The organism is Azoarcus olearius (assembly GCF_001682385.1).
Lineage (GTDB): Bacteria > Pseudomonadota > Gammaproteobacteria > Burkholderiales > Rhodocyclaceae > Azoarcus > Azoarcus olearius.
This window is the reverse complement of the sequence record NZ_CP016210.1, coordinates 1357454-1469716: the sequence shown is the minus strand read 5'-3', so window position 1 is coordinate 1469716 and position 112263 is coordinate 1357454. Positions and strand designations below refer to the sequence as shown.

Here is a 112263-nt window from a genome sequence, read left to right as displayed (position 1 = left end):
GGCCTGGATCGGCTATGACCGCAAGAAGAACGCCGCCGAACTCGACCACGCGATCGCAATCGCCAATGAGTACCCGGACGTGGTGCGCGCGCTCATCGTCGGCAACGAGGTGCTGCTGCGCCGCGAGCGCAGCGAGGACGAAATGCGGGCGCTGATCCGCGACGCCAAGTCGAAGTCGCAGGTGCCGGTCACCTATGCCGACGTGTGGGAGTTCTGGATGCGGCACGACAGCCTCGCGCGCGAGGTCGATTTCGTCACCGTGCACATCCTGCCGTTCTGGGAAGACGAGCCGGTCGACATCCAGCACGCGCTGCAACACGTCGCCGCGATCCACGAAGAAGTGCAGACCCATTTCGGCAAGGCCATCCTGATCGGCGAGACCGGGTGGCCGAGCGAAGGCCGCCAGCGCGAAGTCTCCCGCCCCTCTCCCGCCAACCAGGCCCGCTACATCCGCGAGTTCGTCCACCAGGCGCACGACCGGGGCTGGGACTACAACCTGATCGAAGCGATCGACCAACCGTGGAAACGGCGCCTGGAAGGCACTGTGGGCGGTTACTGGGGCATGCTGGACGCCGACCTGAAGCCCAAGTTTCCGCTCGCGGGGCCGGTCGCCGACCGGACGTCGATGCAACTGCCACTGCTTGGCGCCGCGCTCGGCGCGGCCCTGGCTGCGGCGGTTGCGCTGGCGCGGCGCGGAGCGGGCGGCCGGCTACGGGTGGCGGCCTGCGTCAGCATCGGGGCGGTGGGCGGCATGCTCGCGGTGCTCAACTGGGAGCACGGCCGTGTCGCCTACCGGGATGAACTGGAGTGGATACTGCTGGGCGGGCTGACGGCGCTCGCGGCCACGCTCGCCGCGCTGGTATCAGCCTGGGACGGGGTGATGCTGCCCGGCGCCCGCAGCGCATGGCGCGATCTGCGCCACGGCTGGGCACCGACGCCGGCACGCCTGCTGGCCCTCGCGCGCGGCACGCTGGTGTTTGCCGCCGCGGTGGCCGCGCTGCTGCTCTTCGTCGACGCGCGCTATCGGGATTTTCCGACGCTGCTCTATCTGACGCCTGCGCTGATCTTCGGCACCCTGGCCGCACTCGGCCGCGGCGCCGCGCGTGCCGAACGGATCTGCGCGGCGATCATCGTGCTGTGCGGCATCGGCCGCTGGCTGCCGGAGCCGGCCAATCCGCAGGCCATCGCCTGGCTGGCGACGACCCTAGCCCTGGGCCTGCCGCTGATGCTCGCCCGCGGTGAGCACCAGCAGGGCGAGTAGCGCGCCCACGGCGGCGTAGTCGTAGTTGTAGAGGACGAGCCCCGCGAGCCCGGCAAGCCAGCCGGGCCACGCCAGACGGCGGCAGGTCAGGGCAAACCCCAGCCCGCCGCAGACCAGGCTGAAGATGCCGAGCCGCTGTTCATGGAACAACTGCACCAGTGCCCACTTCAGCGCGCAGGCGGCGCCTGCGCCCTGGGCCTCCGGTACGGTGCAATCGCGCGGCAGCACGCCGTTCTCGATCAAGCCGTAGCGCGCACCCAGCGCCAGCGCGAGCACGAGGGCGCCGCCCAGCACCACCGGCCACCAGCCATATTTCTGCGAATTATTCCGACTCACGTAGCTTTTCCCTTACAAATCAAATCGCGCCCGAAAGCAAAATGCACTGTTGCAAATTCCGTTTCAGGCATTCTCGTAACAGCCTGAAATAACGCATAAAATGCTTGTTGTGCCGATTCGGCGACGCGGTCGCGGATTCTGTCACAGCACAAAGGAGCATGGAAATTCAGCATCAGGCCCCACGCAGTGTGCGCGCTTGCCACACTGCCTCGTAAGACGCGATTTTCCGCACCGACTCCGCGAGCCCACCGCTCGTAACCCTCCCTGATCGGACCTCTCCTCCCGATGAAGAATGCAGCATCCCTTGCCTACCGAATGACGATCGCGCTGGCCGTCGCCAGCCTGGTGGCACTTGCCCAGTACTGGATCTGGGAACACTTCAATCGCGGTTCCGAATTCATCGGCGCAAGCCAGAGCATCAAGGGCTTCGCCTACAACGGCTTCCAGCGCGACCAGAGCCCGCTGCGCGGCACCTATCCCACCGACGCCCAGATCGGCGCCGACCTCGACCTGCTCGCGCGCTCGGCCGACGGCCTGCGCACCTACGGCGTCAACGACCTGCCGGGCCTGCTCGAACTGGCCGGCCAGCGCGACATGCTGGTCACCGCCGGGGCGTGGCTGGACACCGACAAGGAAAAGAACGAGAAGGAAATCAACGCGCTGCTCGAAGTCGCCCGCAAGCAGCGCTACATCGAACGCGTACTGGTCGGCAACGAGGCCATCCTGCGCGGCGACCTCAAGCCCGACGAGATGATCGTTTATCTCGACCGCGTGCGTAAGTCGCTGCGCAAGCCGGTGTCCACTGCCGAACCCTGGCACGTGTGGCTGAAGTACCCCGAACTGGCCAAGCACGTCGATTACATTACCGTGCACCTGCTGCCTTACCACGAAGGCGTGCCGGTCGAGGCCGCGGTGGAGTACGCCCTGCAGCGTTACGACGAACTGGTGAAGACTTTCCCCAAGAAAAAGATCGTCATCGGCGAAATCGGCTGGCCGAGCCGCGGCCCGGTCATCGGGGCGGCCGAGCCTACGCTCGACAATGAAGCGCGCTTCATCCGCGAGTTCCTCGCCCACCCCCGCACCGCGCGACTCGACTACTTCCTGATGGAGGCGATCGACCAGCCCTGGAAGGTCGATGTGGAAGGTTGGGCCGGCGCCTACTGGGGCATGTTCAACGCAGACCGCCAGCCCAAGTTCGCGCTCGAAGGCTTGGTCGAGCGCGATCCGCACTGGGCCAAGAAGGCCAGCAATGCCGCCGCGCTCGCCTTCATCCCGATGCTGCTGATCGCCTTCTTCCTGTCCGACTGGAACATCGCCGGCCGCATCTTCCTCGCGGGGCTGATCCAGGCCTGCGTCTCGACGCTGATCGTCAGCCTCAACGTACCGGTCGACTACTACCTCACCCAGCGCGACCTGGTGGGCCTGACGATGCTGATCGCCGCGACCTGCCTCACCGCGGCGGTGCTGCTGTCGCACGGCTTCGAGTTCGGCGAGATGCTGTTCAAGCGCAAGTGGCAGCGCCGCTTCATGCCGCTGCCGCCGCACGCACCCGAAGACCAGCCCTTCGTGTCGATCCACCTCGCCTGTCACAACGAGCCGCCGGAGATGGTGATCGCCACCATCGACAGCCTGGCCAAGCTCAACTACCAGAACTTCGAAGTCCTCATCCTCGACAACAACACCAAGGATGACGCCAAGTGGAGGCCGCTGGAGGCGCGCTGCGCCGAACTCGGCCCGCGCTTCCGCTTCTTCCACCTGATGGACTGGCCGGGCTTCAAGGCCGGGGCGCTCAACTACGGCCTGCAGGTCACCGACCCGCGCGCCGAGGTGGTCGGGGTGGTGGATGCCGACTATGTGGTCGATCCGGACTGGCTGGCGGTGCTGATCCCGCACTTCGACAAGCCCGACGTGGCCGTGGTGCAGGCGCCGCAGGCCCACCGCGACTGGGAAACCCACCCCTTCCGCCGCATGTGCAACTGGGAGTTCGACGGCTTCTTCCGCATCGGCATGCACCACCGCAACGAGCGCAACGCGCTGATCCAGCACGGCACGATGACGCTGGTGCGCCGCCTCGCGCTCGAAGAAGTCGGCGGCTGGTCGGAGTGGTGCATCTGCGAAGACACCGAACTCGGCCTGCGCCTGATCGAAAAGGGCTACGACACCCGCTACGTGGACCACATCCTCGGCCGCGGCCTCACGCCGTCCGACTTCGCCGCGATCAAGAGCCAGCGCTTCCGCTGGGCCTTCGGCGCAATGCAGATCCTCAAGGCGCATCTGCCACAGATGGTCGGCAAGAGCACGCTCAATCTCGCCCAGCGCTATCACTTCCTCACCGGCTGGTTCGCCTGGCTGGGCGACGCGCTGCAACTGGTGTTCGCCTTCGGCAGCCTGCTGTGGACGCTGGGCATCCTGCTGTTCCCCAAGGCCTTCGGCCTGCCCGTGACGGCACTTGCGCTACCCATTCTCGGCTTCATGGCCTTCAAGGCGGCGCTCGGCCCCATCCTCTACCGGCGCACGATGGAGTGCCCGTGGAAGGACATTCTCGGCGCCTCCATCCTGTCGGTCGGCCTCGCCCACGCCATCGCACGCGGCGTGTTCACCGGCCTGGTGAAGCGAAAGGGCGTCTTCGTCGTGACCCCCAAGGGCTGGAAGGCCAAGGGCGCGCTGGCGTTCTTCGGCCCGATCCGCGAGGAACTCGGCATGCTGTTCGCGTTGATCCTGGGTGCGGTGGCGCTGGTTACGCTGCGCGGCGCAAACGACCTCGAAACCCAGTTGTGGGTCGGCATCCTGGCCTTGCAGTGCATTCCCTATGTGGCCGCCATCGCCTGCCAGATCGCGGCCTACATGCCGGAACGCCCTGCCGCGCTGCCCGCCGGAGTCAAGACGCTGGGCGCAGCAGGCTGAACGTCCCTTGCCCCGCGCTCAAGAACGCCATGTCACCGACATGGCGTTTTTTTTGCCCTGGCTGCGCCCGCCACACGCACTGGAACAGGCGGTGTCGCGGCGAAAACGCCCCCACCGCGACGCGTCGGCCTGGTCGGCACGAAACCGCGGCAAGCGCTTCAGGGCACGGCCGGCAACGGAATCTCGTGACTGAAGCCAGCCCCGCCAGTGAGCGCCCGGCAATCGTCCAGAAAGGTGCGGATCGCCGCAGTGTGGTACTTGCCGCGATGCCACACGAAAAGGAATTTGCGCCGCAGGTCGAGGTCCGGCGTTTCGATCCGCACGAGGCTGCCGCGCCGGAAGGCGTCGCGCAGCGCCAGCCGCGAGATGCAGCCGATCCCCAGCCCGCTCTCCACCGCGCGCTTCACCGCTTCGGTGTGTTCGAGTTCCAGCCGAGGGACGATCGCCTTGGTCTGGTGGCGTAACGCCTGCTCCAGCGTCTGGCGCGTGCCCGATCCGCGTTCGCGCAGGATCCACGGCTCCCCGGCGAGTTCCTCCCAGCGCGCCTTTCCGCGCTGCGCCAGCGGATGGGTCGGCGCGCAAAAGACCGACAACTCGTCGCCCACCCATTCGGCCACCTCCACGTCCGGGTCGTCCACCCGCCCCTCGACCAACCCGAAGTCGATCTCGTAGCGCGCCACCTTGGCCACCACGCTCTCGGTGTTCTCCACCAGAAGATGGACGCGGCTCTCCGGGTGGCGCTGCAGGAACCCCGCCGCAATCAGCGGCAGCAGGTAGTTGCCGATCGTCAGCGTGGCGCCGATGCGCAAATCGCCCAACCCGCGCTCGCCGCGCAGCAGCGCCTCGATCTCCTGCGCGCGATCGAGGAATTCCACCGCGCGCGGCAACAGCAGCCGGCCGCGTTCATTGAGCCGCAGCCGCCGCCCGCTGCGGTCGAACAACTGCTGCTCGAACTGGTGCTCCAGCTCGGCGAGCGCCGCGCTGGTGGCGGACTGAGACAGGTTCATCATCTCGGCGGCACGCGAAACGTTCTCGCCGCGAGCCACGGACACGAAGACTTCGAGCTGGCGCAAAGTGAATCGCATATCTATTATCCAGATAACTCTTATCTGAATTATCCGCTTAATCGCTAAAAGACACTCATTAGAATCGCGCTCAATCCCTTTTCCGCCCCCGGAGCCGGCATGAGCAACCTCAACGAAGAACGCGTCCTCAGCGTTCACCACTGGAACGATTCGCTGTTCAGCTTCCGCACCACCCGCAATCCCGGGCTGCGTTTCGAAAACGGGCAGTTCGTGATGATCGGGCTGGAAGTCGATGGCCGCCCGCTGACCCGCGCGTACAGCATCGCCAGCCCCAACTACGAGGAGCACCTGGAGTTCTTCAGCATCAAGGTGCCCGACGGCCCGCTTACCTCGCGCCTGCAGCATCTGCGCGAAGGTGACCCGATCGTGATCAGCAAGAAGCCCACCGGCACCCTGGTGCTGCACGATCTCAACCCGGGCAAGCACCTGTACCTGCTCTCCACCGGCACCGGTCTCGCGCCCTTCATGAGCGTGATCCAGGACCCCGAAACCTACGAGCGCTTCGAGAAGGTGGTGCTGATCCACGGTGTGCGCTACGTCTCCGAACTCGCCTACACCGACTTCCTGACCCGGCATCTGCCGGACAACGAGTTCTTTGGCGATGCCGTGCGCGAGAAGCTGATCTACTACCCCACGGTGACCCGCGAACCCTTCCGCAACCAGGGCCGCCTCACCGCGCTGCTCGACTCGGGCAAGCTCAATGCCGACATCGGCCTGCCCCCGCTCGACCCCGCGACCGACCGCGCGATGATCTGCGGCAGCCCCGCGATGCTGCAGGATTGCTGCGACCTCCTCGACAGCCGCGGCTTCAAGATCTCGCCCCGCATCGGCGAGCCCGGTGATTACGTGATCGAGCGCGCCTTCGTCGAAAAGTAAGCCCGCCGGCCGTCGCGCGGGGGCGTGCGGCGGCCGCAAGTCTTGACGCGGCTCAAAACCCTGTTTTCAGCCAGGGTTAAGATGCCGCCGGTGAAACGCCGCGCCCTCCACCTGTCGATCATCGGTTTGCTCGCACTGCTGGCGGTCGCGCTGGTGGGGCTCGCCTGGCACGACCCGCTGCCGGAACTTGCCGCCAGTCCCACGCCTGCAACCGCCATACCCAGCAACGAACCGCTGCTGCCGCTGCCACCCAGGCAGCCGCCTGCGCATCCGGCGCGGGTCGCGCTCGGCCAGCGCCTGTTCCACGAACCGCTGCTGTCGCGCGACCGCACGCTGGCCTGCGCCAGCTGCCACAACCTCAGCCTCGGCGGCACCGACCGCCGGCCGCGCTCCATCGGCACCGGCGGCGCCCTCGGTCAGCTCAACTCGCCCTCCGTCCTCAACGTCGCGCTCAACTTCGCTCAGTTCTGGGACGGCCGCGCGGAAACCCTGGAGGCACAGGTCGCCGGGCCGCTCCACAACCCGGTCGAAATGGCATCGAACTGGGCTGAAGCGATCTCCCGCCTGCGCGCCCAGCCCGAATACCGCCAGGCCTTCGCGCTCGCGTACGCCGGTGAAGGCATCAGCGAAACCACCATCGCCGACGCACTCGCCAGCTTCGAGCGCAGCCTGCTGCCCGTCGATTCACCCTTCGACCGCTACCTGCGCGGCGACCGCGACGCGATCGACCCCGACGCGCGCGAGGGCTACACCCGCTTCAAGGCGCTCGGCTGCGCCAGCTGCCACCAGGGCGCCGGCATCGGTGGCAACATGTTCCAGCGCTTCGGTGTGATGGGCGACTACTTCGGCGCCCGCGGCGACATCACCGTGGCGGATCTCGGCCGCTACAACGTGACCGGGCGCGATGCCGACCGCCACGTCTTCAAGGTGCCCAGCCTGCGCAACGTAGCGCTGACCGCCCCGTACTTCCACGACGGCAATGCCGCCACGCTCGACGAGGCGGTCGCAATCATGGGGCGCTACCAGCTCGGCCTCGAACTCAGCGCGGAAGACCGCCGCCTGATCATCGCCTTCCTCGACACTCTCACCGGCCAGCCGCCGGCGCTTGCACCGGCTGAGCCCCGCCGATGATTCAGCCCTTGCCCGCACCCAACCCCTTCGCCGGCCTCGCGCGCTGGCCGCTGCTGCGCGCCGCGCTGCTGATGCTGGCCGCGACGCTGCTGCTCGGCTGGCTGTTCCGCCAGGCCGACACGCTCACGTCGCCAGAACCCCAGCACTACGGGCGCGAACTGCGGCGCCTGCTCAACATCGACGCCGAACTCGACACCGCAGTCCTCGCCAGCGGCGAAGGCCTGCAGCGCGACTTCGACGGCATCACCACCAGCATGCGCGAGTTCACCGAACTGGGCGCGAGCGTCGCCACAGTGCCGGCCTTCCTGGGCGAGGCGGACCGCCGCCGGCTGGGCGCGGAGATCGCCGCGCTACGCGCGGTCGTGGCCGAAAAGGCCGAACTGGTCGACCGCTTCAAGCGTGAGACCTCGGTGCTGCGCAACTCCCTCGCCTACTTTCCCGCTGCCACGGACCGGCTGATCGAGGAAGGCATGCTGCCGCCCGCGGTGTCGCGCCAGACCGGGATCGTCGCGCGCAACGTGATGGGCTTCGTGCTCGACGCCCAGCCGATGCGCGCTGCGGAAATGTGGGAACGGCTGGACCAGCTCGCCATCGTCGCTTTGACGCTGCCTCCGGCACAGCGCGAGCGGGTGGTCAACCTCATCGCCCACGGCCGCATCATCCTCGACCGCAAGCCGGTGCTCGACACCATCACCCGCGACATCCTCGCGCTGCCCACCGGCGCGCGCGCCGAGAGCGTGATCCACGCCTATGTCGACGGCTATCAGCACGCGACCGACCGCGCCCACACCTACCGCGTGCTGCTGTTCGTGGTCGCGCTCGGGCTGGCGGGCTACCTGATGATCGCCATCCTGCGGTTGCAGCGCACCTCGCTGGCGCTGGCCGGGGCCAACGAACACCTGGAAGAGCGCATCCAGACACTGCGGCTGACCGAGTCCGAACTGCACCTCTACGCCAACGTATTCACCAACGCCAGCGAAGGCATGGCGATCACCGACGCGCAGGCCCGCATCGTCGCGGTCAATCCCGCCTTCACCGATATCACGGGTTACTCGATCGAGGAAATCCACGGCAGGACGCCCGCGGTTCTCGCGTCGGGCCGCCAGGACGCCGCCTTCTACCGCGAGATGTGGGCCACGCTGGGCAAGCGCGGCCAATGGCAGGGCGAGATCTGGAACCGTCGCCGCAGCGGCGAGATTTATCCGGAGTGGCTGTCGATCACCGCGATTACCGAAGGCGACGGCAGCGTCAGCCACTACATCGGCATTTTCTCGGACATCACCGACCGCAAGGAATCGGAAGCCCGCATCCGCCACCTCGCCCACCACGACGCGCTCACCGGGCTTCCCAACCGGCTCTTGCTGCAGGACCGTCTCGGCCAGGCCATCCTGAAGGCACGGCGCAACAGCACACAGGCGGCGGTGCTGTTTCTCGACCTCGACCGCTTCAAGACCATCAACGACACCCTTGGCCACGAGATCGGCGACGGCCTGCTGCGCCAGGTCACGCAGCGCTGCCTCGGCGCGGTGCGCGAAACCGACACCGTGGCGCGCCAGGGCGGCGACGAGTTCGTCATCGTGCTGCCCGACCTCGAGCACGGCCAGGACGCCGGCACGATCGCGCGCAAGATCCTCGCCGCGCTCACCGAACCCTGCCGCCTCGGCCCGCACGAACTGACGGTCACCGGCAGCATTGGCATCGCGCTGTACCCGGGCGACGGCGCCGACCCCTCGATGCTGCTGCGCAATGCCGACGCCGCGATGTACCGCGCCAAGGCGGACGGCCGCAACGGCTTCCAGTTCTACGCGGCGGACATGAATACCCATTCGCTCGGCGAGCTGCTGCTGGAACACCAGTTGCGCGGCGCGCTCGACCGTAACGAGCTGCGCCTGTACTTCCAGCCCAAGGTCAATGCCGCGGACGGCTGCATCGAAGGCTGCGAGGCGCTGCTGCGTTGGCAGCACCCGGATCTCGGCCTGCTCGCCCCCGGCCGCTTCGTGCCGGCGGCCGAAGAATCCGGGCTGATCGTGCCGATCGGCGAATGGGTGCTGCGTGAGGCCTGCCGCCAGCTGCGCGCCTGGATCGACGCCGGGCTTGCGCCGGTGCCGGTCGCGGTCAATCTCTCCGGCCAGCAGTTCGCCCATCAGGACATCGTCGCGCTGGTACGCGAGGCGCTGGCCGAACACCGCCTGCCGGCACCGATGCTCGAACTCGAGCTGACCGAAACCATGCTGATGCGCGACCTCGAACGCACCATCGCCACGCTGGCCGAATTGCGCGCGATGGGCGTCACGCTGGCGATCGACGATTTCGGCACCGGCTACTCCTCGCTCGCCTACCTGCGCCAGTTCGACGTCAACGCGCTCAAGATCGACCGCAGCTTCGTGCACGACATCCGCCCCGGCAGCAGCGACGGCAAGATCGCCACCGCGGTCATCGCGCTGGCGCACAACCTGGGGCTCACGGTCACCGCCGAGGGCGTGGAAACCGCCGCGCAGCAGCACTTCCTGGCCCGGCACGGCTGCGACCAGCTGCAGGGCTTCCTGTTCGGCCAGCCCGAACCGGCCGAAGCCTTCGCCCAGCGGCTGGCCGACGACGACCGCCGCGCGCCCCACGTCCGCCTCGTTTCCGCCCACTGACGGCCGTCTCCTCCCGCCCCGGGCAAGGCCGCGGGCACTATCCTGTGCGGCGCGATCAAACACAGGCCGCGGCCGCGTGCCGCACCACGGAGACTGCCATGACGACCCCGCTCTACGACATCCCCCTGCAACGCCTGGACGGCAGCGCCGCCACGCTCGCCGACTACGCCGGCAAGGTGCTGCTGATCGTCAATACCGCCAGCCAGTGCGGCTTCACGCCGCAGTACGCGGGGCTGGAGATGCTCTACCGCAACTACAAGGACCGCGGCCTCGTGGTGCTCGGCTTTCCGTGCAACCAGTTCGGCGCACAGGAGCCGGGCGACGCCAGCGAGATCGCCGACTTCTGCGAACGCAACTACGGCGTCAGCTTCCCGATGTTCGCCAAGCTCGACGTCAATGGCGACAACGCCCATCCCCTGTACGTGGCGCTGAAGCAGCAAGCGCCGGGTGTGCTGGGCACCGAAGCGATCAAGTGGAACTTCACCAAGTTCCTCGTCGACCGCCACGGCGAGGTGATCGAACGCTACGCCCCCACCACCACGCCGCAGGATCTCGCGGGCGATATCGAAGCCCAGCTCGCGCGGGCCTGAGCGCCGCGTCGGCAGGTCCGCCTAGCGGCCCCGGTGCCACGGCCACCAGGGCCGGTAGGCCAGCGGAAAGCCACCGTGGCCGAAGAAGCGCGCGAGATCGCGCAGTTCGAAGCGCTGGCGCGGCGACAGCGCAAGATAGAGCGCGCGCGCCGCCGCCCGGCTTTCGCGCCGCAGCCGGTTGGGCTGACGGCTGCGGATGGCGACCAGGAAAGGGACCAGAAAGGTTCGCCGCACCCGCACCGCCGCGCCCAGAACCCGGGCTGCCGCCTGCAGTTCGGCGAGGCTGAAAGCCGCGCGCAGCGAGTGGTGGTAATCGGTGGTGAAGAGTTGGGGTTGGCTGGCGGCGCGTTCGTGGGCGAAAAAGTGCTGCCCGGCCGCGCGGCGCAGGCGGCCGAAATCCACCAGATACACCCCGCCGCCCGGCCGGAGCACGCGCTTCACTTCCGCCAGGGTCGCCGCTAACGCGCCGAAATCGGTCAGGTGATGCAGCGACATCGTCGAGATCACCGCGTCCACACTGGCATCCGGGATATCCGCCAGCACCTGCATCTGCGCCTCGCGCAGCGTCACGTTGCCCACGTCGCAGCGCGCCAGCGTTTCACGCGCCAGCGCCAGCATCGCGGGCGACGCATCGACGCCGATGAAGCGTGCGTCGGGGTTCAGCCGCGCCACCTGCACCAGCTGGTTGGCGGGCCCGCAGCCGAGGTCCAGCACCGTGCCGCCGGCCGGAATCACGGCGCTGGCCTGGATCGCGTGATAGACATAGGTGTGCGCCAGCATGCCGTCCTCGCGCCCCGCACGCATGAAGGCCTCGGCCGCGGCCGGGTCGTCCATCACCAGCGCCGGCTCCGGCACCCGCGGCTGCTCGCCGCGCGCGACGAGATCGAGGAAGAGGTTGAGCAGCAGGGCTGGGCTGGGCATGGCGCGGGGGAAATTCGGAAAGTGCGGATTATCGGTGCGAACCGCCGCTTTGGTACGACGCGCCCCCTTCAAGGGGGTGAGAACGGGGTTTCGGCGGGCGGTGTCCGCCGCCTGGGTAGCATCGCGGCGAAGCCGGTACTCCTGGCCTGGGACTCAAGTTCCTCCCCCTTCAAGGGGGAGGCTAGGAGGGGGATGGGGTTTGGAGCGCGCTGCATCTGACCCCATCCCCACCCCCGCCCTCCCCTTGAAGGGGAGGGAGCAAGCCGGTTCAGCCCGATAGCTGGAGCCAGCAAGCACCGTCGTTCGGTCGACGGCGGGCACCGCCGCCGAAACCCCTGCGCCGCCCCCCCTCGAAGAGAAGGCACGAGGAGCCCGAGCCGCGCGTCCCGGCTTCGCTCCCTTGAAGGCGGAGGCGTAAAACCGCCGCTGCCTGCGGTAGACTCGAAACCTTCATGCCATCCCCAACCAACGGAAACCCATGGCCCAGTACGTAATGTCGATGCTCCGCGTGTCCAAGATCGTTCCGCCCAAGCGGCAGATCATCAAGGACATTTCGCTCTCCTTCTTCCCCGGCGCCAAGATCGGCCTGCTCGGCCTCAACGGCTCGGGCAAGTCCACCGTGCTGCGCATCATGGCCGGCGCGGACAAGGAATACGACGGCGAGGTTCAGCACCTTGCCGGCCAGCGCATTGGTTACCTGCCGCAGGAGCCTGAACTCGATCCCGCCAAGACGGTGAAGGAAGAAGTGGAATCGGGCCTCGGCGAAATCCTCGAGGCGCGCCAGAAGCTCGAAGAGATCTACGCCGCCTACGCCGAACCCGATGCCGACTTCGACAAGCTCGCCGAAGAGCAGGCGCGCTACGAGAACATCCTGGCCACCGCCGGCGCCGACATCGAAACCCAGATGGAGATCGCCGCCGACGCGCTGCGCCTGCCGCCTTGGGACGCGGTCATCGGCAACCTGTCCGGTGGCGAAAAGCGCCGCGTCGCACTGTGCAAGCTGCTGCTGTCGCGGCCCGACATGCTGCTGCTCGACGAACCCACCAACCACCTCGATGCCGAATCGGTGGAATGGCTCGAGCAGTTCCTCACCCGCTTCCCCGGCACCGTGGTGGCGGTCACCCACGACCGCTACTTCCTCGACAACGCCGCCGAGTGGATCCTCGAACTCGACCGCGGCCATGGCATCCCCTGGAAGGGCAACTACTCCAGCTGGCTGGAGCAGAAGGGCCAGCGCCTGGAGCAGGAAGCCAAGCAGGAAGCCGCCCACATGAAGGCGATGAAGACCGAGCTGGAATGGGCGCGCTCCAATCCCAAGGCGCGCCAGGCCAAGTCCAAGGCCCGTCTGGCCCGCTACGAGGAAATGGCCAGCGTCGAATACCAGCGCCGCAACGAGACCCAGGAAATCTTCATTCCGCCCGGCGAGCGCCTCGGCGACAAGGTCATCGAGTTCCACAACGTCAGCAAGGCCTTCGGCGACAAGCTGCTGATGGACAGCGTTAACTTCAGCATCCCGCCGGGCGCCATCGTCGGTGTCATCGGTCCCAACGGCGCCGGTAAATCGACGCTGTTCAAGATGATCGAGGGCCTCGACAAGCCGGATTCCGGCGAAGTGGTGGTCGGCCCCACGGTCAAGCTCGCCGCGGTGGACCAGTCGCGCGCCGGCCTGGCCAACGACAAGACGGTGTTCGAGGCCATCTCCGACGGCGCCGACATCCTCACCGTCGGCCGCTTCGAAATGCCCAGCCGCGCCTACATCGGCCGCTTCAACTTCAAGGGCGGCGACCAGCAGAAGATCGTCGGCAACCTGTCCGGCGGCGAACGCGGGCGGCTGCACCTGGCCAAGACGCTGATCGCCGGCGGCAACGTGCTGCTGCTCGACGAACCGTCCAACGACCTCGACGTGGAAACCCTGCGGGCGCTCGAAGACGCGCTGCTGGAATTCGCCGGCTGCGCGATGATCATCTCGCACGACCGCTGGTTCCTCGACCGCATCTGCACCCACATCCTGGCGGCCGAAGGCGATTCGCAATGGACCTTCTTCGCCGGCAACTACCAGGAATACGAGGAAGACAAGAAGAAGCGCCTGGGCGAGGAAGGCGCCAAGCCCAAGCGCATCCGCTACAAGCCGATCACGCGCTAAGGCCCGGCCGCGCCCGCCCATGAGCGACACTTCATCGAGCGGACGCGCGGAACTGCTGGCCGCGGCCGGCGGTGGCGTGCTGCGCCTGAGCGGCGACTGGACGCTGGCCCACTACCGCAGCATCGCCGACACGGTGTCCGCGCTGCGCGCAAACGTGCAGCACGGCACCGCGGTCGATGCGAGCGGACTCGGCGCGCTTGACACCGCGGGCGCCAGCCTGCTGGTGCAACTGCTTGGCCACGACGGCCTGCAAGCGCTCAGCACAGATCCGGCGCTGGCGCCCGAGCGGCGCGCGCTGCTGCGCGCGGTGGCGGACGCGCTGGCCACCCCGCCGGAACCCGAGCCAGCGGACACCGGCTCCGCGCTCGGCGACGTGCTGGAACACATCGGCATCGCGATGGGCGTGTTCTGGCGCCACGCTGTGGGGCTGCTCGGCTTCATCGGCCTCACGCTCGAATCCGCCTTCCGCATCATCGCGCAGCCGGCCCGCTGGCGCCTGACCGCGCTCGCCGCCAATCTCGAGAAGACCGCGCTCGACGCGGTGCCCATCGTCGCGCTCCTCACCTTCCTCGTCGGCGCGGTGGTGGCCTTCCTCGGCGCCACCGTGCTGGCGGATTTCGGCGCCAGCATCTTCACGGTGGATCTGGTCGCGTTTTCCTTCCTGCGCGAATTCGGCGTGCTGCTCACGGCCATCCTGGTCGCCGGCCGCACCGCCAGCGCCTTCACCGCGCAGATCGGCTCGATGAAGGCCAACGAGGAAATCGACGCGATCCGCGTGCTCGGGCTCGACCCCGTCGAGCTGCTGGTGCTGCCACGCGTGTATGCGCTGCTGCTGGCGCTGCCGATGCTCACCTTCGTCGCGATGCTGTCGGGCATCGTCGGCGGCATGCTGGTGTGCGCGCTCACGCTCGACATCTCGCCGGTGATGTTCCTGTCGATCTTCGAGAACGACGTCGGCCTGCGCCACTTCATCGTCGGCATCGCCAAAGCGCCGATCTTCGCCTTCCTGATCGCGGTGATCGGCTGCCTCGAAGGCTTCAAGGTCAGCGGCAGCGCGCAGTCGGTGGGCGAGCACACCACCTCGGCGGTGGTGCAATCGATCTTCGTCGTGATCGTGGTGGACGCGGTCGCCGCGCTGCTGTGCATGGAGCTGGGCTGGTGAGCGCCGATCACATCATCGAGGTGCGCGGCCTGCGCAACCAGTTCGGCAGCCAGGTGGTGCACGACCAGCTCGACCTCGATGTGCGCCGCGGCGAGATCCTCAGCATCGTGGGCGGCTCGGGCACCGGCAAGTCGGTGCTGTTGCGCACCATCGTCGGGCTCAACCGGCCCGCCGCGGGCAGCGTGCGGGTGTTCGGGGAAGACCTGCTGACGCTGGCGCCCGCCGCGCGTTCGCGGCTTGAGCGCCGCTTCGGCGTGCTGTTCCAGCAGGGCGCGCTGTTTTCCTCGCTGACCGTGGCGGAGAACGTCGCGGTGCCCCTCATCGAGCATGCCGGACTTGCCCGCAAGGAGGCGCTGCGGCTCGCCGGTCTCAAGATTGCGCTTGCCGGCCTGCCGCAGAGCGCGTGCGCCAAGTACCCGGCGGACCTCTCCGGCGGCATGGTCAAGCGCGCCGCGCTCGCCCGCGCGCTGGCGCTCGACCCCGACATCCTGTTCCTCGACGAACCCACCGCAGGGCTGGACCCGATCGGCGCCGCCGCCTTCGACCAGCTCATCCTCACCCTGCGCGACGCGCTCGGGCTGACGGTGTTCATCGTCACCCACGATCTCGACACCATCTACACCATCACCGACCGCGTCGCGGTGCTCGCGCGCCGGCAGGTGCTGGTCAACGACCGTCTGGCGGTGGTCGCGGCCACCGACGACCCCTGGATCCAGGACTATTTCCACGGCCCGCGCGGCCGTGCCGCGCAGGTGGCTGCCGCGCAACCGGAGAACTGACATGGAAACCCGCGCCCATCATGTGCTGATCGGCCTTTTCACCGTGCTGGTGGTGGGTGCCGCCCTCAGCTTTGCGCTGTGGCTGGGCAAGGTCGACAGCGACACCCAGTTCAACCTCTACGATGTGGTGTTCGAGGAAGCGGTCAACGGGCTGTCCAAGGGCAGCACGGTGGAATTCAACGGCATCAAGATCGGCGAGGTCAGCAACCTGCGGCTGGACCCCAAGGACCCGCGCCGCGTGCTCGCCCGCATCCGGGTGGACAGCGCCGCGCCGATCCGCAGCGACACCCGCGCCCGCCTCGCGCCGCAAGGCATCACCGGCATCTACACGATCCGCCTGAGCAGCGGCAACGATCCCGGCAGCGTGGCGCTGGAACCGCGCCAGGGCGAGGTGCCGGTCATCATCGCCGACCCCTCGCCGCTGTCGCGCCTGCTCGCCAACGGCGAGGACGTGATGGTCAATGTGAACGAACTGCTGATGCAGGCGCGCGTGCTGTTCTCGGCCGAGAACGCCGCCAGCCTGGGGCGCACGCTGGGCCACCTGGAGCAGACCACCGGCGCGCTCGCCGCGCAGCGCGAGGACATGGGCCGCGCACTGCGCGAACTCGCGCGCGCCAGCGAGCAGGCCAACGCCGCGCTCGCGGAGGCGACGAAGATGATGAGCGCCACCAACCGCCTGATCGACACCCAGGGCAAGGAGACGCTGCAGAGCGCGCAGCGCTCGATGGCCGCCTTCGAGCAGGCGATGCAGACGGTAGACAAGCTGGTCGCCGACAACCGCGGCCAGCTCGACAGCGGCATGCGCGGCATCGCCGACCTCGGCCCGGCGCTCAGCGAGCTGCGCCGCACGCTCGCCTCGCTGCGCACCATCACCCGCCAACTGGAAGACAGGCCGGCCGACTACCTGCTCGGCCTCGAACCGACCAGGGAATTCCAGCCATGACCGCCTCCCCCGCCCCGCGCCGCCTCCACCGCCTCCGTCCGCTCGCCACCGCGTTGCTCGTCGCGGCCCTGGCGTCGGCCTGCTCGATACTGCCAAAGCCCGAGCCGGTGGACGTTTACCTGCTGCCCGCCACCCGCACCCCGCCCGCGGCATCACCGGCGCTCGCGCTCGCGTTGCGCGTGGCCAAGCCGGAGACGAGCCTGCACCTGGCCGGCCAGCGCATCGTGGTGCTGCCCGAGGGCGACCGCGTCAGCGTTTACAAAGGGGCGAGCTGGAGCGACCCGGCGCCGCTGCTGGTGCGCAACCGGCTGCTCGACGCCTTCCACGGCGACGGCCGCATCGCGGCGCTGAGCAGCGACGACCGGAGCCTGCACGCCGACCTCGAACTCGACAGCGACCTGCGCGCCTTCCACAGCGAATACCGCGATGGCCGCCCGGAAGCGGTTGTCCGGCTGGACGCCCGGCTGGTGGCGCCAGCCTCGCTGCGCATCCTCGCCAGCCGCCGCTTCGAAGTGCGTCATCCGGCCGCCAGCGCCGACGTGAAGGACGTGGTGCGCGCCTTCGGTGCCGCGGCCGATGCGCTGAGCGCCGAGGTGGTGGCGTGGACGCTGGAGAACGCCGCAGCGCCGGCCGCGCGCTGAGCGAAGGCCGCGGCTAGACCGGGGCCGCCGGCACCGCGTCCTCGGCCGGCAGCAGCGCCAGCCCCTGCTCACCCAGCCCGATGGCGCCCGCGCCGTGCTCGCCGCTGACGCGGTAGCGCTGGATGCCGAGCGTCACCACGACCCCGTCGTACATCGCCTGCTCGGCCACGACCCGGGCATTGCGCGCGAGGTCCGCCTTCTGCGCGAGCGCGCTTTCGGTCTCGCGCAGCGCGACGATTTCGGCTGACAGCCGCGCAGCGGTATGGGCGGCCTTCTCCACGGTGGCGGGCGGCAGGCGGCCCGGGTTGTGATCGGCAAATGCGAGCAGCTTGCTCACCTCCAGCAACTGGGTTTCCTCGCCGTCGCGCTGGCGCGCCAGCTCCGCCAGCTGCTTGTGCAGGGCCGGCGGGGTGCCGATCTCGAAACGGGTTTCGATGCGGTTGGGCGAGCCGAGCACGCGTGCGGTCACCGACAGCGTCGCCTGCAACCGCCCGCCGATCACATGGCCACGGCGGCGCTGGCCCACGCGGATGTGGTTGGCGGCGAGCAGATCGCACTGCATCGCGATGTCGTCGATGAAGATGCTGTCGCCCGCCTCCACCCGCACCTGCTGCGCGTAGGCCGCAGAGAAGTCGCCGCCGCAACTGATGTGGTGGTCGCCGGCATCCTTGCGGCCCAACCGGCCGATGACGCCGCCCTTGACCACGATGCTGCCGCCCGCTTCCAGCGTCGCCGACTCCACCACGCCGCCGATCTCGATGTCGCCGGTGGCGCTCACCCGCATGCCGGCGGCGACGTCGCCGCGGATCTTCACGCTGCCGTCGAAGCGGATGTTGCCGCTCGCCATGTTCACCGCCTCGACGCTGAACACCGGCTCCACCATGATCCCGCCCCGCACCTGCACCGGCTGGCCCGCGCAGGCGGCGATCAGCAGATTCGGGTCATCCGCCGCGGGCGCCACGCCGGCCAGGCCGGGCGCAAAGGCGATGTCCTTGCCCGCGCGCGGCGGAATCGCGGCCCCGCGCACGGTGATGCCCGACGTGCCCGGGGTGGGCGGATGGCGCCGCATCAGCGCCTCACCGGCGCGCACCACCTGGATCTCGCCGAGGTCGCGGTAGTCGATGTGGCCGCTCGCATCCAGCTGCGGGCGGCGGTCGCGCGCGGCCGGCAGCAGGCACTCCAGGCGGCCGTCCTCGCCGGCGACCGGCGCCCGGCCGCGGGCGATCTCGACGTCCTGCGCCGCCCCGTCCGCGATCGCCTGGTTGATCGCATCGAGCGCGATCCCTTCGGTGATGCCCTTGGCGCCCAGTTCGGCGAGCACCGCTTCCTTGCTGATCGGCGTGCCGCCCTGCGCGGGCGTAATGTCCAGCGTCGCCAGCAGCGCGTCGGGCGCGATCCGCACCGCAAGGGCCGCATCGACCGCAGTCGCCAGCGCCAGCCCCGCCACCGCCGCGCCGCCCGCGTACTGTTGCAGCAGCAGTTCGCACGCCGCGGCGTCGCGCCGGAAGCGGCCTGCGCCTGCCTCGGCAATGCGCTCCTCCAGCCATGCGGCATCGATCGCCGCGACCTCCGGCTGCGGCACCAGCGAGGCGAGCAGCACGCGCCCGGTCGCATCCAGTTGCAGGCTCAGGCCCGCGCCACGGGTGTCCAGAGTGTTCATGCGCCGTCTCCCTGCGCGCCGCTGCGGGGCGGGCGCGCCATGTTGTCGTTGTGGGCCGATTATCGCGCCCGTGCGCGGACAGGGCCATGACGCGCGACACGCGGCGCCCCGGCACGGACAGGCAGCGCCGCGGCCCTTGCCCACGGCGGCCGCGGTTGCCACAATCCGGGCCTTTCCCGCCCAGGACCGCCGCCATGCCCCGTATCGGAACCCCGCTCTCCCCCACCGCCACCCGCGTGCTGCTGTGCGGTTCCGGCGAACTGGGCAAGGAAGTCGTGATCGAGCTGCAGCGCCTCGGCTGCGAAGTGATCGCGGTCGACCGTTACCCCAACGCCCCGGCGATGCAGGTGGCGCACCGCAGCCACGTCATCAGCATGCTGGACGGCGCCGCGCTGCGCGCGGTGATCGAGCAGGAAAAGCCGCACTACATCGTGCCGGAGATCGAGGCCATCGCCACCGCCACGCTGGTGGAGCTGGAAGCCGAGGGCTACACCGTGATCCCGACCGCGCGCGCCGCGCAACTCACCATGAACCGCGAAGGCATCCGCCGTCTGGCCGCCGAGGAACTCGGCCTGCCGACCTCGCCCTACCGCTTCGCCGACAGCTACGAGGACTACGCCGCGGCGGTCGCGGCGCTCGGCTTCCCCTGCGTGGTGAAGCCGATCATGAGTTCGTCGGGCAAGGGCCAGAGCCTGCTGCGCGGGCCGGACGACGTGAAGAAGGCATGGGACTACGCGCAGGAAGGCGGGCGCGCCGGCAAGGGCCGCGTCATCGTCGAGGGCTTCATCGACTTCGACTACGAGATCACCCTGCTGACCGTGCGCCACGCCGGCGGCACCACCTTCTGCGCGCCGGTCGGCCACCGTCAGGAAAAGGGCGACTACCAGGAATCCTGGCAGCCGCAGCCGATGAGCGCGAAGGCCATCGCCGAATCCGAGCGCATCGCGCTCGCCGTCACCGGCGCGCTCGGCGGCCGCGGACTGTTCGGCGTCGAACTCTTCATCAAGGGCGACATGGTGTGGTTCAGCGAGGTCTCGCCGCGCCCGCACGACACCGGGCTGGTGACGCTGATTTCGCAGGATCTGTCGGAATTCGCGCTGCACGCGCGCGCCATCCTCGGCCTGCCGATCCCGGCGATCCGCCAGGTGGGGCCGTCGGCCTCGGCGGTGATCCTGGTGGAAGGCGAATCGACCCAGCCGAGCTTCTCCAACCTCGGCGCCGCGCTCGCCGAGCCGGACACCGCGCTGCGCCTCTTCGGCAAGCCGGAGGTGAAGGGCCAGCGCCGCATGGGCGTGGCGCTGGCGCGCGACGAGTCCATCGAGGCCGCACGCGCCAAGGCGCTGCGTGCCGCGCAGGCGGTGAAGGTCGAGCTTTAAGGAGAGGCGGCTCAGCGCCGCCGCACCAGTTCCACGTACAGTGCTTCCACCTGCGCCCGCGCCCACGGCGTGCGGCGCAGGAATTTGAGGCTGGAAGCGATGCTGGGGTCGAGGTTGAAACAGCGGATGTCCACGCGGCGGCCGAGTTCGCTCCAGCCGTAGTGCGCCACCAGTTCGTTCAGCAGCCGCTCCAGCGTAACGCCGTGCAGCGGGTCACGGCTGGCCGCCTGAGCGCCGGCGTCGGTCGCGCCGCTCATGCGCTTGCCGGCTTCAGCGCCTGCTGGCGCGCCTCGAACTCCTGGCGCAGTTCGCGCCGCAGCTTTGCAGCCTGGTAGCGGCGCTCCTCGTCCGGAGTGGAAGGCTGCAGCTGCGGAACCGTCGTGGCACGGCCGTTCTCATCCACCGCCACCATCGTGAAGAAGCAGCTGTTGGCGTGGCGAACACGCTTGCCGCGGATGTTCTCGGCCAGCACCTTGATGCCGATTTCCATCGAGGTCTTGCCGGTGTAGTTCACCGACGCGAGGAAGGTGACGAGTTCGCCGACATTGATCGGCTCGCGGAACATCACCTGATCAACCGACAGCGTGACGACGTATTCGCCGGCGTAACGGCTGGCGCAGGCGTAGGCCACCTGGTCGAGCAGCTTCAGGATGGCGCCGCCGTGGACCTTGCCGGAAAAATTGGCCATGTCCGGCGTCATCAGCACGGTCATGGCGAGTTGGTGATTGGGCAACTGCATGGAGACTCCGCAAGCCTGGGCCGCACCGGCCGCCCGCGTGCAGGCAATGAAGAGGCGGGCGCCGCAAGGGTAAGCCAGCACGGAACAGCGCGCAAAGCCCGCGCGGGGCGATAATGCAGCCCCGCCGCTTCCAGCCCCCACCTACCGCCCGGCCGTCATGGACCCCTATTCCCTGCTCGACATCGCCCCCGGCGCGGATGCGGCCGAAATCAAGCGCGCGTTCCGCCGCCTGGCGATGCGCTGGCACCCCGACCGCAACCCGGCGCCCGAAGCGCACGATCACTTCAATGCCTTGCGCGCCGCGCACGACAGCCTGCTTGCCGAGCTGGCGGCCGGAACCGCCGCGGGCGACGACGAGGACCTGGCCGACACCGAGGACGAAGCGTCTGCGCCAGCCCCACGCCGACGCGGCCCGGACCGGCGCCAGACGCTGGAGATCCGCATCGAGGACGCCTGCCTCGGCGGCGAGAAGATCGTCGTGGTGGCTGATGAAAGCGTGTGCGGCCACTGCCACGGCAGCGGCGAAACCGCGCTGGCGCACACGCGGCTGTGCGCTACCTGCCACGGCTCCGGCCGGCTGCGGGCGGCGCGCGGGCTGGTGCAGTGCGCGGTCTGTGGCGGCCGCGGTTTCGTCAGCAAGGCGGCGTGCGCGCACTGTGGCGGCAGCGGCCGCGAACGTACGGAGCGCCGGCTGGCGGTGCAGCTTCCGCCGGGATTGCTCGCGGGCGACGAACTGCGGCTGGCGGGCGAAGGCGAGGCCGCGGCCGACGCCAGCGCGCCGCCGGGCGACCTGCGGCTGACGATCGCGCTGGCGCCCCATCCCCTGTACCGCGCCGAAGGGCGCGACCTCCACCTGCGCCGGCCGCTCAGCGTGTTCCGCCTGCTCGCCGGCGGCGACATCGACATCCCCCTGCCCGGCGGATGCCGCACCGCCACGCTGCCGCCCGGCGGCGCGACGCGCCAACTGCGGCTGGAAGGCGCCGGCATCCCGGGGCGCGGCGGGCGTCCGGGCGGCGCGGCCATCATCGAGCTGGCACCGCTGCTGCCGGAGGCGGTGGACGCGGCGACGCGCGAAGCGCTCGATGCCGCGGACCTGCTGATGAAACGGCGCTTCTACGCCGAGTTGCCGGAACTCGCCGACTGGGAAGCGCGCTGGCTCGACGCGGATTGAGCGTCGATGGCACTCCGCGCGGGGCGGCACGGTCAAACCGGCTCACCCCCGTTGGAGAGGCGCAGCCATGAACCTGCATTCGATCGAATCCCTGATGGCCGACATCGAAGAGGAGGATCCGCTCGACCTGGGCGACCTCGCGATCGACGAGACCGAGGCGCGCCGGTTGATGGCGAGCCACTTCTGCGAGATCGACGAACGCCTGTCCGAGCACGGGCTGGACGCCGAGGCGCGGCTTGAGATCATGGCGGCGATCGCCGCGCATACGATGACCGAGAACATGATCCTGCATCTCGGTCGCCTGCGCGCCAGCAGCGGCGATGACTTCCACGCCTGGATGCGGCGGCACGGCATCGGCTGAGGCGGGTTACTGAAAGCGGATGCTGAGCGGATAGGCGCCGTAGTCGCTACTGCGGACCCCGTTGCGCTCGCTGCCGCTGTACATGGCACGGCCGTCCGCATACACCACGGTGACGGTGCCGCCCTCGGTGCCGATGCGCCCTGCGTGAACCGCGGCGCGGCACAGGCGGGAATCGGCGGTGTAGGGGTCAGAACCCCACACCGAACCCTGCAGCGTGTCGCCCGCGGCGCAGCGGCACACGTGCGGCGTTGCCAGATTGGGGTTGATCGCAAGAAAGGTCGGGCACGGTTCGGGCTGCGCCGGCTGCGCGCTGCCGACGAAGTGGATCGCGGGGTGGTAGGGGCCGTAGTCGCTGGTGCCGATGCCGTTGCGGCTGGTGCCGACGTAGAGTTCGCGCCCATCCACCCGCTCCACCACCACCCGCCCGCCGCTGCGCGGGATGACGCCCGCATGTACCGCCGCCTTGCACAGGGCCGAGTCCGCGGTGTAGATGTCGGAACCCCACACCGAGCCCTGCGACGACACCACGGTGCCGCAGGTGCAGGCATAGGGGCTGGGCAGTTGCGGGTTGATCGCGTAATAGCCGGGACACGGCTCGGCGCCATCGTCCGCTGCCGCGGCGGACGCCTCCGGCGCGGCGGAACCCGCTGGCGGCGCCGCAGGCCCCGTGGCGGTCGCGACCAGCGGCCCCGCCGGTGTCACCAATGTGGCCGACGGCTGTGCCGCGCTAGTGCTGCCGCCCGCTTCTTCGTGCGCTGGCGTCAGCCAGCTCCACACCCCCACCGTCAGCAGCGACATCAGCACGCCCAGGCCCGCGCCCAGCCCGACCATCTTCGTGGCGGCCGAAGGCCGGCGCGCCGCCTGCGCCGGAGGGGCAACCGCGCGCTCGCCGCGAATGGCGTTGGCGAGCCGCGCCCAGTGGGTCTCCAACGGCGGCGCCCAGGCGTCGATCCAGTGTTCGGAAGAAACGAAGAGTTCCAGCGAGCGGTCGGGCTGGACCTCTTCGATCCGCACCAGGAACAGCGGCTTGTCCTTGCTCGCCGCGCGCTCCAGCTCGCGCCGGACGAAGGGCGAACGGTTGGCCTGCGCCGACAGCAGCAGCACGAATACCGCGCAGCCCTCGATGCCGTCGAGAATCTCCTCGGCGTACTCGCGGCCGGGCGTCACGTCGCGGGGCGCGATCCAGCACGGCACCCCCGCGCCTTCGAGGAAAGCGCACAGCGCAGTGGCGATGCGCGCGTCCTCCGACGCATGGCTGATGAAGGCCTTCCTGCTCACGCGCCCTCCCCTGGCGCGCCGGCAGCCGGCGCGCCCTATTCGTTCTCGATGCGGAAGCCCACCTTCAGCGTCACCTGGAAGTGGGCCACCCTGCCATCCACCACATGGCCGCGGGTCTCGGTCACCTCGAACCAGTCGATGTGCCGCACGGTCCTTCCCGCTGCCTCGATGGCATTGCGAATGGCATCATCGACGCCCGTTTGCGACGAGCCGACAAGTTCTACGAGCTTGTACACATGGTCCGACATGGCAGCCTCCTGGCCGTGGCATCGCTTCAGTATAGGAAGCGCGCCGCGCCCCTGCCGGAGCCGCACGGCATGCGCGCACGGGCATGACGCTGGTAAAGTGCCGGGGTCTCCAGCGCGTGCAGCCGCCCCCGGCGCAGCCCCGGGCGGCGCCGAGCCCCCAACCCGAACAGCGAAGGACGACCATGCCCATTTCCCTTTTCCGACTTGCGCGCCTCGCCGCGATCGCCGCGTTCGCCGCCCTGCTGAGCGGCTGCGGCTACAACGACTTCCAGCGCCTCGATGAACAGAGCAAGGCCGCCTGGGCCGAAGTGCTCAACCAGTACCAGCGCCGCGCCGACCTCATCCCCAACCTGGTGAATACGGTCAAGGGCGAAGCCAGCTTCGAGCAGGAAACGCTGACCCGCGTGATCGAGGCCCGCTCGCGCGCGACCGCGATCCAGGTGACGCCGGAAATGCTCGACGACCCGGACGCGATGGCGCGCTTCCAGCAGGCGCAGGGGCAACTCGGCAGCGCGCTGTCGCGGTTGCTCGCGGTGGCGGAGAACTACCCCAACCTGAAGGCCAACCAGGGCTTCCAGGATCTGCGCGTGCAGCTCGAAGGCACCGAAAACCGCATCACCGTGGCGCGCAACAAGTACATCCAGAGCATCCAGGAATACAACGTGCTGGCGCGCAGCTTCCCCACCAACCTCACCGCGATGGTGTTCAGCTACAAGCCCAAGGCCGGCTTCACCGTCGCCAACGAAGCCGAAATCTCGCGCCCGCCCACGGTCGATTTCGGTACCCCGCCCGCCCAGCCGGCGCGCTGACCGCCCCACTACCCGCCATGCCCGCCCGTCCTGCCCTCGTCCATCTGCGCAGCCTGCAGTGGCTGGTGGCGTGCGCCCTCGCGCTCGCGGCCATGCTCGGCGCGTTGCCCGCGCTGGCCCAGCAGCTGGTGCCAGTGCCGGCGCTGACGGCCCGCGTCATCGACCAGACCGCCACGCTGGCACCGGCCGAGCGCCAGGCGCTGGAAGACCGGCTCGCGCAGTTCGAGGCAGAACGCGGCACCCAGATCGTGGTGCTGGTGGTGCCGACCACCGCGCCCGAGGACATCGCCGCCTTCGCCTTCCGCGTCGCCGATGCCTGGAAGATCGGCCGTCGCGAGGTGGGCGACGGCCTGCTGCTGGTGGTGGCCAAGAACGACCGCACGGTGCGGATCGAGGTGGCGCGCGCGCTCGAGGGCGCCGTGCCGGACCTCGCCGCGTTCCGCATCATCGACGGCATCATCGTGCCGGCGTTCCGCCGTGGCGACTTTGCCGGCGGCCTGCAGGGCGGCGTGGATGCGCTGATGCGGCTGGTGCGCGGCGAAGACCTGCCGCTGCCCGAACCGCGCCGCGCCGCCGCCGACAAAGGCGCATCGCTGGCCGATCTCGCGGTGTTCCTGTTCATCGGCGTGCCGGTGGTCGGCGGCATCCTCAACACCCTGCTCGGGCGCAAGCTCGGCACCCTCGCCACCGGCGGCGCCACCGGGCTGCTGGTGCAACTGCTCACCGGCAGCCTGCTGCTCGCGGTGGTCGGCGGCGTGCTGGCGCTGATCTTCGTGCTTGCGATGGGCGGAGGCGGTGGCGGACGCGGGGGACGCGGCGGCGGCGGTTTTGGCGGCCCGATCATCTGGGGCGGCGGCCGCGGCGGCGGTGGCGGCTTCGGCGGCGGTTTCGGTTCGGGCGGCGGCGGCAGCTTCGGCGGCGGCGGCGCGTCCGGGCGCTGGTAAGGACGTGCCGATGACCCTCTTCGATCGCCACCCCACGCGGAGCCGCCCATGAACGCCTTGCTGAGACTGCTGCGCCACCGCTGGCGCGATGCCGACGACGCGCGCCGCGCGATCGGGCCGGACGCGCTGCAACGGCTGGAAGAGCGCATCACCGCGAGCGAACGCCAGCACAGCGGCGAGATCTGCCTGTGCATCGAGGCCAGCCTGCCAACCAGCTACCTGTTGCGCCAGTGGCGCAGCGGCGTGGCGATCGAAGCGGTGGTGCGCGAACGCGCGCTGGCGCAGTTCGGCAAGCTGCGGGTGTGGGACACCGAACTCAACAACGGCGTGCTGATCTACCTGCAGCTTGCCGAGCACCAGATCGAAATCGTCGCCGACCGCGGCCTCGCCCGCCATGTGCCGCCCGGCGAATGGGCCGCGCTGGTGGGCGACATGGGCGCGGCGTTTCGCGCCGGACGCTATGAGGAAGGGCTGGGGCGCGCGGTCGATGGCGTGGGCGCCGCGCTCGCGCGCCACTTCCCGCCGGACGCGGCAGCACGCGAAAACCAGCTGCCGGATCGCCCGCTGGTGGGCTAACGCGCCGCCGGCACCGCGGCGAGCACCGCCACCAGCAAACGCCACGCGCGCTCCACGCTTGCCACCTCCACCCGTTCGCCGGGCGCGTGCGCACCGCGGATGCTGGGTCCGAAGGAGATCATGTCCATGTCCGGCCAGGTGGCGGTGAAGATGCCGCACTCCAGCCCGGCGTGGATCACCTTGACCGCCGCCTCGCCGCCGAATTCGCGCTGATACACCTGCTGGAACAGCGCCAGCAGGCCCGAGCGCGGATTCGGCGCCCAACCCGGATAGGGCTCGCTGACGGTCGCCGCCATGCCGGCCAACCCGAACAGGCCGACGATCTCCGCGGCGAGTTCGCGGGTGCCCGCGTCCAGCAGCGAGCGCACCATCAGCGTGGCCTGCAGCCGGCCTTCGGCCAGCCGGACGACGCCGAGGTTGTCCGAGGTTTCGACGACGCCGGGCACCCGGCTGCTGAGCCGGCGCACGCCATGCGGCGCGGCGTGCAGCGCGGCGAGCGCACGGCGTCCGGCCTCGTCGGCACATACCCGCGCCGGCAGCGGCGCCGGCCCGGCGTGCAGGCGGAAGCCGTCGTCCACACCCGCCAGTTCGTCGGCAATCTCCGCGCCGATGCGCGCCAGCGCCTCGTGCAGCGGCGCGACATCGCCCGCGTCCACCACGATCACCGCCTGCGCTTCGCGCGGCAGTGCGTTGCGCGCGGTGCCGCCTTCCAGCGTCGCCAGCGCAAAGCCAGCGCCGGCCGCGCGCAGCCCCTGCAGCGCCCGTACCAGCAGCTTGATCGCGTTGCCGCGCTGGAGGTGGATATCCACGCCGGAGTGCCCGCCCTTCAGCCCTTCCACCGTCAGGCGCAGTGCCACACCCCCGGGCGGCGCCGCCACGGTATCGAGCACGGCGTCCACCACCACGTCGGCGCCACCCGCGCAGCCCAGGTAGAACTCGCCCCAGTCCTCGGTATCGATGTTGATCAGCAGCCGCCCGCGCAGCGCATCGGCCTGCAGGCCGCGCGCGCCGGTCATCCCGGCTTCCTCGTCCACCGTCAGCAGCACCTCCAGCGCCGGGTGGGCGATGTCGTCTGCCTCCAGCACCGCGAGCGCCATCGCCACCCCGATGCCGTTGTCCGCCCCCAGCGTGGTGTCGTCCGCCACCAGCCAGCCGTCGCGCAGTTCGGCGCGGATCGGGTCGCGCAGGAAGTCGTGCGCCGACCCGGCGTTCTTCTGGCACACCATGTCGAGATGGCCCTGCAGTACCACGCCCGGGCGATCCTCATGGCCGGGACTGGCCGGCTTGCTGAGGATGAGGTTGCCGGTGGCGTCGACCACCGCCCCCAGCCCGCGCTGGCGCGCCCAGCCGAGGATTTCCTCGCGCAGCGCGTGCTCGTGCCCGGACGGGCGCGGAATGCGGCACAAGGTGGCGAAATGGCGCCAGACGGCGGGGGGGAGCAGGTTCAGGTCCATCGGGGTTCCGGCAGGTCGGCAATCAGTGGGTGATCGAGGATAGCGCGTTGGCCTCGCGCCGGGCCGGGGTAGCGCCCACCGGCACGGCGCGCGCCGGGGCGGCATCCGGCGCGGCCAGGCGCTGGAGCACCGCGTTCAGCGCCTCGCCACCCTGCATCTGCGGCAGCGAAGGCGTCAGGCCCTCGGCAGTCTCCCGCTCGGCGATGCGGGTGCGCGCCAGTTCGAAGGCCGCGGTGAAGGAGCGCGTCTCGTGCAGCGCCTCGGCAAAATAGGCGCGGCCGAAATCGGTCAGCTCGTTCTGGTCGGCGCAACCGAAGGAATTGCGGTCGGCCGCGGCGGCGGTGATCACCAGCGTGCGGGCATCGGCCAGCGCCGGAATGAAGCCACCGGAATAGCACGCCGACACCACCACCACGCGCTGGTCGATGCCGGCGTCGTCGAGCGCGCGACGCAGCATCTCCGGCGTGATGTCGTTGAAGCGGAACGGCCAGAACGCGAGCGAGAAGCGGTGGTCGCGCGAGCCGTGCGAGGTCAGGAACAGGAACAGCAGGTCCTCGCCGCGGTTCATGCGCGCGCCGATCGCACGCAGCGCGGCGCCGAGCGATTCGGCATTGGCCACCGGCAGTTCGTGCACCGTGGCGGCGTTGTTCACCAGCAGCGCAGAGCGGCCGGTGGTGCCGTAGCGGTCGGCAAACAGGCTTTCCACCGTCTGCACCTCGCGCAGGAAAACGTCCTGCTGGCCGTAGCCGCCGACGCCGAGGAAATAGAGTTCGGCCACGCCCGGCCGGCCCGGCTGCAGCCCCGCCAGGGCCTGGTCGAGCAGGCGGGGCTGGCCGTACAGCACACGCTCGTCGATGTTCAGCCGCGGCCGCGCATCTTCGTTGACGGCGGCGTACCAGAGCATCGGCGGGTCGTTGTGCAGCCACAGGTTGGCCCCGCTGGCGAGCACCGCCACCAGCGCCACGCGCGCCCTCACCGCCGGCTCCGCCGCGGCCAGGCGCCAGGCCACGACACCGGCGGCGCCGAGCAGCCAGGCTTGCGGCAGGAAGAACATCAGCGTCATCAGCGGGCCGTCGGCCTCGCCCGGGGCCAGCGCGCGCAGGAAGGTGCCGACCTCGGGCGCCGCCCACAGGCCAACCAGCGGCAGTGGCAACAGCAGCAGCGTCAGCGCCACCAGCAGGCGGCCGGCGGGCAGCTGGCCGGGCGCCACCAGGGCCGCCAGCGCGGCGGCGATCGCCGCGGCGGCAAAGGGCGACAGCAGTCCGCTCGCTTCGTACCACCACAGTTCGCCCTCGCCGTTCGCTTCCCACACCTGCACGCCGAGCGTGAGCGCGGCATACAAGACCACGCAGCCCAGCAGCACCGCGGGGCTGAAACCCAGCGCGCCGGGGCGCGGCGCACGGAACGCCAGCAGGCGGCCGAGTTGCCCCAGCGCGCCCGGCAGCGTGGCGCCTTCGTGTTCGCCCGCCGTCACCGCAGCGCCGGCACGGCTGCCCGCGCGTGGCGCGGCGGCCGGTGCTGCGCTCGGGTGCGCGCCGGACTGTCCGCAGGCGGACGCGATCCGCGCTTCCAGCGCCGCCATCCAGCGCGAACGCGCGGCGGCGTCGGGAAACGCGGCAAACGGCACGGCCAGCACCTGCGGCACCGGACCCAGCGTCACCGCCACCCAGCCCGTCTGCTCCGCCACCTCGACCACCCGCGCCCACGGCACCCAGGCCTCGCCCATGCCGGACAGCATGTGCAGGCCGTCCGCCTCCAGCGCCAGCCGCACGTTGCCCGTGGCCGCGGCATGGGTGCGACCGAGCTGATCGAACAGGCGGCGGCGCAGCACGGCGCCGAACAGGCCGGCGCCGAGCAGCAGGCCACCCAGCACCCACACGCTGACCGCTGTGCCCGTTCGCCATCCCTGCGCGGCGATGCCGGCGGCGGCGCCGATGCAGATCCATACCAGCAGTTGCAGCAGCCAGGCGCCGCCGCGACCGCTGAAGCGGTGGCTGACGCGACGGCTGGCAAGCACATGCGCGGCGCACGCGGTGGCGGCGTCGAGGCTGTAGTGAAGCGCGGCAGGGGCGTCCGCCACGACGGCGGGCGCCGGCTGCGGCGCGGGATCGGAATCGGGAGGCAAGGCCATGACGCATCCTGTAGGCGTGGCGGCCGCCGCAACGCGGGCCGCCCCGCATTATGCCATTCGGCATAGTGCGGCCGCCTGTGAAGAATCACCGCCCGGCCGTGCTTGCGCCGGCGCTTCAGGTCTTGGTGCTGCTGACGCCCCCCGCCGCGTCCGCCGCAGTCGCCGCCTCTGGCGCCGCTGCCGTGCCCGACGACCCGGTCAGCGAGGCGAGGAAATCATCAAAGCCCTTCATCACCAGGTCGTAGGTCTTCTGGATGCCCTCGGCGATGCCGCCTTCGAACACCTTGAGGCCCTTCAGGATGTCCACCGCCTCGTCGAAGCCCTGCTGGAAGCCGCCGCGCACGAGTTCGACGAAATCCGCCGCGAGCGTGGCCTGGTCTGCGCCCGGATGCTGGGTGCTGTAGCTGGCGAAGAGCCCGGTGGCAAAGGACAGGATGCGGTCCGCGGTGGCTTCCGGGGAGTTGTCCTGGCTGGCGGCCTTCTGCAGCGCATCGGGCACCTGCTCCGTGCCGAGCATTTCGTTGATCTTCTCGATCGCGCTGCGGAACAGCAGCGCCTGGCTGTCGTTGCCGACGCTGATCGACACCTCCAGCGAGGCCTGCAGGATGCGGTTGTTCTGCTGCGAGCGCACTTCCGCCGCGACGCTGAGCGTGGCGACGCCCTCGCCGCGCGCCGCACCGGCGCCGCGCCCGCCGGCTCGCTCGGCCGCGGTGGAGGATGGGGGCGGAAGGGAACTGGGGATGGTGGCCATGGCGGTTCTCCCGATCACGTGGTCGGATGCACGCCCCGCAGACGTGCCCCTGCCGGCGCGGACCGCCCACGGCCGGCCGTGCACGCACGGCGGCCCGCGGACGGGCGAACGGACTCTTGCTGTGAGTGCGCGCGCGGCCGGGCGTTCCGCCGGCCTTCAGGTGGACTGCTTGATCGCCAGCACGGCCTGGTTGCGCAGGGTGCGCAACAGCGACAGTTCCTTCTCGGTGATCTCGATCTCGCCGGCGTGCTCCTTGTCGGCGTAGATCAGCGCGACCGGCGCGTTCTTGATCGTCAGCGGGAACAGCACGAAGGTCTTGGCGGTGACGCCCTTGCGAAACCACGCCGGGATGCGCTCGGCGATCTTGGCGTCGTCGACGTCGCTGATCAGGATGTCCACGCCCTTGGAGGTGGCGGCGTGGAAGATGTCGGGCGTGAAGCTGAGGGTGAAACGGAACTGCTTGGCCAGCTCGGTCACCTCGGGGCCGAAGCCGAAGCGGCCCTGCATGGTGTTGCTGCGCGCATCGCGGATGCACAGCAGCACGCGGCGGAAGCCCATCGCCCGGTACATGGTCTCGAGGATGATGCGCAGGATGTCGTTGAGCTTGAACTCCTCGACCAGCGTATTGCTGATGTCCTGGATGCCGGCGGTGAGCACTGCCTGGGCGTCGGCGGCCTTGCGTCCTTCCTCGCCGAAGTTGCCCGTTTCCAGCGCCGGCGAGCGGTTCTGCTCGAGCACCGCCGAGCCCATGCTGCCGTCGCTGCCGCCGCCCTCGCCGCCCGTCTCGCCGCCGCTGTAGCGCCGCAACTGCTGGCCGAAGTGGGTCTGCCCCAGGTTGATGCGGATGATGCGCGCGAACTCGGTGATCTCCTCGATCGCGTGCTTGATCGCGTCCTTCAGCTCGGTGTCGTCGAGCGGCTGCGCCTCCGCGAAACGTGCCGCGATGCGCTGCATCTCCTTCGCGCGCTCCTCCGGCGACAGCGTGGCGATCGCGGTGGAAATCTCGTTCGACAGCGCCGACACCACGCGCAGGCGGTCCTCCTGCGTGGCCGGCTTGCGCACCTTGCCGGCCGGCAGCTTGTGCATGCTGTCGACGATCAGCGTCGGAAAACCCCAGCTGCGCGCGATGCCGATGCCCAGGTCCTCGAAGCTGAGGCCGAGCACGCGCAGCGCGGCGACCTCCTCGGTACAGGACTTCTGCGCCATCATGCGGCGGATTTCTTCGCTTTCCTCGGGAAAGTAGAACTGCGTCAGCAGCCGGCCCAGGTTGTGGAAGATGGCGCAGATGAAGGACTGCTCCAGATCGCGCGTGCGGGCCTTGCTGGCGATGTCGCGGGCGAGGATGCCGGCGAGGTTGGCGCGCAGGAAGTCTTCCTTGAGCTGGCTGGCGTTGGCCTTGTTCTGCAGGTGTTCGAACAGCAGCACGGTGATGGCGATGTTCCGCACCGTGTCGAAACCGAGCACGATCACCGCGCGCGACACCGTACTGATGCTGCCGCCGCCGGCCTGGCGGTAAGCCACCGAATTGACCAGCCGCAGGATCTTGTTGGTCAGCGAGAAGTCGCGCAGGATCGACACCGACAGCTTGGACACGCTCTCGGACTCGCTCGATGCGATGCGGTTGATCGCGCTCACCGACTCCGACAGCGCCGGGAAGTCGCTCTTGTGGCGCATCCGCCGCAGCAGGAAATCGACCGTGCTCTGGCGCGCCTCCGCCGACTGCACCGCTTCATCCGGCTGCAGCCAGGCTTCCAGCGCCTGGCGGAAGGCGGCGGCGGATTCGAAGCGCTCGGCCGGGTCGCGCGCCACCGCGCGCAGCGCAATGCCGGCCACGCGCTCGTCCAGCGCCAGGTCGGTGGGCAGCACCACCTGGCGGGCGACGATGCGCTGCATCACCTGATCGACGTCGTCGCCGGCGAACAGGCGCCGGCCGGTCAGCAGCTCGATGAAGATCACGCCGGCGGCGAACACGTCGATACGCTCGCTGACCTCGCGCGTGGTGATGTACTCCGGCGCCATGTACGAAGGCGTACCGGCAAAGCCGGCCTGCCCGCCCTTGCCGGCGGTACGGCAGGCGATGCCGAAATCCATCACCCGCACCGCGCCGCTTTCGTCCATCAGCACGTTGGTGGGCTTGAGGTCGCGGTGGATGATGCCCTCGGCGTGGGCCTGGCCGACCGCGGCGAGGATCTGCACCAGGATTTCGCCGGCGCGCACCGGCGCCAGCGCGCCTTCGCGCTGCATGTGCGCGGCGAGACTCTCGCCGCGGACGTACTCGAACACCAGATAGACGTCGCCGTCGGCCTCGCCGGCCTCGAAGATCGGCACGATGCCCGGATGGCGCAGCGGGCTGACGATGCGCGCCTCGGCCAGCAGGGTTTCGTTCTGCCCCGGCTTGTGCTCGGTGAAGTGCAGCGTCTTGACCGCAACCTCGCGCTCCAGCTGCGGATCGAAAGCCCGATACACCACGCTTTGCGCACCGCGGCCCAGCTCCCCCCTGATTTCGAAGCGTCCTACCCTGTCAGCCATCGTTCTAGTTTTCCTGCCGGCCGCGCGCCGCGCGCAACCCCCGCGGGAACGTACTACAAAATACGTATTCCTTGGCGGGTTTTCAGCAGCCGCGCGTGGCCTTCACCCGCGGTGGACGGCGACGCTGCATCCTCCGCCCAGACTGGGGTGAAAGATGTCACGCAGGCCGCGCCGCGAACTTGGTCACGGCGTCGATTTGCTATCCAATAAGCACATTCCATCCGACCTTTCACCCATGCCTCTGCCAGGCAACGCCGCCTTGCTGTCACGCGCGTCACGGACGCGGCTCGGCGCTGTCCTCGCGCTCGTGATCGGGCTGCTGGCCGCAACGGCGGCCAACGCGGAAATCCTGCGCGTAGTGACCTGGCCGGGGTATGCCGACCGCGACCTGGTTCAGACCTTCGAGCTGAAGCACCGGGTGCGCGTGGAGGTCAGCTACGTCGGCACCGACGACGTCCTGTGGGACAAGCTCGCCACGCGCGGCGGGGCCGACTTCGACGTGTTCGCGGTCAACACCGCCGAACTGCAGCGCTACATCGACGGCGGCCTCGCAGCACCGGTCGATCCCGCGCGCATTCCCAACACCGCGCGCCAGCTGCCGCGCTTTCGCGACGTCGGCGCCATCGCCGGCCTGGTGCGCGACGGCAAGGTCTACGGCATCCCCTACACCTGGTCCGCGATGGGGCTGATCTACAACCGCCAGCGCTTCGCCTCGCCGCCGGATTCGATCAAGGTGCTGTGGGACACCGGCTTTCGCGGCCAGGTGCTCGCCTTCAACGGCAGCAGCCACAACTTCTCGCTGGCGGCCCAGGCGCTCGGCCTGCCCGCGCCGTTCGCCATCGGCGAGACCGACATGCCGGCGGTGATCGACAAACTGCTGGCGCTGCGCCGCAACGTGCTGACCTTCTACACGCTGCCTGAAGAATCGGTGGCGCTGTTCCGCGAACAGCGGGTCGCGGTGATGTTCGCCAACTACGGCTCGCAGCAGGTGCAGCAGCTGCGCGAGGCCGGCATCAACATCGGCTACGTAATGCCGCGTGAGGGCGCCTTCGCGTGGCTGGACTGCTGGGTGATCTCCGCCGGCGCGCGCAACCGCCGGCTGGCGGAAGCGTGGATCAACCACATGCTCGACCACGCTGCGAGCCGTGCCCTGCGCGAGCGCCAGGGCCTGGCCAACACCACCGACGAGGCCAATGCGCCCGCGGCGGCCGACCGCATCATCTGGCTGCAGCCGGTGGAAGACGTGCACCGCCGCGCCGCGCTGTGGGACCAGATCCTGTCCGGTGATCGCCGGGTGAGCGGGCGGGCCCCATGAGCACCGCGCTGCGGGGAAGCCTCGGCCTCAAGTTCAGCGTGCTGCTGGCCGGCTTCGCGCTGCTGGCTGGGGGCCTCACCGGCTATTCCACCTACGCGGCCAGCCGCCGCATGCTGGTGGAAGCGGCCGAACACGCCCAGCTCACCGCCACCCAGGTGCTGGCGCGGCGCTTCTCGGCGGCGGTGGCCGAGGCCGCGGACGACGCCTTGCAGCTTGCCCAGCAGCCGCTGGCCGAGCGCCTCGCCACCGCGGGCGACGCCGCCGGGGAGGCCGACGCCGGCCTGCTCGCGGAGCAGTTCGAGGCCCTGCTGGACGTCAATCCGGAGTATTTCCAGATCCGTCTGATCAGCGCCGGGCTCAACGGGCTGGAACTGGTGCGCGTCGACCGCGCCGACGAGCGCGTCACCCGGGTAGCGCCCGCCGAACTGCAGGAAAAGGGGCACTACCCCTATGTGTTCAAGACGCTGGCGCTGGGCAAGGGCCAGGTCTATCTGTCCGACATCGCCATCAACCACGAACGCGGCGCGCACGCCGGCCTCGGCCAGCCCAGCCTCGTGGTGGCCACGCCGGTGCGCGGCCGTGACATGCGCACGCTCGGCCTGGTGGTCATCAACCTCAGCCTGGACAACCTGTTCGCGCTGCTGAGGCGCGACCTGCCGGACAGCTACGAGGTCTATCTCGCCAACCAGGGCGGCGACTTCCTCGTTCATCCCGACACCGGCAAGACCTTCGGCTTCGAGCAGGGCCGCCGCATCCTGGTGCAGGACAGCTTCGCCGCCACGGATTCGATCGTGCATGGCAGCGCCACGCAGGTGGTGGCGGCGCCGGCCCGCTCGGCAAGCGGGCAGCCGGTGGTGGCGAGCTTCGTGCGCCACCCCTATGGCCACGACGGCCGCCAGTTCGTCGTCTTCGGGCTCACCCAGCCGCTGGAGGATGTGCTGCGCGAGAGCCGCAGCCTGCGCACCACCGTGGTCGAGAGCGTGCTGCTGTTCAGCCTGCTGGCGGTGCTGCTGGCGGCGGTGACCTCGCGCGCGGTGACGCGGCCGCTGCAGCGCATGCTGGCGGCGATACGGCAGTTTCCGGACGAAGCCGCGGTGCGGGCGCTGCCGCTCGCGCGCACCGACGAGATCGGCGTGCTCGCGCGCAGCTTCCGCGACATGCAGGCGCAGATCCGCGCCTACCTGGACGACCTGCACGACAGCCGCGCCGAACTCGCGCGCCAGGCCAGCCATGACGCGCTGACCGGGCTCGCCAACCGGCGCCACTTCGAGGAGCGGCTGGAGCAGGCGCTGGCGCGCTGCCGGCGCAACGGCCAGTCGCTGGCGCTGATCTACATCGACCTGGACGGTTTCAAGCAGGTGAACGACCGCCACGGCCACGCCACCGGCGACAAGCTGCTGCAGGCGGTTGCGCGCAGGCTGCAGCAGGCGGTGCGTGAGATCGACACCGTGGCCCGCCTCGGCGGCGACGAGTTCGTGATCCTGTTCGACCAGGTGTCCTCGCACGAATCGGTGGTGCTGATCGCCGAGAAGCTGCTGCTGATGCTGCGCATGCCGGTCGAGATCGATGCGCTGACGCTGCCGGTGCGCGCCAGCATCGGCATCAGCATGTACCCGGACGACGCCCCGGATGCGCACGCGCTGCTCAACCACGCCGACTGCGCGATGTACCGCGCCAAGACCCACGGCCGCGACAGCTACCGCTTCTTCGGCGCGACCGGCGACGGCGCCTAGCGGGTGGCGGGGCGCACGATGTCCAGCCGCAGCACGCGGCCATCGCCGTCGTCCAGCAGCCACAGGCGCCCGTCCGGCCCCTGCCGCACATCGCGGATGCGGATGCCGGGGTCGTTGAGCAGCCGCTCCTCGCGCCGCACCGTGTTGCCGTCCAGTTCCAGCCGCGCCAGCAGGCGGAACTTGAGCGCCCCGGCGAACAGGTTGCCCTTCCACTCCGGATAGGCGTCGCCGGTGTAGAAGGCGAGCCCCGACGGCGCGATCGACGGCGTCCATTGCAGCACCGAAGGCTCCACATCGGCGCGCGCGGTGCCGTCGCCGATGCGGAACCCGCTGACGTACTCGCGCCCATGCGTGATCACCGGCCAACCGTAGTTGCGCCCCGGCAGCACGCGGTTCAGCTCGTCGCCGCCCTGCGGTCCATGCTCGGTGATCCACAGTTCGCCGGTGATCGGGTGCAGCGCCGCGCCCTGCACGTTGCGGTGGCCATAGGACCAGATCTCCGGCAGCACGCCCGGCCGGCCGACGAAGGGATTGTCCGGCGGCACGCTGCCATCGCTGCGGATGCGGACGATCTTGCCCAGATGCGAGCCGAGGTCCTGCGCGCGGTCGCGGTGATCGAAGCGGTCGCCCAGCGTGACGAACAGCGTGCCGTCGCGCGCGAACACCAGCCGCGAGCCCCAGTGGTTGCCGCCCGGCGGGTCGTCGCGCTGGGCGAAGATCACACGCACGTCGGTCAGGCGGTTGCCGGGAAAGTCGAGCAGCGCGCTCGCCACCGCGGTGCGCGCGCCGCCCGCGGTGGGCTGGGTGAAGGAAAAGAAGATCTGCCGGCTGCTGGCGAAATCCGGCGCGAGCACGACATCCAGCAAGCCGCCCTGGCCGCGCGCCTGCACCGCGGGCACGCCGGCCAGCGGCGGCGACAGTTCGCCGTTGGCCGCGACCAGCCGCATCCGCCCGGGGCGCTCGGTCACCAGCATGCGGCCGTCCGGCAGGAAGGCGAGCGACCACGGGTTTTCCAGCCCGCGCGCCACCTCGGTGACGCGCAGCATCGGGTTGGCGGGCACCACCGGCGCCGGCTGCGCGCCGGCCGGCGGTTGCGCGGGGTGCGGGGCGAACACGAGCGCGGCGGCAAAGGCCGCGAGGGCAAGGCGCGAAAAGGTGGCGGTCATCGGCGTTCTCCTGAAAAATTCCGGCCCGGATGATGAGTTGAGGACCAGCACGACGGCCGCCGGTTCATGCCGCATGCAAACCAGCGCCGGCGGAACCGCCGCTCCGCCGTCGCGTCCACCGCCCGCGGCACGGCCCTGCCAGCCGTTGTACGGGCTTCGCCCCCTTTTTTTTTCGACCCCACCCCGCCGATGACGACCTTTTCCTCCTCTTCCAGCCTGCGTCTCGCGTTGCGCGCCGCCTTCGCGCTGGCGCTGATCGTGGTGTTCTGGCTGGCGGTGCAGCCCGCGCCGGACATCGTCCAGCTGTTCTCGTGGCAGGACAAAGCCGAACACGCGCTGCTGTTCGCGGCGCTCGCCGCGCTCGGCTTCGCCGCCTGGCCGCAGTGCACCGCCGCGGTGGTGGTGGGGCTGCTGGCCTACGGGGCGGCGATGGAGGTCGCGCAGTCCTTCACCGCCTTTCGCGTCGGCGATCCGTGGGACTGGCTGGCCGACGCCGTGGGGACGCTGGCGGCGCTGCCGCTGCGCCGTCGCCGCTGAAAAAAGCCGTGCCGGCCGACGCGGCCGAAGCGGTATCATTCGCCCCCAAGAGGGCGACGACCCTTTGCCGATCAATTACTTGACGCACCGCCCCGGCGCCCCGGCCCAGCCGGTATCGCACCCCGCGGCACGCCCCACTGCACGAGCGCATCCCATGATTCACCACCGCAAGGTCCTCGAACTCCTCGCCCCGGCCAAGACCGCGGACATCGGCATCGAGGCCATCAACCACGGCGCCGATGCGGTCTACATCGGCGGCCCGTCCTTCGGCGCCCGCTCCGCGGCGGAAAACACCGTCGCCGACATCGCGCGCCTATGCGCGCACGCCCACCGCTACCGCGCGAAGATCTTCGTCGCGCTCAACACCATCCTGCGCGACTACGAGCTGGAAGCCGCGCGCCAGCTGGTGTGGCAGGTGTACGAAGCCGGCGCCGACGCGCTGATCGTGCAGGACATGGGGCTGCTCGAACTCGACCTGCCGCCGATCCAGCTGCACGCCAGCACGCAGACCGACATCCGCGACGCCGCCAAGGCGCGCTTCCTGCAGGACGTCGGCTTCTCGCAGATCGTGCTGGCGCGCGAGCTGACGCTGCAGCAGGTGCAGAAGATCGCCGCCGCGACCGACTGCCAGCTCGAATACTTCGTGCACGGCGCGCTGTGCGTGGCCTATAGCGGCCAGTGCTACATCAGCCACGCCCACACCGGGCGCAGCGCCAACCGCGGCGAGTGCTCGCAGGCCTGCCGCCTGCCCTACGACCTCGCCGACAAGGACGGCAACCTCGTCGCCAGCGACCAGCACATGCTGTCGATGAAGGACAACAACCAGAGCGCCAACCTGCGCGCGCTGGCCGAGGCCGGCGTCAGCTCGTTCAAGATCGAGGGCCGCTACAAGGACCTCGCCTACGTCAAGAACATCACCGCGCACTACCGCGTGCTGCTCGACGAGATCATCGACGGCTCCAACGGCGAATACCGCCGGGCCTCGTCCGGCCGCTGCGAGTTCCTGTTCACACCGCGCCCCGAAAAGACCTTCAACCGCGGCTATACCGACTACTTCGCCAACGAGCGCCAGCACGGCATCGAGGCCTTCGAATCGCCCAAGTTCGTCGGCGAGGCGATCGGCCGGGTCAAGAAGATCGACAGCCGCAAGGGCAGGTTCTTCGAGGTCGAACGCACCGAGCCGATCCACAACGCGGACGGGCTGGCGTACTACGACCCCAAGGGCGATCTGGTCGGCCTGCGCATCAATACCGCGGAAGAAATTGCCGATGGCATCGACCGCCTGTTCCCCGCGGACCCGCTGCCGCCCGGATTGGTGCCCGGCACCGCGGTGTTCCGCAACCACGACCACGCGTTCGAGCGCCTGCTGGAAAAGAAGTCCGCCGAGCGGCGGGTGAAGGTGGACCTGCGCCTGTTCGATACCGGAGACGGCTACGGGCTGGCCCTGGCCGACGAGGACGGCGTGGCGGTGGAAGCGCGCGTGGCGTGCAAGCGCGAAGCGGCGCAGAACGTGGAGCGCGCGCTCGCGGGGCTGCGCGAACACCTCGGCAAGCTGGGCAACACCACGTTCAGCGCCGGCGATGTCCGGCTGGACGTGGCCGGCGCCCCCTTCATCCCGGCCTCGGTGATCAATGGCCTGCGCCGCGACGCGTGCGAGAAGCTGGAAGCCGCCCGCATCGCCTCTCATCCGCGGCCGCCGCGCGCCGCGCCGGTGGAACCGCCGGCGCCGTATCCGCAGGAAGCGCTGTCCTACCTCGCCAACGTGCTCAACCAGAAAGCGGCCGATTTCTACGCGAAGCATGGCGTGAAGCTGATCGACGCCGCCTACGAGGCCAACCTCGAGCACGACGAGGTCTCGCTGATGATCACCAAGCACTGCCTGCGCTACAGCTTCAACCTGTGCCCGAAGGAAGTGAAAGGCATCCGCCCCGAGCCGATGACCCTGATCAACGGCAAGGAAAAGCTGACGCTGCGCTTCGACTGCAAGCGCTGCGAGATGCATGTGGTGGGCAAGCTGAAACCCCACGCGGTGGGGCTGCCGCCGGTGCCGCCGGCGCAGAAGCTGCAGTTCTTCGCCAGCCGCCCCCCGGCCTGAGCTTGCTGAACGGCGCCCGCCCTCAGTAGTGGGGCGGGATTTCGTCTTCCGGGCGCAGGCGCGCGGCCGGCATGCCGGATTGCACCTGCTGCGCAAGCTGGCGCAGATGCTGCTGGAGCAGGTCGATCTGCTGCTGCTGGCGATAGACGGTGCGGTTGAGTTCGTCCAGCAGGTCTTCGGCCAGCATCAGCTTGGCCTCCAGGCGTTCGATGCGTTCGGCGGAGTCTTCCATGGGCCTTGCGGTGCGCGGGCGGGTGGGGCCGCGATTCTAGCCCCCCGCGCCGCGCCGGGCCATCGCCGCCGGGTGCGGCCTCAGCGCGTCACCGCCATCGCTGCCACCGCGGCGGTCAGCGCCGGCACCACCTCGGCGCCATCGCCGGCATCGAGCAGTTCGCGCGCGTGCTCGATCAGCGCCGCCGCTTCGTCTTCCTGCTTGCCCACCTTCAGCTCGGCCGCAAAGCGCCCGATGCTGCCTGCCACCAGGCGGGTGATGCGCCCGTTCTCGCCCGCCACCTTGGAGGTCTTGATCGCATTGGCGATCAGGTCGGTGATGATGGCGTGATAGTCCTTGTCGGCCACGGGAAACTCCTCGTGTCATCGGCCCTGGGCCCGCGCGTCGCGCCACGGCGCGCCCCCGGCCGCTCTCTCTGTCGGGATGCCCCGGCAGACGCCGGGGCGTGTGCGTTCGCCGCTTATTCAGCCTGGTCTTCGACCAGTTCGGCGTTGTAGTTCTTCAGGCGCTGGCCGGCGGCCACGCCCAGGATCTTGGCCAGCCAGGGCGGAGGCGAATCGGTCATCATCTGCTGGAACTCGGCCAGCACTTCGGCCGCCTCGCCGCCCTGGATGCGCTTGATCGGGTAGATGCCGCCCTTGATCACCTTGGCCGCCGCCGGGCCGCCGACCGAGACCACGTAGAGCACGTGGCAGTCGGAGATCAGCTGCACGCGAAAGCCGTTCTTGTCCTCGGCGAAGTCCGCCTCGAGCGCGTCGCGGATGCCGACCAGCCGGGTGTCGGTGGCCGACACCTGATAGACCAGGTAGCGCACACAGGAGCCGAAGTGGCCGTTGAGCGCCTCGCCGCTGTCGGACGCAAGCGCCACCCGCACCGAGCCGGGCATGTCGCCGTCGTTGTACGGCAGCACCTCGGGCAGCACCTCGCCCTCGGTGTCGCCCCACAGGATGCGCACGGCGAGCTTCATCGCTTCCAGGCCGATGCCGATGTCCTCGCCATCCTCCTCGCCGTCGGCGCTCGCAAACGCGGTCTTGAGGTCGGTGACGGTGACGGTGCGCAGCTCGTCCACGTCGATCTGGTCGCTGCCGATGCGGTTCTGCAGCACGTCGATCAGTTGCGGCAGGGTGATGCCGGGCATGGCCCGCGCGGCGAGCGCAACGCGCAGCGCGGCATCGCGGGTGATCGGGGCTTGGCTCTGTTGCATGGAGAGACTCCTCTGTCGGGGATTTACTCCTTCAAAGCACGATGAGTGCCAGTGCCGCCCGCGGAGCGCGCCCGAGCCAAACCCATGATTCGATGCGGATTGTTCGACTGTAACGGGGCCGGATGGCACCGCGGCCTGTGTCAGACGCTCGACAATTGCGCACCCGGCGCACCGCCCGCCGGTGCAAAGCGGGCAAGCAGGAAGTCGATGAAGGCGCGCACCCGCGCGGGCTGGTTGCGCCGCGCCGGGTACACCGCGTAGAGGTCCGCGGTGGGCAACGTGTAGTCCGGCAGCACCGCGCGCAGCCGCCCGCTCTCCAGGTACTTGGCCAGATCCCACTCGGAGCGGATCAGGATGCCGTGGCCGTCGAGCGCCCAACCCAGCACCACGTCGCCATCGTTGGACGACAGCGTACCGCGCACCTTCACCGTCTCCACGTGCCGCCCGCACGCCAGGCGCCAGATGCCGTAGGCGTCGTCGTTCTGGCGGTGGAGGATGCAGGCGTGGCGGGCGAGTTCGGCCGGCGTCTGCGGCGTGCCGTGGGCGTCGAGATAGGCCGGCGAGGCGCACAGGAAGCGGCGGTTGCTCATCAGCTTGCGCGCCGACAGCCGGCTGTCCGGCAGCTCGCCGAAGCGGATCGCGAGATCGAAGCCGGTCGCGACCAGATCGATCGGCGCGTCGGTGAGCTGCAGCTGCACTTCCACCTCCGGATGCTGGCGTGCGAAGGCCGACACGATGGGCGCGATGGTGGTGCGGCCGAAACCGAGCGTGGCATTGACCCGCAGCAGCCCCTTCGGCGCCGCCCGCCGGCTGCCGAGCGAGGCTTCCATGTCCTCGATGTCGGCCAGGATGCGGCGCGCGTGCTCCAAGTACAGCTCGCCCTCGTCGGTGAGGCTGACCCGCCGCGTGCTGCGGTTGAGCAGGCGAACGCCCAGGCGCTGCTCGATCTGCGCCAGCCGCTTGCTGACCGCCGGCGGCGTGAGGTTGAGTTCGCGCGCGGCGGCGGTGAAGGAACCCTTGTCGGCCAGCAGCAGGAAGAAGGCGAGTTCGGAAGCGACGGCGTCCATTTTTAACTTTTACGACTTAATGAATTGAGTTTTTATAGATTCTACGGCTTCTGGAATTCAATAAGCTGGGGGTCGTTTCGTTACGGCGACTGAACTCCTCCCCCTTCAAGGGGGAGGTTGGGAGGGGGATGGGGCTGGGCTCACCGCCGCCATAACCCATCCCCCTCCCAACCAGGAGTCTCGGCTTCGCCTCGCCGCTCCGCAGGCGTCGAGCTGCGCTCGCCGAAACCCCTGCTCCGCCCCCTTGAAGAGGAGGGAGCAAACCCGCCACCCGCCCCACCAGGAGACCCCCATGAAGATCATCGACATCCGCGAAGTCACCAAACCGATCAAGTCCAACATCCGCAACGCCTACATCGACTTCAGCAAGATGACGCTGAGCCTGGTGGCGGTGGTCACCGACGTGATCCGCGACGGCAAGCCGGTGATCGGCTACGGCTTCAACTCCAACGGCCGCTACGGCCAGGGCAGCCTGATCCGCGAGCGCTTCCGCCCGCGCCTGCTCGAGGCCGCGCCGGAATCCCTGATCAACGACGCCGGCGACAATCTCGACCCGCACAAGATCTGGGCGACGATGATGGCCAACGAGAAGCCCGGCGGACACGGCGAGCGCTCGGTGGCGGTGGGCACCATCGACATGGCGGTGTGGGACGCGGTGGCGAAGATCGCCGGCAAGCCGCTCTACCAGTTGCTGGCCGAGCAGTACGGCACCGGCACGCCCGATCGCAAGGTCTTCGTCTATGCCGCCGGCGGCTACTACCACCCGGGGCAGGACCTGGAAGCGCTGAAGAACGAGATGCGCGGCTATCTGGACCGCGGCTACAAGGTGGTGAAGAAGAAGATCGGCGGCGCCCCGCTCGCCGAGGACCTGCGCCGCATCGAGGCCATCCTCTCCATCCTGCCCGCGGGCTGCAAGCTGGCGGTGGATGCCAACGGCCGCTTCGACCTGCCGACCGCGGTGGAGTACGCCAAGGCGCTCAGCCAGTACGACCTGTTCTGGTACGAGGAAGCCGGCGACCCGCTGGACTACGCGCTGCAGGCCGAACTTGCCAATTACTACGAAGGCCCGATGGCCACCGGCGAGAACCTGTTCTCGATGCAGGACGCGCGCAACCTGATCCGCTACGGCGGCATGCGCCCGGACCGCGACTGGCTGCAGTTCGACTGCGCGCTGTCCTACGGCCTGGTCGAATACCTGCGCACGCTGGAGATGCTGAAGGAGAATGGCTGGTCGCCCAGCCGCTGCATTCCGCACGGCGGCCACCAGATGTCGCTCAACATCGCGGCCGGCCTCGGCCTCGGCGGCAACGAGTCCTACCCCGACCTGTTCCAGCCCTACGGCGGTTTCCCGGACGGCGTGAAGGTGGTCGATAGCGTCATCGAGATGCCCGAACTGCCGGGCATCGGCTTCGAGGGCAAGTCCGACCTGATCGCGGAGATGCGCGCGCTGGCAAGCTGACGCGAGGCGAGGCCGTACGCCCCGCGCGCGGTCCGGCCGGTCATCGCACTTGCGGACGCCAGCCGCGCGGACGGGTGCGGCGCGGCTCAGCCAACCCCGTGTTGCGCCAGCGCCCAGGCCACGTGCTCGCGCACCAGCGCGGATTCGTCGTCGGCGCGGCTGCGCAGCGCGGCGATCACTTCCGGCGTCGCGGGCGCATTGCCCAGCGCCACCGCGATGTTGCGCAGCCAGCGTTCGTGGCCGATGCGGTGGATCGCGCTGCCGGCCGTGCGGGTAGCGAAATCCTCCGCGGACCAAGCGAACAGCTCGCACAGCGTCGCCTCGTCCAGCCGGTGGCGCGGCGCGAAATCCGGCTCGGCGCTGAGCTGCGCGAAGCGGTTCCACGGACAGGCAAGCTGGCAGTCGTCGCAGCCGTAGATGCGATTGCCGAGCAGGGGGCGCAGCGCCTCCGGGATCGCGCCTTGCAACTCGATCGTCAGGTAGGAAATGCAGCGCCGCGCGTCCACCTGGTAGGGTGCAACGATGGCGCCGGTGGGACAGGCGCCGATGCAGGCGCTGCAACTGCCGCAGTGGGGCTGCACCGGGGCATCCACCGGCAGCGGCAGGTCGGTGAACAATTCGCCCAGGAAAAACCACGAGCCGGTGCGGTCGAGCAGCAGCGTGTGCTTGCCGCGCCAGCCGGCGCCGCTGCGGCTCGCCAGCTCCACCTCCAGCACCGGCGCGGAATCCACGAACACGCGATAGCCGTGCGGCACTTCCGCCGCGATACGGTCGGCCAGCTGCTGCAGGCGCTTGCGCAATACCTTGTGGTAGTCGCGCCCGAGCGCATAGCGCGACACATAGGCGCGGGCCGGATCATTCAGCGCGGCGCGGGCATCGGCCGCATCGGGCAGATAATCCATGCGCGCGCTGATCACCCGCAGGGTGCCCGGCAGCAGTTCGGCCGGACGCGCGCGCTTGAGCCCGTGGCGCGCCATATAATCCATCTCGCCGTGAAAACCGGCCGCCAGCCAGTCCATCAGGCCCGGTTCCGCATCCGCGAGGTCCACCCCGCCGATCGTCACCGCGCTGAAGCCCAGGGCCTTGCCCCATTCGCGGATGCGCTGCACCAGCCCGGCCAGGTGTTCCGCGTCCGCCCCTGTCACCGAGAGGTTTCCATGATCAGCATCGTTCACGCCGCCCATGATAGCGAGGCGCAGCTGGACTTGCCCGCCGAAGCGGACACGCTGGCGCTCGGCGCCGCGCTGGCCGGGGTGGTGCGCGCGGGCCTGCATGTCTGGCTGCAGGGCGACCTCGGCAGCGGCAAGACCACCCTCACCCGCGGGCTGCTGCGTGCGCTCGGTCACGAGGGCAAGGTGAAAAGCCCCACCTACACCTTGATTGAACCTTACGCTCTTTCTAGATTAGACTTATATCACTTTGATTTTTATCGCTTCAATGCGCCCGAAGAATACCTGGATGCGGGGCTGGACGAATACTTCGCCGGAGATGGCGTGTGCATCGTCGAATGGCCGGACAAGGCCCTGCCCTACCTCCCTGCGCCCGACCTCGAACTGCGCCTCGACCGCGCAGGCGAAGGCCGTCGCGCAAGCATCACGGCGCACAGCGAGCCGGGGCGAACATGCGTGATCGAACTGACCAGCCTGCTGCGCCAGGGGCGGACGACGCCGCCCGCCTGAACGACAGCGACGACCTCCCCGCACCGCGCCGCCGGCTCAGCCGCCGCGAGCTGCTCAAGTTCTCCGGCGCCGCGCTGACGCTGCTGGTCACCCGCACCGGCCATGCCGCCGCGAGCCTGCTCGCGGTGCGCGTCTGGCCCGCCGAGGAATACACCCGCATCACGCTCGAAGGCACCGCCGAGCCGCGCTTCACCCACATGCTGGTGAAGGACCCGGAACGCCTGGTGGTCGATCTCGAAGGCGTCGAACTCAACAGCGTGCTGCAGTCGCTGCCCTCCAAGGTGCTCGACAGCGACCCCTACATCCGCCTGATCCGCGCCGGGCAGAACCGCCCGGGCGTGGTGCGCGTGGTGATCGAACTCAAGGCCGAGATCAACCCGCAGGTATTCACGCTGCAGCCGGTGGGAGACTACCGCCACCGCCTGGTGCTCGACCTCTACCCCACCCAGCCGGCCGATCCGCTGCTGGCGCTGATCCAGAAGCCGTCGCCGATGGATGCCGCCGCGGGCGACAGTGGCAGCGGCAGCGGCGCCCAGCAGCCGACGCGCGACACCCGCCCGGCGACCCCGCAGCAGGATGCGCAACAGACCGCGCGCCGCAACGCGCCCAAGGTCAACCGCCTGTTCACCGTCGTGCTCGACCCCGGCCACGGCGGCGAAGACCCGGGCGCCGTGGGCCGCGCCGGCAGCTACGAGAAAAACGTCACGCTGTCGATCGGCCGCCGCCTCAAGCGCAAGATCGACGCCGACCCCAACATGCGCGCGGTGCTCACCCGCGACGACGACTTCTTCGTGCCGCTGGCCCAGCGCGTCACCCGCGCGCGCAAGGTGCAGGCCGACCTCTTCGTCTCCATCCACGCCGATGCCTTCGTGCGCCCCGAGGCGCGCGGCAGTTCGGTGTTCGTGCTGTCCGAAAGCGGCGCCTCCAGCTCGGCCGCGCGCTGGCTGGCGCAGAAGGAAAACGACGCCGACCTCATCGGCGGCGTCAATCTCGCCAAGCAGGACGGCCACCTCGCCCGCACCCTGCTCGATCTCTCGCAGACCGCCACCATCAACGACAGCCTCAAGCTCGGCAAGGCGGTGCTGTCCGAACTCGGCGACATCAACACCCTGCACAAGGCCCATGTCGAACAGGCCGGCTTCGCGGTGCTGAAGGCGCCGGACATCCCGTCCATCCTGGTCGAGACCGCCTTCATCAGCAATCCCGAAGAAGAGCGCCGCCTCAACGACGACGCCTACCAGGACAAGATGGCCGACGCCATCCTGCGCGGCATCAAGCGCTACTTCGAAGAAAACCCGCCCAATCCGCGCGTGAAGGTGGCCCAGCTCGGCTGAGCCGGGTTCCACCCTCGCGGGCGTTTCACGACCGTGCGGGGCCGGCGCCGAAGGCCCCGCCCCGCACCCTCCTCAGCGCATGAACACCTGCCCGGTGCCAAGCGACATGTCGCCGCCGGGCAGTTGCACGTTGGTCACCTTCTTCAGCGTCTCGGCGTCATACACCGCGATGTCGTTGAAGGTGCCGGTGAGGTAGAGCCGGCTGCCGGAGGCGTTGGTCAGCAGCGCGTAGTAGGTGTGCTCCAGCTCCACCGCTTCCAGCAGCTTCTGCGCCTTGATGTCGTACTTCGCCAGCCGGTGCAGCAGGCCGAACATGATGTTGCGGTCCTTGGGCCAGCGCACGCCGCTGAAGTAGATCTCGGTGAGCGGCCCGAACTCGGGCGCTTCCGCCTCGCCCGTCTGCAGGTTCACGTTGAGCAGGCCGTAGCGGTATTCCGCGCTTTCGGGCTTGCTTGCGTCCGCCACCCGGGCGGTGGTGTAGAGCAGCGTGAAGTCCTTGGTCGGGGTCTGGATCGGCCACGCGTACAGCACGTCGGGCGGTGCGTAGCCCGGGCGCTGCCAGTCGCGGATCGGCAGCGTCGTGGTGAAGGTGCCGGTGGCCGGGTCCACCCTGTAGAGGTTGGCGCCGGCCATATACACCGCGCCCGACCCGTCCAGCGCGGCCTGCATCACGGTGGCCTGGCGCGGCGCTGGGAAGCTGCGGACCGGCTTGGCGTCCAGCCCGGCGGCGGTGTCGTACACCACGAAGCGCGGCTCGCCGACCCGGTAATGGTCGCGGTGCAGGGTGGTGGGGTTCTGCACCGCGTACAGCGACTTCCCGTCGGCGCTGATCGCGAACGAGAAGATCGCCTTCGCGCGTTCGTTGTCCGCCTGCGCCATGTGGGCGCGGAAGCGCACCTCGCAGGTGTCGAGGTCGATGCCGTAGATGTCCTCGAAGCGGTTGTTGAGGATGTAGGCGGTGCGGCGGTCGGGCGAGATCTGCGCGGTGCCGGGGCCGAAGGCGTCGGGCAGCGGGCAGGTCTTGTAGAGCGTGTTGCTCTGCAGGTCGACCACATGCAGGTTGTTCGGCCGGTTGGCCACCACCAGGTATTCGTGTCCGCTCTGCAGGGCGCGGTCGGTGTTGAGCGCGGTGGGCGCATTCTGCGCGGCGGCCGGCAGCGCGGCGGCCAGGGTGGCGAGCAGCGCGGTGCAGCGCAGCGCGGGAGTCGTGTGTGCCATCGTCATCCTCCCCCGTCTCAACGCTTGTCGCCCGGAAACACCGAGCCGAGCTTGCGCCAGTCCTGGGTCAGGTCGGGCGCGTCCTTGCCCCAGTCGGGGTAGGTGTTCATCACGTCGGGCACCTGGGCCGGCCACCAGCAGGGGTCGGCGCAGCCGTACAGGTCGGCCTCCATCGGCTGGCACAGCGAGCCGACGCCGCCGAAGGCATCCACCTCCCAGCCGGGGTCCACGGTGGCCGTGCAACCGACCACGGCGCTCATCGCCACGACTTCCTCGGCGCGGCCTTCGCCGGCGGCCTGCTCCAGCAGGCGCGCCTTCTGGTTGATCGCTTTCAGATGTTTCATCTCAGTTCGCCCTCCTCGGCGAAATGTGCTGTTCGATGAAGGCCGGGTTGCCGGCCATGATGCGGCTGTACACCTCGATGCCGAAATCGACCCAGTCGCGCATCAGCTCGCAGTAGTGATAGGTGGGGTGGGCGGGATCGCCGTAGCGGGCGTAGCTCTCGTGGTAGCAGCCGCCCGCGCACAGGTTGCGGATGCGGCAGCTCTCGCAGCCGGTGCCGCTGCGGTCCAGGCGCTGGGCGAGGAAGTCGCCGAGCTGCTGGTGGCGGACGCCGCTCGTCACGTCGCCGAAGGTGGGCAGCGCCGAGCCGGTGAAGCGGTGGCAGAGATTGAGTCCGCCCTGATGGTCCACCGCCAGCATCTTCAGGCCGGCGCCGCAGGGCAGCGACTTCTTGTGCCCTTCGTGCAGGTCGGTGATGAGCTGGTGCAGGTTGGAGAAGCCGATGTTGCGCCCCGCCAGCGCGGCGTCCAGGTAGCGCCGGCCGAGGCGCTTGAACGCGGCGAACACCTCCGCCAGTTCCTCCCCGGTCAGGTTGAAGGTCTCGATGTCGCCGGCGGTGACCGGCGCGAAGCCCACCTCGGCAAAGCCGAGTTCGTTGAACAGGTGGTCCCAGATGCGCTCGACTTCGGTGGTGCCGCGCGTCAGCGTCACCCGCGCCCCCACCGGCCGCGAGCGGTAGCGCGCCAGCAGGCGGCCGGCCTTGTCGCTGACGGTGCGGTAGGTGCCGTGCCCGCCGACGGTGCGGCGGTTGCGGTCGTGGATCGCCTCCGGCCCGTCCATGCTCACCGACAGGCCGAAGCGGTGCGCGTCCAGCCACGCGATGGTGTCGTCGTTGAGCAGCGTGGCATTGGTGGTCATGACGAAGTCCACCACCTTGCCCAGCCCGGCGAAGCGGGCTTCGCAGTATTCGACCACCGCCTTGATCAGCGGCAGGTTGCTCAGCGGCTCGCCGCCGAAGAAGACCACCGTGTAGCGCGGCTCGTCGGGCGATTCGCGCAGCAGCAGCTCGATCGACGCGCGCGCGGTGTCCAGGCTCATCTTGCGGCCGGCCGAGGGCGTGTCGAGGTCTTCCTTGTAGCAGTAGGTGCAGCTCAGGTTGCAGCCGGTGTTGACGTTGAGCACCACGGTGCTCAGCGGAAACTGCGCCGGCGCCCGCAGCGCTGCCGCTTCGGCGCGCGGACGGCCGTCGGAGACGAGTTCGAGCGCGGCGAGTTCGTCCAGCGCCTCGCTTACCGCCGCCGCCGCAAAGCGCGGCCGCAGCCCGGCGACCAGCGCCTCCGCGGTCAGGCTGTCGCGGCGGATGCGGTCGATCACCGCGGCGGTCAGCTCGTCGAGCGCGAACAGCGAGCTGCTCGGGATGTGGAACAGCATGCGCGTGTCGTCCACGCGCACCTCGTGCAGGTTGTGATGGATCAGGTTCAGCACCGCAGCCATGGAAACCTCTCTTGCGGGATATCGGGGCGCGGGCGCGTGGCGCCCGCCTGCGTCCGGCGCGCCGTGCTCAGGGCAGCGGCGGGTTGTTCCAGCGCTGGGCCGCCACGATCATGTGGCCCTCGCCCTGCACGCGTTCGCCGCCCTGCACCACCTCGGCCACCACCTTCAGGTTGCCGACGTTGTTGGCGCTCATGCGCCGCGCGGGGTTGGGCCCGGCGCCGCCCGGCACGAAGATGCCGGTGTCCGGCTGCATCACGCCGGCGAAGCGGACGTCCTCGTCGCGCGCCGCCACCTCGTCGTGCGGCGCCACCGACCACTTCGCCGGCACGATGCCGATGCGGTAGTCGTCGGCGGTGCCCGGCTTGCCGTCGCGCCCGGCGGCCCAGGCTTCCGCCTCGAAGCGGCCTTCCACCTTGGGCGAAGGCGTGCCGTTGCCGCCGATGCGCGCCACCGCGAAGGCAGGCACCACCTTCACCGCGGCAATGCGGTCGTACAGCGCGAGGCTGGCGCCGCGCGCCTTGCCCACCGCCACCGGATGCACGCCCTGCGCGCCCGCCTCGGCGCGCACCCGCAGCACCACCTCGGTCGGCGTGCGCGCCACCACCTTCAGCGTGCGCACCCCCGCCGGCAGGCGCACCGCGCCGTCCAGCCCGGTGCCGACGATGCGCAGTTCGGTCTCTTCGCCGCTGCGCAGGTGCGCCGGATGCACCGCCAGCACGCGCGCGGCGCCGCCTTCCACCCGCCCGGCAACCACGTCGGCGCCGACTTCATCCTGGTCGCGCAGGAACATCCGCCCGCGCAGCACGCCCTTGTCGAGCGCGAACACCTGACGCATCGGCTGGCCGTCCAGTTGCAGGTCGGCGCGCCACTCGTAGCCGGTGTAGATCACCGCCGCGCCCTCGCCCTGCAGCGGCGCGCCGTCGTCCCAGCGGCCGGCGAGCGCCAGCGTGTACTGGTCCTTGCCGGCGGCCGGCGCCACCCGCATCGTCGCGGTGAAGGCCCCGCGCCCTGCCATGCGGCCGCTGACGCTCCATTCGCCCGCCACCGCCTGCGGCGCGCGCGCGCGCCACTGCTTCCACGCGGCGGATTCGAAAGGCTGGGTGCGCGCCAGCATCGGTGCGATGTCTTTCAGCGCCACGCCGAACCAGTCGCGGTCCCGGCCCAGCGCCTGGTATTCCGCGGTGGGGAACTGGCCGAGGTGGAAATGGATGAGATGCTCCCATTCGCTCGCGGTGCGCCGCTGCAGCAGCACGCGCGCACCGGAATGGCAGCGCGCGCACATCTGGGTGAATTCGGCGGACTCGAACTGCTCCACCGTGTTCAGGCGCCGTTCGATCGCGTAACGCGCGCCAGCGCTTTCGGACGGCGCCAGACCCTGCGTGTCGGCCAGGTATTTGACGATCTCGCGCCGCTCGGCGTCGGTCACCTGCAGCCCGTGGGTCAGCTGCATGCGCGCCACCGTCATCAGCCAGCCCTCCGGCGTCTTGCGCTGCTGGGCAATGCGGCCACTGCCGCCCTGCCCATCCGCATGACACACCAGGCACTTCCCGGCGATCAGCGCATCCCCGGCGGCCGCCGCCGGCGCCGCGCCCAGCGCGATACCCAGTGCCGCCATCCCCGTGCCCAGCAGACGGGCCATCGATTTCATCTTCAAGGTCTAAGCTCCTGTCGGTCGCCGCGGAACATCCCGCGTCTGCCACACGCGCGGCGCCAGCCATGGCGCCGTCGTCAGCGAACGGAGGCCATGCTAGGGGCGGGGGCGGCAAAGGCGTTACCCGAAAACGGCAAGGAATCAGCGGGCCCCCGCGGCGCGGAAAACCGGTGGAACCCGCGCCCGCGCAACGATGGGCGACAGCCCCCGGGCGGTGCGGTGCGGCGCGCAGGCGCGACGACCGGCGCAAAACCCGCACCACCGCTGGAAAACAGGGATATGCGAAGCGATGCAGCCATGGACATCGGGCGCCGCGGACGACAGGCCTGCCGGCCGCGCGGCGCCGGCCGCAAACCGGGTTTGAGGACGCACGCCGACCGGCGGCGGAGCGACCGCCGCCACCGCATCACGCCACCGCCGCCGCGCTGGAGCAGCTAGCCCAAAACGGCAAGCGCCGGCCTCATGCGATCCAGCCTTGTTCGCGCATCCAGGCTGCAATCCGTGCCGCGCGCGCGCCCTCGCCGCCGAGTTCGGCGCGCAACGCCGCTTCGGCCGCGGCGGGCGCCGCCCCCTGCACGGCGCGCAACAGCGGCGCCAGCCCGATGCCATCGAGATGCCAGATGCCGAGCGGCTGGGCCGCGGTCACGACCACCTCGTCCTCGACCACGCGCCCGTGCGCCACCACCGGCCGGCGTTCGATGCGTGCGCCGCCGCCCGCGGCATCGCCCTCGGCCGGCAGGTCGTCGGGCCAGCCCCGGCGCGCCTGCCAGAACGGCGAGTGCGGCCAGCGCTGTTCCTGCGCGTAGAAGTCGCGCCCGATGCGGGCGAAGCGGTAGAACAGGTGCGCCACGCGCTCGCGGTGGAAGCGCTGGGCGAGCGCGGCGCGCGCCGGATCATGCAGCAGCGTGCCGACCACGGCCGGCGCCTGCAGCGCGGACGACAGCGACAGGAAGATGCCGTTGCCCGACAGCGGATCGACCGCCGCCGCGGCATCGCCCACCCGCAGCCAGTTCTCGCCGGCCAGCTCGCCGTGCAGCACCGGCGTACTGGTGCGCGCGCAGGGCTCGCCCACCGGCTGTGCGTCGCGCACGAAAGGGGCCGCGGCCGCGCTGGCGGCGAAGCGCGCGCGGCAGAACGCGCCGAGTTCGGCCTTGGGCGGCAACGCCGCGCCCGCCACGTCGAGCGTGAGCTGCAGGTAGCGGCGGCCATCCGCGAGCGCGGCCATCCACATCCAGCCGTCGGCGCAGCTTTCCACCGCCGAATGCACCGCGCCGCGCGGCCCCTGCCAGTACTGCAGCAGCGACACCGTTTCGGCGCCGCGCATCCTCGGCATCCCCAGCCCCGGCGCCGCACGGCCGCGCGCCTCGATCAGGAAGTCCGCCTCGCACTCCGCGCCGCCCTCGCCCTCCACGTGGATCTGATGGCCCGCCGCCGTGGTCCGCACATCGAGCGCCCGGCCAACGACCACCCGCACCCCGGCGGCGCGCGCATCCTCCAGCGCCGCGCGGTCGAAGCGCTCGCGCTCCACCAGGCTTTCCCAGTTGGCCTGGGTCAGGGTGCCGTTCCAGGTGGCGCAGCGGCGCGATGGCGCGGCGAAGCAGGCGAGCGCGCGGCTGAATCCGGCGCGCCGCAGGGCCTCCAGCACGCGGGCGGAGACGCCCTCCACGGCGGCAAAGCGGCGCGGTTCGCCGATCAGCATCACGTCCTCGCCGGCGCGGCGCAGGCCGATCGCGGCGGCGATGGCGGCCGGCCCGGCCCCAAGCACCGCGATCCGCCTAGCGCGCATCGCCCGGGCTCCCCGGCCGCTGCGGGCCGTAGCGCGCCTGCGCGCCCAGCCACGCGCGCAGCGCGGCGGGCGCGGCGTCGCCGCCCCCGGCAAGGTGGGCGGCGATATGGCCGCTGAGATGGGCGCAGCCCATGCTGGCGCCGCTGGCGCGAAACGCCGCGTCCAGCGGATGCACGCAGGCGCCGAAATCGGCCTGCGCGCTGGCGAGCGCGGAGAACTCGCCGCGCCCGCAGCGCGCGTCCCCGGTCACGCGCAGCACGCCGTCGAACGCGGCCGGATATACCGCGGCGCCGAGCGCCGGCGCCGATGCGCACAGCACGCAGCCGGCGGCCAGCGCCCGCGCACAGGCATCGGCCAGTTGCGCGCGCGGCGCGCGCAGCCCGAGGCTGAGGTTGATCACCCGCGCGCCCTGCGCGACCAGCCAGTCGATCGCGGCCGCGACCTGCAGCGCGCTGGTGGCGGGCCGCGCATCGAACACCTGCGCGATGCACAGCGCCGCCGACGGGGCGAGATGGGCGACGATGTCCGCCACCCGGCTGCCGTGGCCGAGGCGGTCCGGCTGCGCCGGGGCCTGATGCACCCCGTCCGGCGTCAGCACGAAAGCCGCCGCGGCCGCGAGCGGATGAGCTGCGCCGCAGCCGCTGTCCACGATGCCGACGCGCAGGCGCAGCGGGCCCTGCGGTGGCGCGTTCACGCGGCCGCCCCGGCGCTCGCGCAGCGCAGCCGGCCGCCCTGCTCCAGCACCAGATGCAGCTCGCAGCCGGCCAGCGTCGTCGCGCGGTGGCTGACGTAGATGCGGGTGCGGGCGGCAAAGAGTTCGTCCACCGCCGCGATCACCTGCGCCTCGGTGGCCTCGTCCACCGCCGACGTCGCTTCGTCCAGGATCAGCACGCAGGGGTTCTGCAGCAGCGCGCGGGCGATCGCGATGCGCTGGCGCTGGCCGCCGGAGAGCTGCTGGCCGCGCTCGCCCAGCGGCGTGTCCAGCCCCGCGGGCAGCGCCGCGATCAGTTCGTCCAGCCGCGCGCGGCGGGCCGCGGCGCGCACCGCGTCGTCGGCGGCATCCGGCGCGGCATAGCGGATGTTGTCGGCGAGCGTGCCGCGGAACAGCACGATGTCCTGGCTGACGACCGCCACCGCGCGCCGCAGGTCGCCGAGCGCAAGGCTGCGCAGGTCGCGGCCGTCGAGCCGCAGGGTGCCGGTGTCGGGGTCGTAATGGCGTTGCAGCAGGTCGATCAGCGTGCTCTTGCCCACCCCGGAGGGGCCGCTCAGCGCGACCTTGGCGCCCGCCGGAATCAGCGCCTCGGCGTCGGCGAGCACCACGTCCGCGCGGTCGCGATGGCGAAAGCCCACGCCTTCCAGCCGCAGCTCGCCGCGCGGGGCAAACAGCGGCGCGCCGCCGGCATCGCGCACGTCCGCCGCCGCGGCGCGCAGTTCGCCCACCCGGGCGAGGCTGACGCGCATGCGCCGCACCGCCACGTACAACCCGAGCAGCGTGTTCACCGGCCCGGTCGCCATGCCGAGGTAGGTGGAGAACGCGATCAGCGCGCCGAGCTGCCAGTCGCCGTCGATGACCCACCAGCCGCCGACCAGGAAAGCCGCGGCGCGCGTCCACGAGGTGAGCGTGCCCGGCACCGCGGCGGTGAGGAATTCACTGCGCTGCAGCCGCAGCAGGTCGTCCAGGTAGCGCACGCCGAGCGCGTCCAGCCGCTGCCGCTCACGCGCCTGCTGACCGCTGGCCTGGATGAACTTCATCGCCGGCAGGGTTTCGACCAGGAAGCTGGAGACGTCGGCGGCGCGTTCGCGGGTGGCGCGCACCTCGCCTTCCAGCCGGCGCCGCATGCGCCGCAGCCACAGCACTTCCAGCGGCACCAGCACCAGCAACAGCAGCGACAGCTTCCACGACAGCGTCAGCATCAGCGCCACGGTGCCGACCAGCCCGAGCACGCTGCTGAGCGCGGCGAACAGGCTGTCGACCGCGAAGCGCTGGATTTCGGCGACGTCGCCATCGAGCCGCGCGATCAGGTCGCCGAGGCGCTGGCGGCCGTAGAACGCGGGCGACAGCGTCTGCAGATGGCCGTACAGGTCACTGCGCAGCGCGAACAGGATGCGGCCCGACAGCCGGGTATGCAGCAGGCGGTTGGCACCGGCGAGCAGGGTGCCGGCGAGCCCGGCCGCGATCATCGCGGCGGCGATCAGCAGCAGCGCGCGGCGGTCGCCGGCGAGCAGGCCGTCGTCGATCAGCAGCTTGGTCAGCCAGGGTTGCAGCAGCGCCAGCGCGGAAGCCAGCAGCGACAACGCCATCAAGCCCGCGATCGCGCCCCGCTGCGGCCGCACGAAACCGTACAGCCAGGCGAGTTCGCGCGCCGGCGCCGCCGCGTGGGCGGCGGGCGCGGACGGCACGGCGGCAAGGCGGGTGGAAGTGGCGGCCACGGCATGAGACTGGAGCACAAGGTGGCCGGATTCTAGGAGCGGCGCCGCGGCGGGCGTTAGCCCGGATCGGCAAGCCGCGCGCGGCGGGTCAGGCGCTGTCTTCGGCCTCGCCGATGCGCAGCAGGGTGTCGGACAGCCAGGCGTGCGGCGGCACCTCCAGGTTCGTCGGCGCCGGCTGGCCGAGGAAGACGCGGCCGGCGAGATCGAAGGTGGAGCCGTGACAGGGGCACAGGAAACCGCCGGGCCAGTCGGCCGGCATGCCCGCCGCGGCGCCGGCGGCGAACTTCTCCGACGGCGAGCAGCCGAGGTGGGTGCAGATGCCGACCACGACGAGGAATTCCGGCCGGATCGAACGATGGGCGTTGCGCGCGTAGTCGGGCTGCTGGGTGACGGCGGAGCCGGCGTCCGCGAGGCGCGCTGCGTGCGCGTCCAGCGCCGCCAGCATCGCCGCGTCGCGGTGCAGGATCCACACCGGCTTGCCGCGCCATTCGACGGTCATCATCTCGCCCGCGGGCAGCGTGCCCACATCGACTTCTACCGGCGCGCCGCTGGCACGCGCCCGGGCGGACGGCGTGAGGCTGGCGACGAAGGGCACCGCGGTGGCGACAGCGGCAACCGCGCCGGCGCCGGAGGTGGCGAGCAGCAGCAGTCGTCGGTCCTGGCAGGTGGCGGACATGGTCTTTCCTTTTTCCCGGTTGGCGGGGGTCGATTGCCCGCGGGCAGCGGGTGGGAGGGTGCGAGGCCGGCGCGGCCCAGCGCCCGCGGCTGCAGTCCCAGGGGTTGGGCGGTCCAGAGGTGGCGACCGGACGGCAGCCGCGACACGGCCTCGCAGCGGAACAGGATGGCAAGCCGCGTGCCATCCGGCCTCGTCAGCCCCCGCCCGGGATTGCGGCGCGCCGCCGGGTGACAGGTGCTGCCAGGTCTGCCAGCGATGTCAGTCGCTGTCCTGCTCCGGCAGTGCTGAATCCTCGTCTGCCGACAAGGCGCGCAGGCGCCGGTACAGCGTGCGCTCGCTCAACCCGAGCTTGCGCGCGAGTTCGCGGCGGCTGCCGCGGTGGCTGCGAGCGGCGCGCAGCAGGGTCTGGCGCTGCACTTCGGCCAGATCCAGCGGCGGTTCGGCGGCGGGCGCCAGCAGGGCGTCATCGTCTACCGCCGGGCCGCCCGGCGCGCGCACTTCCTCGGCGAGATGCGCAGGCCCGATCACCTCGCCGTCGCACATCAGGCTGGCGCGCTCGAGCACGTTGCGCAGCTCGCGCACGTTGCCGGGAAAGGGATAGGCCGCCAGCACCCGCATCGCCGCCGCCGATACCGTCAGCCCGCGGCGCGGCGCAACCCGCTCCAGCAGTGAATCGACCAGCAGCGGCAGGTCTTCGACCCGTTCGCGCAGCGCCGGCACGGTGATCGGGAAGGTGTTGATGCGGAAGTAGAGGTCCTGGCGGAAGGCGCCCTCGCGCACCATGCGTTGCAGCGGGCGGTGGGTGGCCGATACCAGGCGCACGTCGGCGCGCCGCAGCTCGGTGGCGCCCACCCGCCGGTAGGTGCCGGTTTCCAGCAGCCGCAGCAGCTTCACCTGCATGCCGAGCGGAATGTCGCCGACCTCGTCGAGGAACAGCGTGCCGCCGGCGGCGGCCTCCACCAGCCCCGGCTTGCGCGACACCGCGCCGGTGAAGGCGCCGCGCTCGTGGCCGAAGAGTTCGCTTTCGAACAGGGTTTCGGGCAGGCCGGAGCAATCCACCACCACGAAGGGGCGTTCGGCGCGGCGGCTGGCGCGGTGCACCGCGGCCGCCACCAGCTCCTTGCCGGTGCCGGATTCGCCCTGCAGCAGCACGCTGGCCTCGGCCGGGGCGACTCGCATCACCAGCTCCAGCATGCGCTGAAAGGCCGGCGCGCGGCCGATCAGGCCGTGGCCGCCGGCCTCGCCGCGCGCCACCGCCAGCGGCTCCATCTTCTCGATGAACCACGCGATCTCGCCGCTGGCGTCGCGCAGTGGCGACAGCTCGATGTTCACGTAGTCCTCGCCGCGCGGCGTGTGGTGCAGATGCAGCACGCGCTCGCGCTGGCCGGACGCGAGGCTGCGCGCGAGCGGGCAGGACTCGCCGGCGCGGTCGCAGGGCACGCTGTAACGGTGCGAAACCTCGTAGCAGGTGCGCCCGATCACCTCGCCGCCGCCCGCGCACGACGCGCGGTAGGCCGCGTTGGCGGCGACGATGCGGTAGTCGCGGTCGCACAGGATGTGCGGCTCGGGCAGCGTTTCGAGGAAGGAGACCAGTTCGGGGAGGGAGCGGGCATCAGGGCACATGACTGCCATCCATGGCGGAATCGACGCCATACACTCTGCCGCTTTGGCAGCATCGGCGTCAATCGCCGCAGCCGCTGCGGGGTATAACCAACGGAATAAGCGGGACTTTCCCCGCGCGGCCCGGCGTGGCACGGCGCTTGTTATGTGGACCCCACAGCCCGACGCCCGCCATGCACACCACCGACCGCCGCCTCGTGCGCGAACTCGTCCTGATCGTCCTCCTGAAGCTCGCGCTGCTCGCGGGCCTGTGGTTCGCCTTCGTGCGCGAGGCGCGCGTGGCGGTGGACGGCGCGGCGATGGGCGGGCACGTGCTGGCGGCGCCGGCAGGCGTCCATCCCGCCCCTCACCCCACCCCCAACCCCAACAGAACGATTCCAGGAGAACCCGATGGTCACTGACCAGCTCGTCGACCTGTCGCGGCTGCAGTTCGCCGCCACGGCGATGTACCACTTCCTGTTCGTGCCGCTCACGCTCGGCATGGTGTGGCTGCTCGTCATCATGGAGAGCGCCTACGTGATGACCGGCAAGCCGGTCTACAAGGACATGACCCGCTTCTGGGGCAAGCTGTTCGGCATCAACTTCGCGCTCGGCGTCACCACCGGCATCACGCTGGAATTCCAGTTCGGCACCAACTGGGCCTACTACTCGCACTACGTGGGCGACGTGTTCGGCGCGCCGCTGGCGATCGAGGGCCTGATGGCCTTCTTCCTCGAATCCACCTTCATCGGCCTGTTCTTCTTCGGCTGGGACCGCCTGTCGCGCCGCCAGCACCTGCTGGTGACGCTGCTGATGGCGGTCGGCACCAACCTTTCCGCGCTGTGGATCCTGATCGCCAACGGCTGGATGCAGCACCCGGTGGGCGCGGAATTCAGCTACGAGACGATGCGGATGGAGCTGACCGACTTCTGGGCGGTGGTGTTCAACCCGGTGGCGCAGGGCAAGTTCGTGCATACCGTGTCCGCCGGCTACGTCACCGGGGCGATGTTCGTGCTGTCGGTGTCGGCCTACTACCTGCTGCGCCGGCGCGACGTGGAGTTCGCCAAGCGCAGCTTCCGCATCGCCGCGGCGTTCGGCTTTGCGTCGATCTGCTCGGTGATCGTGCTCGGCGACGAATCCGGCTATGCGCTGGGCGAGGCGCAGCAGACCAAGCTCGCCGCGATCGAGGCGATGTGGGAGACCGAACCCGCGCCCGCCAGCTTCAACCTGATCGCGCTGCCCAACGACGCCGCGATGCGCAACGACTTCGCGCTCCACGTCCCCTGGCTGATGGGCCTGATCGGCACCCGCTCGGTGGACAAGACCCTGCCCGGGCTGAAGGAGATCCTGGCGCGCAACCGCGAGCGCGTGGTGAGCGGCATCGAGGCGGTGAAGCTGCTCGACGCGCTGCGGCGCAGCCCGGACGACGCCGCGCTGCGCAGCCGCTTCGCCGCGGTGCAGGGCGACCTCGGCTTCGGCCTGCTGCTGCGCAAATACGTGGCCGACGTGAACGACGCCACCCCGGCGCTGATCGACCAGGCCGCGCGCGACACCCTGCCGCGCGTCGCGCCGCTGTTCTGGACCTTCCGCGCGATGGTGGGGCTGGGCTTTGCGATGCTGGTGCTGTTCGGGCTGGCGCTGTGGCACTCGGTGCGCGGCGACTTCGCGCGCCGGCCGGGGCTGCTGAAGTGGGCGCTGTGGTTCCTGCCGGCGCCGTGGATCGCGTGCGAGATGGGCTGGTTCGTCGCCGAATACGGCCGCCAGCCGTGGACCATCTACGGCGTGCTGCCCACCCACCTGTCGGTTTCCACGCTGACGGTGGAAAGCCTGTACGGCTCGCTCGCGGGTTTCGTCGGCTTCTACACCGTGCTGCTCGTGGTGGAGCTGTACCTGATGGTGAAGTTCGCGCGCCAGGGCCCGGGCAGCCTGGGCACCGGCCGCTACGCCAACGAAGCCCACCCCGCCGCCCTTCCCGCCTGACCGGAGCCGCCATGATCTTCGACTACCCGACCCTCAAACTCATCTGGTGGCTGCTGGTGGGCGTGCTGCTTATCGGCTTCGCCATCATGGACGGCCACGACATGGGCGTGGGCACGCTGCTGCCCTTCGTCGGCCGCAACGACGAGGAACGCCGCGTCATCATCAACACCGTCGGCCCGCACTGGGACGGCAACCAGGTGTGGTTCATCACCGGCGGCGGCGCCATCTTCGCCGCCTGGCCGCTGGTCTATGCCACCGCGTTCTCGGGCTTCTACTGGGCGATGCTGGCGGTGCTGTGGGCGCTGTTCTTCCGCCCGGTCGGCTTCGACTACCGCAGCAAGATCCACCACGCCGGCTGGCGCCGCACGTGGGACTGGGGCCTGTTCGTGGGCGGTGCGGTGCCGCCGCTGATCTTCGGCGTGGCATTCGGCAACCTCCTGCAGGGCGTGCCCTTCCACTTCGACGCCAACCTGGTGCCCTACTACACCGGCAGCTTCTTCGGCCTGCTCAACCCCTTCGCGCTGCTCACGGGCGTGGTGGGCAGCGCGATGCTGACCTTTCACGGCGCGATCTACCTCGCCCACCGCACCGAGGGCGAGATCCAGCGCCGTGCGCTGCGGGCCGCGCTGATCTTCGGCGTGCTGATGCTGGCGGGCTTCTCCGCGGCGGGGCTGTGGCTGGCGTATGGCGACTTCGGCTACGTGCTCGTCACGGCGCCGGACCCTGCCGCGCTGCCCAATCCGCTGACCAAGAGCGCGGTGCACGCCGCCGGGGCCTGGCTGGCCAACTATGGCCGCCAGCCCGCCACGCTGGCGCTGCCGGCGCTGGCCTATGCGGGCGGCGTGGCCGCGCTGGCGCTGGCCGCGCGGCGGCGCACGCTGGCCGCCTTCGTCGCCTCGGCGCTGGCGCTGACCGGCGTGATCGGCACCGCCGGGGGGTCGATGTTCCCCTTCGTGCTGCCCTCCTCCACCGTGCCCGGCGCCAGCCTCACGGTGTGGGACGCGGTGTCGAGCCAGCGCACGCTGTCGATCATGTTCTGGGCCACGCTGATCTTCATGCCGCTGATCATCGCCTACACCGGCTGGGCCTACCGGGTGATGGCGGGCAAGGTCACCGCCGCCTACATCCGCGAACACGAACATTCCGCCTACTGAACGAGGAGACGCGCATGTGGTATTTCACCTGGGTACTGGGCATCGGCTTTGCGGTGCTGCTGGCCATCCTGAACGCGCTGTGGGGCGAACACGAGGACGCCCGCGCGCAGCCAGTCGCCGACGATGCGGCCCCGGACCTCGCCCCCGATGCTGCCCGTCCCTGAGCGCCGCACGCCCGGCATCCGCCTGCTGCCGCTGGTCGCGGCGCTCGCGATCATGCTGGGCGTTACCGCGTGGCCGCGCGTGCTGGCGGGCGCGCAGGGCGGCGCCGACCACCTCGCCGCGCTCGCGCTGTTCTGGGCGATGAGCGCCGGCTTCGTCGCCGGCGTCGGCTTCCAACCGCGCGGATGGATCTGGCGCGCGCTGTTCGGCGCGCCGGCCTGCGCGCTGGGGCTGGCGCTGGCCGTGCTGCGGACGTGGGCGGCGGGCTAGCGGTGCCGGCAGGCGCGGTCCTGCGGCGCGCCTGTCAGAAGGTCCAGCTCACCGCCGCGGTACAGAAATTCCGTCCGTCGCCGCGCCCGCACGCGGCCGACAGCGCGAGGTCGTCGGTGACGAGGTAGCGCAGGCCGAGCGCGCGCTCGGGCCGGGCGTCGGCGTCGCGCACGATCTCGGCGGTCAGCGTCAGCGTTTCGGTCAGCGGGTGTTCGGCGGCGAGGCCCCAGTGCGTCACCGCGCTGCGTTCGCCATCGAAGCGGCCCCAGCGCCGGCCGAGGTTGAGGTGCAGCGCGTTGCCGGCCTCGCTCGCCCAGCTCGCCAGCGCGGTGGCGTCGTGAAGATGGCCGTGCAGCCGTCCGCCGCCGTTCAGTTCCACCCGGTCGCGCACATAGGCGTAGCGCAGCCCGGCGGACAACCCGACCGGCGCTTGCAGCGGCACCCATTTGACCGCCACGCCCTCGGCGTGCGCGCGGCGCCAGTCGCGCTTGCCGCGCGCTTCACCGCGCCCGGCGCCGGCCTCCAGTTCCAGCCCCTGCAGCGGTGAATAGCCGCCATTCACTTCCACCCCGCGCAGCGTGTCGTCGCGCAGCCAGCCGGCTTCGAGCTTGCCTTCGCCCACCGCCAGCGTGGCCGCGTCGTCCACGGTCAAGGGGCGATCGGCCAGCGCGGGGCCGCTCAACAAGGCCAGCGACAGCAGCGCCGCGCGATCCGCCCGTCCCGCACGCGGGGCCGGCGCATCCACGATCTTCATGATGGTTCCAGATAAAAAAAGACGCCGGACCGACCCGGCGCCAAGGAGGGAGATGCACTACCCCGGTGAGGGGGCAATCCCTTGAGGCGGCGCGCCCGGCATGAAACGGACGCGCCGCCCGGCGGGTGCGCTCAGAGCGCCCGCGCCTGCATCTGCCCGGCAATGTAGTCCGCCTGGCGGATCGCCAGCGTCACGATGGTCAGCGTCGGGTTTTCCGTTGCGCCGGTCGTGTACTGGCTGCCGTCGGAGACGAACAGGTTCTTGATGTCGTGCGTCTGGCCCCACTTGTTCAGCACGCCGTCGCTCGCCTTGGCGCTCATGCGGCAGGTGCCGAGGTTGTGGGTGGAGGGATAAGGCGGCACCTCGTACACCTTTTTCGCCCCCACCGACTGATACAGCGCGCTGGCCTGCTGGTAGGCGTGCTTGCGCAGCGCGATGTCGTTGGGGTGGTCGTCGTAATGCACGTTGGGCACCGGCAGCCCCCACTGGTCCTTCTCGGTGGCGTGCAGCGTGACGCGGTTGGTTTCCTGCGGCATGTCCTCGCCGACGATCCACAGCCCGGCCATGTTGACGTAGTTGTCCATCGCCTCGGCAAAGTCCTTGCCCCAGCCGCCGGGGTTGAGGAAGGCCGCCATGAAGGGCAGGCCGAGCGACAGCGTCTCCAGCTCGTAGCCGCCGGCAAAGCCGCGCTTGGTGTTGTGGTGGGCCTCGTCCTGCACGATGCCGGCCATGGTGGTGCCGCGGTACATGTGCACCGGGTCGTTGAAGGTGGCATACACCGAGCCGGTGGTGTGGCGCATGTAGTTACGCCCCACCTGGCCGGAGGAGTTGGCGAGCCCGTCCGGGAACTTGCTGGACGCGGACATCAGCAGCAGGCGCGGCGTTTCGATGGCGTTGCCCGCCACGCACACCACGCGCGCCTTCTGGCGCTGCTCCTTGCCGTCCTTGTCGAAATACACCACGCCGGTGGCCTTGCCGGCGGCATCGTGCTCGATGCGCGCCACATGGCACTCGGTGCGCAGTTCCAGCTTGCCGGTCTTCTCGGCGGCGGGAATCTCGGTGTACAGCGTGGACCACTTGGCGCCGCTCTTGCAGCCCTGGAAACAGAACCCGTACTGCTGGCAGGAGCCGCGCCCGGCGCGCGGTTCGCTGTTGATCGCCATGCGGCCGGTGGTGGCGCCGTAGCCCATCTTGGTGGCGCCGTTGTAGAACACCTTGAAGTTGTTGTTGCCGGGCAGCCCCGGGATGTCGTGGGTGCGGGTCACGCCCATCTTGTCCTCGGCACGGGCATAGTACGGCTCCAGCTCGGCCAGCGTCAGCGGCCAGTCGAGCAGGTTGGCCCCGGCGATGTCGCCGTACACCGTGCGGGTACGGAACTCGTGCTCCTGGAAGCGCAGCGAGGCGCCCGCCCAGTGGGTGGTGGTGCCGCCCACCGTCTTGCAGATCCACGCCGGCAGGTTGGGAAAGTCCTTCGCCACCCGCCAGCTGCCGGAGGTGGTGCGCTTGTCGGTCCACGACAGCTGGCCGAAGGCGGCCCACTCGTCATTGATGAAGGTGGCCGGCGACTGGCGCTTGCCGGCCTCCAGCACCACCACCTTGATGCCCTTCTGGCACAGCTCGTTGGCCAGCGTGCCGCCGCCCGCGCCGGAGCCGATGATGACCACTACCGAATTGTCGTCGTGCTTGTAGGTTGCCATGATGTTCTTGTCCTCGGATGCGGGGTCAGGCGCCGAACGGCGCCGGGCTGGCCTGGGCGCTCGGGTTCGGCAGCCACTTCAGGTCGTTGAAGCCGCGCAGCAGATAGCCGCCGCCCTGCTGGAAGGCGTTGCCTTCGTAGCCGAAGTGGGCAAAGGCCAGCTCGTTGTTGTAGAGCGCGACCACCGCGGTGCCATGCACCTTGAGGAAGAACGGCGTGGTGGCGAGCCCGGCGACGATCGCATCCTTCTTCGCCAGCGGCGCGCCCGCCCAGTTGCCGCCGGCCGCCTTGTTGAGCGCGGCCACGCCCTCGGTAAGCAGCTTGCGGGTGTCGGCGCTCTTGGCCGCGGCCTGGTCCAGCTCCTTCACCACTAGCGCATAGACGGCGTCGTCCAGCTTGTCGTGCGGGAAGATGCGGCGACAGAAGCCGAGCAGCGCTTCGCCGGTGGCCTGGTCCAGGCTCTTCAGCTCCAGCGCCCACGCCGGGCTGGGCGCCAGCGCCAGCAACGCGCTGGAGCTGGCCCACAGGGTGCCCACCAGAATGCCGCTTCCCTTCAGGAAGGCCCGCCGGGTGACGCGCGGCGCGGCGAGTGCGCCGAGGACAACGGATTGTTCCGACATGATGTCTCTCTCCTTGTTGGTATGGGGGTGCTGCCGGACTGCGGGGGCCGCGGTCACTGGTAATGGCCGTGGCGCTCCAGCACCTCGACCTTGTAGCCATCGGGGTCCTGGATGAAGAAGAAGCGGGCGATCAGCGCGTCGCCGTCGGCAAAGCGCTTGACGTCGGTCGGCCCCAGCCCCAGCCCGGCAAGCCGGCGATGCTCGGCCTCGACGTCGTCGACACAGACCGCGATGTGGCCGTAGCCGCTACCGTGGGTGTAGGCCTCGCTGCGGCCCTTGTTGAGCGTGAGTTCCAGCTCGAAGTCGTTCTCGGCATTGCGCAGGTAGGCCAGCGCGAAGTCCGGAAAATCGAGCCGGTAGGCCTCCTCCAGCCCGAGGGCGTCGCGGTAGAAGGCCAGTGATTTGTCCAGGTCCAGGACCCGGATCATGGTGTGGATGAGTTTTGGCTTTGGCATGGGCGTCTCCCCCGGTGGTTCTCGAAGGCAGGCCCCGCGCGCGTCGGGTTTGTCGTAGGAGGAGAGACCGCCCCCTCGGCACCGCGGCGCCTGCAGCCACCTTTATTGCAACGGCTGTGCCAATCGGTGAAGGCGGGTGGGCGATCCGACGTAAACGACTGATTACGCTTGGTTATTCTGGCAAAGCGAGGGGGAGAAAGACCCCGCGTGGGCGGCCCGCGTCCCAAGATCGGACGCCGCTACGCGAAGGGCTGCGGGGGCGCGACTGATATTGGGACAGCGAGAAACCGCTGCCCCGGAATCCCTCAGGACGGGAAAGCGCGACATCCGGGTGCATGCGTTTTCCGCAGCGCCGACGGCAGGTCACCGCCCGCACGCGGTGCCGCCAGAAAGACCGTCAGCAAACGAATCGGCCGCCGGGCAAGCCCGGCGGCCGACAGGAATGCAACGCACGCGGAGCGGACGGACAGCGCTAATCCCCGGCCCCGCCCTCCCCCTCCAGATTCCCCCCCGCCGCGCGCACGAAATCCTCCAGCGCATAGCGTTCCACCTTGCGATACAGCGTGCTGCGCGAGATGCCGAGCAGGCGGGCGGCCTGGGCGAGGTTGCCCTGGAAGTTGATGACGGCCTTCTGGATCGCGCGGCGCTCGGCGGCTTCCAGGCTGGGGCATTCGGGTTCGGCGCCTTCGGCGGCGGGGCGCGCCGCCTGCGGGACCGAGGCGAGGATTTCTTCCGGCAGTTCATCCACCCGCACCTGCGGGGTGGAATCCATCAGCAGCAGGGATTCGACGACGTTGCGCAGTTCGCGCACGTTGCCGGGCCAGCAGTAGGCCTGCAGCGCGTCCAGCACCTCGGGGCCGAATTCGCGCCGCGGCACGCCATGGCGCTCGGCCAGCTGCGTACAGAAGTGGCTGGCTAGCAGCGGGATGTCGCCGTCGCGCTCGCGCAGCGGCGGGATGCGCAGGCGGGTGACGCCGATGCGGTAGTAGAGATCGCGGCGGAAGCGGCCGGCGGCGACCTCTTCGCGCAGGTTGCGGTTGGTCATCGCGATCAGGCGTACGTCCACCCGGCGCGGCTGGGTGTCGCCCAGGCGATAGACGATGCCTTCTTCCAGCGCGCGCAGCAGCACCGGCTGCAGGTCGAGCGGCATCTCGCCGATTTCGTCCAGGCACAGCGTGCCGCCGTTGGCGAGTTCGAAGCGGCCCGGGCGGCCGTCGTTGGTGGCGCCGGTGAAGGCGCCGCGCACGTGGCCGAAGAGGTCGGCGGCGATCAGTTCCTTGGAGGCCGCGCCGCAGTTGTAGGTGATGAAGGGGCCGCCGAGGTGTTCGCCGCCGTGCAGCGCGCGCGCGAACAACTCCTTGCCGACGCCGGTTTCGCCTTCCACCAGCACCGGCACGCGCTTGGTCGCCAGCCGGCGGCCAAGGTCGGTGGCCTCGCGCATCGCCGGGCTGCGGCCAAGGATGTTGTCGAAACAGGAGCGGCGCGGGTCGGCCTCGGAGCTTTGCTCGGCCAGCCGCGCCACCGGCGAATTGCGCACGCCGCGGCCCGGCACCAGCACCACCGCGCCGACGGTGCGCCCGCCGGCCACCACCGGGTGCAGCCATTCCGGGCGCAGCCCTTCGGGCAGGTGCGCAGCCCATTCCTCCAGGTCGGCATGGGGGCGGAAGCCGGGCAGGCGCTCGCCCACGCCCACCGGCAGGGGCACGCGGCCGGCAGAGTGGATCAGGCGGCCCTGGCGGTCGATCGCCACCATGCCGGCGGCGTCGGCCAGCGACAGGCGGTTCATGCAGTGTTCCAGCAGCCGCAGCCGTTCGCCCAGCGCGCTGTGGGACAGCGCCATCTCGATCTGGCGCGCCACCGAAACCGCGAGCAACAGGTTGTTGCGCTGGAAGGTCTGCGGCGGGCCGGAGATGTCGAGCACGCCGAGGATGTCCTGCGTGCCGGGTTCGAAGATCGGCGCCGCCGCACAGGTCCAGCCCTGGATGCCTTCGCAGAAGTGCTCTGCGCCGTGGATCTGGGCCGGGCAGCGGGTGGCGATCGCGGTGCCGATGCCGTTGGTGCCCACCACCGCCTCGCACCAGTTGCCGCCGGTCATCAGGTGGATGTCGCGCGCGGCGTCCAGCGTGGCGGCATCACCGGCGGCATCCAGCACCACGCCTTCCGGGCTGGTCAGCAGCATGATGGAGTGCGAGCCGGCGAGCAGGTCGCCGGTGTGGGCGAAGAGATTGGACGCCGCGGCCATCAGCTCGCGGTGGCGGCGGCGCAGCAGTTCCATGTCGTCGCCCCGCGCGGCGACCGGGGCGGCGCGCCCCACCGGATTGACCCCGGCATCGCGGCTGCGGCGCCAGGAATCGAGCACCGGTGATTCGATGGTGCTCGGCGGCAGGGCTTCGCCGGTGACGAAGCGTTCCCAGGCGGCGTAGGTGGCGCGGTCGATGGAGACCAGCTCGCGCCCGCTGCACTGCGCAGCCGGATTGGGCCGCAGTTCGGCGGAAAACCGTACGCCGGACTTTCGGTAGGAAAGTTCCCGCATGTCTCACTCCTCTGGAGGGACGGACTACGGGTCGATCGTGCGCCGGCCAGGTCCGCCCTTATTCTTTTTTCAATGCATCTTGTGTGCATGTTGCCGGGCTTTACCCGGCTGTAGAACACGGATCATACCTCTTCGGCCCGGCGCCGAAACAGCCGTGGATCGCCGCGGCGGCGCCGGGCACGGAGGATCAGCGAACCAGGCTGTCGGACAGCCAGACCATCAGCCCGGCGGCCCAGATCAGCACGCCGAACAGACGCTGCAGCCGGCGCGCCGGACTGCGCGGACACAGGGAATTGAAGGGCGCCGGATCGCGGCGCCCGGAGATCTCGTTCATGGTGGCAGCATCCCGGGGTTGCGCGGAAACCCCGGCAAGCCACGGCGGGCTTGCCGGGGAAGACAGCCGGCCCGAACGGGCCGACCCGCCTTACTGGCGGCCGTACAGCTCGGCCCCGCCGCCGGTCGCGGGGCCTGCGGTCGGGTCGATGATCTCCGGCTTCTTCGCCACCAGCGTCTGGGTGGTGAGGATCAGCCCCGCCACCGAGGCCGCGTTGCGCACCGCGGTGTAGCTCACGCGCACCGGGTCGATCACGCCTTCGGCCACCAGATCGACGAAGGCGCCGCTGCGCACATCCAGGCCGTGGCCCGGTTCGGCGCGCATCGCGCGGTCGACCACCTGCTCGCTGTCCAGCCCGGCGTTGCCCGCCAGGTGGTACAGCGGCCGCGACAGCGCGCGCTGCAGCAGGCGCACGCCCTGCTGCACGCCGCCGCTGGTCTGCGCCACCAGGTGTTCGAGCCGGCCGGCGGCCTGCAACAGCGTGATGCCGCCGCCGGGCACGATGCCCTCCTCGATCGCCGCGCGCGCGGCGTGGATCGCGTCCTCGATCAGCAGCAGGCGGCGCTTCTGCTCCACCGGCGTGGCGCCGCCGGCAAGGATCAGCGCGGTGCCGCCGGTGAGCTTGGCGAGCCGCTCCTGGAACTTGTCGCGCTCGATGTTCTGCGGCGCGAGTTCGTACTGGCGCTGCACCTGCTTGCGCCGCGCGGCGATCGCCTCGTGCGTGCCGCCGCCGCCGGAGATCACGGTCTGGTTGGACGAGATCCGCACCTGGCGGGCCGAACCCAGCTCGGCCAGGCTCACGTCCTTCAGGCTGCCGCCCAGATCGCGGGCGATCACCTTGCCGCCGGTGACGATGGCGATGTCGTCCAGCATGGCCTTGCGCCAGTGGCCGTACTCGGGCGGGTGGATCGCGGCCACCGGCACCCCGCTCTTCTCGCGCCAGGCCATCAGGCTGACCACGCAGGCGGGCGCCACTTCGTCGGCGATGATCAGCAGCGGCCGCTTGCTGCCGGCGAGCAGGCTCTGCAGCACCGCCACTTCTTCCTGACTCTGCAGGCGCTGGTCGGTCATCAGGATGTAGGGGTCGTCCAGCACCACCTGCATCTTCTCGACGTCGGTCACCATGTGGTGCGACAGGTAGCCGCGGTCGAAGGCCATGCCATCGAGCACGTCGAGCGTGGTCTCGACGGTGGTGCCGTATTCCACGTCCACGATGCCGTCCGGGCCCACGCGCTCCAGCGCCTCGGCCACCAGTGCGCCGGTGCTCTCTTCATTGGCGGCCACCACGGCCACCGAGAACACGTCCTCGCGGCCGCGCACGGGAATCGCCATCGACTTGAGCGCGGCGACGGTTTCGTCCACCGCCAGCTCCAGCCCCTTGACCAGCTCGACCGGCTTCACGCCTGCCTGCACACAGGCCAGCCCTTCCTGCACCAGCGCATCGGCCAGCACCGTGGCGGTGGTGGTGCCGTCGCCGGCCACCTCGTTGGTCTGGCGCGACACCTCGCGCAGCACCTGGGCGCCGATGTTCTCGAACGGGTCCTCCAGCTCGATTTCCGCGGCGATGCTGACGCCATCGCGCGAGATGATCGGCGTGCCGATCGGGCGGTCGATGATCGCGTTCATCCCCCGCGGGCCAAGCGTGCCGCGCACCGCGCGGGCCATCTTTGCGACGCCGCGCGCCAGGGCGGCGCGGGCTTCGTCGTCGTGCAGCATGATGTTGGGCATTTTGTCTCTCCTCCGGTATTTGTTGTCCTGCCGGTCAGGGGGAGGGGTTTTAACTCCCTCCCCTTCAAGGGGAGGGCGGGGGTGGGGATGGGGTTTAAGCTGCGGCACAGCTTCCTCCCTACCCATAACCCCATCCCCACCCTAACCCTCCCCTTGAAGGGGAGGGGATAAGACCGGCGGGTTTTTCATCCGTACCGCCCCTCACGGAGCGGCCGGTCGTGCTCACTCGTAGGCCAGCGCGGCGTCCATGTCGCCGAACAGGACCACGGTGTCGTCGTCGAGCATCACCATCCGGCCGTAGTGGGTGGAGGTGAAGATTTCGAACAGGTGGGGCGTCATCTCGCGGCCGAGGGCTTCGCTGATCTCGGGCATGCTGAATTCGATCTTGCCCTCGCCGTCGATGCGGATCATCGCGGGCAGGTAGGTGACCTTGATGCCCGGCTTGGTGGCCATCAGTTCGGCGATGGCGCGGGCTTCCACGCTGTCGTTCATCGTCACGCCGCACTGGTGCGAGATGGTCTGTTCGAACTTCATGTCCTTGATGGACTGGAAAATGTTGTCACCGTGGTAGTTGCTCATGTCGTGTCCTCCGTATCGGATATGGGGCCGTGATCGGGCGCGGAAGGCTCAGGCCTTCAGCTCGGCGGGCAGGTCGAGGCCGAGTTCGCCGGTGATGCTGCGGATGCGCGACAGCGCGCGGGCGAGCGCATCGGGGAACTGGGCGACCTTGTGGTGCGGCAGCGACCACATCGGCTGCAGCTGCTGGGCGGCGATCAGCGCGCGTTTGCCGTGGTCGGCCAGCCAGCGGTTGAACAGCGCGCGGTTGTGGGCGCCGTACTCCGGGTCCTGCGCCAGCACGTGCACCAGCTCCACGGTGTTGGCGAGGTTGCGCTGGTAGTCGCCTTCGGCCGCGGAGATCACCGTCGGCGTGGTGAAGTCGCCCTGCGCGGCCGCCACCTGCATGAAGAAGCCGCTGCGCACCAGTTCGGCCACCACGGGCTCGAACACCAGGTTCACCGCGAAGTACTTTTCCAGGTAGTCGCTGGTGCCGTTGATCGCCTCGATCGCGTGGCGGGTGCCCTGCCAGGCCGGGTTTTCCATCCAGTGCTGCTTGCCGAGGTCGAGGTTCAGGTCCGGCTGGTCGAGCGCGAGTTCGGCCAGGTAGAGCGTCAGGTCCTGGGCGAAGCGCAGCTTGTACGAGGCGTTGGTGAGGATGGCGCTGTTGATCATCTGCGAGTAGCCGTAGCGCTGGGCGTGCATGGTGGCCATGCCCAGGCCGAACTCGGCGTGCTTGTAGGCGCCGAGGTACTGCTCCAGCACCTTCACCCAGGCGCGGTCCAGGCGCTTGGTGGCGCCGGCGCGGCGGGCGTTCTCGATGACGTTGGTGATCATCCCGCAGATGGTCGACTGGCGCTGGTAGTGGGTGCGCTCCCACTCCTCATCGACCGCGCGGAACTTGTGCCAGTCCGAGCTTTTGGCCTCGGTCCAGTGCTCCGAATAGGTCGGGGTGCCGTCCGGGAAGGAGATGATGAAGTCCTGCAGCAGGTAGCGCTTCGGATCGGGCTGGACGTCCACCGTGACGTCTTCGTAGTGGGTGGCGTGGCGGCCCTTGGGCGTGTAGTAGTTGTATTTGCGGCTGTCCCAGCCGACGAACTGGGCGGCGCCGGCAGCGCCGGACTTGACGGGCTGGGCGACGGCTTCCTGGGTGAATGCGTTCACGTGAGTCTCCTGGTCTTCCTTGCTTGTGGGTGGGTGCGGCGGGTGGGGGCTGCGGCCCGGGCCTTCAGCGCACGGCCTGGGTGAATTTGTCGAAGTACATCTGGTCGGGCGGCACGCCGGCCATGTGCAGCACCGGGGTGATCGCGTCGATCATCGGCGCGGGGCCGCAGGTGTAGGCGTCGATCGAGGCGCCGTCGAAGCCTTCTTCCTTCAGCGTGCGCGCCACCACCTCGTGGATGTAGCCGGTCTCGCCGGTCCAGCCGTCTTCCGGCTCGGCGGCCGACAGCGCCGGGATGAAGCGGAAGTCGGGCACCTTCTGCTCGAACTCGGCGAACTGCTCCAGGTAGAACAGGTCGCGCCGGGTGCGGGCACCGTAGAAGAAGCGGATCGGGCGCTGCTCGCCGCTTTCGATGTGGTCGTTGAGGATGGACCACAGCGGCGACATGCCGGAGCCGCCGCCGATCAGCACCATCGGGCCGGGGCGTTCCTCGCGGCGGAAACAGCCGCCATAGGGGCCCTTCACCAGCACCGGATCGCCCGGCTTCAGCTCGGTGTCGAGCGCGGTGGAGAACGCGCCATTGGGGTACTTCTTGATGATGAAGGACACCTGGCCGGGGCTGCTCGGCACGCTCGCCATCGAGTACGAACGGGTGATGCCCTTTTCCGGCAGCGTGATGTCGACGAACTGGCCGGCCCAGAAGCGGATCGGCTGTTCCAGCTCGACGTCGAGCCTGCGGATGTCGTGGGTCAGCGCGCTGATGCCGACCACCTTGCCGGCGAACTCCTTGACCGCGATCGAGCGCCGCATCAGGTCTTCGTCGTAGTTGAGCAGTTCCACCGTGATGTCGGTGTGCGCCAGCGTGCGGCACAGCAGCACGTGGTTGGCGTCGCGCTCGTAGTCGGGCAGCGCGAAGGTGGAGTACTTGAGCATCTCGACGTCGCCGTCGATCAGCAGCGCCTTGCAGCTGCTGCACTGCCCTTCCTTGCAGCCGTGCATGACGGCCACGCCCTGGCGAAAGGCCGCGTCGAGCACGGTTTCGCCTTCGGCGACCTCCATCTCGACGCCGACCGGCTCGAACCGGACGATGTGTACAGGGGTTTCGGACATGCTGGTCTTCCTTATTTCATGTGCATGGGCCGGGAACCGCGGGCGCGCGCCGCCGGGCGGACGCGCACCCGCGCGGGGGCTTTACTGGAACGGGTTGATCTTGAAACCGGCGCGGTAGTCGGCGATGTGCTTCTCGCGCTGCTCCGGCGTCATGTTGCGCAGCAGGACGAGCGGGCTCTGGATGGTGTGGCCCTTGACGTGGTCGAGGGTCCACATGTCCTTGTTGTCGAAGCGCAGGTGCGGCTGCGAGACCAGCGTCTTGCCGTCGGAGCGGACGAAGCCCAGGTCCTTGATGCAGTCGGCCAGATCCCAGCCGTGGTAGCACTCTTCCCACTCGCGGCGACCGCTGAAACGGCCCATCGCCGGGGTGGCGCGGCCTTCGTACTCGGCGCTGAAGGCGACCTTGTGAGTCCAGCGGCAGAGGTCGGAGCAGTAGGTGTAGAGCTTGCCGTCCACCTCATCGACGACGAAGTCCTCGCGGATCAGGCAGGGCACCATGCAGCTCCAGCAGCGGTGCGGGTAGACGTAACCGTTCTCCTGGTCGAACAGCATGTTGGTCTCGCCCGGCACGCTCTTCTTGCCGTACCACTTCCAGAAGTCGCCGAACTCGGCGTACCAGCCCGGGTACTTGTGCTCGAACCACTCGAAGTCCTTCTCGGTCTGGGCTTCGATGCGCCAGAAGTTGACCGGCCAGCCCACCGCGAAGAACTGCGCGACCTTGTGGTGGTAGTTCTTCTTGACCAGGCGGTCCCACGCGGCGGCGACGTCGTCGTGGTGCACCTTGATGCCGTACTTCTCCAGCGGGAGCATGTAGGTGCGGTAGTAGTCCTCGTAGATCCAGCGGTGCCACAGCTCGACGTACGATTCCTTGTTCTTGTCGCGGTTGGTGGTGCCGTACTCGATCAGCGTGCCGACCGCCGCGTCGATGATGCAGTGGTTCTGCCAGAAGGCGTAGCGCAGGTCGCGCTCGAGCAGCAGGTGGTTGTCCGGGTCGTTCAGGATCGACATCAGCAGCGAGTGGCCGTTGCCGATGTGGCGGCTCTCGTCGGACTGCACGGACAGGAAGACCGTCGGCAGCGCGTAGTCGCCGTTGCGCGCCGCTTCGGACGGCATCGCCACGAACAGCGTGTTGGTGAAGGCGGTTTCGGCCACGACCTGCAGATAGACGTTGGCCGCGGTGATCGCGTCACCGGTCAGGAAGCCTTCGCCGAACTGGCGGCCGATGGTGGTGGCGTAGCACTTGCCGAACGCGGCCTCGGTGATGTCGAAGCCGGCCGGGTCGATGTAGTTCTCCATGTACCACTTCTTCAGGTTCATCTGAATCGTGGAATGGCGGAACTCGTCGACCATCTGCATCGTGAAGCCGGTGCGCAGTTCCTCGCCCGGCGCCAGGCGGCCCAGCATCGACATCGAGCGCGCCGCGGAGATTTCCGGGAACGGGATGATCGCCAGGAAGAGCTTCATCCACTCCACCCAGCGCGCTTCCACGTTGCGGAACATGTCGCCGCGCAGCGCGGCGTCGAGCGCGCCGTACACCCGGTTGTCCTTCTCTTCCTGCATCGGGAAGTAGGAGCGCAGCACCTGCTTCATCGGGTCCTTGGGCTGGCGGCCGATCTTGTAGTCGGTCGGGAAGGTCATCGCTTCCTGGACGTAGGACGGATTCCACCCGAGGTCGGCGATGCGGCGCGCGGCCTCGCCGATGCTGACCCCCCGCTGGGAGGTGATCTTGTTGAGTGTCAATCCAGCAGTCATTCGAATCTCCTTTCGCTCTCGTATTGGTATGGGCGGCCCTGGTGGGGGATGTCGCCGCAGTGAAGTCGATCGCCGCCGGGTGGGGCCGGTGCTGCGCTGTGCCGGCCCGTCGCGCCGATCAACCTGAGGTCTCTTTAGCGACATGCGTGCCAGCGCCAAAAAGCCCGTATTTCGGCCGAAAAACACGGTAAAACAGCGATTTATGCAGCGCAGCATGTCGTGTTCTGCGACCGGCGCCGCGGGCCTCGTCCGATTTTGGGACGAGGCCCGCGGGCGCCCGGGAAAGGGGCCGCGGCGGGGCGCCAGGCCGGCGGCGCAGGCGGGGGCTGACCGCGCCACGCCTGCGCGCAAGGGCGGTGGACGGCGTGGCGCGGCGAGGTCGATTCCGCCATTTGCCAGGGCAGGACGGAGCGCCGCCACCGCCCCCGAAGAAGCCGCAGCGCAAAAAGCAGAAGCGCCCGGCTGCATTGCGCAACCGGGCGCCTTCGAGACCCCGTGGAGACCGCCTGCGCGGCCGCCTTCAGCCCGCGGCGGCGAGCCGCCGGCGGGCGCGCCACGCGCGCGGCAGCACGCCGTAGCGCGGCGCCAGCAGCATCGCCAGGCACTGCATCGCCCCCGCCGCCACCGCCACCATGCCCGCGGCGTTGAGCGCGTTGTCGTGGCCGAGCAGCGGCGGCAGGAAGGCGGCCAGCCAGTAACCGCCCGCCCCCGCCAGCACGGCGAACAGCGCGCTGAGCCATACCTGGGCGGCCAGCCGGTCGGTCAGCATCCGCGCGGTCGCTGCGGGGCATACGAACATCGCGATGACGATGATCGAACCCACCGCCTCGAACGCCGCCACCGCCGCCACCGCCGTCATCGCCAGCAGCCCGGTGCCCACCGCGCGGCTGGAGATGCCCAGCCCGGCGGCAAGCCCGGGGTCGAAGGTGGTGACCGCCAGTTCCTTGAAGAACAGCACCAGCAGCAACACCATCGCCGCGGTCACCACCGCCAGCGTCACCAGCACCCGCGGCAGCGTGCGGTAGCTCTCGGGGTCGAGCAGGTCGGCCCAGTCGCGCGGGCCGGGCCACAGCGTGCCTTCCAGGTTGCCGTACAGCGCGTGCTCGGCATCGAGATGCGCGTTGCCGGCGCCGCTCTGCTCCAGCAGCACCAGCCCGGCGGCGAACATCACGGTGAACACCACGCCCATCGCCGCGCCGGGCTCCAGCCCGCCCACCCGCTGCAGCGCGTTGATCAGCAGCACCGCCACCAGCGCGGCCCCAAGCGCGCCCGCCACCATCGCCAGCGGCGCGATGTCGCCCACCGCGAGGTAGGCGCAGACGATGCCGGGCAGCACGACGTGCGACATCGCATCGCCCATCAGCGCCTGGCGCCGCAGCACCAGGAAGCTGCCGGGCAGCGCGCAGGCCAGCGCGGCCAGCACCGCAGCCAGTACCGCCGGCAGGTCGATCAGCAGGAAGTCCTCCACGCCCGGGCTCATGCCGCCACCCTCCGCAGCCGCGCCGGCAGTCCGCGCGCCGGGCCGCACAGCAGCGACAGCACCAGCAGCGCGGCGGCCACCAGCACGATCACCGCGCCGGTGGGCAGGCCCGGCAGCAACGAGGACACGGCGGCACCCAGCCAGGCCGCGAGCGCGCCGAAACCGCCAGCGAGCGCCACCATCGCCCCGAGGCGCTCCGTCCAGAAGCGCGCCGCGACCGGCGGAATCGTCACCAGCGCGACGACCAGGATCAGCCCCACGGTCTTCAGCCCGATCGCCACCACCGCCAGCAGCAGCACCAGCAGCGCGAGGTCCAGCCGCCGCACCGGCCAGCCGAGCGCCGCCGCATAGCCGGCGTCGAAACAGACCAGGCCGAACTCCTTGCCGAGCAGCGCCGCGAGCGCGAGCACCGCCAGCGCGGCGGCGCCGACCAGCTGCGCTTCGTCCAGGCTCATGGTGGCGGCGGCGCCGAGCAGGAAACCGTTCATGCCGGCCTGCCCGCCCACCGGCAGCGTCTGGATGTGCGACAGCAGCACCACGCCGGCGCCGAAGAAGAGGCTGAGCACCGTGGCGATCGCGCTGTCTTCGGGCAGCCGGGTGTGGTCCTTGATCGCCTGCACCAGCAGCACGCCGAGCGCGCCCGAGGCGCCGGCGCCGAGCAGCAGCAGGCCGAAGTGGCGGCCGTTGCCGGTCAGCGCCACGCCGGCGAGGAAGGCCAGCCCCACGCCCGGCAGCGTCGCGTGGCTGATCGCATCGCTGATCAGCACCCGCTTGCGCAGCAGCACGAAGGCGCCGATGACGCCCGCCGCCAGCCCGAGCAGCGCCGCGCCCGCCACCACCACCGCGCTGTTGTAGCCCGCGCGCAGCAGCAGGAGGTCGATGAATTCGCCCATGGCGCCCTCCCCTAGCCGGCCCGCGCCACCGCCGCGGCCACCGGCGGCAGGCCCACGCCGTAGGCCGCTTCCAGCGCCGCCGCGGTGAAGGTCTCGTTGATCGGCCCGGCGGCCACCACCCGGCCCGCCAGCAGCAACAGGTGCTCGAAGTAGTCGGGCGCGGTCTGCAGGTCGTGATGCACGCACAGCACGGTGCGGCCGCGGCCCTTCAAGGTCCGCAGCACGTCGACGATGGCGCGCTCGGTGGCGGCATCCACGCCGGCGAAGGGCTCGTCCATCAGGTACAGCATGGCGTCCTGCGCCAGCGCGCGCGCCAGGAACACGCGCTGCTGCTGGCCGCCCGAGAGCTGGCCGATCTGGCGGCGGGCGAAGTCGGCCATGCCCACCTGTTCGAGGCAGTCCAGCGCCTGCTCGCGATGGCGCGCTCGCACCGGCCGGCACCAGCCGATGCGGCCGTACAGTCCCATCGTGACCACGTCGAGCGCGGACGCCGGAAAGTCCCAGTCGACGCTGCTGCGCTGGGGCACGTAGCCGATCAGGTGGCGCTGGCGCTCCACCGCGCGGCCGTAGCACGACACCGCGCCCGCCAGGCGCGGCTGCAAGCCGAGCACCGCCTTGATGAAGGTGGATTTGCCGGCGCCGTTGGGGCCGACCACCGCCACCAACGAGGCCGCCGGCGCGACGAAATCGACCTCGCGCAGCACGGTCTGCTGGCCGTAGGCCACGGTCAGCCCGTGCACCGCGAGCGGGCTGTCGGAATCGGCCGGCAACGGCCGGCTGCGGGGACGGAATTTGAGCAGGGTCACCATCTGTATGCTCCCGGTCGGTTCAGTGAAGGTCCGCCAGCTCGCCGAGCATCCCGCCCGCCGGCACGCGCCCGCCCAATCCGCGCGCGACGGTCGAGGCGTTGTGGTCGAGCATGCCGATGTAGGTGCCGGTGTAGCCACCGGGCTTGCCCATCGCGTCGGAATAGAGTTCGCCGCCGATGCGCACCGTGTGGCCGCGCGCGGCCGCGCCATCCACCAGCGCGCGCACGCTGCGCGGCGACACCGAGCTTTCGACGAACACCGCGCCGATGCGGCGGCGGACCAGCGTTTCCACCAGTTCCTCGATGCGCCGCAGGCCGGCCTCGCTCTCGGTGCTGATGCCCTGGATCGCCAGCACCTCCAGCCCGAAGGCGTGGCCGAAGTAGCCGAAGGCGTCGTGCGCGGTGACCAGCACGCGCGCGCTCGCCGGCACGCTCGCCAGCACCTCGCCCACATAGGTCTGCAGGCGGTTGAGGCGCTGGAAGTAGTCGCGCGCCCGGCTGCGGTAGCCCTCCGCGCCTTCCGGGTCGACTGCCGCCAGCGCGGCCACCGCGGTTTCCAGCGCGCTGCGCCATAGCGCGGGGTCCATCCAGATGTGGGGGTCGCGCGCCTGGCCGGCCCCGCCGCGCAGGCGCGCCGGGTCCACGCCGGCCGCAATCGCCACCACCGGCTTGCGGGTGGCGAGCGACTGCAGCATCTCCTCCATCTGCGCCTCCAGGTGCAGGCCGTTGTAGAACACCAGGTCGGCGCGGGTCAGGCGCGCGACGTCGCTGCGGGTGAGACGGTAGAGGTGGGGATCGACGCCCGGCCCGAGCAGGCTGCTGACGCGCGCGCGCGGCCCGGCGATGACGGACAGCGGCTCGGCGATCTGCGCCAGCGTGGTGACCACGTCGAGCGGCGGCGCGGCGCGGCCGGGGGCGGCGAAAACGGACAGGCACAGCAGGATGCAGTACAGCAGACGACGCGGCATGGTGAGGTCTCCTCGGGGTATGCCGCGCTGCCTGCCGGGGCGCCGCGGCCGTGTTTGCCGCCGTTTTCGCAAGAGCCGGACCACCGCGATGCGCGCCCGAGGCGCCGCTGGAACAGTAATTTTTCTTTTTATTTTTCAGTTACTTGCAATGTCGCGCGAAGCGCCGGACACCGCCGCGGGCGGCGGCCGCGTCCTGCTTTGCGACGGCAGCCCGCGGCGATGACCTGTTCTGGGACGCGTCCGCTCAGCCGGCGCGCGCGGTGCGCGTCATCAGCGCGCCGCCGAGTGCGCCGGAGACGTAGCCGAACAGCGCACCGATCGCCATCGACAGCGCGGTGACGATGAAGGCGTTGTCCAGCCCGGGGCTGGTGAGCGCGGCCAGGTTCATCTTCTCCGGCGTCTGCAGCAGGAAGGCGAAGGTGCTGGCATAGCCGTAGAAGCTGGCCGGGATGGTGGACAACGCCGGAACGTTGGCCGCCATGCACACCAGCCACGCGGTGGCGAACACCACCACCGCCGCCCAGCCGGGCAGCGTGAGGGTGGCCGCCAGCGGCACGCTGAGGATGACCACCGCGGCCAGCCAGGCCACCGCGGCGCCGAAGGTGTTGCATACCAGCGTGTTGCGCAGCGCGGGCGCGTTGCCGCCGGCCTGGAAGTAGCAGCCCCAGGCGACGAAGGCGGCCCAGATCAGCACCCCGCCGACGGTGAGGAACAGCCAGGTGGCGAAGCCGCCGAGCAGGGCGATGCTGAGCGACAGTGCAGCGAGTTGGGACATTGCGGAACTCCTTGCGCGAAGCCCCGCCGCGCGGGCGGGGCGGAATGGTTGGGAAACGCCGTAAAAAAAATGCGCCGGAGCAGGACGGCGGGCGTCACCGCCCCGGCGCCAGAGGGCTCGGAGAGGTTGTCAGAAGACCTTGAGCCAGCGGAAGTTGAGCCGGTTGCGCTCGCGGAAGCCGCTTTCCACCGAGATGTCCTGGCCGTAGGTGAACACGACCTGGGCGCTCGGTTCGTAGAACCAGGCGGTGCCCACCTGGTACTTGGTGTTGCGCTGGCGGTCGTCGCCGGAGACGCCGTTCACCTTGGTTTCTCCGCCCCAGGTGTAGAAGTAGCCGGCGCGCACGTCCCAGGCATCGGTCAGCTTGTAGCGCAGCCAGCCCTGCACCTGGTACAGCGGGTCCTGCTTGAGGGTGGCGGAAGTGGGGCCGTAGTCGTTGTTGTTGCCGAACACGGTGACGTCGGCATAAAGGTCGAGCAGCAGCTTGTCGGTCAGGCCGGTGATGTAACCGAGCTGCAGCGTGCCCTTCCAGCGGTTTTCGCCGAGGTTCAACGCCTCGTTCTTGTCGTAGCTGCCGGTGGGCAGGTACACGTAGGGCGTGATCGCGAAATAGGTGTTGGTCTCCGGCTTTTCCACCAGCCAGAACACCGAGGCCAGGATCAGGTCGCCCACCCCGCTGGCGCTGCCGAGCGGCGACAGGTCACCCTTGGCATGCAGGTTGCCGAAGGGCAGCAGGAACTGCGGGTTGATCGTCATGCCGGCAAACTTGGTGTAATGCACGAAGCGCGCGATGCCGATGTCGGAATCGAGCCGGTTCCGGCCCGGCACGCGGTCGCCATCCACGTACAGGCGGTCGCGTTCGACATGCTGGTAGTAGAGCACCGCGAGGTTGGTGCCTTCCGGCAGCGGCGTGTCGTCGCCGGCATCCATCTCCAGCGCCCAGGCACTGGTGGACGCCGCCGCCAGCGCGCTGGCGAGCGCGGCGCCGAACCGTCGCCGCGCCCGCCTGCTGTCCCGACTGCGCCGCGCGACAGGCGCGACTTCCCCTTGGCTGTGTTTCGCCGCCATGTTCGACTCCTCTTCTCTCTATCAGGTGTGTGCGGGCAGACGTGGTCGCCCGTGGTGCTGCGCCTGGCCCGGGCGGGCCGGCGCATTTCTTGGTTTCGGTGGGGCAAACCGCCGCGGCCGGCGCGGCGGGGCAGGCTTCAGGGCTGGGTGATGATCTGCGGCGCGGGCTCCGCCTCCGCGGCGCGGCTCTGGGCGATGTAGCGCGCGGCGAGCAGCAGGGTGCCCATCGCGAACTCGCGCCCGTAGGCCTGGATCATGTCCTCGGACACCGCGGCGATCCGTTCGAAGAAACCGTCCTTGGCGGCGGCTTCGGCGGGGTCGATCTCGGTGCTGGCCTGGGTTTCGTTGCTCATCGTTGTCTCCTCCGTCGGGGATTGTTGTGTCCTGGCTCAGGCCGCCCGGGCCATCGACAGGATTTGGGCGGGGATCGCCACCACGGCGAGTTCCCCGTGCTGCGTGCCCAGCGCCAGCGCCGCCCCGTCCGCCGCCCACGCGAGGGCGGTGACGGGACCGGCGCCGGAACCCTGGACGAACAGATGCTGGTCGCTGCCCGGCCGGCACAGCAGCACCGCGCCGTTGTGATATCCGGCGGCGAGCAGCGCGCGCGACGGATGCCACGCGAGCGCGCTGACCGGCACGCGGCCGGGATAGCCGGACTCCGAGCGGGTAGACGCGGGGCGCGGATGGTCGAGGTCCCAGCTGACCACGCGCGGTCCGCCGTTGCTGGCGAGCAGGTGCCCGCGCGCAGCGAAGCCGAGCGCGCGCGGCTGGCCGGGGTAGCCTTCGAAGAGGTGGCGCTGGCCGTCGCCCAGCCGCCAGCAGCACAGCGCGTTCTCCTGCATGCCGCTCGCGAGGTAGCGGCCATCGGGACTCCATGCCAGCGCGCGGTGGTAGCCCGGCGCTTCGAGCCGGCGCCGCGCCCCGTCCGCCGCCGACCACAGCTCCACGCCGCCGTGGCCGGCGATCGCGAGCCGGCCGCCGGCGGGGTCGAACGCGAGCGCGGTGACGCCGCTGGCGAGTTCCAGCACGGCCTCGCTTCCCGGCCCGTGCAGCCAGACGCGGCGCCCGCTGGCACAGGCGCGCAGCCCGCGCGCGCTGACCGCGACGTGGTCCAGCCACTCGCCGCGATGGTCTGCGAGCACCGCGGGCGCGCTTGCCGCGCCGGCGGCCGGGTCGAGGTGCAGCAGGCGGCCGTCGTCCCCACCGCTGACGAGGCCGCCGGCGGGGTCGGCCGCGAGCGCCAGACAGGCCCCCGCGTGCGCCTCCATGCGCACGAGTCCGGGCGCGCCCTGTCCGCCCGGTTGCGTCGGCGGACGGGCGAAAACCACCCCGCCGTCGCCCATTGCGAACGCGGCCGGCCCGCCGCGGCGCGACCACGCCACCGCGACCACCGGCGCCTCCAGGCGCCAGTGCGCGCCGCACAGCGCCACCAGCGGCGGCAAGCCCCCCAGTGGCGCGTTCATGCCGGCGAGACCTGGCAGGCGTCGAGACCGGCGCGCAGTTCGCTGTCGTCCAGCCCGTGGCCGATGAACACCAGCCGGCTGTCGCGCGTCTCCTCGGTGCGCCACGGGCGGTCGAAATCGCTATCGACCATCATGTGGACGCCCTGGAAGACGAAGCGGCGGTCCGCGCCGGCGAGCGCGACGATGCCCTTGGTGCGCAGCAGCTTTTCGCCACGCTCGGTGACCAGGCGCTGCAGCCAGGCGAGGAAGCGGCCGCGCTCCAGCGGACGCTGCAACACCAGCGACACGCACGCGAGGCCGTCGGTATGGCGCCCCTGCGGCACCGGCACGTAGCGCGCGCGGGCGGCGGACGGCGCGGCGGGCAGTTCCAGCCGCGGCAGCTCGTAGGCGCCCTGGTCCAGCAGCGCCGCGGCCGGCACCGCGCCGCGCGCGCTGCGCAGCACCGTGGCGCCGGGGTTGAGGCGCGCGATCTCGCGCTCCACCTGCGCCACCACCGCCTCGTCGGCCAGTTCCGCCTTGTTGATGACCACCAGGCTGGCGTGCGCCAGCTGCACGCCCGCCTCGCGGCTGCGTTCCAGGCTGGTGAGGAAGTGGCAGGCATCGACCACGCAGACCACGCCATCGACCCGGGCCTGCTGGCGGATCTCGTCGTCGGCCATGAAGGACTGCACGACCGGCGCGGGGTCGGCCAGGCCGGTGGTCTCGATCAGGATGCCGTCGAAGCGGCCGCGGCGCTTGAGCAGGCCACTGACCACGCGGATCAGGTCGCCGCGCACCTTGCAGCAGATGCAGCCGTTGTTGAGTTCCAGCACCTCTTCCTCGGCCCCCACCACCAGTTCGCCGTCGATGCCGATCTCGCCGTACTCATTGACGATGACCGCGTAGCGGCCGCCGCTTTCGCGCAGCAGGTGGTTGAGCAGCGTGGTCTTGCCCGCGCCGAGGAAGCCGGTGAGCACCGTGACCGGCAGGCGGCTTGGCGCGGCGTTCATTGCAGCGCTCCGGGGCCGGCTTCGGCGGCGTTCAGGGCATCGAGCACCGCAAGCAGCTGGGTGCGCTGGTCGTCCAGCGCGTCCAGCTCGGCCTCCGCCTCCAGCAGGGCATGGCGCAGGTCGGCCACCGACAGCGCCGTCTCCAGCCGCAGGCCCTGCTCCAGCGCACCCTGCAGCTCGATGTCGGCGCCCGCGCGGCGCGTTTCGGCGCGCAGGTGGCGGGAATTCAGCTCGACCAGCTCCGCCACCACCCGCACCCGCCAGCGGGCGCGTCCGGTGAAATCGAGCGCGTGGGGAATACAGTCTTCCAGTTCGGCGGCACTCAGCATGGACTCCTCCTTGGTCTCGGCCGGTCTGCTCCGGCTTCTCGGTCACGACAACGGCGCGTGACCGCTGGCAAGGCGTTCAGCAACTTCCAGACCACGCCTGCGAGTTCGTTCGGATAAACACGCAACCCGCTGATTTGAAGTGACTTTGCTCGAGCCTCAAAGGCATCGGCGCGGGTGCATGGAGGGCCGTGTCCGAGAATCGGACACGGCCGGGGAAGCGGGAAGCGGGCGCTGTCCGAAAACGCGACGCGCGCATCGCGGGGATGTCCGGCCGCAGGGGAGGGAGGAATCGGGGCGCCGTGAAGGCGCTGCGGACAGGATTTGCGCAGCGGGGCACCCGGACCGGATCCGGCTGGCGCCGCGGGCCCGCGGCACCGGCACGGGCCGGCTTGCGCGCGGCCCGTGCGGACTCATCAGAAGTGGTTCTTCCAGTCCCTCAGCGCCGCGAACACCTCGGCTTCGTCCTCGACCGGGTGGCCGCGCCAGTCAGCCGCCGCGCGCCGCAGCGCGGGCTCGGTGCAGCGCAGGAAGGGGTTGGTGTCCAGCTCGTCGCGCAGCGAGGACGGCACCGTCGGTTCGCCCGCGGCGCGGCGCGCCTCCATCCAGCGCTGGCGCCCCTGCAGCAGCCGGTTGCCCGGCTCCGCGGCAAGCGCGAAGCGGGCATTGGCCAGGCTGTACTCGTGCGCGCAATACACCTGGGTGGCGGGCGGCAGCGCGGCCAGGCGCGCGAGCGCGGCGTGCATCTGCGCCGGCGTGCCTTCGAACACCCGCCCGCAGCCACAGGGGAAGAGCACGTCGCCGCAGAACAGGTGGGTGCCGTCGAAATAGCCGATGTGGCCCGCGGTGTGGCCGGGCAGCGCGAGCACCTCGAAACCGGGATGGTCGTCGAGGACCGCCACACGCTCGCCGTCCACGACGCGATGGGTGAGCACCGCGATGTCCTCGCCGGCCGGGCCATACACCGGCACCGCGGCGTGGCGCAGCAGCTCCGCCACGCCGCCCACGTGATCGTCGTGGTGATGGGTGATCAGCACCGCACGCAACCGCAGCCGTTCGGCCGTCAGCACCGCGAGCACCGGGCCGGCGGTGCCGGGGTCGACCACCACCGCCTCGTCACCGCGCGTGAGCAGCCAGATGTAGTTGTCCTGGAAGGCGGGAATCGGGCGCACCCGCAGCGGCAGCGGCCTCATTCCGCCACCGCCAGCTGCGCGGCTTCCTCGCGCGAGTAGAAGCGGTCGTCGAGGACGAAACCGGAGCGCAGCGAGGCCTTGGCGCCGCGCACGCGGCCGGCGGGGTCGCGTATCGTCAGCTCGGCCGGCAGCCCGTCGAGCAGGTGGAACGGCGCGGGCCGGCCGTCGGCGTGACAACTGAGGAACACCCGTCCGGTCTCGCCGTCGAGGAAGGCCGGGCGAAAGCCGCGGTCGCGGTTGCCGCTGCTTACGCCGGCGGTGCCGCGGTACTGGTCGTTCTCGCGGCCGAGCACCGCGGCGGTCAACAGGTTTGCGCTCATGGTCGTCTCCTTGTGTGGGTAGTCGCCTTGCCGCCGGTGAGCGCGGTTTCTTACCGGGCGGCAGATCGGACGCTCGTTCCAGCGCCTCACCCCTCTTCCAGCAAAGGACGCGCCAGGCTGCGCGGCGGGAACCGAAGCCGCGCGCTTGCGCGGGATTCCACAGGGCCGGCGCCGTGCGCGCGTACGAGAATCGGACAGCCCGGCGTGGATCACCCGCCACGCTGTCCGGGAATGGAGCAGGACCGCGAGCGCATGGCCCGCCCGCGCGGCGCGCGGCACGCGAAGGCCTCGCGCTCCGCCGCGGCATCCACGAAGGGGCCGCCGCGGCGCACGTCCACGCCCGCCTTTGCCGCTATAATTGCGCCTTTTTCAGGCGGTCATGCAGGTCTCACGCGGGATTCCCGACCACGCCGCCCGGCAGCCTTCGGTGCTCACCATCGGCAACTTCGACGGCGTGCATCGCGGCCACCAGGCGCTGCTCAAGCTGCTCACCGACAAGGCGCGCGCCCTTGGCCTGCCCGCGGTGGTGCTCACGTTCGAGCCGCATCCGCGCGAGTACTTCGCTCCTGATGCCGCCCCCGCGCGCCTGGCTTCGCTGCGCGAAAAGCTGCTGCTGCTGGCCGCGGCCGGGGTGGACCGGGTGCATGTCTGCCGCTTCGACGCCCGCCTCGCGCAGCTCTCGCCCACAGCCTTCATCGACGATCTGCTGGTGCGCGGCCTCGGCGTGCGCCACCTCTATATCGGTGACGATTTCCGCTTTGGCGCGCGCCGCGCGGGCGACTTCGCAATGCTGCAGCAGGCCGGCGCGGCCCACGGCTTCGCGGTGGAATCCATGGCCACGCTGGATGTCGAGGGCGAACGCGTTTCCAGCTCGGCGGTGCGTGCGGCGCTGGCCGACGGCGACATGGCCCACGCCGAGCGCCTGCTCGGCCGCCCCTACAGCATCGCCGGGCGCGTGATCCACGGCGACAAGATCGGCCGCCGCATCGGCTACCCCACCGCCAACGTGCAGATGAAGCACCGCAAGCCGCCCTTCACCGGGGTGTATGCGGTGCGGGTGGAGGGCCTGACCGACGGGCTGGTGGACGGCGTCGCCAGCATGGGCATCCGCCCCACGATCAACAGCGCCGGCAGCCTGCGCCTGGAAGTGAACCTGTTCGACTGGAACAGCGACTGCTACGGTGCGCACCTGCGGGTGCACTTCCTGCACCGCCTGCGCGGCGAGGCCAGGTTCGATTCGCTCGACGCGCTCACCGCGCAGATCGGCCGCGACGCCGATGATGCGCGCGCCTGGCTGGCTGCCCACCCCACCGCCGGCCCGCGCCTGCCGCGCCCCCAAGATCACTCAACAATCACCCTCCCGCGCCCGCGGGGCTGACCAAGACCACTGCCATGGCTGACTACCGCAAGACGCTGAACCTGCCCGACACCGCCTTTCCGATGCGCGGCGACCTGCCCAAGCGCGAGCCCGGCTGGATCGCGGCGTGGCAGCAGCAGAAGCTCTACCAGAAGATCCGCAAGGCGGCCGCCGGCCGGCCCAAGTTCGTGCTGCACGACGGCCCGCCCTATGCCAACGGCAATCTTCACCTCGGCCATGCGCTGAACAAGATCCTGAAGGACATCATCGTCCGCTCGAAAACCCTGGCCGGCTTCGACGCGCCCTACGTGCCCGGCTGGGACTGCCACGGCCTGCCGATCGAGCACAAGGTCGAAGTCACCCACGGCAAGAACCTGCCCGCCGACAAGGTGCGCGAGCTGTGCCGCGCCTACGCCGCCGAGCAGGTCGAGATCCAGAAGAAGGAATTCATCCGCCTTGGCGTGCTGGGCGACTGGGACAACCCCTACCTGACGATGAACTTCGCCAACGAGGCGGGCGAAGTGCGCGCGCTGGCCGAGATGGTCAAGGCGGGCTACGTGTTCAAGGGCCTGAAGCCGGTGAACTGGTGCTTCGACTGCGGCTCGGCGCTGGCCGAAGCGGAAGTCGAATACGCCGACAAGGCCTCGCCGGCAGTCGATGTCGGCTTCCCCTGTGCCGAGCCCGACCGCCTCGCCGACGCCTTCGGTCTGGCGCCGCTGACCAAGCCGGCGCTGGCGGTGATCTGGACGACCACGCCCTGGACCATCCCCGCCAACCAGGCGCTGAACATGCACCCGGAGTTCGACTACGCGCTGGTCGATACCGGCGAGCGCTACCTGGTGCTGGCGCACGACCTGGTCGGCGCCTGCCTCGAACGCTACGGCCTGAACGGCCGCATCGTCGCCACCTGCAAGGGTGCCGCGCTCGACCGCGTGGCCTTCCGCCATCCGTTCTACGACCGCCTGTCGCCGGTCTTCCTGGGCGACTACGTGACGCTCGACGCCGGCACCGGCGTGGTCCACAGCGCACCCGCCTACGGCCTGGAAGACTTCCAGTCCTGCCGCGCCAATGGCATGCAGAGCGACGACATCCTGACCCCGGTGATGGGCGACGGCCGCTACGCGCCCGACCTGCCCTTCTTCGGCGGCATGAACATCTGGAAGGCCAACCCCGAGATCACCGCCAAGCTGCGCGAAGTCGGGTGCCTGCTGGCTGAAGCGAAAATCACCCACAGCTACATGCACTGCTGGCGCCACAAGACGCCGCTGATCTACCGCGCCACGGCGCAGTGGTTCGTCGGCATGGACAAGCCGGTGGCCGACGGCAGCACGCTGCGCGAGCGCGCGCTGCGCGGCGTGGAAGCCACCCGCTTCTTCCCCGCCTGGGGCCAGTCGCGCCTGCACGCGATGATCGCCAACCGGCCCGACTGGTGCATCTCGCGCCAGCGCAACTGGGGCGTGCCGATTCCCTTCTTCCTGCACAAGGAAACCGGCGAGCTGCATCCGCGCACCGTCGAGCTGATGGAAGAAGTGGCCAAGCGCATCGAACAGGAAGGCATCGAGGCGTGGTTCAAGCTCGACGCCGCCGAACTGCTCGGCGCCGAGGCGGCCCAGTACGACAAGATCAGCGACACGCTGGACGTCTGGTTCGATTCCGGCACCACCCACTGGCATGTGCTGCGCGGTTCGCACAACGACGGCCACGTCGAAGGCCCGCGCGCCGACCTCTACCTGGAAGGCTCGGACCAGCACCGCGGCTGGTTCCATTCCTCGCTGCTGACCGGCTGCGCAATCGACGGCCACCCGCCCTACAACGCGCTGCTCACCCACGGCTTCACGGTGGACCAGCAGGGCCGCAAGATGTCCAAGTCGCTCGGCAACACCATCCTGCCGCAGGAGGTGTCCGAGAAGATGGGCGCCGAGATCCTGCGCCTGTGGGTGGCCTCCACCGACTACTCGGGCGAGCTGTCGATCTCCAAGGAAATCCTCGACCGCGTCGTCGAGGTCTATCGCCGCGTGCGCAACACGCTGCGCTTCCTGCTCGCCAACACCGCCGACTTCGACATCGGCAAGGATGCGGTGCCGCTGGAGCAGTGGCTGGACATCGACCGCTACGCGCTCGCCTTCACCCGCCAGCTCGCCCAGCAGGCCGAGGCCGACTACGCGCGGTTCGAGTTCCACCGCATCGTGCAGGCGCTGCAGGTGTTCTGCGCCGAAGACCTCGGCGCCTTCTACCTCGACATCCTGAAGGACCGCCTGTACACCACCGCCGCCGGCAGCCAGGCACGGCGCGCGGCGCAGACGGCCTTGTGGCACATCACCCAGACGCTGCTGAAGCTGATGGCGCCCATCCTCTCCTTCACCGCCGAGGAAGCCTGGGCGGTGCTCAACCCCGGCAAGGAAGACAGCGTGATGCTGCACACCTTCCACGCGCTGCCGGCGCAGGAAGGCGAAGCCGGGTTGGTGGCGCGCTGGGAGACCATCCGCGCGGTGCGCGCCGAGGCGCTGAAGGTGATCGAGGCGCTGCGCACCGAAGGCAAGGTCGGCGCCTCGCTGCAGGCCGAACTGGAACTGCGCCTGACGGCCGACAAGTACACCGCGATGCAGAGCCTGGGCGAAGACCTGCGCTTCGTCACGATGACTTCGCGGGCCACGCTGCTGGAAGCGGCCAGCGCCGAGGCCGAAGCCATCGTCGCCACGCCGAGCGCGCGGACAAAGTGCGAACGCTGCTGGCACTACACCGACGACGTCGGCCACAACGCCGAACACCCCACGCTGTGCGCCCGCTGCGCGGACAACCTGTACGGCGCCGGCGAGACCCGCACGCATGCCTGATCTGCAAGCGGGCCAACGCCCGGCCTTCGTCGCGATGCTGCCCTGGCTGGTGCTGGCCGCCGTGGTCATGGGGCTGGACCAGCTGACCAAGCAGGTGGTGCTCGCCACCATGCAGTACGGCGAGGTGATCCCCGTCACCGGCTTCTTCGACCTGGTGCTGGTGTTCAACCGCGGCGCGGCCTTCAGCTTCCTCGCGGAACACTCCGGCTGGCAGCGCTGGTTCTTCACCGGCCTCGCGGTGGTGATCTGCGGCTGGCTGCTGGCGCTGATGCACCAGCATCGCGAGGAACGGCTGCTGCCGGCCGCTTTCGCGCTGATCATCGGCGGCGCGATCGGCAACGTGGTCGATCGCCTGCTGCACGGCGCGGTGGTCGATTTCCTGTATTTCCACGCTGGCCGCTACGGCTGGCCGGCGTTCAACCTCGCCGATTCGGCGATCACCCTCGGCGTGGGGCTGATGCTGTGGGCGCAACTGCGCGCCGGCAAGCACAAGCCTGAAGCCAGCCCGGAGCGTCCCTCGTGAGCCAGACCGTTGCCGCCAACAGCCTCGTCACCCTGCACTACCGCATCACCCTGCCCAACGGCCAGCCGCTGATCAGCACCTTCGAGGCAACGCCGGCCACGCTGCAGCTTGGCGCCGGCGAAATGCTGCCGGCGATGGAGCAGCTCATCATCGGCCTGGAGATCGGCAGCAACCACGTCTTCGAGCTGGAGCCCGAGAACGCCTTCGGCCCGCATCGCGCCGAACTGGTGGAACGCGTGAAGCGCGAGCACATGCCGAACGAGGAGATCGAACCGATGTCGATCATGGAGTTCACCGCGCCGGATGGTTCGCGCTATTCCGGCCTGGTGCGCGAGATCGACGAACAGTCGGCACTGATCGACTTCAACCACCCGCTGGCGGGCAAGGCGATCCGCTTCGAGGTGAAGGTCATCGGCACGTCCTGAGCACGCGCCGTCGCCCACAGAGAGAACAGATGGACAACAACGAAATCCTGCTCGCCAACCCGCGCGGCTTCTGCGCAGGCGTCGAGCGCGCGATCGAGATCGTGGAACGGGCGTTGCAGCGCTTCGGCGCGCCGATCTACGTCCGCCACGAGGTCGTGCACAACAAGTTCGTGGTCGACGACCTGCGCGCCAAGGGCGCCGTCTTCGTCGAGGAACTGGACGAGGTGCCGACCGGCAACACGGTGATCTTCAGCGCCCACGGCGTGTCGCAGGCGGTGCGCGAAGAGGCCGACAAGCGCGGCCTGCGCGTGTTCGATGCGACCTGCCCGCTGGTGACCAAGGTGCACATCGAGGTTGGCCGGATGCGCGAGCAGGGCCGCGAGCTGGTGATGATCGGCCACAAGGGGCATCCGGAGGTCGAAGGCACGATGGGCCAGGTGAAGGACGGCATCCACCTGGTGGAAACTGCGGCCGACGTGGCGAACCTGCAGGTGGCCGACCCCGACAAGCTGGCGTATGTAACGCAGACGACGCTGTCGGTGGATGACGCGGCGGCCATCGTCACCGCGCTGCGCGAGCGCTTCCCCAACATCATGGGGCCGAAGAAGGACGACATCTGCTACGCCACGCAGAACCGCCAGGACGCGGTGAAGTTCATGACGCCGCACGCGGACGTGGTGTTCGTGGTCGGCTCGAAGAACAGCTCCAACTCCAACCGCTTGCGCGAAGTGGCCGAGTTGCGCGGCGTGCCGGCCTATCTGGTGGATAACGCCGCGGGCATCGACCCGGCCTGGATCGAAGGCAAGCGCCGCATCGGCGTCACTGCCGGAGCGTCGGCGCCGGAAGTGCTGGTGGCGGAGGTGATCGAACGGCTCAAGGCGCTCTCCGGCGCTTCGGTGCGCAATCTGGACGGCGTGCCGGAGAAGGTGACCTTCCCGCTGCCGAAGGAGCTGCAGGAGGCGCGCTGAGCGGGCTGCAGCTCTCTTGCAAGCGCCGCTTGTCGCCTTAGTTGCGTCAAACGCGGCGCACGGGAGGTTTGCGCCGCGGGCTGCGGAACTCGCCCTGCGGGCTCGGACAGTCCTCGCCCGCTCTGCAAACCTCCCGCCCACCGCTTGAATGCAGCAGGCACTCAGACGTCAAAAATGCGAAAGGCCCTACCGGGGCCTTTCTGCTTCTTGGGCTTGCGCCTGACACTCACTGCCAAAAGCGACGTGCGGGGTATTTGTGGAGGCGGCGAGGACGGCCGAGTGAGCGCAGCGAGCGAGTTCAGCCGCCGGAGCAACTACCCCGTGCGGCGCGTATCGCAGCCGCGCAAACCCTCAGTCCGCCAACAAATCACTCAGACATTCGGCTCCATGATCCGCCGGTAGAACTCATGGAAATGCTGCATCCCGTCCTCGTACGGCGACTGGTAGGGACCGACCTCGTTGCGCCCTTCCTTCAGCAGCGCCAGACGGCCGCGGTCCATGCGCTCGCCGATGTCGTCGTCCTCGATTGCGGTTTCCATGTAGGCGGCCTGCTCGGCCTCCACGAACTCGCGCTCGAACTCCACGATGTCTTCCGGGTAGTAGAACTCGACCACGTTGGTGGTCTTGTCCACATCGGTCGGGATCAGCGTGCTCACCACCAGCACATGCGGATACCACTCCACCATGATGTTGGGGTAGTAGGTCAGCCAGATCGCGCCGTGGGCCGGCTTCTTCTCGCCGTAGTACTCCTGCACCGCCTTGTGCCACTTGGCGTAGGTCGCCGAGCCCGGCTTGGCGAGCGAGGTCACGCCCACGCGCTGCACCGAATACCAGTCGCCGAACTGCCAGGTCAGATCGTCGCAGGTGACGAAATTACCCAGGCCCGGGTGGTAGGGCACCACGTGGTAGTCCTCGAGATAGACCTCGATGAAGGTCTTCCAGTTGTAATTGCACTGGTGGATCTCGACGCGGTCGAGCTTGTAGCCGGAAAAATCCAGCTCCTGCGCCACCTGCATGCCAGCCAGATCGGCATTGGCCGAACGCGGCCCCTTGAACAGCAGGCCATGCCAGTTCTCCAGCACGTCGCGCTTGAGGTTGAGGCAGGGATTGTCCGGAAAGTGCGGCGCGCCCAGCAGGCTGCCCTGCTGATCGTAGGTCCAGCGGTGGATCGGGCACACGATGTGCTCGGTCTTGCCCGCGCCCTGCAGCATGATCGCCTGGCGGTGGCGGCAGATGTTGGACAGCTGATGCACGCCCGCCTCGGTGCGGAACAGCAGCTTGGAGTGGTCCAGCCATTCGAGCGAACGGTAGTTGCCGACTTCGGGCACCATCAGCTCGTGGCCAACGTACCCCGGACCGGCATCGAAGAGGAGTTTCTTCTCCAGTTCGAAGACCTTCTCGTCGAAGTACGATGACACCGGCAGTTGAGAAACCGCCGGCGCCAGCCGAGCCGTGGAAGCGATGTCGGACATCCCCGAACCCCCTTTCTGGACCAGAAATCCGGAAAAATAAACAGGGTATTCTAAGCCAGAAGCCGTTTGACCGCCAGACGCGCGATCGGTTATTTTCCCCCCTTTCCGTCCCCGTCCCGCGCCCCGTCCATGCCCAAGCCGGCGTCATCGCCCACCTCCTTCGAAGCCGCCGTCGCCGAGCTGGAAACCATCGTGCAACAGATGGAATCCGGCCAGCTCAGCCTCGAAGACGCGTTGGCGCGCTACCAGCGGGGCGTCGGCCTGCTGAAGTTCTGCCAGGAAACGCTGAGCGGCGCCGAACAGCGCATCCGCCAGCTCGAAGGCGGCGAACTCGTCGAGCTGCGCATCGACACCAACGCCCACGGCAGCCAGGAGTGCGCATGACCGCCCTTTCCCCGCAGGACTTCGCCGCCTGGATGGGCGCCATCCAGCAACGCACCGAAGCCGCGCTGGCGGGCGTGCTGCCCGAACCCACGATAGCCCCGGAACGCCTGCACGAAGCCATGCGCTATGCGGTGCTCGGCGGCGGCAAGCGGGTGCGGCCGCTGCTGGTGCACGCCGCCGGCGCAATCGGCGGCGCCCAGCCCGAACGGCTGGACCGCATCGCCTGCGCGGTCGAACTGATCCACGCCTATTCGCTGGTTCACGACGACATGCCCTGCATGGACGACGACGTCCTGCGCCGCGGCAAGCCCACGGTGCACGTCGAATACGATGACGCCACCGCGCTGCTGGTGGGCGACGCGCTGCAGACGCTCGCCTTCCAGGTGCTCGCCTCCGCGCCGGTCACCGACATGCCCACCCGCCAGCTCGGCATGATCGGCCTGCTGGCGATGGCATCCGGTTCGCGCGGAATGGCCGGGGGCCAGGCGATCGACCTCGCCGCGGTCGGGCGCCAGCTCGACCTGCGCGAACTCGAATTCATGCACATCCACAAGACCGGCGCACTGATCCGCTGCTCGGTGCTGCTGGGCGCGCAGGCCGGCACGGTGGATGGCGAAACGCTGGAGCGGCTGGACCGCTACGCCAAACTCACCGGCCTGCTGTTCCAGGTGGTGGACGACATCCTCGACGCCGAGGCCGACACCGCCACGCTCGGCAAGACTGCAGGCAAGGATGCGGACCACGACAAACCCACCTATGTCAGCCTGCTCGGCGTCGCCGACGCCCGGCGACTTGCCCAAGACATGCTGGCCGAAGCGCTCGCGGCGCTCGAACCGCTCGGCGCGCGCGCCGGCCATCTCGCCGCCCTCGCCAATTACATCGTGCATCGGCCCTTCTGACCCCAGCCCCACCGCCCCTGACCGCCCATGTCACCGTATCCGCACCTGGAACGCATCGGTTCGCCGGCAGACCTCCGCGCCACCGAGCGCCGCGAGCTTGCCCAAGTCGCCTCTGAACTCCGCGCCTTCCTGATCGAATCGGTATCGAAGACCGGCGGCCACCTGTCGTCCAACCTCGGCACGGTCGAACTGACGATCGCGCTGCACTACGTCTTCAACACCCCGGACGACCGCATCGTGTGGGACGTCGGACACCAGACCTACGGCCACAAGATCCTCACCGGCCGCCGCGAGGCGATGAGCGGGCTGCGCCACTGGGGCGGCATCTCGGGATTTCCGCGCCGCTGCGAAAGCGAGTACGACACCTTCGGCACCGCGCATTCCTCCACCTCGATCTCGGCCGCGCTCGGCATGGCGGTGGCCGCCCGCGACCGCGGCGAAGACCGCCGCGCGATCGCGGTGATCGGCGACGGCGCGATGTCGGCCGGCATGGCCTTCGAGGCGCTCAACAACGCCGGCGACATGGATGCGAACCTGCTCGTCATCCTCAACGACAACGAGATGTCGATCTCGCCGCCGGTCGGCGCGCTCACCAAGATCCTCGCCCGGCTGATGTCCGGCTCCACCTACAACGCCGCGCGCCGCGTCGGCGAAAAGGTGCTGGGCACGGTGCCGCCGATGGCCGAGCTTGCGCGCAAGGTCGAGGAATACGCCAAGGGCATGATCGCGCCGGGCACGCTGTTCGAGGAATTCGGCTTCCATTACTACGGCCCGATCGACGGCCACGACCTCGACGCGCTGATCCCCACGCTGCAGAACATCCGCAAGCTCAAGGGCCCGCAGTTCCTGCACGTGATCACCAAGAAGGGCCAGGGCTACAAGCTCGCCGAGGCCGACCCGATCCTGTACCACGGGGTGTCGAAGTTCGATCACACCGCCGGCATCCAGACGGGAAAAAGCGGCGGCAAGCTCACCTACACCCAGGTGTTCAGCGACTGGCTGTGCGATATCGCGGCCGCCGACCCACGCATCGTCGGCATCACGCCCGCCATGCGCGAAGGCTCGGGCCTGGTGGAGTTCGCGCAGCGCTTCCCCGACCGCTATTACGACGTCGGCATCGCCGAGCAGCACGCGCTGACCTTCGCCGCCGGCCTCGCCTGTGAAGGCCTGAAGCCGGTGGTGGCGATCTACTCCACCTTCCTGCAGCGCGCCTACGACCAGCTGATCCACGACATCGCGCTGCAGAACCTGCCGGTGGTGCTCGCGATCGACCGTGGCGGCCTGGTCGGCGCCGACGGCGCCACCCACCACGGCGCCTTCGATCTCTCCTTCCTCGCCTGTGTCCCCAATCTGGTGGTGATGGCGCCGGCGGACGAAAACGAGTGCCGCCAGATGCTCTACACCGCGGTCTGCCACGACGGCCCTACCGCGGTGCGCTATCCGCGCGGTGGCGGCTCGGGGGTGGTGCCGCTCGAGCAGATGACGGCGCTGCCGATCGGCAAGGGCGAAATCCGCCGCCACGGCACGCGCATTGCCGTGCTCGCCTTCGGCAGCATGCTCGGCGTGGCACTGGAAGTGGGCGAAGCGCTCGACGCTTCGGTGGCCAACATGCGCTTCGTCAAACCGCTGGACGAAGCACTCATCGCCGAACTGGCCGCGAACCACGCGTTGCTGGTAACCGTCGAAGAGAATGCGGTGATCGGTGGCGCCGGCAGCGAAGTCGCGCGCTTCGTCGATACGCTGCCGCAGCGCCCCCGCGTGCTGCGGCTCGGCCTGCCCGACCGCTTCATCGACCACGGCGATCAGGCCCAGTTGCTCGCCTCGGTCGGCCTCGACAAGACCGGAATCCTCGCCGCGATTGAGGCGGTCTATCCGCACAATAGTTGAGTAGCTTTGTCGGGAACGATAGCATCGCCCTATCTCCCGCGGCGGCATCCCCGTCCGTCGCCCGACGTACAACAGAGAACAGCACAATGAACAGCCCCCTGGCCCACGCCATCCCCGACGTCCAGAACAGTGAAGACAGCCGCCAGATCGCGATCAACAAGGTCGGCATCAAGTCCATCCGCCACCCCGTGAAGGTCAGCGACAAGAACGGAGGGGTGCAGCACACGGTCGCCAACTTCAACATGTACGTCGGCCTGCCCCACAACTTCAAGGGCACCCACATGTCGCGCTTCATCGAGATCCTCAACAGCAACGAGCGTGAGATCTCGGTGGAATCCTTCGAGCCGATGCTGCGCGAGATGGTCAAGCGCCTCGAGGCCGAAACCGGCCACGTCGAGATGACCTTCCCGTACTTCATCAACAAGTCCGCACCGGTGTCCGGCGTGCAGAGCCTGATGGACTACGAGGTCACCTTCACCGGCGAAATCCATGAAGGCGGCCGCTACGAGTTCACCATGAAGGTCGTGGTGCCGGTCACCAGCCTGTGCCCGTGCTCGAAGAAGATTTCGGCGTATGGCGCGCACAACCAGCGCTCCCACGTCACCGTCACCGCAACGCTCAACGACCACCTGTGGATCGAGGACGTGGTGCAACTGGTGGAAGGCCAGGCCTCGTGCGAGGTGTACGGGCTGCTCAAGCGCCCGGACGAGAAGTACGTGACCGAACGCGCCTACGACAACCCCAAGTTCGTCGAAGACATGGTGCGCGACGTCGCCGGCCTGCTCAACAAGGAAGTCCGCATCGACGCCTACGCGGTGGAATCCGAGAACTTCGAGTCCATCCACAACCACTCCGCCTACGCGCTGATCGAGCGCGACAAGCGCATCGAGGCCTGACGCGATGACCGCCGCGCCGCCGCAACCGGCTGTCGGCCGCGCGGTGGCGCGGCTGTCCGTCCTCGACCTCGCCCCGATCACCGAGGGCAGCACCGCCGCGCGAGCGCTCGCCAACACGCGCGACCTCGCCCGCGTCGCCGAGCGCTGCGGCTATACCCGCTACTGGGTTGCCGAGCATCACAACATGACCGGCATCGCCAGCGCGGCCACCGCGGTGGTAATCGGCCACATCGCCGCAGCCACCTCGACGATCCGCGTCGGCGCCGGCGGCATCATGCTGCCCAATCACGCGCCTCTGGTAATTGCCGAGCAGTTCGGCACGCTGGAATCCCTCTTCCCCGGCCGCATCGACCTCGGCCTGGGCCGCGCGCCCGGCACCGACCAACGCACCGCGCGCGCCCTGCGCCGCAGCCTGGTCGGCAGCGACGACAGCTTTCCGCAGGACGTGGTCGAGTTGCAGGGCTGGTTCGCCGACCCGCAGCCGGGCCAGACCATCCAGGCGGTGCCCGGCGCCGGGCTGAAGGTGCCGATCTGGCTGCTCGGTTCCAGCCTCTTCAGCGCCGGCCTCGCCGCCCAGCTCGGCCTGCCCTTCGCCTTCGCGTCGCACTTCGCGCCGCGCTTCCTCAAGCAGGCAATCGCGCTCTACCGCCGTGAATTCCAGCCCTCGGCGGCGCTTGCCGAACCCTATGCGATGGTCGGCGCCAACGCCATCGCGGCCGACAGCGACGAGCAGGCCGCCTTCCTGTTCCGCTCGCTGCGCCTGCGCTTCGCGGCGATGGCGCGCGGCGTGCGCGGCCAGCTGCCGCCGCCGGAACGCTTCAACGAAGCCGACTGGTCACCCAACGAACTCGCCTTCGCCGACGAGTCGCTGTCGTGCTCGGCGGTCGGCAGCCCACACACGGTGCGCCAGCGGCTGATGGAGATCGTCGAGGACACCGGCGCCGACGAGCTGATGCTGACCGCGCAGATTTTCGATCATGGCGCGCGGCTGCGGTCGTTCGAGTTGATAGCGCGGGCTTGGCAGCTGAAGCCCGGGGACGGACAGGACGACATGCGTGGTGGCATGTGAGGGTGTTGTCCCTCCCCCTTCAAGGGGGGCGTAGCAGGGGTTTCGGCGAGCACTGCCCGCTGGCTGCGTAGGCGGCGCGACGGCGTCGAGACCACCGTTTAGGAGGCCCAGTTCCTCCCCCTTCAAGGGGGAGGTCAGGAGGGGGATGGGGTTAAGTCGGCGCCGCAGCCGACCCCATCCCCACCCCGACCCTCCCCTTGAAGGGGAGGGGGCAAACCACACCGCCGCCGGGTGACGAAGCACGTCAGCCCAGCAGCGCGTCCAGCATCTCCACCATCTGGTCGATCTCCGCCTCGCTCACCGTGAGCGACGGCATGAAGCGCAGCAGGTTGGGCCGGGGGCCGTTCAGCAGCAGGCCGGTGGGGGCACCTTCAAGCGCGGCCTTGACGATGGCCGGAGCGCGGTCGCTGTCGAGCACCAAGGCGCGCAGCAGGCCCGAGCCACGCTCGCCGACCAGATGGCGCTTGGCCACCAGTTCGCGCAGCCGCGCCGCAAGGTAGTCGCCGCGCGCCAGCACCTCGTCGAGGAAGCCGGGCGCGGTCAGGCGGCGCATCACGGCAATGCCGGCCGCCGTCATCAACGGGTTGCCGTTGTAGGTGCCGCCCTGGTCGCCCGCCTCGAAGCAGCTCACCGCCTCGGTCGCCAGCAGCGCCGACAGTGGTACGCCGCCGCCAATGCCCTTGCCCAGGGTCATGATGTCCGGCTCGATGCCGGCGTGCTGGTGCGCGAACAGGCGGCCGGTGCGGCCCATGCCGGATTGCACTTCATCGACGATCAGCAGGATGCCGTGCTCGCGGGTGAGCGCGCGCAGCGCCTGCAGGAATTCCGGTGCAGCGGGAATCACGCCGCCCTCGCCCTGCACCGGCTCCAGCATCACCGCCACGGTTTCCGGGCCGATCAGCGCCTTCACCGATTCGAGATCGTTGAGCCTGGCCTTGGGGAAGCCCGGCACCTGCGGCGCGAACAGCGTGTCCCAGCCCGCCTTGCCGGACGCCGACATGGTGGCCAGCGTGCGGCCGTGGAAGGAATGCTCGAAGGTGATGATCTGATAGGCGCCGTTGCGATGCAGGCGACCCCACTTGCGCGCCAGCTTGATCGCGCCTTCGTTGGCCTCGGCGCCGGTGTTGGCGAAGAACACACGGTCGAGCGAACAGTGCGCGGTCAGCAGGCCGGCGAGTTCGATCATCGGGCCGTTGTAGAAGGCCGGGCTCGGATTGATCAGCTTGCCCGCCTGAGCAACGATCGCGTCGCGCACCTCGGCGGGCGAATGGCCGAGACAGTTCACCGCCCAGCCCTGCACGAAGTCGAGATAGGCCTTGCCCTGGGCGTCGTACAGCCAGGAGCCTTCGCCGCGCTCGAACAGGATCTCCGGCCGGTTGGTGATGTACATCAGGGAAGCGGAATCGAATTCGCCGTACTTCATGCGGACACTCCGAAAATCTGGATGGAAGAAGGCGCGCCGGGGCGTCCCGCGCGCCGCAATGCTAACGCGGTGTCGCGGGCGCGTGCCCGCTGCCGGCATGGAGGGCAATGTCGCCATGCAAGCGCCCGCGCAGGCGCCAGGCCCAGGCGATGAAAGCCAGCAGCAGCACGCCTTCGAGCAGCACCGCCGCCTGCACACCGATCTGCGCGGCGATCAGCCCCGCCACCAGCCCGCCGATGGCATCGAAGCCGAAGCGGGTGGAGCTGAAGAAGGACACCACGCGGCCGCGCAGATGATCCGGGGCGAGGCTTTGCAGCAGCATGTTGATCGCGACATTGCAGACCGAAATGCCGAACCCGACCACCGCCATCGCCGCCAGCGCCACCGGCATCTCGCGATTGTAGGAAAACACCAGCATTGCCAGCGCACTGGCGCTGGCGCCGCTCAGGATCACGCGCACCAGACCGGGCAAGTGCTTGCGCGTCGCAAGGAAGATGGTGCCGACGAAGGCGCCGGCGCCGGCCGCGCCCCACAGCCAGCCCAGCATGCGCGCGTCGCCCACGAACACGTCCTTGGCGAACACCGGCAGCAGCACGGCATAGCTCGACGCGGTGACGTTCACCGTGGCCAGCGTCAGGATCAGCATCCGGATGGTGTAGACGTCCCACACGAACTTGAGGCCCTCGCGGAACACCGCCCCCATCGAGCCCTTGGCGCGCGGCGTCGCCTCGACCCGGATCATCGCCACGCCGAACGCGAGCGCCGCGAACGACACCGCGTTGAGCGCGAAGCACACCGCCTCGGACGTCAGCCCGAGGATGAGGCCGGCGAGCGGCGGGCCGATGAAGCGGCCCGAGTTGAACACCATCGCATTCAAGGCGAGCGCGTTCGGCAGGTCGGCGCGGTCATCCACGAACACGCTGATCTGCGCCTGGCGCAGCGGCGTATCGAAGGCATTGAGCACGCCGAGCACCACCGACATCACCACGATCAGCGTCGGCCCGATCGCGTCGAGCGCGGTCAGCACCGCCAGCAGCGCGGCCTGGCCGGCCAGCAGACCCTGCACCAGGATCAACAGCCGGCGCTTGTCACGGCGGTCGATCCACGCCCCCGCGAGCGGACCGACGATCAGCATCGGCAGCAAGGCGGCGAAGGCCGTGACGCCGAGCAGCGCGACCGAGCCGGTGAGCCGGTAGATCAACCACGCCAGCGCCACCTGCTGGATCCAGGAGCCCAGCACGGACACGGCCTGGCCGCCGAAGTAGAAGCGGAAGTTGCGATGGCGCAAGGCGCGCACGGGCGCCGGCCAGCCGCCGTGCGGCAAGGGCCCGGGGGAAGACGAGGAACTCAAGGACACTCCGTGATGGGGGCGGAACCCGCCCGCGGGGCGCCGCCGCAGCGGCACGAAACAGGGCCGAAGAATAACGCAGATTGACTGTTGCCACGTGCCGCCGGCCGGGCCCGCGAAGGCGCCCCATCGCCTGCCGCCCCGCCCCCTGCCACGTGGCGGACGCCCCGGCCCCACGCCTGCCGCTGCGGAACGCGGAGCGCGCCAAATTTTCGGGTTGGCCGCCCTGTGGTCTGGCTAGATTGCCGTTTGGGGCGGCCGGGTTGCGCGGGCGAACCCTCTGCCGCCGCGACGGTCGGTGCAGATAGGGACCCGGCGCCTCGGCCGCGAACACGCTTCGCCCCGCCGATGCGAATAACGAGGAGACATGAAATGAGCAGCACCGACCTGTGGGACAACCCGATGGGTATCGACGGCTTCGAGTTCATCGAATATGCCGCGCCCAACCCCGCCGAACTGGCGGCCGTATTCACCCGCCTCGGTTTCAAGCCGATTGCCCGCCACCGCGCCAAGGACGTCACCCTGTACCGCCAGGGCGGCATCAACTTCATCATCAACGCCGAGCCCGACTCCTTCGGCCAGCGCTTCGCCCGCCTGCACGGCCCTTCCATCTGCGCGATGGCCTTTCGCGTCGCCGACGCGCGCAAGGCCTACAAGCGCGCGGTGGAACTCGGCGCCTGGGGCTACGACTCGCACTCCGGCCCGATGGAATTGAACATTCCGGCGATCAAGGGCATCGGCGACTCGCTGATCTACCTGGTGGACCGCTGGCGCGGCAAGAACGGGCGCCAGGGCGGCATCGGCGACATCAGCATCTACGACGTCGATTTCGAACCGATCGTCGACGCCGACGGCGTGACCGACGAGTACCCGGTGGGCCACGGCTTCAAGCTCATCGACCACCTCACCCACAACGTCCACCGCGGCCGCATGAACGAGTGGGCGGACTTCTACGAACGGCTGTTCAACTTCCGCGAGGCGCGCTACTTCGACATCGAGGGCAAGGTGACCGGCGTGAAGTCGAAGGCGATGACCTCGCCCTGCGGCAAGATCCACATCCCGATCAACGAGGAAGGCAACGACACCAAGGGCCAGATCCAGGAGTACCTGGACAAGTACCACGGCGAAGGCATCCAGCACATCGCGCTCGGCACCGACGACATCTACACCGCGGTCGACCGCCTGCGCGCGAGCGGCATCCAGCTGCTGGACACGCCAGATACGTATTACGAACTGCTCGACGGCCGCATCCCCGGCCACGGCGAACCGCTGGAGGCGCTGCGCGCACGCCGCATTCTGGTGGATGGCGCGCCGGGCGACCTGCTGCTGCAGATCTTCTCCGAGAACCAGCTGGGTCCGGTGTTCTTCGAATTCATCCAGCGCAAGGGCAACAAGGGCTTTGGCGAGGGCAACTTCAAGGCCTTGTTCGAATCGCTGGAGCTGGACCAGATGCGCCGCGGCGTCCTGTCCGGCGCGGCGGACAAGGCCGCCTGAACGCCGCCGTGAATACGCCGCTCGATGCCGCCGCGCTGGAAGAACTGGCCGCGGCACGTGCCAAGCTCGAGGCGCAAAGCCTGGCGTTGCGCCTGAGCGCCTTGGTGGGCAGCCCGCTGGAAAAGGGGCTGCGCTATCTGCCCGCCCCGTGGCGCAACAAGCTGGACGGACTTGCCCATGACGCGCTCGGGCGCGCGATGGGCATCGCCGCCCGCAGCCTCGTCCTGCAACCGCGCGCGTCGCCCCGGCTGCACAAGGTGCTCGGTTCGGTCAGCGGCGGCGCGGGCGGCGCGTTCGGCCTGCCGGGCCTGGCGCTGGAGATTCCGGTCTCCACCGTGCTGATCATGCGCGCGATCCTCGCCACCGCCCGCGAGGCCGGAGAGGATATCGACGACCCGCAGGTCCGGCTGGCGGCGCTCGAGGTTTTCGCGCTCGGCGGTCCCGGCAGCGCCGACGACAGCGTGGATACCGGCTACTACGCGGTACGCGCGGCGCTCGCGGGCGCCGTGAGCGAAGCGACCCGCCATGTGGCCAGCAGCGGGCTGGCCGGGCTGGGGGAGCGCGGCGCCCCCGCGATCGCCCGGCTGATCGCGCTGGTGGCCGCGCGCTACAAGGTGCAGCTGACGCAGAAGGCGGCAAGCATGGTGGTGCCGGGGCTGGGCGCGGCAGCGGGCGTCGCGGTCAACCTGATGTTCATGAGCCACTTCCAGGCGGTAAGCGAAGGACACTTTGCCGTGCGGCGGCTGGAACGCCACCACGGCGCGGAGGTAGTACGCGCGGCCTATCAAGGGCTTGGCGCCGGAACCTGAGCGATTTGGCTGTGCGCGCTGCCCGCTACCGGCGTACTAGCCATCCCGATGCTCATGGACTAAGCTTGCAATCATTCAATAGACATAAGTCTGCAGGAACCCCGATGGAACGCAGAAACAATCCGCTGTTGCGCGCCCGCATCGACCTGCTGCTGCTCGCGGTCAAGGCGGGGCGACTCAGCATCGGTGATGCCGGTCGGCGGATGGACCAGCTTGGCGTGCCCTTTGCCGTCGCCTGCCGCGTCCTCACCCGCAGCCCGGTGCAGGCCGCGCCGCACTGACGCGCCCGACATGGCAATCGCGCCGGCCGCCCTGATCCGGGCGCGGCCGGCGCTGTGTTTTGGCGGCCCGAAAAGCAAAAGGCCAACCCTTGCGGGTTGGCCTTTTGCCTGATACTGGTGCTGCTGACCGGAATCGAACTGGTGACCTACTGATTACGAATCAGTTGCTCTACCGACTGAGCTACAGCAGCGAAGGCGCGCAATATACATCAGCCGGCGCCCTGCTTCAACCGCGAAGGCGGTGGCGGGTGGCGGATTCTGCGCCGGTGGCCGCGGCATGCGTCACCGCCCCGGCCTTACCCCGGCAAGGGTGGCGGCGCGAAGCGGACGTCACCGCTTTCCACACGCCGCAAGCTCGCGCGAGCGCGCCGGATCGCGGAAGATCAGCGGCTGTTCGGCGCCCTTCCAGCCCGGCGTGTTGGCGCGCTCCACCGCCTCCACCACCTTATGGTGATCCGGCGACTTGTCGCACACCGGATCGGCCGCGGCGGGATCGCCGGCCAGCATGTAGGCCTGGCAGCGGCAGCCGCCGTGGTCCTTTTCCTTGTCGGGACAGGTCCGGCACGGGTCCTTCATCCAGCTGTCGCCGCGGTAGCGGTTGAAGCCTTCGGAGTCGTACCAGATGGATTTCACATCCATGTCCCGCACATTGGGGAATTCCAGCCCCGGCAGCATGCGCGCGGTGTGGCAAGGCAAGGCGGTGCCGTCCGGGGTGACGGTGAGGAAGACGTTGCCCCAGCCGTTCATGCACTTCTTCGGCCGCTTCTCGTAGTAGTCGGGCACCACGAAGAAGATGCGGATGCGGTCGCCGAGGCGTTCGCGGTATTCGTTGGTGATGCGCTCGGCACGTTCGAGCTGCTCGCGCGAGGGCATCAGCTGGTCGCGGTTGAGCAGCGCCCACGAGTAGTACTGGCTGTTGGCGAGTTCGAGGTATTCGGCGCCGAGTTCGACCGCCATCTCGATGATGCGGTCGATGTAGTCGATGTTGAGGCGGTGGATCACGCAGTTCATCACCATCGGCCAGCCGTTGTCCTTGATGATGCCGGCAACGCGCTGCTTGAGATCGAAGGTGCGGGTGTGCGAGAGGAAGTCGTTGAGCTCGCGCGTGGAGTCCTGGAAGGACAGCTGGATGTGGTCCAGCCCCGCCGCCTTCAGCGCCTGGGCGCGTTCGGCGGTGAGGCCGACGCCGGAGGTGAGCAGGTTGGTGTAGTAGCCCAGCCGGTGGGCCTCGGCGACCAGCACTTCGAGGTCGTCGCGCATCAGCGGCTCGCCGCCGGAGAAGCCGCACTGCACGCTGCCGGCGGCGCGCGCCTCGCGCAGCACGCGCAGCCAGTCCTCGGTGGAAAGCTCTGTGTCGTCGCGGGCGAAATCGACCGGGTTGTAGCAGAAGGCGCAGTGCAGCGGGCAGCGGTAGGTCACCTCCGCCAGCAGCCACAGCGGCGGACCCAGGGTGCTTGCCGGCGAAGGTGGCTGCGCTGCGTTCATGTCATGCGTCCTGTGCTTCGACCCATTGCTGCTTGCGGGCCATGTCGATGAAGGCGACGACCTCCGCCGCCAGGTTGCTGGCGCCGAAAGCCTGCTCCAGATCCTGCACCACTTCGGCCAGCGTGCGCTCGCCGTTGCAGCGCGCGAGGATTTCGCCCGCGCTGCGGTTGAGCTTGACCATGCCCTCCGGGTAGAGCAGCACCCAGGCCTGCTGGGCGTCTTCCCACTGCAGGCGGAAGCGGCGCGAGACGCGCGGGCGCTGGTTCATCGTTCCTCCCCCTTCAAGGAGGCGTGGCCGGGGTTTCGGCAAGCGCTGCTTGCCGCCGGCGAAGCGGCGAGGCGCAGCCGAGACTCCTGGTTCGAAGGGGGATGGGATGTCTTGGCCTCAAGTACCCCATCCCTACCGCACCCGGCCCGCTGAAGGGGCGGGAGCGTCCGCTCCCCGCTCATGCCTTCGGCCCCTTGATCTCGATTTCGCACTGGCTGAGCATGATCGCGTCGGCCAGCGCCCACAGCACGTCGAGCTTGAACTGCAGGATCTCCAGCGCGCGTTCCTGCAGCGCGCGCGTCTGGCTGAAGTGCTCCAGCGTGAAGCGCAGACCGTGGGCGACGTCGCGGCGCGCCTGGGTCAGGCGGTTGCGGAAATACTGCAGGCCTTCCGTCTTCACCCAGGGATAGACCTGCGGCCAGGTGTCGATGCGCTGCTGGTGGATGTGGGGTGCGAACAACTCGGTAAGGCTGGAAGCCACCGCCTCTTCCCACGGTCGCTGGCGGGCGAAATTGATGTAGGCATCCACCGCAAAGCGCGCCGCCGGCGCGACGAAGCGCAGCGAGGTGACGTCGTCGCGGCTCAGCCCCACCGCCTCGCCCAGCCGTATCCAGGCCTCGATGCCGCCGGGGTCGGACACACCGCCGATCTCGTAGCCGTCGTGGTCGAGGATGCGCTGTATCCACTCGCGGCGGATCTCGCGGTCCGGGCAGTTGGACATGATGGCCGCGTCCTTCACCGGGATCGCGATCTGGTAGTAGAAGCGGTTCGCCACCCAGCCGCGCAGCTGGGCCGGCGTCAGGCGCCCTTCGGCCATCATCACGTGGAAGGGGTGGTAGATGTGGTAGCTGGTGCCCTTGGCGCGCAGCTGCGCTTCGAATTCCTCGCGCGACATCGGCGGGCGGTTGTCGGTGCCGGCGTTGGGGGCAAGCGTACGTGCAGCAGGCGCGGCGAGCAGTTCGGCTTCCATGCGATACATCCTTGAAGGCGTGGAGGAGGAGCGGTTCAGAGCGAGATCACCATGCCGTCCCAGGCGACCTCGACGCCGTGCGCGGCCAGTTCGGCGCGCTGGGGGCTGTCCTCGTCCAGGATGGGGTTGGTGTTGTTGATGTGGATCAGCACCTTGCGAGTGCTGGCCGGCAAGCGGTCCAGCCATTCCAGCATGCCGCCGGGGCCGCTCTGCGGCAGGTGGCCCATGGCACGCGAGGTCTTGCTGGATGCGCCGAGGCGGATCATTTCGTCGTCGGTCCACAAGGTGCCGTCGACCAGCACGCAGTCGGCGGCCTGCATCGCCGCCCACACGTGGGGTTCCATCTCGCCGAGGCCCGGCGCGTAGAACAGCCTGCGGCCGCTGCGGGTGTCGGTGAGGGTGACGCCGATGTTGTCACCGGGCACCGGCTTGTCGCGGCGCGGCGAATACGGCGGCGCATTGCTGGTGAGGGGCAGCGCGGCAAAGCCGACGCCGGGCACGCCGGCGATGTCGAAGCCGCCCTGCAGCGGAATCTCGTTCAGGTCCAACCCGCAGTAGTGTCCGAGCACGCCGAACAGCGGATTGCCGGTGGAGAGGTCTTCGCGCACCGGCGCGGTACACCATAGCGCGTGGGGCTGGCGGTGCTCGCGCAGCATCAACAGGCCGGTGGTGTGGTCGATCTGGGCGTCGATCAGCACGATCGCGCGGATCGCAGTGTCGCGCAGCGCGCGGGCAGGCTGCAGTTCAGGCGCCTCGCGCAGTTGCTGGAGGACATCGGGCGAAGCGTTGAACAGCACCCAGTTCTCGTCGTCGCCCGTCACCGCGATCGACGACTGGGTGCGGGCGCGCGCACGGACGGTGCCGCGACGCAGCCCGTCGCAATTGGGGCAGTTGCAGTTCCACTGCGGAAACCCGCCACCGGCTGCCGAACCGAGTACGCGAACCTTCACCTCATGCCCTCCCGCGGATATTCGCAGGGGCAGCCGCAACGCGGCGCCCCGGCGACGATGCCTTGCCCCCAACCGCCACGCGGCCGCCCCCCGAGGGGGCGACGTAAGCGTCTTGGGGCGGCCCGGCTACGCTTAACCGGCTGTACCCCCGCCCGCTACGCGGCCGCCCCCCGAGGGGGCGACGTAAGCGTCTTGGGGCGGCCCGGCTACGCTTACTTAGCGCGTCGCGATGTACATCGTGATTTCAAAACCGAAGCGAAAATCGATGGCGGTCGGGGTTTCCCATTGCATGGCGTGTCTCCAGATTGGTTGCCGGTGTGCGCCCGGCGCGGTGCCCGACGGGCGTCGGGGCACGGGACATAGCGTGCGCCGGGACGGCGCGGGAAACATCGCGCGGTTTGTTAAAGGGGGCTCATGATTTTCATGAAGCGGCCTCCGCTCGCAGAACCCGGCTGGCCCGCGTTGGCAACATCCCGCCAGCCGGCGCCCATTGCAGGGGGCGGCACCTACGAAACCCGGTTTGCAACTCAAACTACAAATCATCTTCCGTATTTACGTTTTACTGCCTATATTTTGTAAATCAAAAATACAGCTCGAGATTTGTATGTCCGACTTCACCGTCCGCACCGCGGAGCAGCTTCCCGCCCTGCTGCAGGGTTTCCGCAAGCAGGCTGGCTTGACCCAGGCTGCCACCGCGATGCGCCTGGGGGTAACCCAGCAGACGCTGTCCGCCCTCGAACGCAATGCCGACAAGGTCAGTGCCGCGCGGTTGCTGCAGTTGCTCAGCATCCTGGATGTCGAACTCGTCTTGCGCCCGCGCGACGCTGCGCCGACGGGTGAAACGCCCTCCAGCCCGACCTGGTGAGCCTGTGGGCCGACGTTCTTACACCCGCGCCCTGGGCCTCTGGATGAACGGCGCCTTCGTCGGCACCTGGAGCGTCACGCCTCACGCCGGCGAAGTCCTGCAGTACGCCGACGACTGGGTGGCCGCCCCGCAAGGGCGGCCGCTGTCGCTATCCCTTCCCTTCACCCCGGGCAATCGCCCGCACCGCGGCGAAGCCGTGCGGGCCTACTTCGAGAACCTGCTGCCGGACAGCAAGGAGATCCGTGAGCGTATCGCGCGCCGCTTCCACGCCGGCTCGACCGATGCATTCGCCCTGCTGGCCGAAGTCGGCCGGGACTGTGCCGGCGCCCTACAGATCCTGCCTGAGGGCGCGGCGCCCGGCGGAGTGCAGACGGTAGAAGCGACACCGCTGAGCGAGGCCGAGGTCGCCCGGTTGCTGCGCAACACCGTGGCCCAGCCCGCACTGGGCGGCGGGGAGCCGGCCGGCGACGACGCCTTGCGGATTTCCATTGCGGGCGCACAGGAAAAGACCGCGCTGCTGTGGTTCGAGGGCCGCTGGTGCCGGCCCCAGGGTGCCACGCCCTCTACCCACATCTTCAAGCTGCCCCTGGGCCTGGTCGGCAACCTGCAGCTCGACCTGCGCGAGTCAGTGGAAAACGAGTGGCTGTGCTCGGAGATCCTGGCCGCCTATGGCCTGCCGGTGGCGCGCACCCAGCGCCTGCAGTTCGAGGACATGAAAGTGCTGGCGGTGGAGCGGTTCGACCGGATGTGGTGGGAGGCTGCCGACGGCAAACGCTGGCTTGTCCGTTTGCCGCAGGAAGACATGTGCCAGGCCACCGCCACGCCGCCCCACCTCAAGTACGAAGCGGACGGCGGGCCCGGCGTGGGGCGCATCATGGACCTGCTGGCAACCTCGCGCGAAGCGGAGCGCGACCGGCGCCTGTTCTTCCAAGCCCAGCTCATCTTCTGGATGCTGTGGGCGCCCGACGGCCATGCAAAGAACTTCAGCGTGTTCCTGCGTCCCGGCGGTGCCTACGCACTCACGCCGCTGTACGACGTGCTCTCCGCGGCGCCGATGCTCGGCGAAGGCGCGGGCAAGCTGTCGCCCTTCAAGGTGAAGATGGCGATGGCGGTGCGCTCGAAGAACGCGCACTGGCGCATGCAGGACATCCTGCGCCGGCACTGGCTCGCTGTCGGTCAGCGCCACGGCATCGTCAGCGCCGACGGCCGCAGCGCAGAATGCGTCGTCGATGACCTCGTCTCCCGCACGCCGCAGGTTGTGCAGGCCGTCCGCGGCAGGCTGCCTGCCGACTTTCCGGCGGCGCTCGCCGACAGCATCCTGGACGGCCTGCAAGCCGCCGCCGACAGACTTGCCGCTTAGCCCGATGACGATCCCCCCCCCCCCCGCCCCGCCCCACCCCTGTCGCGACGGTCTGCTCGACGTCGGCGACTCGCATACCCTCTGGTTCGAGCAATGCGGCAACCCCGCCGGGATACCGCTGCTGTTCCTTCACGGAGGTCCCGGCAGCGGCTGCAGCCCGCGTCATCGCGACCTCTTCGACCTCACCCGCTTCCGCGTCATCCTGTTCGACCAGCGCGGCTGCGGGCGCAGCACGCCGCGTGGCGGCCTCGACGCCAACACCACCGATCACCTCGTTGCCGACATCGAATGCCTGCGCGCCCATCTCGGCATCGCGCGCTGGCTGGTCAGCGGCGGCTCGTGGGGTTCCACGCTGGCGCTCGCCTATTGCGCTCAGCACCCGGCGGCCTGTCTCGGTGCGGTGCTGCGCGGCATCTTTCTCGCCCGCCGCGAGGATATCGACTGGTTCTTCGAAGGCGCGGCGCCACGGCTGCCCGAGGCCCACGCGGCGTTCGCCGCCTGCGCGCCTGGTCCCGGCCGTCTGGCGACACGGGTTTTCGATGCGGTGCTCGGCGCCGACGACGCGCGTGCGCTGCAGGTGGTCCGCCACTGGATGCAGTGGGAGGAAAGCCTCACCCTCGGCCGCGCGGCGCCGCTACCGGTGCTGGGCGACGACGACGCCGCGCGCATGCTCGACAAGTACCGCGTCCAGGCCCACTACCTGCGGCACGACTGCTTTCTCGGCCACGACGGCTGGCGGGCGCTGGCACAGCGGATCGCCGCAGCGGGCCTGCCGGTGACGCTGCTGCACGGCCAGGACGACCGCATCTGCCAGCCGGCGGCCGCGCAGCTGCTGCACGCCACGATCCCGCACAGCCGGCTGACGATGGTGGCGGCCGGGCACGATCCGTTTGCCCCGGCCATGCGACGCGCGCTGCTCGCTGCGTGCGCGGACCCTCTGCCGCCCTTGCCCGGGCCGAAATAAGCGCCGCCAGATATCCCTTATAAGCGCCGGCCGTGCGCGCGCTGGTCGCCAGCCGTCGTAGACTCGCGCTGTGTGCCGCTTGCCGGCTCGATCCGCCTACCCAGGAGACGCCCTTGGGCCGACTCACCACCCATGTTCTCGACACCGCCACCGGCCGCCCCGGCGCGGGCATCGCCGTGCGCGTGTTCCGGCTCGACGGCGAGCGCCGCGAAGTCGCGCGTGCCGTCACAAACCACGACGGCCGCTGCGATGCGCCGCTGCTCGATGGCGCCGCGTTCGAAGCCGGCCGCTACGAGATCGTGTTCGCCGCCGGCGACTACTTCCGCGCCAGCGGCCAGGTGCTGCCGGAACCGCCTTTCGTCGACGAGGTGGTGCTGCGCTTCGGCATCGCCTCGCCCGAACAGCACTACCACGTGCCGTTGCTGGTGTCGCCGTGGAGCTATTCCACCTACCGCGGCAGCTGAACCGCTTTCCCCCGCACGATGATCGAAACCTATCTTCTCGACTGGGCCAACCTGCTGCTGCGCTGGCTCCACCTCATCACCGGCATCGCCTGGATCGGCGCGTCCTTCTACTTCGTGATGCTGGACACCTCGCTGAAGCCGCCGAAGAAGGCGGAGGACGCCAGACGCGGCGTGTTCGGCGAACTGTGGGCGGTGCACGGCGGCGGCTTCTACTGCAGCCAGAAATTCCTCACCGGCCCCAAGGGCGAACCGCTCTCCGACGACCTCCACTGGTCGAAATGGGAGGCCTACACCACCTGGATGTCCGGCTTCGCGCTGCTGGTGGTGATCTACTGGATCGGCGCGTCGACCTACCTGATCGACAGCCAGGTGCTGGCGCTGACCCCGGCCGCCGCGATCGGCATCTCGATCGCCGTGCTGGTGGCCGGCTGGGTGGTGTACGACCTGCTGTGCCGCACGCTCATCGGCCGCGACCGCCTGCTCGCGGCGCTGGTGTTCGTCTTCGTGATGGCGATGAACTGGGCGCTGCACCAGGTGTTCTCCGCGCGCGGCGCCTACATCCACGTTGGCGCGATGCTCGGCACGATGATGGTCGCCAACGTGTTCTTCCACATCATCCCGGGCCAGAAGCGCATGGTCGAACAGATCCGCGCCGGCCAGGACGTGGACGCCCGCCCCGGCATCGTCGGCAAGCAGCGCTCGGTGCACAACACCTACTTCACCCTGCCGGTGCTGTTCATCATGATCAGCAACCACTACCCGATGACCTATGCCAACAAGCACGGCTGGCTGGTGCTGGCCGTGCTGATGGTGGCCGGCGTGCTGATCCGCCAGTTCTTCGTGCTGCGCCACCGCGGCCAGCTGAAGTGGTGGCTGCCCGCCAGCGGTGCCGCGCTGATCGCCGCGCTGGTGGTGGCGATGGCGCCCCGGCCCGCGGACGCGGGCGCCGCCCCGGTGAGCTTCGCCGCGGTCAAAGCGGTGATCGACAGCCGCTGCGTCGCCTGCCACGCCGCCCAGCCCAGCTGGGAAGGTTTCGCCCAGCCACCCAAGGGCGTGACCCTGCAATCGGCCGAGCAGATCGGCCAGCACGCCGCCAAGATCGCCGAGACGGTGAGCAACGGCTACATGCCGCTCGGCGACCTCACCCACATCACCGCCGACGAGCGCGCGCTGATCGCCACCTGGGCCGCCCAGGGCGCGCGCCTTGCCGACTGATTTCCTCCACCGCGCCGCCACGCCAGCGATACCACCATGAGCACCCTCCCCACCCCCGGAACCACAGTCGCGGCACTGTCGGCGCTGCCCCGCGCCGACTTCGTCGCCGCGCTCGGCGGCATCTTCGAACACTCGCCCTGGGTTGCCGAGCGCGCCTGGGCCGCACGGCCCTTCGCCACCGCCGACGCGCTGCATGCGGCGATGGTGGCCGCGGTGGATGGCGCGGCGCGCGACGAGCAGCTCGCGCTGATCCGCGCCCACCCGGAACTCGCCGGCAAGGAAGCGGCCGCGGGCACGCTTACCGCGGCCTCTACCGGCGAGCAGCGCGGCGCCGGGCTGGACCAGTGCAGCGCGGCGGAACTGCAACGGCTGCGCGAACTCAACGCCGCCTACCGGGCACGCTTCGGTTTTCCGTTCGTGATCGCGGTGAAGGGCCTCGGCCGCGAACAGATCATCGCCGCGCTGGCACAGCGCCTGACCCACGACTCCGACGCCGAATTCCGCACCTGCCTCGCTGAAATCGGCAAAATCGCGCGCTTCCGCCTCGACGCGCTGCTAGCCTGAGCCCTCGCCGGAGTCCGACGATGACCGCCCCTTCCGCCCCTTCCACCCCGTACCCGCGCGACCTGATCGGCTACGGTCGCAACCCGCCCCACGCCAACTGGCCGGGGCGCGCCCGCATCGCGGTGCAGTTCGTGCTGAACTACGAG

General features: G+C 69.7%; 107 protein-coding genes and 1 tRNA gene (2 of these 108 only partly in view). 49 read left to right on the top strand and 59 right to left on the bottom strand.

Annotation, left to right across the window (positions count from 1 at the left end):
- Positions 1-1261, top strand: the 3' portion of a protein-coding gene (locus dqs_RS06880; RefSeq protein ID WP_065340022.1) for a glycoside hydrolase family 17 protein. The gene continues 335 nt to the left of window position 1, outside the view; only the last 1261 of its 1596 coding nucleotides appear in the window; the start codon falls outside the window, past its left edge; the stop codon is at positions 1259-1261.
- On the opposite strand, the gene dqs_RS06875 is transcribed toward dqs_RS06880, so the two are convergent.
- A complete protein-coding gene (locus tag dqs_RS06875) occupies positions 1205-1597 on the bottom strand; it encodes a hypothetical protein (RefSeq protein ID WP_011765016.1) in 393 nt (130 codons plus the stop codon). The genes dqs_RS06880 and dqs_RS06875 overlap by 57 nt on opposite strands.
- 285 nt (positions 1598-1882) lie before the next feature.
- On the opposite strand from dqs_RS06875, the gene dqs_RS06870 reads away from it, so the two are divergent.
- Positions 1883-4501, top strand: coding sequence for a glycosyltransferase family 2 protein (locus dqs_RS06870; RefSeq protein ID WP_065340021.1), 2619 nt, complete (start codon positions 1883-1885; stop codon positions 4499-4501).
- 158 nt (positions 4502-4659) lie between these two features.
- On the opposite strand, the gene dqs_RS06865 is transcribed toward dqs_RS06870, so the two are convergent.
- The gene (locus tag dqs_RS06865; RefSeq protein WP_065340020.1) at positions 4660-5586 is read right to left on the bottom strand and encodes a LysR family transcriptional regulator; all 927 of its coding nucleotides are present in this window, start codon (positions 5584-5586) and stop codon (positions 4660-4662) included.
- A 99-nt stretch (positions 5587-5685) separates the two neighbouring features.
- On the opposite strand from dqs_RS06865, the gene dqs_RS06860 reads away from it, so the two are divergent.
- From dqs_RS06860 to dqs_RS06845, 4 genes are all read left to right on the top strand, one after another.
- Complete coding sequence (locus dqs_RS06860) at positions 5686-6462, top strand: ferredoxin--NADP reductase (RefSeq protein WP_011765013.1); 777 nt, start codon at positions 5686-5688, stop codon at positions 6460-6462.
- An 81-nt stretch (positions 6463-6543) separates the two neighbouring features.
- Positions 6544-7593, top strand: a complete 1050-nt coding sequence (locus tag dqs_RS06855) for a cytochrome-c peroxidase (protein WP_065340019.1) — start codon at positions 6544-6546, stop codon at positions 7591-7593.
- The gene (locus dqs_RS06850) at positions 7590-10232 is read left to right on the top strand and encodes an EAL domain-containing protein (protein WP_065340018.1); all 2643 of its coding nucleotides are present in this window, start codon (positions 7590-7592) and stop codon (positions 10230-10232) included. The genes dqs_RS06855 and dqs_RS06850 overlap by 4 nt, the downstream gene beginning before the upstream one ends.
- Before the next feature lie 98 nt (positions 10233-10330).
- Positions 10331-10822, top strand: a complete 492-nt coding sequence (locus dqs_RS06845; protein ID WP_011765010.1) for a glutathione peroxidase — start codon at positions 10331-10333, stop codon at positions 10820-10822.
- 21 nt (positions 10823-10843) lie between these two features.
- Here the strand turns inward: dqs_RS06845 and dqs_RS06840 are convergent, their stop codons facing one another.
- Positions 10844-11743 (bottom strand): class I SAM-dependent methyltransferase, encoded by a 900-nt coding sequence (locus dqs_RS06840; protein WP_065340017.1) that lies wholly within the window; start codon positions 11741-11743, stop codon positions 10844-10846.
- Positions 11744-12221: 478 nt separating this feature from the next.
- On the opposite strand from dqs_RS06840, the gene ettA reads away from it, so the two are divergent.
- From ettA to dqs_RS06815, 5 genes are read left to right on the top strand one after another with little or no spacing between them, the layout of a single operon-like run.
- The gene (gene ettA / locus dqs_RS06835; protein ID WP_065340016.1) at positions 12222-13886 is read left to right on the top strand and encodes an energy-dependent translational throttle protein EttA; all 1665 of its coding nucleotides are present in this window, start codon (positions 12222-12224) and stop codon (positions 13884-13886) included.
- Positions 13887-13905: 19 nt separating this feature from the next.
- The gene (locus tag dqs_RS06830; RefSeq protein WP_011765007.1) at positions 13906-15048 is read left to right on the top strand and encodes an MlaE family lipid ABC transporter permease subunit; all 1143 of its coding nucleotides are present in this window, start codon (positions 13906-13908) and stop codon (positions 15046-15048) included.
- On the top strand, positions 15045-15827 hold the full coding sequence (locus dqs_RS06825) for an ABC transporter ATP-binding protein (protein WP_011765006.1): 783 nt from the start codon (positions 15045-15047) through the stop codon (positions 15825-15827). The genes dqs_RS06830 and dqs_RS06825 overlap by 4 nt, the downstream gene beginning before the upstream one ends.
- Before the next feature lies 1 nt (position 15828).
- Positions 15829-16770 (top strand): MlaD family protein, encoded by a 942-nt coding sequence (locus dqs_RS06820; protein ID WP_011765005.1) that lies wholly within the window; start codon positions 15829-15831, stop codon positions 16768-16770.
- Entirely contained in the window at positions 16767-17411 is a 645-nt protein-coding gene (locus dqs_RS06815; RefSeq protein WP_011765004.1) for an ABC-type transport auxiliary lipoprotein family protein, read from the top strand. The genes dqs_RS06820 and dqs_RS06815 overlap by 4 nt, the downstream gene beginning before the upstream one ends.
- 13 nt (positions 17412-17424) lie before the next feature.
- Here the strand turns inward: dqs_RS06815 and dqs_RS06810 are convergent, their stop codons facing one another.
- On the bottom strand, positions 17425-19071 hold the full coding sequence (locus tag dqs_RS06810) for a DUF342 domain-containing protein (RefSeq protein WP_065340015.1): 1647 nt from the start codon (positions 19069-19071) through the stop codon (positions 17425-17427).
- A 194-nt stretch (positions 19072-19265) separates the two neighbouring features.
- Between dqs_RS06810 and purT the strand changes: the two genes are divergently transcribed.
- Positions 19266-20447 (top strand): formate-dependent phosphoribosylglycinamide formyltransferase, encoded by a 1182-nt coding sequence (gene purT, locus dqs_RS06805; RefSeq protein ID WP_065340014.1) that lies wholly within the window; start codon positions 19266-19268, stop codon positions 20445-20447.
- An 11-nt stretch (positions 20448-20458) separates the two neighbouring features.
- Here purT and dqs_RS06800 read toward each other — a convergent pair whose 3' ends face one another.
- Together dqs_RS06800 and dqs_RS06795 are read right to left on the bottom strand one after the other, a co-directional pair.
- On the bottom strand, positions 20459-20704 hold the full coding sequence (locus tag dqs_RS06800) for a VF530 family protein (protein WP_065340013.1): 246 nt from the start codon (positions 20702-20704) through the stop codon (positions 20459-20461).
- The gene (locus dqs_RS06795) at positions 20701-21186 is read right to left on the bottom strand and encodes an acyl-CoA thioesterase (protein ID WP_011765000.1); all 486 of its coding nucleotides are present in this window, start codon (positions 21184-21186) and stop codon (positions 20701-20703) included. The genes dqs_RS06800 and dqs_RS06795 overlap by 4 nt, the downstream gene beginning before the upstream one ends.
- A 157-nt stretch (positions 21187-21343) precedes the next feature.
- On the opposite strand from dqs_RS06795, the gene dqs_RS06790 reads away from it, so the two are divergent.
- Positions 21344-22357: a DnaJ C-terminal domain-containing protein gene (locus tag dqs_RS06790; protein WP_065340012.1), complete on the top strand. Its 1014-nt coding sequence runs from the start codon at positions 21344-21346 to the stop codon at positions 22355-22357.
- 67 nt (positions 22358-22424) lie between these two features.
- Positions 22425-22718 (top strand): hypothetical protein, encoded by a 294-nt coding sequence (locus dqs_RS06785; protein ID WP_011764998.1) that lies wholly within the window; start codon positions 22425-22427, stop codon positions 22716-22718.
- 6 nt (positions 22719-22724) lie between these two features.
- Here the strand turns inward: dqs_RS06785 and dqs_RS06780 are convergent, their stop codons facing one another.
- Positions 22725-23996 carry an LCCL domain-containing protein gene (locus dqs_RS06780; protein WP_065340011.1) on the bottom strand — a complete coding sequence of 424 codons (1272 nt, stop codon included), beginning with the start codon at positions 23994-23996 and terminating at the stop codon, positions 22725-22727.
- 35 nt (positions 23997-24031) lie between these two features.
- The gene (locus dqs_RS06775; protein ID WP_011764996.1) at positions 24032-24244 is read right to left on the bottom strand and encodes a dodecin; all 213 of its coding nucleotides are present in this window, start codon (positions 24242-24244) and stop codon (positions 24032-24034) included.
- Between the two features lie 182 nt (positions 24245-24426).
- Between dqs_RS06775 and dqs_RS06770 the strand changes: the two genes are divergently transcribed.
- Genes dqs_RS06770 through dqs_RS06760 form a run of 3 tightly spaced genes read left to right on the top strand, consistent with a single transcriptional unit; the run spans position 24427 to position 26573 of the window.
- Complete coding sequence (locus dqs_RS06770; protein WP_011764995.1) at positions 24427-25053, top strand: LemA family protein; 627 nt, start codon at positions 24427-24429, stop codon at positions 25051-25053.
- A gap of 17 nt (positions 25054-25070) precedes the next feature.
- Positions 25071-25997, top strand: a complete 927-nt coding sequence (locus dqs_RS06765; protein ID WP_065340010.1) for a TPM domain-containing protein — start codon at positions 25071-25073, stop codon at positions 25995-25997.
- A gap of 48 nt (positions 25998-26045) precedes the next feature.
- Positions 26046-26573: a TPM domain-containing protein gene (locus tag dqs_RS06760; protein WP_011764993.1), complete on the top strand. Its 528-nt coding sequence runs from the start codon at positions 26046-26048 to the stop codon at positions 26571-26573.
- Here dqs_RS06760 and dqs_RS06755 read toward each other — a convergent pair.
- The 4 genes from dqs_RS06755 to dqs_RS06740 all read right to left on the bottom strand — a co-directional run bounded on the left by dqs_RS06755 (position 26570) and on the right by dqs_RS06740 (position 33438).
- Complete coding sequence (locus tag dqs_RS06755; RefSeq protein WP_065340009.1) at positions 26570-28027, bottom strand: aminoacyl-histidine dipeptidase; 1458 nt, start codon at positions 28025-28027, stop codon at positions 26570-26572. The genes dqs_RS06760 and dqs_RS06755 overlap by 4 nt on opposite strands.
- A 22-nt stretch (positions 28028-28049) precedes the next feature.
- Positions 28050-30158: a C13 family peptidase gene (locus dqs_RS06750; protein WP_065340008.1), complete on the bottom strand. Its 2109-nt coding sequence runs from the start codon at positions 30156-30158 to the stop codon at positions 28050-28052.
- Positions 30159-30273: 115 nt separating this feature from the next.
- A complete protein-coding gene (locus tag dqs_RS06745) occupies positions 30274-30909 on the bottom strand; it encodes a DUF5610 domain-containing protein (protein ID WP_065340007.1) in 636 nt (211 codons plus the stop codon).
- Between the two features lie 156 nt (positions 30910-31065).
- Positions 31066-33438 (bottom strand): serine/threonine protein kinase, encoded by a 2373-nt coding sequence (locus dqs_RS06740; protein WP_065340006.1) that lies wholly within the window; start codon positions 33436-33438, stop codon positions 31066-31068.
- A 235-nt stretch (positions 33439-33673) separates the two neighbouring features.
- Between dqs_RS06740 and dqs_RS06735 the strand changes: the two genes are divergently transcribed.
- Positions 33674-34753, top strand: a complete 1080-nt coding sequence (locus dqs_RS06735) for an extracellular solute-binding protein (protein ID WP_169823505.1) — start codon at positions 33674-33676, stop codon at positions 34751-34753.
- Positions 34750-36486, top strand: a complete 1737-nt coding sequence (locus dqs_RS06730; protein WP_084018277.1) for a diguanylate cyclase domain-containing protein — start codon at positions 34750-34752, stop codon at positions 36484-36486. The genes dqs_RS06735 and dqs_RS06730 overlap by 4 nt, the downstream gene beginning before the upstream one ends.
- On the opposite strand, the gene dqs_RS06725 is transcribed toward dqs_RS06730, so the two are convergent.
- Entirely contained in the window at positions 36483-37652 is a 1170-nt protein-coding gene (locus dqs_RS06725; protein WP_065340004.1) for a PQQ-dependent sugar dehydrogenase, read from the bottom strand. The genes dqs_RS06730 and dqs_RS06725 overlap by 4 nt on opposite strands.
- A gap of 189 nt (positions 37653-37841) precedes the next feature.
- On the opposite strand from dqs_RS06725, the gene dqs_RS06720 reads away from it, so the two are divergent.
- Positions 37842-38189: a VanZ family protein gene (locus tag dqs_RS06720; protein ID WP_065340003.1), complete on the top strand. Its 348-nt coding sequence runs from the start codon at positions 37842-37844 to the stop codon at positions 38187-38189.
- Between the two features lie 154 nt (positions 38190-38343).
- Positions 38344-40284: a peptidase U32 family protein gene (locus tag dqs_RS06715; protein WP_065340002.1), complete on the top strand. Its 1941-nt coding sequence runs from the start codon at positions 38344-38346 to the stop codon at positions 40282-40284.
- A gap of 22 nt (positions 40285-40306) precedes the next feature.
- Here dqs_RS06715 and dqs_RS06710 read toward each other — a convergent pair whose 3' ends face one another.
- From dqs_RS06710 to dqs_RS06695, 4 genes are all read right to left on the bottom strand, one after another.
- Positions 40307-40516, bottom strand: a complete 210-nt coding sequence (locus tag dqs_RS06710) for a SlyX family protein (RefSeq protein WP_011764983.1) — start codon at positions 40514-40516, stop codon at positions 40307-40309.
- 80 nt (positions 40517-40596) lie between these two features.
- Complete coding sequence (locus dqs_RS06705) at positions 40597-40863, bottom strand: hypothetical protein (RefSeq protein WP_011764982.1); 267 nt, start codon at positions 40861-40863, stop codon at positions 40597-40599.
- Between the two features lie 113 nt (positions 40864-40976).
- On the bottom strand, positions 40977-41720 hold the full coding sequence (locus dqs_RS06700; protein ID WP_011764981.1) for a dinitrogenase iron-molybdenum cofactor biosynthesis protein: 744 nt from the start codon (positions 41718-41720) through the stop codon (positions 40977-40979).
- Between the two features lie 140 nt (positions 41721-41860).
- A complete protein-coding gene (locus tag dqs_RS06695; RefSeq protein ID WP_065340001.1) occupies positions 41861-42787 on the bottom strand; it encodes a LysR substrate-binding domain-containing protein in 927 nt (308 codons plus the stop codon).
- Between the two features lie 292 nt (positions 42788-43079).
- Here dqs_RS06695 and dqs_RS06690 point away from each other — a divergent pair, with 292 nt between their 5' ends.
- On the top strand, positions 43080-44246 hold the full coding sequence (locus tag dqs_RS06690; protein WP_065340000.1) for a mandelate racemase/muconate lactonizing enzyme family protein: 1167 nt from the start codon (positions 43080-43082) through the stop codon (positions 44244-44246).
- A gap of 86 nt (positions 44247-44332) precedes the next feature.
- Here the strand turns inward: dqs_RS06690 and queG are convergent, their stop codons facing one another.
- Positions 44333-45391, bottom strand: a complete 1059-nt coding sequence (queG, locus tag dqs_RS06685; protein ID WP_065339999.1) for a tRNA epoxyqueuosine(34) reductase QueG — start codon at positions 45389-45391, stop codon at positions 44333-44335.
- A 12-nt stretch (positions 45392-45403) separates the two neighbouring features.
- On the opposite strand from queG, the gene tsaE reads away from it, so the two are divergent.
- Entirely contained in the window at positions 45404-45925 is a 522-nt protein-coding gene (gene tsaE, locus dqs_RS06680) for a tRNA (adenosine(37)-N6)-threonylcarbamoyltransferase complex ATPase subunit type 1 TsaE (protein ID WP_011764977.1), read from the top strand.
- A complete protein-coding gene (locus tag dqs_RS06675) occupies positions 45868-47259 on the top strand; it encodes an N-acetylmuramoyl-L-alanine amidase (RefSeq protein WP_065339998.1) in 1392 nt (463 codons plus the stop codon). Before tsaE ends, dqs_RS06675 begins: the two co-directional genes overlap by 58 nt.
- Positions 47260-47331: 72 nt before the next feature.
- Here dqs_RS06675 and peaD read toward each other — a convergent pair whose 3' ends face one another.
- From peaD to dqs_RS06630, 9 genes are all read right to left on the bottom strand, one after another.
- Positions 47332-48477 (bottom strand): quinohemoprotein amine dehydrogenase subunit beta, encoded by a 1146-nt coding sequence (peaD, locus tag dqs_RS06670; RefSeq protein WP_065339997.1) that lies wholly within the window; start codon positions 48475-48477, stop codon positions 47332-47334.
- 17 nt (positions 48478-48494) lie between these two features.
- Positions 48495-48821 carry a quinohemoprotein amine dehydrogenase subunit gamma gene (gene qhpC, locus dqs_RS06665; protein WP_011764974.1) on the bottom strand — a complete coding sequence of 109 codons (327 nt, stop codon included), beginning with the start codon at positions 48819-48821 and terminating at the stop codon, positions 48495-48497.
- A gap of 1 nt (position 48822) precedes the next feature.
- Positions 48823-50253, bottom strand: a complete 1431-nt coding sequence (gene peaB, locus dqs_RS06660) for a quinohemoprotein amine dehydrogenase maturation protein (protein ID WP_011764973.1) — start codon at positions 50251-50253, stop codon at positions 48823-48825.
- Between the two features lie 67 nt (positions 50254-50320).
- Complete coding sequence (peaA, locus tag dqs_RS06655; protein WP_418202062.1) at positions 50321-51901, bottom strand: quinohemoprotein amine dehydrogenase subunit alpha; 1581 nt, start codon at positions 51899-51901, stop codon at positions 50321-50323.
- A 463-nt stretch (positions 51902-52364) separates the two neighbouring features.
- The gene (gene qhpG, locus dqs_RS06650) at positions 52365-53690 is read right to left on the bottom strand and encodes a flavin-dependent monooxygenase QhpG (protein ID WP_065339995.1); all 1326 of its coding nucleotides are present in this window, start codon (positions 53688-53690) and stop codon (positions 52365-52367) included.
- Positions 53680-54384, bottom strand: a complete 705-nt coding sequence (qhpE, locus tag dqs_RS06645) for a subtilisin-like serine protease QhpE (protein WP_179948015.1) — start codon at positions 54382-54384, stop codon at positions 53680-53682. The genes qhpG and qhpE overlap by 11 nt, the downstream gene beginning before the upstream one ends.
- Positions 54381-56090 carry an ABC transporter ATP-binding protein gene (locus dqs_RS06640; RefSeq protein WP_065341662.1) on the bottom strand — a complete coding sequence of 570 codons (1710 nt, stop codon included), beginning with the start codon at positions 56088-56090 and terminating at the stop codon, positions 54381-54383. Before dqs_RS06640 ends, qhpE begins: the two co-directional genes overlap by 4 nt.
- Positions 56091-56208: 118 nt before the next feature.
- Positions 56209-56796 carry a ubiquinol-cytochrome c reductase iron-sulfur subunit gene (petA, locus tag dqs_RS06635; protein WP_065339994.1) on the bottom strand — a complete coding sequence of 196 codons (588 nt, stop codon included), beginning with the start codon at positions 56794-56796 and terminating at the stop codon, positions 56209-56211.
- A gap of 258 nt (positions 56797-57054) precedes the next feature.
- Entirely contained in the window at positions 57055-58419 is a 1365-nt protein-coding gene (locus tag dqs_RS06630) for a sigma-54 interaction domain-containing protein (RefSeq protein ID WP_041642388.1), read from the bottom strand.
- 170 nt (positions 58420-58589) lie between these two features.
- Between dqs_RS06630 and cydP the strand changes: the two genes are divergently transcribed.
- The 5 genes from cydP to dqs_RS06605 are packed head-to-tail and all read left to right on the top strand — an operon-like array spanning position 58590 to position 61961.
- Positions 58590-58817, top strand: a complete 228-nt coding sequence (cydP, locus tag dqs_RS06625) for a cytochrome oxidase putative small subunit CydP (protein WP_011764966.1) — start codon at positions 58590-58592, stop codon at positions 58815-58817.
- Entirely contained in the window at positions 58807-60375 is a 1569-nt protein-coding gene (locus tag dqs_RS06620; protein WP_065339993.1) for a cytochrome ubiquinol oxidase subunit I, read from the top strand. The genes cydP and dqs_RS06620 overlap by 11 nt, the downstream gene beginning before the upstream one ends.
- 11 nt (positions 60376-60386) lie before the next feature.
- Entirely contained in the window at positions 60387-61529 is a 1143-nt protein-coding gene (cydB, locus tag dqs_RS06615; RefSeq protein ID WP_065339992.1) for a cytochrome d ubiquinol oxidase subunit II, read from the top strand.
- Positions 61530-61543: 14 nt separating this feature from the next.
- A complete protein-coding gene (gene cydX, locus dqs_RS21265; protein ID WP_065339991.1) occupies positions 61544-61693 on the top strand; it encodes a cytochrome bd-I oxidase subunit CydX in 150 nt (49 codons plus the stop codon).
- Positions 61677-61961: a cyd operon YbgE family protein gene (locus tag dqs_RS06605; protein ID WP_157108155.1), complete on the top strand. Its 285-nt coding sequence runs from the start codon at positions 61677-61679 to the stop codon at positions 61959-61961. The genes cydX and dqs_RS06605 overlap by 17 nt, the downstream gene beginning before the upstream one ends.
- A 34-nt stretch (positions 61962-61995) precedes the next feature.
- Here the strand turns inward: dqs_RS06605 and dqs_RS06600 are convergent, their stop codons facing one another.
- The 23 genes from dqs_RS06600 to dqs_RS06495 all read right to left on the bottom strand — a co-directional run bounded on the left by dqs_RS06600 (position 61996) and on the right by dqs_RS06495 (position 84943).
- Positions 61996-62715, bottom strand: a complete 720-nt coding sequence (locus dqs_RS06600; RefSeq protein ID WP_065339989.1) for a porin family protein — start codon at positions 62713-62715, stop codon at positions 61996-61998.
- Positions 62716-62846: 131 nt separating this feature from the next.
- Positions 62847-64412, bottom strand: a complete 1566-nt coding sequence (locus tag dqs_RS06595) for a GMC family oxidoreductase (protein ID WP_011764961.1) — start codon at positions 64410-64412, stop codon at positions 62847-62849.
- Between the two features lie 25 nt (positions 64413-64437).
- Complete coding sequence (locus dqs_RS06590; RefSeq protein WP_011764960.1) at positions 64438-65031, bottom strand: twin-arginine translocation signal domain-containing protein; 594 nt, start codon at positions 65029-65031, stop codon at positions 64438-64440.
- Positions 65032-65084: 53 nt separating this feature from the next.
- On the bottom strand, positions 65085-65486 hold the full coding sequence (locus tag dqs_RS06585; protein WP_011764959.1) for a VOC family protein: 402 nt from the start codon (positions 65484-65486) through the stop codon (positions 65085-65087).
- A 472-nt stretch (positions 65487-65958) separates the two neighbouring features.
- The gene (locus dqs_RS06580; RefSeq protein WP_011764958.1) at positions 65959-68019 is read right to left on the bottom strand and encodes a sigma-54-dependent Fis family transcriptional regulator; all 2061 of its coding nucleotides are present in this window, start codon (positions 68017-68019) and stop codon (positions 65959-65961) included.
- A 187-nt stretch (positions 68020-68206) separates the two neighbouring features.
- Positions 68207-68353, bottom strand: coding sequence for a hypothetical protein (locus dqs_RS20695; protein WP_011764957.1), 147 nt, complete (start codon positions 68351-68353; stop codon positions 68207-68209).
- Between the two features lie 90 nt (positions 68354-68443).
- Positions 68444-70081, bottom strand: a complete 1638-nt coding sequence (gene groEL / locus dqs_RS06575; protein ID WP_065339988.1) for a molecular chaperone GroEL — start codon at positions 70079-70081, stop codon at positions 68444-68446.
- Positions 70082-70303: 222 nt separating this feature from the next.
- Positions 70304-70660, bottom strand: a complete 357-nt coding sequence (locus dqs_RS06570) for an MmoB/DmpM family protein (RefSeq protein ID WP_011764955.1) — start codon at positions 70658-70660, stop codon at positions 70304-70306.
- A gap of 48 nt (positions 70661-70708) precedes the next feature.
- Positions 70709-71800 (bottom strand): aromatic/alkene monooxygenase hydroxylase subunit beta, encoded by a 1092-nt coding sequence (locus tag dqs_RS06565; protein ID WP_065339987.1) that lies wholly within the window; start codon positions 71798-71800, stop codon positions 70709-70711.
- 64 nt (positions 71801-71864) lie between these two features.
- On the bottom strand, positions 71865-72908 hold the full coding sequence (locus tag dqs_RS06560; RefSeq protein ID WP_011764953.1) for an FAD-binding oxidoreductase: 1044 nt from the start codon (positions 72906-72908) through the stop codon (positions 71865-71867).
- Positions 72909-72989: 81 nt separating this feature from the next.
- The gene (locus dqs_RS06555; protein ID WP_011764952.1) at positions 72990-74660 is read right to left on the bottom strand and encodes an aromatic/alkene/methane monooxygenase hydroxylase/oxygenase subunit alpha; all 1671 of its coding nucleotides are present in this window, start codon (positions 74658-74660) and stop codon (positions 72990-72992) included.
- A 520-nt stretch (positions 74661-75180) separates the two neighbouring features.
- Positions 75181-76140 carry a metal ABC transporter permease gene (locus dqs_RS06550; protein ID WP_084018274.1) on the bottom strand — a complete coding sequence of 320 codons (960 nt, stop codon included), beginning with the start codon at positions 76138-76140 and terminating at the stop codon, positions 75181-75183.
- Positions 76137-77033 carry a metal ABC transporter permease gene (locus dqs_RS06545; protein WP_065339986.1) on the bottom strand — a complete coding sequence of 299 codons (897 nt, stop codon included), beginning with the start codon at positions 77031-77033 and terminating at the stop codon, positions 76137-76139. The genes dqs_RS06550 and dqs_RS06545 overlap by 4 nt, the downstream gene beginning before the upstream one ends.
- A gap of 11 nt (positions 77034-77044) precedes the next feature.
- On the bottom strand, positions 77045-77842 hold the full coding sequence (locus dqs_RS06540) for a metal ABC transporter ATP-binding protein (protein WP_011764949.1): 798 nt from the start codon (positions 77840-77842) through the stop codon (positions 77045-77047).
- Positions 77843-77861: 19 nt separating this feature from the next.
- Entirely contained in the window at positions 77862-78809 is a 948-nt protein-coding gene (locus tag dqs_RS06535) for a metal ABC transporter solute-binding protein, Zn/Mn family (RefSeq protein ID WP_065339985.1), read from the bottom strand.
- A 244-nt stretch (positions 78810-79053) separates the two neighbouring features.
- On the bottom strand, positions 79054-79584 hold the full coding sequence (locus dqs_RS06530; RefSeq protein ID WP_065339984.1) for a DUF1097 domain-containing protein: 531 nt from the start codon (positions 79582-79584) through the stop codon (positions 79054-79056).
- A 129-nt stretch (positions 79585-79713) separates the two neighbouring features.
- The gene (locus dqs_RS06525; RefSeq protein WP_011764946.1) at positions 79714-80652 is read right to left on the bottom strand and encodes a transporter; all 939 of its coding nucleotides are present in this window, start codon (positions 80650-80652) and stop codon (positions 79714-79716) included.
- Between the two features lie 137 nt (positions 80653-80789).
- Positions 80790-81005 (bottom strand): hypothetical protein, encoded by a 216-nt coding sequence (locus tag dqs_RS06520; RefSeq protein ID WP_011764945.1) that lies wholly within the window; start codon positions 81003-81005, stop codon positions 80790-80792.
- Between the two features lie 36 nt (positions 81006-81041).
- A complete protein-coding gene (locus tag dqs_RS06515; RefSeq protein ID WP_065339983.1) occupies positions 81042-82115 on the bottom strand; it encodes a WD40 repeat domain-containing protein in 1074 nt (357 codons plus the stop codon).
- The gene (locus dqs_RS06510) at positions 82112-83104 is read right to left on the bottom strand and encodes a CobW family GTP-binding protein (RefSeq protein ID WP_065339982.1); all 993 of its coding nucleotides are present in this window, start codon (positions 83102-83104) and stop codon (positions 82112-82114) included. Before dqs_RS06510 ends, dqs_RS06515 begins: the two co-directional genes overlap by 4 nt.
- Entirely contained in the window at positions 83101-83433 is a 333-nt protein-coding gene (locus dqs_RS06505; RefSeq protein WP_157108154.1) for a hypothetical protein, read from the bottom strand. The genes dqs_RS06510 and dqs_RS06505 overlap by 4 nt, the downstream gene beginning before the upstream one ends.
- Before the next feature lie 413 nt (positions 83434-83846).
- Positions 83847-84623 carry a hydroxyacylglutathione hydrolase gene (gene gloB, locus dqs_RS06500; protein ID WP_084018271.1) on the bottom strand — a complete coding sequence of 259 codons (777 nt, stop codon included), beginning with the start codon at positions 84621-84623 and terminating at the stop codon, positions 83847-83849.
- A complete protein-coding gene (locus dqs_RS06495) occupies positions 84620-84943 on the bottom strand; it encodes a hypothetical protein (protein ID WP_011764940.1) in 324 nt (107 codons plus the stop codon). Before dqs_RS06495 ends, gloB begins: the two co-directional genes overlap by 4 nt.
- A 379-nt stretch (positions 84944-85322) precedes the next feature.
- Between dqs_RS06495 and dqs_RS06490 the strand changes: the two genes are divergently transcribed.
- From dqs_RS06490 to ispH, 5 genes are read left to right on the top strand one after another with little or no spacing between them, the layout of a single operon-like run.
- Positions 85323-86321, top strand: coding sequence for a bifunctional riboflavin kinase/FAD synthetase (locus dqs_RS06490; RefSeq protein ID WP_011764939.1), 999 nt, complete (start codon positions 85323-85325; stop codon positions 86319-86321).
- 14 nt (positions 86322-86335) lie between these two features.
- Positions 86336-89134 carry an isoleucine--tRNA ligase gene (gene ileS / locus dqs_RS06485; protein ID WP_065339981.1) on the top strand — a complete coding sequence of 933 codons (2799 nt, stop codon included), beginning with the start codon at positions 86336-86338 and terminating at the stop codon, positions 89132-89134.
- On the top strand, positions 89127-89657 hold the full coding sequence (gene lspA / locus dqs_RS06480; RefSeq protein WP_065339980.1) for a signal peptidase II: 531 nt from the start codon (positions 89127-89129) through the stop codon (positions 89655-89657). Before ileS ends, lspA begins: the two co-directional genes overlap by 8 nt.
- Positions 89654-90082 carry an FKBP-type peptidyl-prolyl cis-trans isomerase gene (locus dqs_RS06475; RefSeq protein ID WP_011764936.1) on the top strand — a complete coding sequence of 143 codons (429 nt, stop codon included), beginning with the start codon at positions 89654-89656 and terminating at the stop codon, positions 90080-90082. Before lspA ends, dqs_RS06475 begins: the two co-directional genes overlap by 4 nt.
- A 29-nt stretch (positions 90083-90111) precedes the next feature.
- Positions 90112-91050, top strand: coding sequence for a 4-hydroxy-3-methylbut-2-enyl diphosphate reductase (ispH, locus tag dqs_RS06470; RefSeq protein WP_065339979.1), 939 nt, complete (start codon positions 90112-90114; stop codon positions 91048-91050).
- Positions 91051-91421: 371 nt separating this feature from the next.
- Here the strand turns inward: ispH and dqs_RS06465 are convergent, their stop codons facing one another.
- Positions 91422-92522: an aromatic ring-hydroxylating oxygenase subunit alpha gene (locus dqs_RS06465; protein ID WP_011764934.1), complete on the bottom strand. Its 1101-nt coding sequence runs from the start codon at positions 92520-92522 to the stop codon at positions 91422-91424.
- A gap of 129 nt (positions 92523-92651) precedes the next feature.
- Here dqs_RS06465 and dqs_RS06460 point away from each other — a divergent pair, with 129 nt between their 5' ends.
- The 5 genes from dqs_RS06460 (at position 92652) to dqs_RS06440 (ending at position 97657) form a co-directional block, all read left to right on the top strand.
- Positions 92652-92906 carry an exodeoxyribonuclease VII small subunit gene (locus tag dqs_RS06460; protein WP_065339978.1) on the top strand — a complete coding sequence of 85 codons (255 nt, stop codon included), beginning with the start codon at positions 92652-92654 and terminating at the stop codon, positions 92904-92906.
- Complete coding sequence (locus dqs_RS06455; RefSeq protein ID WP_011764932.1) at positions 92903-93805, top strand: polyprenyl synthetase family protein; 903 nt, start codon at positions 92903-92905, stop codon at positions 93803-93805. The genes dqs_RS06460 and dqs_RS06455 overlap by 4 nt, the downstream gene beginning before the upstream one ends.
- A 27-nt stretch (positions 93806-93832) precedes the next feature.
- Entirely contained in the window at positions 93833-95692 is a 1860-nt protein-coding gene (gene dxs, locus dqs_RS06450; protein WP_065339977.1) for a 1-deoxy-D-xylulose-5-phosphate synthase, read from the top strand.
- Positions 95693-95778: 86 nt separating this feature from the next.
- Complete coding sequence (gene folE2, locus dqs_RS06445; RefSeq protein ID WP_011764930.1) at positions 95779-96588, top strand: GTP cyclohydrolase FolE2; 810 nt, start codon at positions 95779-95781, stop codon at positions 96586-96588.
- Positions 96589-96592: 4 nt separating this feature from the next.
- The gene (locus dqs_RS06440; protein ID WP_065339976.1) at positions 96593-97657 is read left to right on the top strand and encodes an LLM class flavin-dependent oxidoreductase; all 1065 of its coding nucleotides are present in this window, start codon (positions 96593-96595) and stop codon (positions 97655-97657) included.
- 244 nt (positions 97658-97901) lie between these two features.
- Here dqs_RS06440 and dqs_RS06435 read toward each other — a convergent pair whose 3' ends face one another.
- Complete coding sequence (locus tag dqs_RS06435) at positions 97902-99080, bottom strand: acetylornithine transaminase (protein ID WP_065339975.1); 1179 nt, start codon at positions 99078-99080, stop codon at positions 97902-97904.
- Between the two features lie 61 nt (positions 99081-99141).
- Positions 99142-100431, bottom strand: coding sequence for an MFS transporter (locus tag dqs_RS06430; protein ID WP_232502225.1), 1290 nt, complete (start codon positions 100429-100431; stop codon positions 99142-99144).
- A gap of 369 nt (positions 100432-100800) precedes the next feature.
- Between dqs_RS06430 and hppD the strand changes: the two genes are divergently transcribed.
- The 3 genes from hppD to dqs_RS20690 all read left to right on the top strand — a co-directional run bounded on the left by hppD (position 100801) and on the right by dqs_RS20690 (position 103012).
- Positions 100801-101922 carry a 4-hydroxyphenylpyruvate dioxygenase gene (gene hppD, locus dqs_RS06425; RefSeq protein WP_065339974.1) on the top strand — a complete coding sequence of 374 codons (1122 nt, stop codon included), beginning with the start codon at positions 100801-100803 and terminating at the stop codon, positions 101920-101922.
- Between the two features lie 8 nt (positions 101923-101930).
- Entirely contained in the window at positions 101931-102731 is an 801-nt protein-coding gene (locus dqs_RS06420) for an EcsC family protein (RefSeq protein ID WP_011764925.1), read from the top strand.
- Between the two features lie 104 nt (positions 102732-102835).
- Entirely contained in the window at positions 102836-103012 is a 177-nt protein-coding gene (locus dqs_RS20690; RefSeq protein ID WP_011764924.1) for a hypothetical protein, read from the top strand.
- 115 nt (positions 103013-103127) lie between these two features.
- On the opposite strand, the gene dqs_RS06415 is transcribed toward dqs_RS20690, so the two are convergent.
- The 6 genes from dqs_RS06415 to pqqA form a co-directional block, all read right to left on the bottom strand.
- Positions 103128-103203, bottom strand: a tRNA-Thr gene (locus dqs_RS06415).
- Positions 103204-103342: 139 nt separating this feature from the next.
- On the bottom strand, positions 103343-104497 hold the full coding sequence (gene pqqE, locus dqs_RS06410; protein WP_065339973.1) for a pyrroloquinoline quinone biosynthesis protein PqqE: 1155 nt from the start codon (positions 104495-104497) through the stop codon (positions 103343-103345).
- 1 nt (position 104498) lies between these two features.
- The gene (gene pqqD, locus dqs_RS06405; protein ID WP_011764922.1) at positions 104499-104765 is read right to left on the bottom strand and encodes a pyrroloquinoline quinone biosynthesis peptide chaperone PqqD; all 267 of its coding nucleotides are present in this window, start codon (positions 104763-104765) and stop codon (positions 104499-104501) included.
- Positions 104766-104943: 178 nt separating this feature from the next.
- Positions 104944-105735, bottom strand: coding sequence for a pyrroloquinoline-quinone synthase PqqC (gene pqqC, locus dqs_RS06400; RefSeq protein ID WP_084018268.1), 792 nt, complete (start codon positions 105733-105735; stop codon positions 104944-104946).
- A gap of 35 nt (positions 105736-105770) precedes the next feature.
- Complete coding sequence (pqqB, locus tag dqs_RS06395; RefSeq protein WP_065339972.1) at positions 105771-106685, bottom strand: pyrroloquinoline quinone biosynthesis protein PqqB; 915 nt, start codon at positions 106683-106685, stop codon at positions 105771-105773.
- 216 nt (positions 106686-106901) lie between these two features.
- Positions 106902-106976, bottom strand: a complete 75-nt coding sequence (gene pqqA / locus dqs_RS21260) for a pyrroloquinoline quinone precursor peptide PqqA (protein WP_083831988.1) — start codon at positions 106974-106976, stop codon at positions 106902-106904.
- 313 nt (positions 106977-107289) lie between these two features.
- Here pqqA and dqs_RS06390 point away from each other — a divergent pair, with 313 nt between their 5' ends.
- The 7 genes from dqs_RS06390 to puuE all read left to right on the top strand — a co-directional run.
- Positions 107290-107550 (top strand): helix-turn-helix domain-containing protein, encoded by a 261-nt coding sequence (locus dqs_RS06390; RefSeq protein ID WP_065339971.1) that lies wholly within the window; start codon positions 107290-107292, stop codon positions 107548-107550.
- 4 nt (positions 107551-107554) lie between these two features.
- Positions 107555-108910: a type II toxin-antitoxin system HipA family toxin gene (locus dqs_RS06385; protein WP_065339970.1), complete on the top strand. Its 1356-nt coding sequence runs from the start codon at positions 107555-107557 to the stop codon at positions 108908-108910.
- A 4-nt stretch (positions 108911-108914) separates the two neighbouring features.
- Positions 108915-109874, top strand: coding sequence for an alpha/beta fold hydrolase (locus dqs_RS06380; RefSeq protein WP_065339969.1), 960 nt, complete (start codon positions 108915-108917; stop codon positions 109872-109874).
- Positions 109875-109987: 113 nt separating this feature from the next.
- Positions 109988-110338 carry a hydroxyisourate hydrolase gene (gene uraH, locus dqs_RS06375; protein WP_065339968.1) on the top strand — a complete coding sequence of 117 codons (351 nt, stop codon included), beginning with the start codon at positions 109988-109990 and terminating at the stop codon, positions 110336-110338.
- A 21-nt stretch (positions 110339-110359) separates the two neighbouring features.
- Positions 110360-111553: a urate hydroxylase PuuD gene (locus dqs_RS06370; RefSeq protein WP_065341657.1), complete on the top strand. Its 1194-nt coding sequence runs from the start codon at positions 110360-110362 to the stop codon at positions 111551-111553.
- Positions 111554-111589: 36 nt separating this feature from the next.
- Entirely contained in the window at positions 111590-112117 is a 528-nt protein-coding gene (gene uraD, locus dqs_RS06365) for a 2-oxo-4-hydroxy-4-carboxy-5-ureidoimidazoline decarboxylase (protein ID WP_065339967.1), read from the top strand.
- 20 nt (positions 112118-112137) lie between these two features.
- Positions 112138-112263, top strand: partial view of an allantoinase PuuE gene (puuE, locus tag dqs_RS06360; RefSeq protein WP_065339966.1) — the 5' portion only. It continues 822 nt past the right edge of the window; the window shows 126 of its 948 coding nt (coding positions 1-126); it begins with the start codon at positions 112138-112140; its stop codon lies off the right edge, out of view.

Bases quoted from the DNA above. Each gene is read 5' to 3' on its own strand.
- dqs_RS06870 (WP_065340021.1), top strand. From the start codon at position 1,883: ATGAAGAATGCAGCATCCCTTGCCTACCGAATGACGATCGCGCTGGCC.
- dqs_RS06865 (WP_065340020.1), bottom strand. From the start codon at position 5,586: ATGCGATTCACTTTGCGCCAGCTCGAAGTCTTCGTGTCCGTGGCTCGC.
- dqs_RS06860 (WP_011765013.1), top strand. From the start codon at position 5,686: ATGAGCAACCTCAACGAAGAACGCGTCCTCAGCGTTCACCACTGGAAC.
- dqs_RS06855 (WP_065340019.1), top strand. From the start codon at position 6,544: ATGCCGCCGGTGAAACGCCGCGCCCTCCACCTGTCGATCATCGGTTTG.
- dqs_RS06850 (WP_065340018.1), top strand. From the start codon at position 7,590: ATGATTCAGCCCTTGCCCGCACCCAACCCCTTCGCCGGCCTCGCGCGC.
- dqs_RS06845 (WP_011765010.1), top strand. From the start codon at position 10,331: ATGACGACCCCGCTCTACGACATCCCCCTGCAACGCCTGGACGGCAGC.
- dqs_RS06840 (WP_065340017.1), bottom strand. From the start codon at position 11,743: ATGCCCAGCCCAGCCCTGCTGCTCAACCTCTTCCTCGATCTCGTCGCG.
- ettA (WP_065340016.1), top strand. From the start codon at position 12,222: ATGGCCCAGTACGTAATGTCGATGCTCCGCGTGTCCAAGATCGTTCCG.
- dqs_RS06830 (WP_011765007.1), top strand. From the start codon at position 13,906: ATGAGCGACACTTCATCGAGCGGACGCGCGGAACTGCTGGCCGCGGCC.
- dqs_RS06820 (WP_011765005.1), top strand. From the start codon at position 15,829: ATGGAAACCCGCGCCCATCATGTGCTGATCGGCCTTTTCACCGTGCTG.
- dqs_RS06815 (WP_011765004.1), top strand. From the start codon at position 16,767: ATGACCGCCTCCCCCGCCCCGCGCCGCCTCCACCGCCTCCGTCCGCTC.
- dqs_RS06810 (WP_065340015.1), bottom strand. From the start codon at position 19,071: ATGAACACTCTGGACACCCGTGGCGCGGGCCTGAGCCTGCAACTGGAT.
- purT (WP_065340014.1), top strand. From the start codon at position 19,266: ATGCCCCGTATCGGAACCCCGCTCTCCCCCACCGCCACCCGCGTGCTG.
- dqs_RS06800 (WP_065340013.1), bottom strand. From the start codon at position 20,704: ATGAGCGGCGCGACCGACGCCGGCGCTCAGGCGGCCAGCCGTGACCCG.
- dqs_RS06795 (WP_011765000.1), bottom strand. From the start codon at position 21,186: ATGCAGTTGCCCAATCACCAACTCGCCATGACCGTGCTGATGACGCCG.
- dqs_RS06790 (WP_065340012.1), top strand. From the start codon at position 21,344: ATGGACCCCTATTCCCTGCTCGACATCGCCCCCGGCGCGGATGCGGCC.
- dqs_RS06785 (WP_011764998.1), top strand. From the start codon at position 22,425: ATGAACCTGCATTCGATCGAATCCCTGATGGCCGACATCGAAGAGGAG.
- dqs_RS06775 (WP_011764996.1), bottom strand. From the start codon at position 24,244: ATGTCGGACCATGTGTACAAGCTCGTAGAACTTGTCGGCTCGTCGCAA.
- dqs_RS06770 (WP_011764995.1), top strand. From the start codon at position 24,427: ATGCCCATTTCCCTTTTCCGACTTGCGCGCCTCGCCGCGATCGCCGCG.
- dqs_RS06765 (WP_065340010.1), top strand. From the start codon at position 25,071: ATGCCCGCCCGTCCTGCCCTCGTCCATCTGCGCAGCCTGCAGTGGCTG.
- dqs_RS06760 (WP_011764993.1), top strand. From the start codon at position 26,046: ATGAACGCCTTGCTGAGACTGCTGCGCCACCGCTGGCGCGATGCCGAC.
- dqs_RS06755 (WP_065340009.1), bottom strand. From the start codon at position 28,027: ATGGACCTGAACCTGCTCCCCCCCGCCGTCTGGCGCCATTTCGCCACC.
- dqs_RS06750 (WP_065340008.1), bottom strand. From the start codon at position 30,158: ATGGCCTTGCCTCCCGATTCCGATCCCGCGCCGCAGCCGGCGCCCGCC.
- dqs_RS06745 (WP_065340007.1), bottom strand. From the start codon at position 30,909: ATGGCCACCATCCCCAGTTCCCTTCCGCCCCCATCCTCCACCGCGGCC.
- dqs_RS06740 (WP_065340006.1), bottom strand. From the start codon at position 33,438: ATGGCTGACAGGGTAGGACGCTTCGAAATCAGGGGGGAGCTGGGCCGC.
- dqs_RS06735 (WP_169823505.1), top strand. From the start codon at position 33,674: ATGCCTCTGCCAGGCAACGCCGCCTTGCTGTCACGCGCGTCACGGACG.
- dqs_RS06730 (WP_084018277.1), top strand. From the start codon at position 34,750: ATGAGCACCGCGCTGCGGGGAAGCCTCGGCCTCAAGTTCAGCGTGCTG.
- dqs_RS06725 (WP_065340004.1), bottom strand. From the start codon at position 37,652: ATGACCGCCACCTTTTCGCGCCTTGCCCTCGCGGCCTTTGCCGCCGCG.
- dqs_RS06720 (WP_065340003.1), top strand. From the start codon at position 37,842: ATGACGACCTTTTCCTCCTCTTCCAGCCTGCGTCTCGCGTTGCGCGCC.
- dqs_RS06715 (WP_065340002.1), top strand. From the start codon at position 38,344: ATGATTCACCACCGCAAGGTCCTCGAACTCCTCGCCCCGGCCAAGACC.
- dqs_RS06710 (WP_011764983.1), bottom strand. From the start codon at position 40,516: ATGGAAGACTCCGCCGAACGCATCGAACGCCTGGAGGCCAAGCTGATG.
- dqs_RS06700 (WP_011764981.1), bottom strand. From the start codon at position 41,720: ATGCAACAGAGCCAAGCCCCGATCACCCGCGATGCCGCGCTGCGCGTT.
- dqs_RS06695 (WP_065340001.1), bottom strand. From the start codon at position 42,787: ATGGACGCCGTCGCTTCCGAACTCGCCTTCTTCCTGCTGCTGGCCGAC.
- dqs_RS06690 (WP_065340000.1), top strand. From the start codon at position 43,080: ATGAAGATCATCGACATCCGCGAAGTCACCAAACCGATCAAGTCCAAC.
- tsaE (WP_011764977.1), top strand. From the start codon at position 45,404: ATGATCAGCATCGTTCACGCCGCCCATGATAGCGAGGCGCAGCTGGAC.
- dqs_RS06675 (WP_065339998.1), top strand. From the start codon at position 45,868: ATGCGTGATCGAACTGACCAGCCTGCTGCGCCAGGGGCGGACGACGCC.
- peaD (WP_065339997.1), bottom strand. From the start codon at position 48,477: ATGGCACACACGACTCCCGCGCTGCGCTGCACCGCGCTGCTCGCCACC.
- qhpC (WP_011764974.1), bottom strand. From the start codon at position 48,821: ATGAAACATCTGAAAGCGATCAACCAGAAGGCGCGCCTGCTGGAGCAG.
- peaB (WP_011764973.1), bottom strand. From the start codon at position 50,253: ATGGCTGCGGTGCTGAACCTGATCCATCACAACCTGCACGAGGTGCGC.
- peaA (WP_418202062.1), bottom strand. From the start codon at position 51,901: ATGAAATCGATGGCCCGTCTGCTGGGCACGGGGATGGCGGCACTGGGT.
- qhpG (WP_065339995.1), bottom strand. From the start codon at position 53,690: ATGCGCGCTAGGCGGATCGCGGTGCTTGGGGCCGGGCCGGCCGCCATC.
- petA (WP_065339994.1), bottom strand. From the start codon at position 56,796: ATGTCCGCCACCTGCCAGGACCGACGACTGCTGCTGCTCGCCACCTCC.
- dqs_RS06630 (WP_041642388.1), bottom strand. From the start codon at position 58,419: ATGTGCCCTGATGCCCGCTCCCTCCCCGAACTGGTCTCCTTCCTCGAA.
- cydP (WP_011764966.1), top strand. From the start codon at position 58,590: ATGCACACCACCGACCGCCGCCTCGTGCGCGAACTCGTCCTGATCGTC.
- dqs_RS06620 (WP_065339993.1), top strand. From the start codon at position 58,807: ATGGTCACTGACCAGCTCGTCGACCTGTCGCGGCTGCAGTTCGCCGCC.
- cydB (WP_065339992.1), top strand. From the start codon at position 60,387: ATGATCTTCGACTACCCGACCCTCAAACTCATCTGGTGGCTGCTGGTG.
- cydX (WP_065339991.1), top strand. From the start codon at position 61,544: ATGTGGTATTTCACCTGGGTACTGGGCATCGGCTTTGCGGTGCTGCTG.
- dqs_RS06605 (WP_157108155.1), top strand. From the start codon at position 61,677: ATGCTGCCCGTCCCTGAGCGCCGCACGCCCGGCATCCGCCTGCTGCCG.
- dqs_RS06600 (WP_065339989.1), bottom strand. From the start codon at position 62,715: ATGAAGATCGTGGATGCGCCGGCCCCGCGTGCGGGACGGGCGGATCGC.
- dqs_RS06595 (WP_011764961.1), bottom strand. From the start codon at position 64,412: ATGGCAACCTACAAGCACGACGACAATTCGGTAGTGGTCATCATCGGC.
- dqs_RS06590 (WP_011764960.1), bottom strand. From the start codon at position 65,031: ATGTCGGAACAATCCGTTGTCCTCGGCGCACTCGCCGCGCCGCGCGTC.
- dqs_RS06585 (WP_011764959.1), bottom strand. From the start codon at position 65,486: ATGCCAAAGCCAAAACTCATCCACACCATGATCCGGGTCCTGGACCTG.
- dqs_RS06580 (WP_011764958.1), bottom strand. From the start codon at position 68,019: ATGCGGGAACTTTCCTACCGAAAGTCCGGCGTACGGTTTTCCGCCGAA.
- dqs_RS20695 (WP_011764957.1), bottom strand. From the start codon at position 68,353: ATGAACGAGATCTCCGGGCGCCGCGATCCGGCGCCCTTCAATTCCCTG.
- groEL (WP_065339988.1), bottom strand. From the start codon at position 70,081: ATGCCCAACATCATGCTGCACGACGACGAAGCCCGCGCCGCCCTGGCG.
- dqs_RS06570 (WP_011764955.1), bottom strand. From the start codon at position 70,660: ATGAGCAACTACCACGGTGACAACATTTTCCAGTCCATCAAGGACATG.
- dqs_RS06560 (WP_011764953.1), bottom strand. From the start codon at position 72,908: ATGTCCGAAACCCCTGTACACATCGTCCGGTTCGAGCCGGTCGGCGTC.
- dqs_RS06555 (WP_011764952.1), bottom strand. From the start codon at position 74,660: ATGACTGCTGGATTGACACTCAACAAGATCACCTCCCAGCGGGGGGTC.
- dqs_RS06550 (WP_084018274.1), bottom strand. From the start codon at position 76,140: ATGAGCCCGGGCGTGGAGGACTTCCTGCTGATCGACCTGCCGGCGGTA.
- dqs_RS06545 (WP_065339986.1), bottom strand. From the start codon at position 77,033: ATGGGCGAATTCATCGACCTCCTGCTGCTGCGCGCGGGCTACAACAGC.
- dqs_RS06540 (WP_011764949.1), bottom strand. From the start codon at position 77,842: ATGGTGACCCTGCTCAAATTCCGTCCCCGCAGCCGGCCGTTGCCGGCC.
- dqs_RS06535 (WP_065339985.1), bottom strand. From the start codon at position 78,809: ATGCCGCGTCGTCTGCTGTACTGCATCCTGCTGTGCCTGTCCGTTTTC.
- dqs_RS06530 (WP_065339984.1), bottom strand. From the start codon at position 79,584: ATGTCCCAACTCGCTGCACTGTCGCTCAGCATCGCCCTGCTCGGCGGC.
- dqs_RS06525 (WP_011764946.1), bottom strand. From the start codon at position 80,652: ATGGCGGCGAAACACAGCCAAGGGGAAGTCGCGCCTGTCGCGCGGCGC.
- dqs_RS06520 (WP_011764945.1), bottom strand. From the start codon at position 81,005: ATGAGCAACGAAACCCAGGCCAGCACCGAGATCGACCCCGCCGAAGCC.
- dqs_RS06515 (WP_065339983.1), bottom strand. From the start codon at position 82,115: ATGAACGCGCCACTGGGGGGCTTGCCGCCGCTGGTGGCGCTGTGCGGC.
- dqs_RS06510 (WP_065339982.1), bottom strand. From the start codon at position 83,104: ATGAACGCCGCGCCAAGCCGCCTGCCGGTCACGGTGCTCACCGGCTTC.
- dqs_RS06505 (WP_157108154.1), bottom strand. From the start codon at position 83,433: ATGCTGAGTGCCGCCGAACTGGAAGACTGTATTCCCCACGCGCTCGAT.
- gloB (WP_084018271.1), bottom strand. From the start codon at position 84,623: ATGAGGCCGCTGCCGCTGCGGGTGCGCCCGATTCCCGCCTTCCAGGAC.
- dqs_RS06495 (WP_011764940.1), bottom strand. From the start codon at position 84,943: ATGAGCGCAAACCTGTTGACCGCCGCGGTGCTCGGCCGCGAGAACGAC.
- dqs_RS06490 (WP_011764939.1), top strand. From the start codon at position 85,323: ATGCAGGTCTCACGCGGGATTCCCGACCACGCCGCCCGGCAGCCTTCG.
- ileS (WP_065339981.1), top strand. From the start codon at position 86,336: ATGGCTGACTACCGCAAGACGCTGAACCTGCCCGACACCGCCTTTCCG.
- lspA (WP_065339980.1), top strand. From the start codon at position 89,127: ATGCCTGATCTGCAAGCGGGCCAACGCCCGGCCTTCGTCGCGATGCTG.
- ispH (WP_065339979.1), top strand. From the start codon at position 90,112: ATGGACAACAACGAAATCCTGCTCGCCAACCCGCGCGGCTTCTGCGCA.
- dqs_RS06465 (WP_011764934.1), bottom strand. From the start codon at position 92,522: ATGTCCGACATCGCTTCCACGGCTCGGCTGGCGCCGGCGGTTTCTCAA.
- dqs_RS06460 (WP_065339978.1), top strand. From the start codon at position 92,652: ATGCCCAAGCCGGCGTCATCGCCCACCTCCTTCGAAGCCGCCGTCGCC.
- dqs_RS06455 (WP_011764932.1), top strand. From the start codon at position 92,903: ATGACCGCCCTTTCCCCGCAGGACTTCGCCGCCTGGATGGGCGCCATC.
- dxs (WP_065339977.1), top strand. From the start codon at position 93,833: ATGTCACCGTATCCGCACCTGGAACGCATCGGTTCGCCGGCAGACCTC.
- folE2 (WP_011764930.1), top strand. From the start codon at position 95,779: ATGAACAGCCCCCTGGCCCACGCCATCCCCGACGTCCAGAACAGTGAA.
- dqs_RS06440 (WP_065339976.1), top strand. From the start codon at position 96,593: ATGACCGCCGCGCCGCCGCAACCGGCTGTCGGCCGCGCGGTGGCGCGG.
- dqs_RS06435 (WP_065339975.1), bottom strand. From the start codon at position 99,080: ATGAAGTACGGCGAATTCGATTCCGCTTCCCTGATGTACATCACCAAC.
- hppD (WP_065339974.1), top strand. From the start codon at position 100,801: ATGAGCAGCACCGACCTGTGGGACAACCCGATGGGTATCGACGGCTTC.
- dqs_RS20690 (WP_011764924.1), top strand. From the start codon at position 102,836: ATGGAACGCAGAAACAATCCGCTGTTGCGCGCCCGCATCGACCTGCTG.
- pqqE (WP_065339973.1), bottom strand. From the start codon at position 104,497: ATGAACGCAGCGCAGCCACCTTCGCCGGCAAGCACCCTGGGTCCGCCG.
- pqqD (WP_011764922.1), bottom strand. From the start codon at position 104,765: ATGAACCAGCGCCCGCGCGTCTCGCGCCGCTTCCGCCTGCAGTGGGAA.
- pqqC (WP_084018268.1), bottom strand. From the start codon at position 105,735: ATGGAAGCCGAACTGCTCGCCGCGCCTGCTGCACGTACGCTTGCCCCC.
- dqs_RS06390 (WP_065339971.1), top strand. From the start codon at position 107,290: ATGTCCGACTTCACCGTCCGCACCGCGGAGCAGCTTCCCGCCCTGCTG.
- dqs_RS06380 (WP_065339969.1), top strand. From the start codon at position 108,915: ATGACGATCCCCCCCCCCCCCGCCCCGCCCCACCCCTGTCGCGACGGT.
- uraD (WP_065339967.1), top strand. From the start codon at position 111,590: ATGAGCACCCTCCCCACCCCCGGAACCACAGTCGCGGCACTGTCGGCG.